This is a genomic window from Actinosynnema sp. NPDC023794, from assembly GCF_040639675.1.
Lineage (GTDB): Bacteria > Actinomycetota > Actinomycetes > Mycobacteriales > Pseudonocardiaceae > Actinosynnema > Actinosynnema luteola.
In genome coordinates, this window is record NZ_JBFAFR010000028.1 from 1 (window position 1) to 113,820 (window position 113,820).

A 113,820-nucleotide genomic window follows, 5' to 3' on the forward strand; every position below is an offset into this window, starting at 1 on the left:
CCCGCGGCGTCGCACAGGCCGTGCCACAGATGCCACCGGTCGGCGACCTGGACCGCGTGCGGCAGCGCGTCCCGCACGGCCTGCGCGTAGGCGGTGGAGCCGTCCCGGCACACGACCTCGACTCCCCGGTGCGCCCGCAGCCAATCGGCCACCACCCCGGCGCCGCGTCCGGGCAGCACGTCGATCCGGACACCGGTGTCGGCGTCGATCACCACGGTGGCGTAGTCGTGCCCCCTGCGCAGGGCGAAATCGTCGATCCCCAGCACCCGCGGCACCGCGCGATCGGGTAACGGGATGCCCAACAGGACCCGCACCGCGGTGTCCCTCCCGATCGCAATCCCCAGCGACGGCAGCACCCGGGCGGAGGCCCTGCCCACCAGCTCGCGCACGACACCGCGGACCTGTTCATCGAGCCGGACGGTGCGTCGCCGGTATCGCTCGATCAACCCCGGCACCTGCTCCCGGAACGTCCGGCGCACGCATTCCGTGACAGGACGACGCATCCGACGTATCCGCAACCTCACCAGCACCCGACGTCCGTCGACCGGCACATCCGCGGGAATCCGCTCATGGAAGGCATGAACCCGGGACGTCGGCGTCCCGCACGAAGGACACTCCACCTCGTCGCCCCTGGTCGATGCCCGCACCACGATCACATCGCCGGCGTCCTCGACCCCCTCGACCGACAGCGCCGCAAGCCCCGAGAACACCACACCGACCAGCTTCGCCATCTGAGCCACAAACGATCATGACAACACCAACCTGCCCCCTGCTGGGGACCCACCGCACCACCACCGGAAGTGCGCCAGAGCCGCTCGTGTTTGACAGACCCTGCACCTGCCCCTTCGTTGCACGCAGCGCCATGTGTGTGGTCACACCGATGGACTAAGGGCAGCCGAGGAGGTAGTCGAGGCGCGGTGGTGAGTTCGGAGGCGACTTGGTAGCGGCTTGTGCCGTGCCGCTTGGCTGCGGTCGTTCGGATTGTCCTGGTCGAGACTTCGGCGACGAGGCCAGCCTGTTGCGGCGTGACGACGCCGAAGAGCATGGCGTTGGCCAGGAAGAGGTCCTGGTGGCTGCCTGCTGAACGGAGATCGGCCAGGCATCAAACCCCGCCTCCACCAGACGTGAGACCAAAGAAGCGATCGAAGAACGTGGTCAGCTTCGTCAGCACCCGCTGCTTCTTCTCGCCGTGACCGCCGTCGGCTGAGAAGCGTGAAACGGGTGGAAGAACCTTGGTGATTGCCGTGCCGCTAGCCCTGATCTCGCCGTTGCGGAAGGCGGTCTCGATGAAGGCTCGGGTCTCGTCAGGTCTGAGGTTCTCGTCCTTGATGATCGCATTGAGCTCTTCGGCACGGCGCTTTGCGATGTAGGCGGCCCACTCCTCATCGAGGTCGCCTGTCGCCGATATGGAGTCGACGAAGTCTTCGACCAGGTCCTTCTTGTTGCGCAAGCTCGGACTCGCATCGATGGCGTGGGAGATGGTCGCCTGGATCTCCCGATCCTCACCGTCCCCCTTGGCTTCGCGGTACTTCTGGACCAGCTTCAAGATGAAGTCGACATTGATCTCGACCTGCTTGATCAGCTCGATCTCGAAGACGACATCTTCGACGATCGACTCCTTCTCGGCCTTCGTCTCCTTCTTGAAATCCGCGTAGAGGTCCAGGTAGACGCTTCGGTAGTCCTGACCTTGGCGCTCGGTCAGGATCACGTCACCGGCGAAGTCGTCAAAGCTGGTTAGGATGTTCTCTAGTCGCAGAATCTGGCCGAACAGGGCGATGAACGCCTTCTGTGCCGCCTCACCGACGATCGGCTGGCCGAGTGGGAACTGCGTGAGCAGTTCCTGAGCCTTCTCTGCATACTCGGCGTAGTACTCGGCGTACGGCTTGAGCAGGACGATGCCTTTGGCGTCCTTGTTGCCGAACAACGCGATGGCGTCGTTGGTCTCGTCCTCCAGGTCGCGGAAGCTAACAATGTTGCCGTAGGTCTTGACCGAGTTCAGGATGCGGTTGGTCCGCGAGTAGGCCTGAACGAGGCCGTGATTCACCAGCTGTTTGTCGACAAACAGCGTGTTCAGCGTCGTGGCGTCGAAGCCGGTCAGGAACATGTTGACCACGATGACCAGGTCGATCTCGCGGTTCTTCAGCCGGAGCGACAAGTCCTTGTAATAGTTCTGGAACTTGTCCGAGCTGGTGTCGAAGCTCGTGCCGTACAGTGCGTTGTAATCCTGGATCGCGGCTTCAAGGAAGTCGCGCGACGACTGGTCGAGTTCGCTGGTCTCGAAGCCCTCTTCGTCGAGGTAGTCGTCGGCCACCGCCTCGTTGGCGGCATAGGAGTAGATCAGCCCGATCTTGAGCTTGCGGTCCGGCGTCAGGTCAGCCTGCTGCTGCTTGAAGCGGGTGAAGTACCGCTTGGCTGCCTCAATCGAGGCAGTAGCAAACAGGGCGTTGAAGCCGTGGACACGGCGCTCGCCCAGCGAGTAGTGCTCCGAGCGGCGGGTCTTCTGGTCGAAGTGCTCCAGCGTGTAGCCGACGACCTTGGTCAGCCGCTCCGATGCGAGCAGAGCCTTCTCGGTGTCGATGGCCGACACCTGCTTGTCTGTCAGGCTGGCGGAGACGCGGACGGTGTTGACGTAGTCGATGCGGAAGGGCAGGACGTTCTTGTCACTGATGGCGTCAACGATCGTGTAGGCATGGATCGCCATCTGGTGGCCCTCAGGCGGGCAGTTGACCGGATCACCGTGCAGGAAGCAGCCGAATGCCTGGGCCGTGGTGCGGAGCTTCGGGTTGCCGCTGGTGCCCGCGTTGGAGGCGAAGATCGGAGTACCAGTGAAGCCGAACAGGTTGTACCGCTTGAACGCCTTGGTGATGGCGGAGTGCATGTCGCCGAACTGCGAGCGGTGACACTCGTCGAAGATGATCACGACATGGCCGCTGTAGATGTCGTGGCCCTTGTTGCCGCCGATGAAGGTCGCCAACTTCTGGATCGTGGTGATAATGATCCGCGCGCTCGGGTCCTCAAACTGCCGCTTGAGCACCGCAGTCGAGGTGTTGGAATTGGCCGCGCCCTTCTCGAAGCGGTCGTACTCCCTCATGGTCTGGTAGTCGAGATCCTTGCGGTCGACGACGAATAACACCTTGTCGACGTCAGGCATCCGACTGGCGAGTTGGGCTGCCTTGAAGCTGGTCAGGGTCTTACCGGACCCGGTCGTGTGCCAGACATAGCCACCCGCCTTGAGGGTGCCGAGCTGCTTGTAGTTCGTCGAAATCTCGATCCGGTTCAGGATCCGTTCGGCCGCCACGATCTGGTACGGACGCATGACGAGCAGCATCCGGTCGGCCGTCAGGACGCAATACTTGGTCAGGATGTTGAGCAGCGTGTGCCGGGCGAAGAACGTCTTCGCGAAGCCCGTCAGGTCCTGGATCGGCTTATTTTGGGCGTCTGCCCACCACGAAGTGAACTCGAACGAGTTGCTGGTCTTGCGGGTCTTCTTGCCGCCCGACTCGCTGATGTGCTGGCGCCGGGTGGTGTTGGAGTAGTACTTCGTCAGCGTGCCGTTGCTGATGACGAAGAGCTGGACGTACTCAAACAGGCCCGATCCAGCCCAGAAGCTGTCCCGCTGGTAGCGGTCGATCTGGTTGAACGCCTCGCGGATGTCCACGCCCCGACGCTTCAGCTCGATGTGGATCATAGGGAGACCGTTGACCAGGAGGGTCACGTCGTAACGGTTGGCGTGCTTGGTGCCGCCCTCACCCGATCCGACCGTGTACTGGTTGATGGCCTGCAGGCGGTTGTTGTGGACGTTTTTCTTGTCGAGAAGGCTGATGTTCTTGGTTGTGCCGTCGTCCCGCTTCAGGATCTGTACATGGTCCTCCTGTACGCGGACAGTCTTCTCGACGATGCCTTCGTTGGCCCCAGCGATCTTTTGGGTGAAGAACCGCTCCCACTCCGAGTCGCTGAACGTGATGCCGTTCAGAACTTCGAGTTGGGCGCGGAGATTGGCGACGAGCTGCTCCTCCGAGGAGATCGGCAGGTACTCGTAAGCCTGGGCTCTTAGGAGCTTGATGAACTCCTTCTCAAGGTCGGCCTCGGACTGGTAGACGGTGGTAGTCGCGGCGACCGGAACGAACTGTGCGACAACCGTGCTCTCCGAGCTGACGGCGATGGGGTCGTACTGGCGTGCTGGAGCCTCGCTCATGCTGAGAGCTCCTCGAAGGCGAAGAGCCGGTCGCGGTAGTACTCATACTGCCTCCGTCGGGCGTCGCGCTCCGCCGACACGATCACCGAAAGCTCGCTCACCACGGCATCGAGCCCGTTCAATGTCTCAACGACCTGACGCTGTCGTTCAAGGGACGGAACCGGGATCGGATAGTTCTTAACCTTCTTAGCGTTCAGGTTCGACTGCGAGCCCTCACCCAGCGCCTTAAGCCGTTCGTACTCGTTGGCAACCCAGTGAAAGACATAGCGATAGTCAGCCTGCTCAGGATCGATCTGAAGGTTGCAGCACGCCTGGTTGGTTGTCAGCGGAATCTCGTTGATGGCGACCTTTGCTGCGGTCGCACCATACATCGCAACGATCACACAGTGCTTGGGGATCCACTTGGCCGACGAGTTGCGGAGCCCCTCTTCCGTAATGGTCACTCCAGTAGATGTGATGCCGTTGTAGTCGACCTCTTGAGTGCGGAGCCACGGGATATCGCCACCGTAGTAGGCGTCTCGTCCGGACGACGGCGTTCCGCCGGACGAGACCTTCGTACTGATCTCGCCCAACGTAGACCATCGGACATCACCCGTTGTGTCTGTGAACAGCTGATTGCGGTAGTGCTCGTACTGACGCCTCCGCAGCCGCAGCTCTTCATCGAGGTTTGCCTGCAAGCCCGTCGCAAGATCTGAGAACCGATCCAAGATCCGAACGACCTCGTTTTGCACCTCGACCGGCGGCACGGGCACTCGCACCTTGGCGAGCTGCTTGGCCGAGACATCGATAACCTTCGTGCCAGTCGCAAGAGCCTTCTTCTGCACAGAGAACGATGTCGACTGAAACCAGTACGACAAGAATTTCGGGTCTTCACTATGCTTGATGATCGTGGCATGGCCACCAGTCACGATCGGCTCGGTTCCAAGCCAGGCGACCGCCTTACCTACGTCTTTAAGGTTCTCACTCGTGTTAGTGATGATGATGTCGCCTGGATCGGCAGAAGCAAGCTTGCTCGCCGTTTCAGGCGTGACGAACGATAGGGTGTCCTCGGTCCACACTCCGTAGCGGGTGTAAATCTGACCGTAGTGAATCGCACCAATGCCCTCGGTCGTCAAGTCCGCCTTAGGCATGCCGTTGCCGCGCACCAAGACCGCAATGTCCCCGAGCGCCTTGAACGGAACCCCCTCAGGTGTGAACTCCTTGATCAGGTCATCGATCCGACTCACGACATGGCCCCCTCTCCCGCGATCTCATCGATGTTATCGACACTCCAACCGAGTTCATCGATGGCCTTGGCAAAGACGTTGTCGCGATTGACTTCCTCGACTACGCCAAGTACCAGCTGACGACAAGGGTTGAACTTCTTGAGCGCCTCGTCCTCGCTGGAGTTGCCGTGGATTACCTCGCTTAGCTCGCTAAACAGAAGATATCCGTTGGCGGAAAAGCGCTGCGGGATGATGTTCCGCTGCTCATTGACCTCCTGGAGCACATCCTTAAAGGGGCGCCGCTTCCCCTTGGAAGTGGTAGTCGCAATCATGGCGATCTCTGCGACCTCAAGTGTGATCGATTCAAATATCTTGCGCAGATAGATCATCGACCCGGCTCCCAGTCCCTCCTCGTACGCAAGCTGCGCGCGCATGAGCAGGTCCGCAAAAGGTCCAGCAGTCGATCCAACTCGATCGGCACGATCTCGAAGGTTCTCGGTGTATCGCTCGATTTGAACAGTCGGTGCCCGGTCGAACATGTCGCCCTCGCTTCGCAGAAGGAACCAAACTTCCACCGAAGCGCGACACGCGCCACATCTCAGTGTGGTGTCAATGCTGACAGCCTGATCGCCTAAGCTGAGGCACGAGAGTTCGTCTCCCGATTCAAACGTGCGTTGGTCGCCACATTGGCGGCAGTAAAAATTGTGAAAGACCTTGCCAACCTTGATCCGCTTGTGTCGGCCCCAGCCGAGTCGGCGATCGTCAAGAAACCCCTCTACCTGTGCGGGGGTAGGGTCTGGTGCCCTAGAAAGCAGGTCAGACAATCTCATTTCCCCCTGCTTCCAGGCTTGCGACCATCTCATCGATGGCAGACCTGAGTCCCGCCTGCCGAGCAACCACCCTCGCTAGCTCGGCATTCAGATCCGCAATGTCCACCGCTTCTGTGGTGTCCTCACTCTCGACGTAAGAAGCGACGGTAAAGTTGTAACTTTTAGCAGCGATGTCGCTGTTCGGGACCAACTTGGCGAAGTGGTCTCTGTCCTCGCGGGCCATATAAGCCGCGAGGATATTTTGCTGGTTGGCCTCCGAGAGCTTGTTCTTGTTACCCGGCCGAACCGACTCGGCTGTGGCGTCGATGAACAGAACTGAGTTGTCCTTCTTTGACTTCTTGATCACCAAGATGCAGGTGGCGATGGTTGTGCCGAAGAAGAGGTCCGGCGGCAGTTGGATGACGGCATCGACGTAGTTGTTGTCGATTAGGTATTTGCGGATCTTCTGCTCTGCACCACTGCGGTACAGGACACCCGGGAACTCTACGATGGCTGCTGTGCCGTTGACCGCCAGCCACGAGAGCATGTGCATCGTGAAGGCGAGGTCGGCCTTGCTCTTCGGAGCGAGGATGCCGGCCGGGGCGAAGCGCGGGTCGTTGATCAGCAACGGGTTGGCATCGCCCTCCCATTTGATCGAGTATGGCGGATTGGAGACGATCGCCTCGAACGGCTCGTCGTCCCAGTGGGCCGGTTCGATGAGGGTGTCGCCATGGGCGATGCTGAACTTCTCGTAGTTCACGTCGTGCAGGAACATGTTGATGCGAGCCAGGTTGTACGTGGTCAGGTTGATCTCTTGACCGAAGAAGCCCTGGCGGACCTTATCCTTGCCGAGCACCTTGGCGAACTTGAGTAGCAGCGAGCCTGAGCCGCAGGCGGGGTCGTAGACCTTGTTTACTGACTTCTTGCCGACGACCGCGATGCGGGCCAAGAGCTCGGAGACCTCCTGCGGCGTGTAATATTCGCCACCCGACTTGCCGGCGTTGGCCGCGTACATCTGCATCAGGTACTCGTAGGCGTCACCGAACGTGTCGATGGCGTGGCCGTTGAAGTCGCCGAGGTTCAGGTCGCCGATGGCGTTGAGCAGCTTGACGAGCTTCTCATTCCGACGAGCCACCGTGTTGCCGAGCTTGGCGCTGTTGACGTCGAGGTCATCAAACAGACCCTTGAGGTCGTCCTCGGAGTCGGTGCCCTTCGCCGAGTCCTCGATGTTGCCGAAGATCCGCTCCAGCGTCTCATTGAGGTTTTCGTCGCCAGAAGCGCGCTTGCGGACGTTGACGAACAGCTCGCTTGGGAGAATGTAGAAGCCCTTCTCGGCGACGGTCTCCCGGCGACCGAGCTCTGCCTGCTTGTCACTCAGCGTGACATAGTCGAACGACTCGTCACCGGCCTTGCGCTCGCCTTCGTTGATGTAGGCCGCTAGGTTTTCGGAAATGAACCGGTAGAAGAGGATGCCGAGGACGTAGCTCTTGAAGTCCCAGCCGTCGACCGAGCCACGCAGGTCGTTGGCGATACGCCAGATGGTCTTGTGCAGTTCGCCACGCTGGGCCTCTTTGACGCGGTCAACCATCAAGACGCTTCTCCGCTGAGGCAGCACCACGTTGCAGTGGGCTGATGGCCGCGTTCCATGTGTCCTCCATTGTGCCATGCGTACGAACACACGTTCGACGGGCAGTTCGTGAAGATCAGCGAGCTATCCTACCCAGGATGTCACGGACCGCCGACAGAACTGCGGAGCCTCACCGCGACAGACACACCAGCGAACGGCTGCGTACGTCTGGTCAGCGCGAACAGCTTGTAGCCGCGGGCATCCAGTGCAGCGGCGGTGAGCTCGCGCCTGTTGAACGGGCCACGCCAGTCGGAGGTGTGATCCACTGAGAAGTTGGGACGGCCACGTCCGCGCGATCCATGTTCGTCGGGCTGTCGCCTCGAGCCCGTGCACGAGGTGCTGGTCGATGTTGACACCTTCGTCCTGACCAAGACGTCAGCGGCCACCGCTTCGGCTCCCGTGCCGCCGCCGGACGCAACACCGAACATTTGCAGACCAGACGGTCCTGGCTCTTCGTGCCTAACCTCTTCTGCGACCTGTGCGGGCGGAGCGGGGGTGCAGGACTCGCAAACGCGTCTACTACGCCTGCGCACGTAAGAGGGCATACATCCCCGCTGGCCACCCGAGGACCGGGTCGGCTTGGTCGCGGCCAACCGTGACGTCACCGACCAGGTAGACCCGTCCCAATCCATCGCACCGTGGATCCAGACCGTGCGGGCGGCCTGGCTGCTGATGACCCAGCCCGGCATCACCGACGTCGAACATCGACGGCTACCACGGCAACAGCAACGCCGCGCCGCCCGTGACGGCTACCCCGCCAGCGACGTGCACGTCGTGCGACTTCGCACTCACCCCGCCGCCGACCCGTCTGGATCAACCCACACCTCAAAGGTCCCGCCGACGCGCCGCTGGCCACCACGGAGAAGGTCTACCTCGTCGACCGCTCGCCCGATCCGACCTCGTGACCGTCAGGGCCCGCAGCCCTGGATGTATCTGGCAGGACAGAACGGAGCAGCAACGCATGGTCCTGCTACGGCTGGAAGAGAAGCTACGGGCACCCGGAGCCGGTGGACTTCGCCGCTGCCGCGCTGACCGTGGAACACGTGTTGCCGCAGAACCCGGGAGGAGAGTGGCTGGCGGTACTCGCTGAGGATGCGGGCGAGGACGAGTCGGCGGAGGAGCTTCACGAGCGCCTTGTCCACACCCTGGGCAACCTCACGTTGACCGCTGAGAACGCCAAGCTGTCCAACCACCCGTTCCAGCGCAAGCAGGACCTGCTGTCCGGAAGCCACCTGGAGATGAACCGCCGAATCGGCGAGGCCACGCGCTGGGGCATGTCGGAAATCCTCGCTCGCGCCGACGACCTCGCCGATCGGGCCACCGCGCTGTGGCCCGCTCCGGGAGAAGGCAGCCACAAAGTGGAGCGAGGGCGGGACCGGGCACTGTTGCACCAGGCCCTGTTGGTCATGCCTGCTGGCACCTGGACCACCTACGGGATCCGGCCACGCTCGTCGGCTCACACCCCCGGCCGATAGGCGTGCATCTCGCCAACACCTCCGGAGTCGTCAACGCCTATCGCGTGCTGGGCATGGTGGACGGGTGTCGGACACTTTCCGCTGGGGGTGAGGACCGGGGTGACGTGCTGACCGTGCTGCGAGCCGACGGAATCACCTTTAACGAGCAGGGGCCGCCGATCCGGGGCGAAGGCTGACTGTCCGTGACCTAGCCGACCTGTTGGGGATGGCGGAACCTGGCAGCACGACTACCGCGGCGGGTGCCGATGCGTTGGTCGAGCGGCAACAACGCTTCCTCGATCAGCTTCACGAGCACAACTCCGACGCAGTAGCCGCTGCCGTCGTGAAGCTGCTCAAGCACTGGACGACTCTCGGCGGAGTTCTTCAGTTCAGCACTGCACATCGGTGGATCGAAGGGACAAGGATGGACGGGAGCATGAAGGAGGCAGCAGCAGAAGCACGCCACCGATACGGTGTGCACGAGTGGCCCACGGAGGGCCCGCGCGAAATGAACGGTTGGCTGAGCGGTTGGCCGCGGCGCTTCCGGTGCGGGTCGCGTTTCACACCGCGCGTGGGGACCGCGTGTTCGGCGGTTGAGGTCGGCACCTGTTGGTGCCGTTCACACTTCGGTGGGTGGAGCAGATCTGGAGCATCCGGTGGAGTTGAACGACGTGAGACGGCCTCGAACGGCCGTGAACGACACCGGCTGACGTGCTGGTTCGCTGTTCACGCTGGTCAGGGCATTTGTGGAACAGCACTGGCAGAGTGAGGCTCAACTTGTTGGCTGCACTTCACTGCGGTTGGCATGGATTGGTCGTTGTTCGGCGCAGTTCGTTGATGTGTTGCGGTCTGTGCGTCAGAGGTGACTGCGGCGCGCGGGTTGTCTGGCTGGACAAGATCCGGTCAGTGGCAAGGGCTGGGACTGCGGCCCCGCCTGACTCGGCGAAGTCTCACAGGTCGGTGCGGGTGGTTCGTCCACCGCACCGACCTGTGAGCGGATTGAGCACGAGGGTTCCTACTTCGTGGCGCACAGGGCCTTGTCGAAGAGGGCGATGACCTCGTACTGGCGGACTTCGTCGTTCGTCCCGGCGACGGTGACCGCCCGGCCGTCGGGGGTGATGGCGGCGCGGGTCTGGAAGCCGTCGGCGTCGCCGCCGTGGCCGTACGCGGTGGTCCCGCAGCTGAGCTTCATCTCGATGACGCCCAGACCGTAACGCCAACCGTCGAAGAGGCCGGGCGCGTCCACGGTCTGACGCATCTCCGCCAGCCGACCGGGCTTGAGCAGCCGACCGTCCTGCAAGGCGACCAGGAACTTGTTCAAGTCACTCGGGGTGGCGATCATCTGCCCCGCGGCTCCGGCGACCGACGGGTCGAACCGGGTGATGTCGATCAGATCACCGGCGATCGGCTCGCCCTTGTCGTCCCTGGGGAACAGGTAACCCTGCGGGTGCGGGGCACGGATGTCGCGGTCGCCCGGACCCGGGTAGTACGTCTCCTTCAGCCCGATCCGGTCGATGATCTTGTCGGTGATCACCTCGGCGAAGGGGCGTCCCGCCGCTTTCTGCGCCACCAGACCCAGCAGCATGTATCCGGTGTTGCTGTACGCCCAGACCCTGTCCTGCCCCGGGGCGAACGTCGGTGCTTGCGTCAGCGCCGCGTCCAGCATCTCCCGGGTCTCGAAGTACCGGTCCTTGATCGGCAGGATCCCGTTGCCCATGAAGGGGACTCCGGTGGGCATCCCACTGGTGTGGTTCAGCAGCTGCCTGATCGTGATCGCCCGACCGTCGATCGCCGCACCGTCGCCGGTGCCCCGCACCACACCCGGCAGGAACTTCTCCACCGTGTCGTCCAGGGCAAGCTTGCCCTCGTCGGCCAACTGCAGGATCGCCACAGCGGTGAACATCTTCGTGATGCTGGCGATCCGGACGTAACCGTCCGTCGGCACCTTCGACCTCGTCCGGATGTCCCCCACCCCGGCGGTGTAGTCCGTCACCCGCCCATTCCGGTCTCGCACCGACATCAGCAGCCCGGGCAGCGACCCGTCGGCGACCAGCGCCTCCAGTCCCGCCTGCAACACCTTGTCGTGACCCGGCCTCGACCTGTCACCTGACGCGCCCGCCGACGCCGCTTCCGTCAGCGCGAGTCCGGCGACCGCCATCGCCGCCATCGCCGCGGCGACCACGCGGCGCCGGCGCGCGGCACCTGGGCGGGTTCGGGTGGGACGACTCAGATCCTTCGACAAGGGACACTCCCCAATTGAGCGGTTTGCACTGGCTCGATCAGTGTTGTCGTGGTCCCGGCGCCTCACGATCCCTTGTGCTGCACACTTCCGGTACAGCCAGCACTACCTTCGGCGGCACCGGAGGTGGGAACGGGCAAGGGCTCGGGCGCGGTGTCAGCACACCGTGCCCGAGCCCTTGTCGTACGACTTCCCGGGTAGGGGAACCGCCCGTTCAGCCGTGCCTCAGTGCGCGCACAGCGCGGCGTCGAAGAGCGCGGCGCGGTCCGCGGCGACGGACTCGTCCTTCACCGACCCGTTGAGCGAGGTGACCACGAGGGTCGCCGCGCGACCGTCGTCGGTGGCCGCGTTGACGGTCGAGTAGCCCGGGATGTCGCCGCCGTGCCCCCACGCGACTCCTCCGCAGCTCAACGGCGTGCTGAACAGGCCGAGTCCGTAGCCTGACCCGGATCTCGGGTCCGTGGGGATGGTGGTGCGCATCTGGGCCAGCTGGGCCGGTTCGAGCAACTTCCCGTCCAGCAGCGCGCGCAGGAACGTGTTGAGGTCGTTCGGCGTGGAGACCAGGTGACCGGCGGCCCAACCCCAGCTCGGGTCCATCCGCGTGAAGTCGACCAGCTCGTCGGTCGCCGGGTCGCGCTGGTAGCCCCTGGGGTGCCGGCCGCGGATGTCCTCTTCTCCGACCTCGGGCGCGTACGTGTCCCGCAGACCGATCCGCTGGATGACCCGGGTGGTCACCAGTTCGTTGAACGGGCGGCCGGTGACCCGCTGGGCGATCAGCCCGGCCAGGACGTAGTTCGTGTTGCTGTAGGACCAACCGCCGCCCGCGGGCACGCCGTTCTCCCTGGCGTTCGCCAGGTCGAGCAGTTCCCGGGGCTCGAGGTAGACGTGCTGGTACAGCAGGAAGTCGCCCTTCGTCTTGAACATCGAGTCGGTGTAGTCCGGCAGGCCGCTGTTGTGCTGGAGCAGTTGGCGGACCGTGGTCCTGGTCGCGTCCACGCCTGTGCCCCGCACCAGGCCAGGCAGGTACGTCTCGATCGACGCGTCGAGTTCCACGCGGCCCTCACCGACGAGCTGCAGCACGACGACGGAGGCGAACATCTTGCTCGCGCTGCCGATCCGCACCCTGCCGTTCACCGGCACCTTGCCGCCGGTCCGCAGGTCGCCGACCCCGGCCGTGTAGTGGCGGGTCCGGCCGTGCCGGTCCCGGACGGCGGCCAGCGCCCCCGGGTGCCGGTCGGCACCGACGAGCTTGTCCAGTCCCTGCTGGACCACGTTGGGGCGGTGCTCGGCCCGGGCGGCTTGGACCGGGCCGCCGAACGCGAGACCGCTCGCCGCGGCCGCCACCACCGTCATGGCGACCACGGGGCGGTGCGGTGAGGAGGAAAGCCGATATCGCTGAGAAGAGGACGTGAACAAGGCAGACAACTCCTGGGTTCCACGGACGTCGGTCCTGCGATGACCGACGGGATCGAGGCTGCTCACCTCCACCTCGGTGAACAATCCAGCCCACTGGACAACCGGGGTGGTGGTGGCACCCCGAGGCCGTCGTTCAGGCGGGCAAGCCACGACGGGCGGCTCGATTCGCGTGCACCATGGGCTTCTGTTGATCGGTTAAGGTTCGGCCGGGGGGTGGCATGGCACAGGTGCGGAAGCGCCTGCGGGCGTCGTTCGACGCTGTCGCGCGCTTGGTCGGCGGCCTCGGTACGGCGCTGCTCGCGCTGGCCGTCCTGGTCTGGCTCGGCGTGGTCGCGCTGCTCAGCTGCGTCGGTGTCGGCGTCGTCCTGGTGCCCTCCACCCTGCGTGTGTTGCGGGCGGTCGCGAACCGGGAACGGTTCCGGCTCGGTGTCCTCGTCCCCGACCCCGCGCCGCACCAGGCGCTCGCCGCGCTGCGCGACGTGACCGTGCGGCGTGAGCTGGCCTGGCTGCCGCTGCACGCCACGGCCGGCCTGGCGACGGGGTTCATCGGGCTCGCGATGCCGGCCACGGCGCTGCAGAACACGACGTACCCGTTCTGGTACCGCCTGCTGCCGCCTGTGGACAACACCCCCAGTTTCATCTTCTGGGACATCTTCTGGGATGTCACCGATCTGACCGGCGCGTTGGTCGTGGCGCTGACCGGCGTGCTCTGCGGCGCCTTCATCGTCGGGCTGGGGCCAGTGCTCGTCCGGGCGCAGGAGTGGCCGGGCCGGCACCTGCTGGCGCCGCCTGCGGGTGTCGACCTCTCGCTGCGGGTCGCCGAGCTGACCGCCACCCGCGCCGCCGCTCTCGACGCGCACGCCGCCGAGCTGCGCCGCATCGAGCGGTCGCTGCACGACGGCACGCAGAACCGGCTGGTCGCGGTAGCCGTGCTGCTCGGCGCCGCGCGGCGGGCCGTGGACCGGGATCCGGCAGCGGTCGGTGCCGTGCTGGACCGGGCGCAGGACGCAGCCGAACAGGCGCTCGCCGAGCTGCGGGCGGTGGTCCGCGGCATCCTGCCCCCGGTGCTGGCCGACCGCGGGCTCACCGGTGCCCTGGTCGGCCTCTCGGGCAGCTGCGGCGTGCCTTGCGAGCTGGTGGTGGACGTGCCGGGCCGGTGCGCCGCCTCGGTCGAGGCCACCGCGTACTTCGTGGTGGCCGAAGCCCTCTCCAACGTGTCCAAGCACAGCGGCGCCGCGAGCGCCCAGGTGGCGGTGAGGCGGGAGGGGGATCGGTTGCTGTTGCGGATCGGCGACGACGGCAGGGGTGGCGCGGACGAACGCGGCGGGTCGGGCCTGTCCGGCATCCGCCGACGGGTCGAGGCGCACGACGGTCGCCTCACCCTCGACAGCCCGCTCGGCGGGCCCACGACGATGGAAGTGGAGCTGCCGTGCGGATCGTGATCGCGGAGGACGACCCGCTGCTGCGCGAGGGGTTGGCGCTGCTGCTGCGCGCCGAATCGCTCGACGTGGTGTCCACCACCGACACGCCGGAGTCGTTCCTGGCCGCGGTGGCCGAGCACGAGCCGGATGTCGCCATCGTCGACGTGCGGATGCCGCCCACCCACACCAACGAGGGGATCGTGGCGGCTGTCGAGGCGCGACGACGCCGACCCGGCCTCGCGGTGCTCGTGCTCTCGGCGTACGTGGAGCAGGCGTTCGCCACCGAACTGCTCGCTGCCGGCGCCGACCGGCTCGGTTACCTGCTGAAGGAACGAGTGGGACGGGTCGAGGAGTTCTTGAGCGCGCTGCACCGCGTGGCGGGCGGTGGCACGGCCGTGGACCCCGAGGTGGTGGGCCAACTGCTGGCCCGGAACCCGCACACCAGCGCGTTGGGTCGGTTGAGTCCTCGGGAACGGGACGTGCTCGCGCTCATGGCAGAAGGGCTGGGCAACGCCGCCATCGCCGAGCGGCTCTTCATCACCGAGGGCGGGGTGCACAAGCACATCCGCAGCATCTTCGCCAAGCTCGACCTCGCCCCCGACGACCGGGCAGACCGGCGCGTCACCGCGGTCCTCCGCTACCTCAAAGGCACCGGACCGAAGTAACGCCGCTGCGCCCGGCTGAACCTGTAGGCGGCGAGCGGAAGTTGCCGGCTGAAGAGCCCGACACGCCGCGCGGCAGTCGATTGGGGTATCCGGAACGACGAGGTCGACGTGGGGGCCGTGTGTTCGGGGCACCTGTTGCCGCTGTTCACATCGCGGTGTATGGAGCGAATCTGGAGCAGACGGAAGAGCCGAACGGCGTGCGACGGCTTCGAACGGCGATGGACTGCGCCGGCTGACGTGCCGGTTCTGTGTCTGCTCTGGTCAGGGCGCTTGTGGACCAGCACTGGCAGGGTGACGCGCAGCTTGTCGGCGGCACTTCGCCGCAGTTGCCGCGGATTGGCGGTTGTCGGAGGCAGTTCGTTGCTGTGGTGCGGTTCGTGTGTCTCGGGTGTGACTGCGACGCGGGTCCCCTCACCGCACATTTCATTTTGCGGGGCGGTGATCAGGTCGTGGCCTCGGATCCAGTTGGTTCGGTAGATGTCGTGCCGGAACTCTCGGTCTTCTCGCCCGTCGCTATCGAGGCGTAGCGTCGCCGGTGAAGGTCATCGCGTTCGCCGTCCGGGATCGTCATCGACTCGGCAAGTACGGCGGCGAGCGCGTCCGCTTGGTTTTGTCGATGTCGGTGTGGAAGATCCACCGGATGTTCTCGTCGCGCGTGATGAGATCGATTGCCAAGCGCGAGCTTCGGTCCTGTGTGGTTGTTGCTCGGACGTAGCCGCGAGCGGAGGGGCCGGTGGATGGAGAGTGCCGGCAAGAGGCTCGATTACGCCTGGCAGGCGGCCGGAGGCTTCGCGGACTGCCTTCACGTCCTTCCGCTTCCCCGGCAGCGGCCATGCGTCGGGGTCGCCGAGTTCGGGGGTGATCCGCAGCAGGCTTCATGACCGTGAGCGGTGCTCGCGGCCCACGCGGTTGCCGCTCCTCGTGGAAGTCCCGTCACCGAATGTGGGAACCTCGCGGGGTGAGTCGATCGAACCGGGTGGCGCTGGACGCGCTGATCGCGGAGGCAACTGTCGACTGCTATGACGACAGCGAGTGCGTCACAGGCTTCCACGCCATGATCGAGGAGTACCTCGCCGTGCCGTTCCAGACGGTGGTGCTGGGCGTGGACGTGACCGTGACGGGTGTGGACCTGACCGATGACGAGCAGATCGTGGCTGTCTGCGTGCGCGGGAAGTCGGAGCAGCGCATCCCCGTCCTGGACCTGCCGCTGCCTGCTCGACCGTTGAAAGGCACGCAGTGGCTCGACGCCTACCGCCGCTGGGCGAGGGGGACGTGAACGCGATGGACTCGTCGCCGGAGCAGGTGCGGTTCACCGAGGTGGAAGCCCTGGCCAACCTGCGCGCCGTGCTCGAACTGTGCGCGGCTGGGGAGGTGAAGTGCAGCGACAAGACCAGTCGCCCGTCGGCTGCGACTGTGCGCACCGTCGGCGCGCACCTGGTGGACGGTGACTTCTACCCCGAGGAGCCCATCGCGGCGTTCGCGTGGCCGCTGCTGCTCCAGGCCGGTGGCCTCGCCTCGCTCGACGGCACCCGCCTCCGGCTGACCCCTAAGGCCCGTGTGGCGCTCGGGAAGCCGTCCGCCGAGGCCGTTCGGGGCCTGTGGCGGCGTTGGCTCACCCACGCGGTGATCGACGAGTTCAGCCGGGTCGAGCAGATCAAGGGCCAGCACGCCCGCAACGTGCTCACCGCGGCCAAGACCCGGCGACAGGCGGTCGCCGCGGCGCTGGCCACCTGCCCGCCGGGCAAGTGGGTCGACGTGGACTTCCTGTTCACCGCCATGCGGCGCGGCAACATGAGCCCCACCATCGCCCGCACCGAGATGGCGCTGTGGAAGTTCTACCTCGCCGACCCGGAGTACGGCAGCCTCGGCTATGAGGGGCACCACGACTGGGAACTCCTGGAAGGTCGCTACACCCTGGCCGTGTTGTTCGAGTACGCGGGCACTCTCGGGTTGATCGACCTCGACTACGTCGACCCACGCGGCGCGCGCGACGACTACGTCGACAACTGGGGTGGCGACGACCTGGACGCGCTGAGCCGCTACGACGGACTCGTGGCGATCAGGCTCACCGCCCTGGGCGCTTACGCCCTCGGTCTGACCGACACCTACGAACCACCTGAGCCCAAGGCCGCCGGGACCCGGCCGCTGAAGGTGCTGCCCGACCTCGACGTCGTCGCCATGGGCGACATCGGCGCCGCGGACCGGCTCGTCCTGTCCGCCCACGCGGAGCAGACCGCCGACCGCGTCTGGACGGTGTCGGCGGCGGGTCTGCTCAGGGCGCTCGACAACGGCCGCGACCTCGGTGAGTTCGTCGACTTCCTCGCCGCGCGGACCGAGCACGCCCTGCCCGGCGCGTTGCGCACGCTGGTCGCGGACGTCGAGCGGCGGAGCTCGCAGCTGACCGATCTCGGCCACGTCCGCGTCATCGAGTGCGCCGACCCCGCGCTCGCCGCGTTGATCAGCCGCGACCGCGCGATTCGAGCGCTGTGCCGACCGATCGGTGACCGCCACCTCGCCGTCCGGCCGGACCAGGAGCTGAAGTTCCGCAAGGCCCTGCTCAAGCTGGGGCACGTGATCCCGGCCGGAACCCGCGGAGGTGGGCTCTGAGAGGGTTGGGGTCGTGCGCTCGTTGAACGGGCTCGATTCCGCCGCGCTGCGACCCTTGTGGCGGGCCGTGCACGACAGGTTGTCGTCGGGGCGCCCGGTCAACCGGGTGAAGGTCGGCCCCCTCGACGAGGAGGAGCGGTCGGCCGTGGCGGATCTGCTGGGGGCCGATCGACTGCCGGGCCAGGACGTGACGGTGTCGGTGGCCGGGCTCGACGAGTTGCTCCGGGAGTCCGTCGGAGCCGGGGTGCGCGAGGTCGTCGTGGCCCTGCTGGGTCCGCTGGACGACCGGGCCGGGCGTCGGGCGCTCGCCGCCGGTGCCCGCTCCGAGCTGTGGGCTTGGCTGGCCGAGCACCCCGTGGTGACGGCCCAGCCGGTGTTGCGGGAGTGGGTGGACGCCGTGCGGCGGGCCGGGCTCGTCGGTGGTTCGGCCGAGCGCACCCGGGATGAGCTCGACCGGGCACTGCGGGTCGTCGCCGCGTTGCCCGCGACGGGTGTGCCGCTGCCGGTGCTGGCGGAGGCCGTTCTCGGCGATCCGCACGCCCTGGACGAGGGAACGCGGTGCGCCGGGCTGGTCCTGCGGGCGCTGGCGGCGCTCTACGGCGTCGACCTGCCGGGGGACGCGCAGGAGCGGCGGGCGCTGTGGGAGCGCGCCGGGGTGGTCGAGGACGAGTTGTCCTCGGTCGTCCTGGTGGCCGGCCTGCGGTTGGGTGGTGTCGGGGGCGGGGTGCTGCGCGTGTGCGCCGACGCGGGGCACGTCGCGGCCTTGACGCTGGCGCAGGTCCGGGCGACTTCGTTCGTCGGGACACCTGAGGACGTGTGGGTGTTCGAGAACCCGAGCGTGCTCGCAGTGGCGGTGGCCCGGTTCGGAGCTTCGTGCCCGCCTGTGGTGTGCACGTCGGGCTGGCCCAACAGCGCGGTGATCGTGCTCTTGCGTGGTCTGACCACGGCCGGGGCGACCCTCCACTACCACGGGGACTTCGACGGCGAGGGTGTGCGGATCGCCGCGCACGTGATGGCGCGCACCGGCGCTGTGCCGTGGCGCATGGCCACCGACGACTACCTGCCGGCCCTGGGCGGCGCACGCGTCGGCACATCGGTGGGGCGGGTCACCGAGGCGCCGTGGGACGGCGGGCTGGCGGACGCGATGCGCGAGCACGGGCTGGCGGTCCCGGAAGAACGGGTCACCGCGCGGCTGTTGGACGAACTCGACGATTGCGGACGGGACGTCGGCGGTCTGCCGTAGCGTGCTCGACCGGTGGGAGGAGGGTGCTCGTGGAGGCCATGCGCGTGCCGCCGGAGATGTTCCGGTTCACCACGGGCGAGCGGGCCGAGCTGTACGTGGCGATCCTGCACGCGTTCGGTGAGGCCAACGAGCGGTTGGAGACCGCTCTCGGGTTGGACGACGTGCGGGCGAGGCTCCGCTCGGTGGGGTGGCTCGACCCGCTGGACGACAAGGACCTGACCGAAGCGCTGGGGAGCCTGCGCGACTGGCGACTGCTCGACGTCACCCAGAACCACGCCGAGAACTACCGGACCGCCGACGAGTACGAGCGGCGCAACCTCCAGTACTCGTTGACCAAGCGCGGTGAAGCCGCTCTGGCCGGTGTGGTGCACGCGATGGGCGTGCTGGCCTCGACGGGCGCGCTCCAGACGGCGGTGCTCGACGCGATAGCCGACCGGCTCGGTGAGTTGGTCGCGCAGCTGGGTGATCCCGGTGTGCCGGATCGCCGGGTCTTCGGCACGCTGGTCGAGCTGGAGGGGCATTTGGAGGCGTTGCGGGGCAACACCAAGCAGTTCAACGGCGAGCTGCAGCGCCTGTTGCGCGCGGAGGGTGCTGACCAGGAGACGTTTCGCGAGGTCAAGTCGGCGACCGTGGCGTACCTCCAGGAGTTCACCACGAACCTGGAGCAGCGGGCGCACGCGATCGCCAACCGGGTGGAGTTGGTCGAGGAACGGGGAGTGGCTCTCCTGCACCACCGCGCGCTGGCGGGCGCCGAACTCCCGCCCACCTCGGGTGGTGATCCGGCGGTGGCGTGGTTGGAGCTGCGCCGGGCCAGGTGGGAAGGGCTGCGTGCGTGGTTCCTGCCGGCGGACGGCGGCACACCCAGGGTCCAGCAGCTGTTCGTGGTCGCCAGGCGCGCGATCATCGCGTTGTTGCAGGTGCTCGACCGGATCACCGAGTCCAGGCGAAGGTCGACCAGTGCGGCGGCCGATTTCCGCGAGCTGGCGCGCTGGTTCGCGGTCGCACCGACCGAGGAGGACCTGCACCTGCTGTGGTCGACCGCCTTCGGGCTCGGCTCGGCCCGGCACGCGCACCTCGCGCACCCCGACCCGGAACTCGTGGTGTCGTCCGCCCGGTGGGTCGACGCGCCACCGGTGGAGGTGTCGGCGTTGCTGCGCAGCGCGGGGCGGACCGAGCGGTTCACCCGCACCGGGCGGGTGCGCGACGTGGCCGCGGTCAAGGCGGCGCGCGCGGAGTCGGCTCGTGCGGAGCGGGCCGCGCTGAAGGCCGCGTGGGATCGGCTGGACACCGGTGGTGGCATGAGGTTGTCGCAGTTCGGGCGGTTGGACCACGAGGTGCTCGAACGGCTGCTCGACCTCCTCGGGCGGGCCTTGGCCGTGGCACCGGACCGGCACGGCGTCCACCGGGCAACTACGGGCGACGGGCGGGTGGAGGTCCTGTTGAAGCCGCCGGAGGCGCACCGCGAGCAGGCGGTGCTCAGGACGCCGCGCGGCGTGTTCACCGGCCCGGACTACGACATCGAGATCCGCACGCCGGGTGGTCGCCCGGCACGGCGGCCGCAGGGGGCCGTCGAAGGGGCGGCGACCGGATGAGCAACCTGGCGAACCAGTTGGTCATCGCGGAGCGCGAGGAGGTCGCGCGGGCGATCCGCTTGCTGCTGGCGACACCGCTGATCGGTGCCGGCGCCGCACCGGAAGCCTTCGACCTCGTGCGCAGGCGGCGCGAACCCGTCGAGAAGTGGTTCGACTACTACTGCGGGTGGTCGCTGATCGTCGAACCCCGCTTGGGGTACGCGCGGTTGGCCAAGGTCCGGGTCGCCACCGACCCCACCCGCCCGGCGCGACGGCACCGCACGGGGCGGGCGCCGTTCGACCGCCGCCGGTACACCCTGCTGTGCGTGGTGGCAGCCGAGCTGCTGGGGGTACCGGTGACCACGGTCGGATTGCTGGCGGACCGCGTCGCCCAGGCGTCGGCCGTGGATCCGGTGCTGCCGCCGTTCGACACGTCCAGCCGTGCTGAGCGGATGGCGTTCGTCGACGCGCTGCGACTGCTGGAGTCGGTCGGCGCGGTCGAAGTGGTGGATGGCGCCACCGAGTCGTTCGTGGACTCCGCCGACGCGAAAGTCCTCTACCGGGTCGACGCGACGCTGGTCATGCGCCTGCTGGCGGCCCCGGTCGGCGCGTCGCAGGTCGCGGTCACCCCCGGGAGGTCGCACATCGACGAGGTGCCGCTGCGCTTCACCGAGCTGCTGACCCGGCTGTCCCGCGAACGGCGTTACGGCGATGCCGACGAGCCGGTGTCCGAGGTCCAGCGCAACCTGTGGCTGCGGCACTCGGTGTTCCGCAAGCTGGTCGACGACCCGGTCGTGCACCGCGACGACCTGACACCCGCGGAACTGGCCTACCTGTCGTCACCGACCGGCGGGCAACTCCTGCGCCGGGCCGCCGATCAGGCGGGGTTGCTGGTGGAGGAACGTGCCGAAGGCGTCATGTTGATCGACCCGGACGGCGTGGCCACGGACAGTCGGTTCCCCGACGACTCCGGCAACGCCAAGGTCGCCGCACTGCTGCTCCTCGACGTGATCACGTCCACACCCGGACCGGTCGCCGTCGAGCAGTTGCGCACCGAGGCCGACGCGCTGCTCGGCCGCTTCCCCAAGTGGGCCAAGGGCTACCGCGGCGAAGACGGGGCCGCACGGCTGGTGGCCGACGCACTGGATGTGCTCAGGGCGTTCGGCCTCGTCCGGCTCGACAGCGGTGTCGTGCGCGCCCGGCCCGCCGCCGCCCGCTACGCGGTGACCCGAACGAGTGCCGACGACGTCGAGGACGAGTCATGACGGTGACCGAGCTGCCACTCGCGGAGAGCGGCGCCCCGCCGGAGACGGTGGCCAGGTGGGTGCCCGAACGCGCCGGGATCCTGAACGTGTGGCGCTACTACGACGAGGTCTTCCGGTTCCACAAGGGACGGTTGCTGCTGCGCGGCCCCAACGGCACCGGCAAGTCGAAGGCGCTCGAACTGCTCCTGCCGTTCCTGTTCGACGCCAACCTGCGCGCCAACCGGCTCTCGACGTTCGGCACTTCCGAGCGCACCATGCACTGGAACCTGATGGGGGAAGGCGCGACCGGCACCACGAGAGTCGGGTACGTGTGGCTGGAGTTCCGCTTCCCCGGCGCGGACGACTCGCCGGACGAGTGGTTCTCGTGCGGCGCGCGACTGGCCGCCACCAAACACACCAACGCGGTGCACCCGGACTACTTCACCAGCGGGCAGCGCATCGGCGTACCGGGCGGCCTCGACCTCACCGACCCGAACGGCGCGCCCCTCACCACCAAGGCCCTGGAAGCCGCGCTCGGCGACCGGGGCACGCTCCACCACAACGCTGCCGAGTACCGGGCGGCCGTGCGCTCGACCCTGTTCCCCGGGCTGAGCGAGCAGCGCTACGACGCGCTCATCACGGCCCTGCTCCAACTCCGCACGCCGAAGCTCTCGCAACGGCTCGACCCTGGGTTGCTGTCCACGTTGCTGTCCAAGGCGCTGCCACCGCTGGGCGAGGCGGAGATCAGCGACCTCGCGGAGGGCTTCGAGCGCTTGGACCGGCAGCGTGAACAGCTCAAACGCCTCGACTCGGAGGTGGAGGCCGCACAACACCTCAGAACCAGGCAACGCGCGTACGCGCAGCGCGTGCTGCGCGCCGCGGCGGCGAAGCTGATCTCCGCCACCACGGAGCTGGGCAACCTGGCGGACGCCGCGAAGCTCTCGGAAGACGAGCACCACCGCGCCGCGCGGCGCAAGCAAGAGGCCGAAGAACGCGGCGAGCTGCTGGAGCAGCGCATCGTCGAGACGGAGGGGCGCATCCAGGGCCTGACCGGCAGCGAGGCGTACCGCAAGGGTGAACAGCTCGACCGGCTGCGGACCCGCGTGCGCGAAGCTCGTGCGACCGCCGGGAAGAGGCGCGCCGACGCGACTCGCCACCGCCAGGTCGCCCGAACCGACGCGGAAGCGGCCGACACCGCTGCCCGGCACGCGGAGGCACGGGCCGCGACCGCGGGAGCGCTGGCCGACGGCGCCTCGACCGCCGCCGCCCGGGTCGGTCTCGCCTCGGTGCACGCCGAGATCGCCCGCGCCCTCGCCGACCCCTCGCGATCGCGGGCTCTGCTGCGCGCCGCGGTTCAGGCACGTGCCGAGCAGGTCGAGGCCGTGCGTGCCGCGCTCAACGAGCACGAGGTCGCGGTCAACAGCAGGCGGGACGCGGAACTGGTGCTCGACGAGGCACGGGAAGCCCTGGCGGAGGTCACCGAACGACGCGCCGAGTCCGCCGACCGGCGCGAGGCCGCGCTCGTGCAGCTCCGGGCCGCCCTTCTGACGTGGGTGGCGGGCCGCAGTGAGCTGACCTTCGCCAACCCGGAGGCGCTGGCGGACCTCGCGGCGTCGGAGACCGCCGTGCTGGCCGAGATCGATTCGGCTGCGAGCCGCGTGCTGGACGCCATCACCCGGGAAGAGACCCTGGTCGGGACAGCGCTGGAGAACGCCGAGCGTGATCGGGACGCCCTGCGCGACGAGATCCGGCGGCTGCTGACCGAGGAGGACCTGCCTCCCCAGCCCCCGCACACGCGCACCGCGGATCGCGGGGCCATGACCGGCGCGCCGCTGTGGCGCCTGGTCCGCTTCGCCGACGCGGTACCCGACGACGTCCGCGCGTCGGTGGAGGCCGCGCTCCAGGCGTCCGGGCTCCTGGACGCCTGGGTCGGCCACGACGGCGTGGTCGCCGGGCACGACACCTTCGCCGTTCCCGGTGCCGTGCCGCCGGCACCGGGTCGCTCTCTGGCCGACGTCCTCGTACCCGAGATCGACGCGCCCGTGGCCTCCGACGTCGTCGCCCGTCTGCTCGGCGGCGTGGCCTACGGGGAGGATCTGCCCGAAGCGCACCCGGTCGCCATCGGAGCCGACGGCGGTTGGCGCACAGGCAACCTGCGCGGCACCTGGCGCAAGGACGAGGCCGCGCACATCGGCGCGCTCGCCAGGCAACGGGCACGGCAGCGCCGGTTGACCGAACTGCGTGAGCGGATCGCCGCGTCGGAGGAGCTGGTCGAGGCGCACACGGCCGCCTTGCGATCGCTGACCGGGCGCAGGTCCGACGTCGAGGCCGACCGGCGCGCTCGGCCCGACCACGCCGACGCGAACGCGGCGCTGGAGGCCCTGACCAGAGCAGACTCGGCGGTCTCCAGCGCCGACGGCGTGGTTCGGCGTTCGTTGGACGGCCTGGCGAAGAGCGAGCAGCGCGTGGACCGCGCCCTGCGCGCGCTGACCACGACGGCAGCCGAACACGGCCTGCCCACCGAGCGGCACGCGCTCAACGGCGTCGTGACCGCCGTGGACGCCTTCCGGACCGCGTCAGACGCCTGGATCGATGAGCACGCAGCCCTGCTCACGGCACGTCGTGAAGCGGACCGGACCGCTGAGCAGGCCCAGCGGTCCCGGTTCGCCGCCGAACAGCGCGAGGACGAGGCGGACGACGCCGAAGCCACGGCCCGCGGGCTCGACAGCGAGCTGGACGCCGTGGAGGGCACCATCGGCGTCGACTACCGGCAGGTGCTGGACGAACTCGCCGCGCTGCGCGAGCAGCTGGGCGTGGTCAGGCGGGAAGCGCGTACCAACCAGAACGAGATCGGCACCCTGGCCGTGCGCCTGGGAGAGCTCACCACCCAGCGGGCCACCGACGCGCGTGACCGCGACCGCGCCACCGAGGTGCGCGACCAGGCCGCAGCGCGGTTCCGGCACTTGGCGGACGGCAGCCTGCCCGTCGACAGCGGCCTGGACGACCTGCCCGCGTTCAGGCAGGTGCTGACGGCGTCGAGCGGTGTCCGGGCGGCGCTCGACGCGGCGAGGTCGATCGCGGCCACGTGGCCGACGCTGCCCCACTCGCCGAAGAACCTCGGCGATGCCGCACACCGGTTGGCTGAGGAGGTGCACGCCTCCCGCGAGGTGCTGGGCGGTCGGGCCGACCTCGAACTCGACTCCGACGAGGACGTCCAAGTCTTCTCCGCGATGGTGGACGGGGTGAGGATCGGCGCTTCGGCGCTGTTCGACCTGCTGCGCTCCGACGCGGAACGCAGCAGGGAGGACATCACCGCGCAGGAGCGCGAGCTGTTCGACCGGACCCTCACCGGGGACACGCGCCGCCACCTCGCCGCCCGGATACGGCAGGCGCACGACCTGGTCGACGGCATGAACGCCCGTTTGGAGCGCGTGCGCACCGCGTCGAAGGTGGCGGTGCGGTTGGTGTGGGAGGTCTCGCCCGAGCTGCCACCGGGCACGAAAGCGGCGCGTGACCTCCTGCTCAAAGACCCGGTGCGGTTGTCCGAGGAGGACCGCGAGTCGCTGCACCGGTTCTTCCGGGACCGGGTCGAGCAGGCCAAGGGCGACGAGACGGCCACCAACTGGGAGCAGCAGTTGGGGCAGGTGTTCGACTACACCGCCTGGCACAGGTTCGTGGTGAAGCTCGACCGCATGAACGGGACGGGCTGGCAGCCCTTGACCAAGAAGCTCCACGGTGCGCTGTCGGGCGGTGAGAAGGCGATCGCGCTGCACCTGCCGCTGTTCGCCGCCGTGGCCGCCCACTACCAGGCCGTTGCCGGAGCGCCGCGGGTCATCCTGCTGGACGAGGTCTTCGTCGGTGTCGACAGCGTCAACCGCGGTCAGGTGTTCGAACTGCTGTCGGCGCTGGACCTCGACCTGGTCCTCACCTCCGACCACGAGTGGTGCACCTATCGCGAGTTGGACGGCATCGCGATCCACCAATTGATCAGCGGTGGTGACGGTGACGACGCCGTCACCACCGCCCGGTTCGTGTGGAACGGCGCCGAGGTGGTCGACGAAGAAGTGGCGGAGGACGACTGAGCGCAGTTCATCGCAGATCGGAGACCGGAAACCGGATCGATCAGAGGCCATACCGTCGGTCACGCGGGGGTGAACTGCGCCGGTTGACGTGCCGATTTTCTGTATGCGCTGGTCAGAGCACTTGCTGGGCTGGCAGTGCGGGGGTCAGGCGGCGAGTTCCCGCAGCTCCACACATGACCCGGCGTACGAAGAGCGGGAACCAGTGGGCGGTTCCCGCTCTTCGTACGCCGGTCACCTCTGAAGGCGTGGTGCGTTACGGGTGGGCCCCCGGTTCCGCGGGGGCGAAGTGGTCGATGTCGTCCAGGCGTCCTGGGCTGTTCCACCCACAACGGGGTCGGACAACAGGGTGCGCGAGGTGGGCACCACGGTTTCTCTGGCGATCTTGCCGTGGACGCGTGCCAGGTGACCAGGGCAGGTCGTCGCCAGGAGGCGCGATCGGACGTCGTGCTCCGGAGCCAGGTGCTCCAGCAGGATCGGTTCCACCCGGTCACCGTCGGGGTCGTCGTAAGTCGACTCGAGCAGCGCCGGGTTCGCCACCTGCGGGTCGCCCGACTTGATGATGGCGAGCATCTCGGCCCGCCGGCGCTCGTCGACGTCGTTCGACGGGACCACCTCAGAGGTCACGGGCCGATTTGCCTTCACCTCCTTCTCTCGTCGACCGGTTTGCGGGTTGACGCTACTGATCAGCCGCTCAGGCCCTCAGCACGAGGACATCGAGGAGGGTGGCGGCGGCGTCGTAGTCGGTGGTCTTGGTCGGTGGTGGGCTCGCCTCAGGTGCGCAGGCCGGCGGGCACGGTGGTTCCGGGTCGTCGTCGCCCTCCCGGGTGAACTCGACGAAGCGTCGGGCGCGCCTCCTCGCGGGCTCGCCACTCGTCGTCCCCTCGTGTCGGGTCGCTCCGCACGGCCGGATCGAGAGGAGACGGCAGCGCTGAGCAGGTGGATAGTGGCCGAGTAGGTGCGATAGCGAGCCGATCAGGGTTTCTCGAGGACGACGACGGCATGGCATGGGCGAAGCGAGTGGTCAGGGCGGTGGAGGCGGAGTCATCGTTGTGCGGGTTGTTCGGGGGGAAGGGTGCGCAGGGTGGTTCCTGTCCGGTGGGAGAGTCTGATCTCCAGCACGGCCAAGGCGATCACGGCGAGCGGCGAGCCGAAGGTGAACAGCAGGGCGAGTGGGCCGGGGATGCGGGGTTCGAGGTTGCCGTCGGCGAGCAGGTAGGTGTGGTAACCGAGGATGCCGATGCCGTAGACGATCGAGCAGAGGGCGGGCAGCAGGGGATGTCCGTCGGCGGCGTTGAACCAGTACCGGTAGCTCCAGTAGGCGGTCCACAGGATCGCGGGCATCACGTACAGCAGCAGCGCCAGGATCACGGCGAGGGTGACGATGGTGGTCATCGCGCTGCCGGGAGAGGTTTTGTAGTTGCGCAGGATGAAGTCGAACACCAGGCCGGCCGCGAGGCACGCCAGCAGGGTGAGCGCGGGGCGGCGCATGGCCCGCACGAGTCGCGACCGGTCCGTTGCGGCGGTGGTGGCGAGCAGGATGCCGATGCCGATCACCAGGGCGGGCATGGCCATCGCGGCGTTGACCATCACGTTGCCCAGCGAGCCCATGACGGCGTCGTAGCCGGTCTGTTCGTACGCGATCAGGACCGCGACGGTGATCACGAGACCACCCGCCGTCCGAGCCTGTTCCAGCCGCGTGATCTGCGGATCGCCCGTGCCGTACCGGAAGTGCGGGGTCAGCAACTCCTTGATGTGCCGTAACAGGAAGGCGACTGACGCCAGGTATGCGTGCACCGTGGCCTCTTTCCGTCGATGCCGGGCGGCTCTTCGTGAACGGGCGGCCGGGCCTGCCGTCGACGTCGCTCGCGGGCTGGTCGTGCGGCAGGCCCGGCCTGCCTCCGGCGTGGGTCACGCCTGAACGCGCTGGAACGGCAGGCACCCTAGCCCGTCGCTGACGCACAGCGTGAGCCACAGCGGCGTGCCTTCGGCGATCTCCAGGTTGATCTCGCCGCAGCCCAACTGGGCTCCGTCGACGTCCTTGACCGAGGCACGCAGTTCCATCGTGTCGGTGTAGAGGCGGGCGGTGACGCTGTGCGCGTCGGCCTTGGTGTCACAGGCCAACAGCCGCTCGCCGTAGGAGAGGAAGGACGCGGTGCCGTAGGAGCTGGAGATGTGCCCGTCGACGGCGGCGTGGGCCGGGGCTGCCGGTGCTGCGAGCAGCGCTGCGGCGGTGGCGAGCGTGCCGGCGGCGAAGCTCGTCACGCGGCGCCGCCACGTCGGGCGGGTGGCCTTGGAGGCGTGGGCGGTGGTCTGGTCGGACATGTGTGCTCGTCTCCTCGTCGAAGGGGTGGCTAGCGCCGGGGGCTTGCTTCGTGACCGGGCCAGGGCACGTAGCGGGCGGTCTTGGTCGAAGAGGGGGTGATCATGGTCTGGCCGGGTTCGGCGAAGTGGCCCACTCGGACGTGGGTCACCGACAGCCCGCCGCCCACGCCGCGAACTTCCTTGAAGCCCTGGGCGCTGACGTTCTGCGACGAGGCCATCGTCGTGGTGCCGCCGTGCCATTTGCCGTCGCTGCGGCGGGTCGAGACGAACAACCGCACGGTGGTGCCCAGTGGCATCCGACTACCGTCGAGATACACGTAGTGATGGGCGTGCACATATCCGCCGCATCGGTAGAGCTCGGATTTCAGGCGCAGGTAATAGGTGTACTTGCCGACGATGTTGGCGTCCCGTTCGGTTTCGGCCACCGCGATCGGGGTTCCGCCGCATCCGTCGGCGGATGCGGCGGCGGGGCTCATCCCCAGGATCGTGAGCGCCATGGCTGCTATCGCGGTCAGGGCCGCCGTTCCCACCCTGGTGACACGTCGGACTCGCATCCGTCTTCAACTCCTCCTGAGTCGCTTCCACGGGCCGTGCTCGCTGCGGTGCCGCAGGGGCGACGGGGCGTCGCCGCGACCAGTCGACACGGCATCGGCCCTGGTGGGAAACGACTCGCGCGCGACTCGCGCCCCTGAGGACCGCTCACGTGCTCGCGGGAGCACAATGGCGAAGTGACCGGCGGCGGCGACAACGCGGAGCAGGAATTCTGGGACGAGTTCGACCTCGCGTTCCGGCGCGCGGGCAGTCCGTCCTTCAAGCGCATCTCGAAAGACGCGCTGGAAAAATACGACGTCGACCTGTCCGAATCCAGTGTCAGGGAATGGGTCAGCAATCGACGGCTGCCGAGGGCGCCGGACAAGCTCCTGCTGGTGATGCGCGTGCTCGGCGCGGAACGGCAATGCGACTGGGTGGGCCTGCTGGACCGTGCGACTACCGCCAGGCGGTTATCCGGCCGGTCCGCCGGTGCGACGCCGGACGCGGAAGCGCCGCCGGAGACCGGCGCATTGCCGCAAGGGGACGGGGACACGGGCGCTGCGCCGACGACGGACACGTCCGCGATGGACCCGGTGCCACCGCGCGGCCGGCGCATCACCGGCTGGCTGGCGGGCGGCGCGGGCGTCGCCGCGGTGACCACGTTGGTGGTGGTTCTCGCGTCGTCCGGGGAGCAGGGTGCGCCGCACGGCGGGTCGACCACCTCCGCCACCGTGTCGGGCGTCGGCGACGGGCGCGGTGCGAGCACCGAACCGGCGAAGAACGCGGACGACGGCGTGCCGTGCCGCCGACCCGCTTCCTCCAGCTTCCTCGTGCCCTCGGCCTCGGCATCCCCGAGACCCACGGCCTACGCCCCCGGTGGCGCGGGCCGTGCGGAACTGGTCCTCGACCAACGCCGCGTCGTGCTCACCGATGACCTCGGCGACGGCTGCTCGACCATCCTCACGGTCCGCGCCGACGGAGCGGAGGCGGGAACCTGGCCCAACTCCGCGGGCAGGACCGGGAAGATCAAGGACGGGACGCCGATACCGCCCAAGACGATCGACCTGCCCTGGCTGGACACCGCGCGGCGGATCGACTTCAGGGTCTGCGTCGGCGAGGTGGTGAACCGCAAGCCCGTCTTCCGGGAAGATGACTGCGGTCCGTGGGTCACTGAGAACCTGTAGCCGGATTCCTCGGCATCGGCACCGCGGCCCTGGGAGTTGACCTGATCGCGGTCGACGCCCGGGTGTTGGCGTGACGCACGGTGGCCGTGCTCATCCGCGCAAGCTCCGGTAGACGGCGTTCACCAGGCCGTTCACCCGCAGGTCGTTGCCCTCCAGCAGTTCGGATCCCCTGTTGGGGGTATAGGCGAACGCGATGTCGTTGCCGGGGTCGGCGAACGCGTAGGACCCGGTCGCCCCACCGTGCCCGAAACTGCCTGCGGGCAGTCCGCTGGGGACGAACGGGCCACCGGGCACCATGAACCCCAGGCCCCAGTCCGTGCGGATACCCAGCACCTCGTCCCGTCCACTGGAGTGGACCCGCGCCGCCTGCTCGGCGAGTTCCGGGCCGAACAGGCGGATGCCGTCCACCTCGCCGATGCTCGCCGCGAAGAGCTTCGCCAGACCGGCGGCGGACGCGGTCCCGTCCGTGGACGGCGCTTCGACCTGGGAGAACTTGGGATCGGTCGCTTCCTCCCAACCGATGTGCATGCTGCCGTACAGCGACCGGTAGGTCAGGGACGCCGGATCGGCGAGCGCTTCGTACAGCGGCTGGAGTTCCGGCACCTGGCTGCCGAGCTCGACTTCCGCGGCGCTGCCCGGCAGCACCAGCTTGGCCAGTCGGTGCAGTTCGCTCCCCGGTAGGCCGATGAAGCAGTCCAGCCCGAGCGGTGCCGCGATCGCGGTGGCGAAGTACGACCCGACGGTATGGCCGGTGACCTGCCTGACCACCGCGCTGAGCAGGTGCCCGAACGTCACCCCGTGGTAGCCGTGCGCGAGACCCGGCGTCCACTGCGGACGAGCGGACGCGATCGCGTCGAACACCGGGGCTCCCCGGACCAGTCCGTCGTAGGTCACCGGGCTGTGCTCCAACGACACCACCCCGGACCGGTGCGCGAGCACCATCCGCAGCGTGATCCCGGCCTTGCCCTCAGCGGTGAACGCCGGCCAGTAGTCCGCGACGGGGCGGTCCAGGTCCAGTTCGCCGCGCTGGACCAGGGTCAGCACGCTGATCGCCACCATCGCCTTGGTCGTGGACGCGATCGCGGTGACCGTGTCGTGCCGCCACGGCTGTGCGGAGTCCGGGTCGGCGAGCCCGCCCCACAGGTCGACCACCGGTCGGCCGCGGTGCCACACCGCGACCGACGCGCCGACTTCCCCCCGGTCGACGAAGTTCCGCTCGAACTCCTCACGCACCGCCTCGAAGCCCGGCGCCGTCGAACCGTCGATAGCCATCTCGCACCCCTCCGTTGCCCTACCTTCCGGTCGGTAGGTTAATCGACCGACCGGAAGGTAGGCAAGTGGGTTAAGGTGGCACCGTGAGCAGGCAGGACATGGGGAACACCCGCGAGAAGATCCTGGCGACGGCGTGCGAGCTGTTCGCCACGCACACCTATCGCGCGGCCACGATGCGAGAGATCGCCGAACGGCTCAGGATCGCCAAGCCGTCGCTCTACCACCACTTCGCCAGCAAGGCGGAGATCCTGGACAGCCTGATCAGCGCGCCGATCAACGAACTGGCCGCCGTCGTCGACGCCGCCGCGGTCGAACCGGATCCGGCCGAGACCCGGCGCCGGGTCCTGCGCGGCTGCATCGACGTGATGGTCGACCACCGCGACGTCATGCGACTGCTGTTGCGGGACGCGTCCGTCTACACCGACGACGCGACGCAGGTCGTCGCCAAGGTCGTCACCACCGTCGACCGGGCGATCGGGCTGCTCGCCGGCCCGGACGCCGACTGGCGCCAACGGTTGCGCGCGGCTCAGGCGTTCGCCGCCGCCACCGACCCCATCAGCCAGTTCCACGACGCACCCGACGACGAACTCCGCGACGAACTCTTCCACGGCGCCGGCCTGCTCATCGGGCTGCCCAAGCCCTGACGCGTGCCGGGGCGTGGGCAAGCCGGGCCCTGGTGACGGCTCGGCGATCGACGTCCCTTGTGGACGGTCCCTTCGGGTCAGTCGAGGACCGCGAACGCCTCGACCTCGACGAGCACGTCCGGCTCGAACAGGTAGTCCACGCCGATGAGCGACACCGGCGGGAACGGTAGGGGGATTCCCAGCTCGTCGGCGACCTGGTCGAGGCCCGCCATGAAGTCGCCCATCTTCTCCGGGCTCCAGCGCGTGACGAAGAACCTGAGCCGCACGACGTCCGAGAAGTCCGCGCCGGCGCCGGCCAGGCCGCGCGCGGTGTTGCGCAGGGACTGCACGACCTGGCCGGTGAGGTCGCCGGTCGCGACCGGGTTCCCCTCGGCGTCGCGCGCGATCTGGCCGGCGACGTGCACGTGGCGGGCGCCCGTGCCGATCGAGACGTGGTGGTAGGGGACGGGCTGGAACATGCCCTCGGGGGTCAGCAACCGCACGGTCACGAGAAAGTCCTTCACGCTGGTAGTTGGTGGTATCCAAGGTCTACCTGGTACATGAAGGGAACTTCAACGAGACTAGGTGTCATGCAGGAAACCGCGTCGCCGACGTCCGGCAGCCCCCAGATCGCCGCGCCGCACCGCGAGCTGCTCGACCAGGTGCTCGACAAGTGGTCGTTGCAGGTGCTCGACCAGCTGTGCGGGCGTCCCTCGCGCTTCAACGAGCTGCGCCGGGCGATCCCGGTCGTGACGCAGAAGTCGCTCACGGCGACGCTGCGGCGCCTGGAGCGCAACGGGATGGTCGAGCGGGTGATCGTCAGCTCGCGGCCGATCGCCGTCGAGTACCGCATCACGCCGCTCGGGACGACGTTGCAGGACCTCATCGACGCGCTGTTGCGCTGGACCACCGTCAACATGGCCGACGTCGAGCGCGCACGCGCGCGGTTCGACGACGAGGCGTAGCTCACCCGTCCAGGACGCCCCGGCGGTACGCGGCGGCCACCGCCGAGGCGCGGTCGGTGACCTCCAGCTTGGCGTAGATGTGGAGCAGGTGGGTCTTCACCGTGGCCTCGCTGATGTAGAGGCGGGCGGCGGCCTCGCGGTTGGTCTTCCCCTCGGCCACGAGCGCGAGCACCTCGCGTTCGCGCGCGCTCAGCCGTGCCTCGGTCAGCGGGCGCGCGGGGCGGATCCGGGTGAGCAGCAGGGCGGCGACGGACGGCGCCAGCACGGTCTCGCCACGCGCCGCGGCGCGGACGGCGCGGAACAGCTCCTCGCGCGGCGCGTCCTTGAGCAGGTAACCGATCGCGCCCGCCTCGATGGCGGGCAGCACGTCGGAGTCGGTGTCGTGGGTGGTGAGCACGAGGACCCGGGTGCCCGGCACGCGGTCCAGGAGCATCCGGATCAGCGCGCCGCCACTGGGGTCGGGCAGCCGCAGGTCGGTCAGCACGACGTCCGGCCGGGCCGAGGCCACCACGGTCAGCGCCTCGGTCCCGGAGGCGGCCTCGCCGACGACCTCCAGGTCCGGCTGCGTGCCGAGCATCCCGCGCAACCCGTCCCGCACCACCGGGTGGTCGTCGACGACCACCAGTCGCAGCGGCGTCACCGGTCCACCCCGATCGCCGGGACGGTGACGCTGACCGCCGTGCCGCCGCCCGGCGCGGACTCGATGTCGACGCCGCCTGCCAACGCGCGCACCCGCTCCCGCAGCGCGGTGAGGCCGAAGCCGCCGTCCTTCCCGGGAGTGAACCCGGCCCCGTCGTCGCGCACGTCCAACACCACCACGTCCTCCATGTAGGACAGCGTGACGTCCACCCGTCGTGCCAGGGCGTGCCGGCCCACGTTGGACAGGGTTTCCTGGGCCGCGCGCAGGACGGTCACCTCGACCTCCGAGTGCAGCGGCTGGGGCGTGCCGGTCACGGTGAACGCGGCCGGCACTCCGTACTGGTCGCGCCACGTCGCCACGGCCTGCCGCACGGCGTCGCCCAGGCGGGCGTCCTGCAGCGGTCCGGGTCGCAGCGCCTCGATCGAGCGCCGGACCTCCACCAGGCTGGTGCGCGCCAGCCCGCCGGCGATCTCCAGCCGGGCGCGCACCGGGCCGGGCGGGACGGCGTGCTCGTCGATCGCCTCCAGTTGCGTGACGATCCCGGTCAGGCCCTGGGCGACGGTGTCGTGGATCTCGCGGGCGAGCCGCGCGCGTTCGCCTGAGACACCGGCGGCCCTGGCCTGCTCGATCAGGAGCCCGTGCAGCCGGGCGTTCTCCGCGGCCACGGCGACCAGCTCGGCGTTGATCTCCCGGCGTCGGATCGCCTCCCGTTCCATGGCCCTGATGACGCCGCCGATCAACGCCGCCAGCGGCGTGCCCAGGGTGATGTTGATCAGCGATTGGCGCACGTCGGTCCCGGAGACCAGCAGGAACGGGACGTTCGCCGCCATCACGCCCGCGTACGCGCGCCACCCGGGCAGCGCGACGAACGCCAGCACGTAGCACATGGGGACGAACATCAGGAACGCGTCGCTGCGCACCACCAGGGCGCAGCTGAACGCGAGCATGCCCACGAAGTACGCGGCCATCGCCCACACCCAGCGGTCCCACCACTGCGGGTGCGCCACCACGAACCACCAGTGCCAGACCGCGAGACCGGCGGCGATGGCGAGCGTGACCGCGTGGTCCGCCCAGCCGCGCGGGTCGGCCACCACCGACACCGCGCAGGCCAGGAGCAGCAGGCCGAGCGGGGCCAACGCCCAGGTCTGGTTCCACCGCCGTTCCCGCAACAGGCCCAGCCGTTCGTCCACCGTCGTCACACGGACATCTTCGCCGCCGCACGGCGATAAGTCAGGCGGCGCAACAACGCCTCCGCCGGGCCACGCCTCCCGGCACGCCGCAGCAGCGCGGCGAGGAGCAGCGAGACCAGCCACGTGCCGAGCGCGACCACGGAGATCCCGGCCGTGCCGAGCGCCGCGCCGAGCCCCAGGGTGTACGGCACCAGCAGCGCCACGAACACCGCGGACTGGAACAGGTAGCAGCTCAGCGAGTACTGGCCACCCGCTTCGAGCAGCCGCACCACCGGTCCCCGGCGCCCGCCCACCCGGACCGCCGCCAACGCGATGAGTGACGCGTACCCGAGACCTCCGGCGACACCGGTGACCGCGTGCAGCGCCGCGATGCTCCACAGCGTGATCGGGGCCGTCGGATGCCAGAACCCGCCCACGGCCAGGGCGATCGGCACCCCGCCTGCCACGGCCACCGCCAGCCCGATCACGGCGGTGCGGACCAGCAGGGGACGGTGCGCGGCCGGGTCGTCGAGCACGGTGCGCCTGGCCGCCCAGATGCCGATCAGGACGGCGCTGCCCACGCCGATCATCCCGAACGGCGTCAGGAGCCACTCCGCCGGCCGCAGCACCGCCGCCTCGACGGGGTCCGCGGTCTCGAAGGAGAGGAAGTGGTGCCGCCCGCCGGTCGACGGCGCCAGCTCGGACGCGCCCTGCACCACCGCCACGACGACCAGCCAGAGGCCGGCGGCGACGAGCAGCTTGCGGTCCGACACCCGCAGGCACCCCAGGACCAGGAAACCCAGGATCCCGTAGCTGATGAGGATGTCACCGGGGAACAGCAGCACCACGTGCAGCGCGCCGAACACGATCAGCCACCGGCTGCGCCGCCGCAGCAGCCTCTTGGCGTCGCGGTCGTCCACCCCGGCTACGCGCTGGCGCCGGTAGGAGTGGACGACGCCGTAGGCGAAGAGGGCGGCGAACATCGGGTAGGCGCGTCCTCCGACCAAGGCCACGTTCAGCACGCCGGCGACCCGGTCGAGCAGGCCGTTCTCGACGATGTGCTGGCGCACGCCGTACGGGCGGCCGTAGAGGTAGGGCACGGCGTTGGCCAGCGCGATGAGGGCGAGCATGAGGCCGCGGGCCAGGTCGGGCGCGAGCACCCGTTCCCCGGCGGAGACCGGCCCCACCGCGGAGGTCGTCTGAGTCATGGGCCCAGCCTCGGCCGCGGACCGGTGGCCGCGGATCGACGATCCCACCGATCACGCGCATCCACCGGGGCCGGTCGACCATCAACCGATCGGTCGATGCGCGACGGCCGACCCGGCGGGGGCGGTGGCGCCGGAACGCGCGTCCCGTTGGGCGAAGCGGCAGAAGGTCGGTAGGCCACTTGCCCGACGTCCGACGGTGGAGGCGAAGCGCTTCGATCCTGGTCATTGACAAGTCCCGGGGCGCGCCGCACAGTTTGGGAGCGCTCCCAGATCATCACCGTCGATGAGGAATTTCTTATGAGACCGCGTCCCGTCGTGCTACCGGCTCTCGCCGCGCTCGTCGTCGCCCAGGTCGTGCTGACCACCGGTTCCCCGGCGCAGGCCGACGCTTCCGCCACCGTCACGGTCAACACCAGGGCCGGGTTGGAGGTGGTGCACGAGGCCGCCACCGGGGTGAACCACGCCATCTGGGACACCCACCTCGGCAGCGACGCCGTCGCCGACCTGCTCAAGGACGCGGGCGTCAAGGCGATGCGCTACCCGGGTGGGTCGTACTCGGACATCTACCACTGGGCCGACCACACGGCGCCCGGCGGGTACGTGGCGCCCAACACCGACTTCGACACGTTCATGGGCGGTGTGCGGAGGGCCGGCGGGCAGCCGATCGTCACCGCCAACTACGGCACCGGCACGGCCGAGGAGGCGGCGGCGTGGGTCCGCTACGCCAACGTCGAGAAGCGCTACGGCGTGAAGTACTGGGAGATCGGCAACGAGAACTACGGCAACGGCCACTACGGCTCGGGCTGGGAGGCGGACCACCACCCGGACAAGAGCCCGACCTACTACGCGACCCTCGTCCGCGACTACGCCACGGCCATGAAGGCGGTCGACCCGACCATCAAGATCGGCGCCGTGCTGACCACGCCGGGCGAGTGGCCGGACGGCATCACGGCGGCGGGCGACTCCGCGTCGTGGAACGAGGTCGTGCTGTCGATCGCCGGTCCCGTGGTCGACTTCGGCATCATCCACTGGTACCCGGGCGGTGACACCGCGGCGCAGGTGCTGGCCAAGACCGACCGGGTGAGCGACCAGATCGCTCTGGTGCGCGAGCAGTCGCGCCGCCTGGCGGGCAAGGACCTCGGCATCGCGCTGACCGAGGTGAACACCTCCTACGGCCGCAACACCCAGCCGGGCGCGCTGTTCGCCGCCGACGCCTACGCGACGATGATCGGCCAGGGCGTGTTCAACGTGGACTGGTGGAACGTCCACAACGGCATCGGCCAGGTCCGCGAGATCGCCGGCCACCCCGACTACGACGACTACGGCCTGCTCTCCAGCGGCAACTGCACCGCCGACGGCACGGCGTGCCAGCCCGCGCTGAACACGCCGTTCGCGCCGTACCACGCGATCTCGATGGTGTCCCGCTTCGCGCGGCCGGGCGACCAGCTCGTCACGACCGCGTCCACCGACCCGCTGGTGCGCAGCCACGCGGCGCGGCGGCCCGACGGCGGCCTCGCGGTCATGCTGGTCAACCAGGACCCGGACGCCGCCAAGACCGTCGACCTGCGGTTCGCGGGCTACTCGGCCGCCGCCGACGCGACCGTGCTGACGTTCGGCAACGGTGACACCGGCATCACGACCACGACCGGCCCGTCGTCCTCGGCGACGCTGCCGCCGTACTCGATCACCACCCTCGTGCTCAAGCCGAACGGCGCCGCGACCGGTCCGGCCGCGCCGGCCCGCCCGGTGCTGGACTCGGTCACCGACCGCACCGCCGTGCTGTCCTGGCCCGCGCCGCCCGCCGGCGTGAAGCACGAGGTGCACCGGGTCGTCGGCGCGAACACCGAGCAGTGGGGCGAGACGACCGGCGCCACCTTCACCGCGGCCAACCTGACGCCCGGGACGAAGTACACGGTCAACCTGGTCGCGCGCGACAACGCCGGCAAGGTGTCGTGGTCCTCGCCGCCGCTGACCTTCACCACGGCCACGCCGGCCACGTCGACGTGCGCGGTGACCTACAAGGAAGCGACCAACTGGGGCAACGGGTTCGTGGCCGACCTGGAGATCGCCAACACCGGCGCCACGCCGGTGAACGGCTGGACGCTGACCTACGCCTGGCCGACGACCTGGCAGCAGGTCTCCAGCGGCTGGAACGCCACCTGGTCCCAGACCGGCTACCAGGTGTCCGTGGCCAACACCGCGACGCTGGCGCCGGGCGCGTCGACCACGGCCGGTTTCGTGGGTGCCTACCAAGGCCCGAACGTGCACCCGGTGAAGTACTTCCTCAACGGCGAGCTCTGCACGACGCGCTGACCGGCGCACGTTCCCGCTGCCCCCTGCCGACCTCGGTCGGCAGGGGGCAGTCGCGTTTCACCGAACGTCGTTCGTTCACATTCATGACCGGTGTGGGCAGGATTTGTTCACGAATGTGACCAGCGCGTATTCCCGGCGGAAAAGCGAATGCGCGGCGTTGACCGGATGTGTCGCAGCTCCTAGCATCCGAAGGGAAATAGCTTTCCCTGCCCGGCGGTCATATTTGTGAATCGGCGAGGTGTCGCCGTTTTCTGTCGTGCGCGAGAAGTCGGCGGTGGCCGCCGGAATCGTTTCGGAAGTGGAGTCGGCATGAGCACATCGGAGCAGCCCGCAGCGACGCGGGCTGTACGACCGCGGGCCGTCCGCAGCGGGTTGATCGCGGTGGGGGCCGTGGCCGCGCTGGCGGCCACGCTCGCGGCGTGGCCACTCGCCACGTCCGCGCGAGCGGCGGTCGGCGCGGGCACCTACACCGTGAAGAACGTCGCCAGCGGGCACTGCCTCGACGCCGCCGGGTCGGCCGGCGGCGTGCAGCTGCGGCAGCAGGCGTGCGGTGACGTCGCGGCCCAGCGGTGGACGTTGACGGCGGTCAGCGGCGGGTTCCGGATCACGTCGGCCGCGACCGGCCTGTGCGTCGGCGTCCAGGACGCGTCGACCAGTGCGGGCAAGGCGATCCAGCAGCAGACGTGCACGGGCGGCTCCAGCCAGGTCTGGTCGGTGACGGCGAGCGGCGGCAACTACCGCGTGGTCAACGCCAACGGCGGCAAGTGCATGAACGTCAAGGACAGCTCCACCGCGATCGGCGCCCTGGTGCAGCAGAACTCCTGCGACAGCGTCGTCTCCAAGCAGTGGGCGTTCACCCCGACCACCGGCGGTCCGACGTCGACCACCTCCAGCACGACCACGAGCACCACGACGACCACCACGACCACGTCCCAGCCGCCGGCCTCCGCGTTGTACGTGGCGCCGAACGGCACCGACGGCGCGGCCGGCACGCAGGCCGACCCGACGACGCTCACCTCCGCGATCGGCCGCATCACGCCCGGCGGGACGATCCTGATGCGCGGCGGCACCTACCGCTTCACGCAGACCGTCACCATCCCGCAGGGCAACAACGGCACGTCGGCCGACCGCACCGAGCTGTTCGCCCACCCCGGTGAGACGCCGGTGCTGAACTTCTCGGCGCAGGCGGAGGACCCGGCCAACCGCGGCCTGGCCGTGAACGGCAACTACTGGCACGTGCGCGGCATCGTGGTCGAGCGGGCCGGTGACAACGGCATCTTCATCGGCGGCAGCAACAACGTCTTCGAGCGCACGATCACGCGCTTCAACCGCGACACCGGCCTGCAGCTGTCGCGGATGCTGTCCACCACGCCCAAGGACCAGTGGCCGGCCGACAACCTGATCCTGAGCGCGGAGTCGCACGACAACGCCGACTCCGACGGCGAGGACGCCGACGGGTTCGCCGCGAAGCTGACCTCCGGCCCCGGCAACGTGTTCCGCTACGCCGTGGCGCACAACAACATCGACGACGGCTGGGACCTCTACACCAAGACCGACACCGGCCCGATCGGCGCGGTGACCATCGAGGACTCCCTGGCCTACGAGAACGGCACGCTGAGCAACGGCGGCCAGGCGGGCAACGGCGACCGCAACGGCTACAAGCTCGGCGGCGAGGACATCGGCGTGAACCACGTCATCCGCCGCAACATCGCCTACGACAACGGCAAGCACGGCTTCACCTACAACCGCAACCTGGGCACGATGACCGTGTCGGACAACGTCGGCATCGACAACGCCGAGCGCAACTTCAGCTTCGACGGCGGCTCCTCGGTGTTCCGCGGCAACACGTCCTGCCGCAGCGGCAGCGGCACCAACGACAAGACCGTCGGCAACGTCGACGGCACCAACCAGTTCTGGACCGGTGCGAACGGCTCCCGCTGCGCCTCCTACAGCGGCGCGCTGCGCTGGTCCTACGCCTCGGACGGCCGCCTGGTCGTCACGTTCGGATAGGCCCCTGTCCCGGTGCGGCGGGGAGTGGGCCCCGCCGCACCGGCGTGTCAGTTGCCGCGACCCCGGTCGTCCAGGACGAGCGGGGCCCGGCCCTGGACGGTGTAGCGGACGTGGGTGACGTCCGGGGTGTGCAGCACCCGGGTCGGCGTCAGCTCGATGCCTTCCTTGTGCCCCAACCCGAGGTCGGCGTCGAGCAGCCGGAGGCCGTCGCCGAGCACGACCGGCACGATGTGGAGTTCCAGCTCGTCCAGCAGGCCAGCGGCCAGGACCTGGCGGACCAGCGTGCCGCCGCCCGCGACCGCGACGTCCTTGCCGTCGGCGGCGGCCTTCGCCTGCGCCACCGCGCTCTCGACGCCGTCGGTGACGTAGGTGAAGCTGGTGCCGCCCTTGCGCTCCAGGGTCTGGCGCGGCCGGTGGGTCACCACGAAGACCGGCGCGCGGAACGGCGGCTCCTCGCCCCACGGCACCTCGCCGCCGTCGGCCATGCGCCGGCCCATCACGTACGCGCCCGCGGCCTCGAAGCTCTCCCGGATGACGTCGGAGTTCACGTCCTCCTCGCCGCCCGCGAAGCCCTGCCGCTCCCGCCACGCCATCGCGCTGATCGCCCAGCGGGTGACGCGGAAGAACGCCGCGGCCTCCGCGGACCCCAGCCAGTCGCCGCCGCCCTCGTGGCGCGGTCCGGCGTAGAAGCCGTCGAGGGACACCGACAGCTGCGCGGTCACCTTGGTCATGGCTGCGTTCCTTCCTCCCGGCGACGCCCGGCGGTGTCGCTCGGAAGGGGATCGGAGCCGGCGACGCGACTTCTACCTCGGCGCGCGAGAATTTTCCGCGGCGGCGCAGCGGGCCGCTCGCAGGAGGAGGAACCGCTGCTCGGGGACGTTGCCCGCCAGCCGTGCGGCCTGCCGGAACGCCTCGCTCGCGCCCGTGCGGTCACCGGCCCGTTCGAGCAGGTGCGCCCGCACGGCGAGCAGCCGGTGGTTGCCGGCCAGGACCCCTCGCTCCAGGTCCGCGACCACCTCCAGGGCGGCACGGGGACCGCGCACCTCACCGAGGGCGACGGCCCGGTTCAGGGCGGTGACCGAGCTGGGCGCGAGGCGTTCCAGCACGTCGTACAGCGCGAGGACCTGCGGCCAGTCGGTGTCCTCCGCCGCGGCAGCCTCGCTGTGCACGGCCGCGATCGCCGCCTGCACCTGGTACGGGCCGACGGGGTGCGCGGCCAGGCTGCGGGTCACCAGCTCGGTCCCCTCGGCGATCGCCGCGCGGTCCCACCGCGACCGGTCCTGCTCGGCCAACGGGACCAGCACGCCGTCCGGGCCGGTGCGGGCCGCCCCGCGGGCCTCGGTCAGCAGCATCAACGCCAGCAGGCCTGTCGTCTCGCCGTGGTCGGGCAGCCGGGCGTGCAGCTCACGGGTCAGCCGCACCGCCTGCCCGGTCAGGTCGGGACGGCGCAGCCGCGGACCGGCGCTGGCGCTGTAGCCCTCGTTGAACAGCAGGTAGAGCACGTGCAGCACGACCGACAGCGCGCGTTCGCGGTCGGCGGGCAGCTCGAACCGCGCGCCCGCCTCCAGCAGCCGCTGCTTGGCGCGGGAGATCCGCTGGCCCATCGTCTTGTCCGGCACCAGGAACGCGGCGGCGATCTCGGTGGTGGTCAGCCCGGCGACGGCCCGCAGCGTCAGCGCCATCTGCGACGGCGCGGTCAGCGCGGGGTGGCAGCACAGGAACAGCAGTTCCAGCAGGTCGTCGCGCGCGGGTTCGGCGTCCGGCGGCGGCGCGAGCAGCTCGTCGCGCGGCACGGCGTCGAACAGCGCCTGCTCCCGGCGTTCCCGCGCGGCGTCGGAACGCACCAGGTCCACGTAGCGGCGTGCGGCGACCGTGGTGAGCCAGCCGAGGGGGTGCTCGGGGACGCCGTCGCGCGACCACGTGCCGGCTGCGTTGATCAGCGCCTCCTGCACGGCGTCCTCGCAGCGCGCGAAGTCGCCGTGCCGGCGCACGAGGATGCCGAGCACCTGCGGCGTCAGCGTGCGCAGGACGTGCTCGACGGCGGTCAAAGGTCGTCGCCGCCGTGCCGCATCAGGGGCCACACCTCGAGTCCGCCGCCCAGACCCCGGCTGTAGCGCAGGGCCGGGTAGGACCGCGCGATCTCCATCGCCCGCTGCTCGCTGTCGACGTCGACCACGAAGTACGAGCCGACGTACTCCTTGGCCTCCAGGTACGGGCCGTCGGTGACGACGGGCGCGTCGCCGACCACGCGCACCGACCGCGGGCGGGACACCAGGCCCTGCGAGTCGACCAGCTCGCCGGACTCCCGCAGGTCCGCGTTGAACGCGTCCACGTCGGCGACCAGCTTCGCGAACTCCTCCGCGTCCACGCTGTTCCACACCTGCTCGTTGCCGTAGATCAGCATCAGGTACTTCACCGCGTTCCCTCCCACCGTCGACTTCGGACGGTGGGGATTCTGCCGGCACCCGCCGACCTTCGAAACTTCTGCGAAAACCTATCGAGCCTTCGGTGCACCGAGTAGGGATCGTTCGGGCTTCTTTGTGAATCGGTGCAGCTCAGAGCTTCGTTGTGTTTCGCTCAATTTCCGATAGTGTCGGAGCCGTGAGCGCGCTGAGGATCCTCGAACGCACGTGCCTCGTGCGCCGGGCGCGGAGTGACCGGCCGCTCCCTCCCGCCCCGCTGGTCGAGCTGGTCTTCCCGTCCCTGAACAGCGCGTGGGCGATGGAGGTCATGCGGGGCGTCGTCGACTCCGGGTTGGACGTCGTGCTGTCCTCGGCGGACGGTCGTGGCACGTCGTGGGCGACCGACCTGGTCCAGGCGCGGCGCGCCGGCGTGCTGCTGGTGACGTGCCCGATCAGCGCGGCCGAGGAACGGGTGCTCGCGCGGGCCGGCGTGCCGCTGGTGCACATCGACCCGGTGGACGCGGCCACGCCGGACCTGCTGAGCGTCGCCGCCACCAACCGGGCGGGCGGCACCACGGCGGTGAAGCACCTGCTGTCGCTCGGGCACCGGCGGATCGGCGTCGTCGGCGGCCCGCGTGACGTGCTGTGCAGCCGTGCCCGCGTGGACGGCTACCGCTTCGCCCTCGGCCGCGCCGGCATAGCGTTCGACACCGCTCTGGTGCGGCACGCGGACTTCACCCGCGAGGGCGGACGGCGGGAGGCCGACGAGCTGCTGCGCCTGCCCGACCGGCCCACGGCGGTCTTCGCGGCCAACGACGAGCAGGCCCTCGGCGTGGTCGAAGCCGCCCGTGCCGCGGGCCTGTCGGTGCCCGGAGACCTCAGCGTCGTCGGCTTCGACGACCTCCCGGCGGCCCGCCGCTGCACGCCGGCCCTGACCACCGTCCGCCAACCGCTGGCCGCGATGGGCCTGCGGGCGGGCTGGATGCTGGCCGACCTGATCGCCGGTCACCCGCCCGTGGCGGACCGGGTCGAGCTGGCCACCGACCTGGTCGTCCGCGACTCGACCGCCCCGCCAACCCCCTGGTGACGGGGCGGCGCCGCGTCAGCCCGTGGTCGTCGCCGTCGTGGGCGCGGTCGTCGTCGACGGGGGCGACTGCGTGACCGACGACGGCGGCGTGGTCGTGGTGGTGGTGGTGCTCGGCACGGTCGGCATCACGACGGTGAAGGGGACGCCCGGGACCTCGCGGCAGCCCGTCTCGTCGTGGACCACGCGGGGCCGCGGGTAGCGGTTGTCGTCGCGGCTCTCGCCCTCGCAGCCGTACCACAGCGCGTTGAGCGGGCGGCCGTTCTCGTCGTAGAGGTGGACGTCGGTGAGAGGCTTGCCGTCCTTGTCGAACACGTAGACGTTGTCGGGGGTCTGCGGCGCCGGGTTGTACGAGACCTGCGCGTTGACGACCGGGTAGACGTCGAGCAGCGACACCACCTTCTCGCCGACCAGCAGCAGGACGCCGAGGGCGAACCCGGTCGCGGGCAGGCTGATCCACAGCCACCGGCGGTCGGCCCTCGCCTTCGGGCCGGCCACCAGCGACACCGCGGCCAGCGCCAGGGCCGGCAGGAAGGTGACGTCCGACCGGTAGACCAGCGCGCCGCCCAAGCCGATCAGCAGGGCGCGGATGATCCACCACACCGGCTGGACCGGGCGCAGCGACGCGAACCACTTGCGCAGGCCGGCCTGCTCGGTGCGGGCCAGCGAGTCCTTGACGGCCACGGCCTCCGGCAGCTTCGCGATCTCCGCCACCAGGCCGCTCTGCCGGAACACCACCACGGTGGCGACCACGGCGCAGAGGCCGACGAGGAAGGCCGCCTCCACGAAGGCGCCGTCGGTGACGGCGAAGCCGAACGCCACGACCGCGGCGGCCAGCAGGCTCCACAGCGCGAACCTGGCCAGTACCGTCGGCCGGTCGCCGCCGCCCGCCGGCGAGGAGGGGGAGGGGTAGCCCGCCGCGACGCGCAGCTCCTCGGCGTACGCGCGCGGCGTGCCGAGCCGGTCGATCAGGGCGGCGGCCGAGAACTCGTCGCCCATCTCCTCGGCGACCTCGACCACGTGCGCGCCCGCGTCGTCCATGATCTCGGCGACCTCGGCCGGGGGCAGGTCGGACAGCGCGTCGCGCATGGCGTCCAGGTAGTGCTTGACCTCGGTGTTCGTCTGCGTGCTCATACACCCTCCCCCAACAGGTCGTCCAACGTCCGCGCGAACGACTTCCAGGTCTTGCCGGATTCGAGCAGCCGTTCCCGGCCCGGCTCGTTGAGGCTGTAGTACTTGCGGTGCGGTCCCTCTTCGCTGGGCACGACGTACGACGTGAGCAGCCCGGCGTTGTAGAGCCGGCGCAGGGTGCCGTAGACCGATGCGTCGCCGACGCCGTCCAGGCCGCCCTGGCGGAGTCTGCGCAGCACGTCGTAGCCGTACCCGTCCTCCTTGCGCAGCACGGCAAGGACGGCGAGGTCCAGCACCCCCTTGAGCAGTTGGCTGGTGTCCATGCGCTTCTCCCGGTGGTGTGCGGTGGAGGGTACTACGGAAAGCGCAGTACCGTGCACGAGGGGGTAGCGAGTGCCCGGGGCCGTCCCGCGTGGACGGCCCCGGCGAACCCCGCTCAGGACTTGAGCACCGCCGTGCCGCCCGCCGGGACGACCAGCTCGGACTCGCAGCGCCGTCCGGTGAGCAGCTCGGTGCCGGACGCGGCCAGCCGCACCTCGGCGTCGGTGTGGTTGAGCACGAACAGGTAGTCGGCGTCGGAGCCGCGGCGGCGCACCACCTCCACGTCGCGCGGCAGGTCGTCGCGCGCCTCGACGCCGGCGGCCGGGAAGACCTCGCGCAGCACCGCGTCGAGCGCCGCGCCGCGCAGCCGGGTCGAGACGTACCAGGCGGTGCCCTCGCCGAGGTGGTGCCGCGTCACCGCCGGACCGCCCGTCGCCGGGCCGTCGAGGTAGGAGCGCACGCTCTCCGCGCCGGCCAGCCGGACGTGCTCGGCCCACACGTCACCGCGCAGCCCGCCGTCCAGCGAGACCTCCTCGCCGGAGCGCAGCGGGAGGAACTCCTCGACCTCCAGGCCGAGCACGTCGCGCAACGCGCCGGGGTGGGCGCCGGGGTGCACGGTGTCGTTGGCGTCGACGATGCCGGAGAAGTACGAGACGACGAGCGTGCCGCCGCCGGCCACGTAGTCGTGCAGCACCTTCGCCGCCGCCGTCGACATCAGGTACAGCGACGGCACCACCACGAGCCGGTAGCCGCCCAGGTCGGCCTCCGGCGCGACGAAGTCCACGGTCAACCGGGCGTCCCACAGCTGCTCGTAGAACGCGCCGACCCGTTCCCGGTAGGACAGGTCGACCGACGGCCGCCAGTCCAGCTCCAGCGCCCACCACGACTCCCAGTCCCACAGCACGGCGACGTCGGCGCGCACCAGGCTGCCGCGCACCTCGTGCAGCGCGCCGAGGTCGCCGCCCAACCGCACGACCTCCTGCCACAGCCCGCTGCGCGTGCCGGCGTGGGGCAGCATCGCGGAGTGGAACTTCTCCGCGCCGAAGCGGGAAGCGCGCCACTGGAAGAACATCACCGCGTCCGCGCCGCGCGCCACGTGGGCCAGGCTGTTGCGGCGCATCTCGCCGGGCCGCTTGGCGATGTTGCGCGGCTGCCAGTTCACCGCGCCGGTGGAGTGCTCCATGAGCATCCACGGTCGCCCGCCCGCCACCGCGCGGGTCAGGTCCGCCGACATGGCCAGGTCGATGTGGTTGCGGTCGGCCTCGGCGGTCAGGTAGTGGTCGTTGGCCACCACGTCGACCTCGCGGCCCCAGCGCCAGTAGTCGATCGACTTGCAGTTGGTGGTCATGAAGTTCGTGGTCACGGGCACGGTCGACCGCTCGCGCAGGAGGTCGCGCTCGGCCGTGTAGCAGGCCAGCAGCTCGTCCGAGCAGAACCGGGCGAAGTCCAGCTCGTGCGCCGGGTTGCCGGTGGTGCCGGACACGCGCGGCGGCTCGACCTCGGCCCACTCGCCGTAGCGCTGGCCCCAGAAGCTGGTGCCCCAGGCCGCGTTGAGCGCGTCGAGGTCGCCGTGCCGTTCGCGCAGCCAGCGCCGGAACGCGGTCGCCGACTCGGGGCAGTAGCACGCGCCGACGGGTGCGCCGTACTCGTTGTGCACGTGCCACAGCGCCACCGCCGGGTGCGCGCCGTAGCGGTCGCCGAGCTGCCGGGTGATGGTCGCGGCGGCCTGGCGGTAGGCGGGCGCGCTCGGGCAGAACGTCGCGCGCGACCCGCGTTCCAGCTCCGTGCCGTCCTTCGTGACCGGCCGGATCTCCGGGTGCGCGCGGTAGAGCCACGCGGGCGGCACGACGGTCGGCGTGGCCAGGTTGACCGCGATGCCCGCGCCGTGCAGCAGGTCGAGCAGCCGGTCCAGCCAGCCGAAGTCGAACTCGCCGGGCCGGGGCTCCAGCGCCGCCCACGCGTGGATCGCGACGCTGACCAGGTTGACCCCGGCCTGCCGCATCAGCGCGACGTCCTCGACCCACACCTCCTCCGGCCACTGCTCGGGGTTGTAGTCCCCGCCGTAGACGAGCCCGTCCACGCCTACCGGCATTCGCGGCGCGAACGGGTCCTGCGCGGCCCGCTCGTCGGCCTGGCGAGGCACCACAAACGTCATGAAGACTCCAGTCGCTGTGAACGTGCACGGTCTAATCGCAGATTACGGTGCAGATAAGACAGGGTGTCAAGTGGTTGACAGGCGTGACGTCCAGACAACTACTGTGCACGTTCACAGCGCGGTTCTCGCTGGCAGCGGCGTCAGCGACGCGGAACCCCCGGAGACCTCATGCGACTCGACATCGCGAAGAAGGCCCTGGCACTCGGCCTCGGCCTCACCCTGCTCGCCGGCTGCGGCGGTGGCGCCGAGGAGGCCGCCGACGGCCCCGTCGAACTGTCCTTCTGGGCTTGGGCGCCCGACATCGACAAGGTCGTCGACAAGTGGAACGCGAGCCACCCCGACACCAAGGTGGTGGTGAGCAAGCAGGCCCAGGGCGACGAGTTGGTGACCAAGCTCCTCACCGCCGCCAAGGGCGGCAACCCGCCGGACCTCGCGCAGGTGGAGTTCCAGTCGCTGCCGACCCTGGTCAGCAACGACGTGGTGGCGGACATCTCCGAGGGCGCGGCGGTGGCCAAGGACAAGTTCGCGCCGGGCGTCTGGGACCAGGTGACGCTGGGCGGCGCCGGTGTCTACGCCGTGCCGCAGGACTCCGGGCCGATGATGTTCTACTACCGCGCCGACCTGTTCGAGCAGTACGGGTTGGAGGTGCCGACGACGTGGGACGAGTACGCGCAGACCGCCCGTGACCTGCGGGCCGAGGCGCCCGACAAGTTCCTCGGCACGTTCTCCTCCAACGACCCGGGCTGGTTCGCGGGCCTCGCGCAGCAGGCGGGCGCGTCGTGGTGGTCGGTCGACGGCGACACGTGGAAGGTCTCCGTGGACGACGCCGCGACCAAGAAGGTCGCGCAGTACTGGAGCGGCCTGGTCGCGGAGGGCGCGGTCGACAAGTCCCCGATGTACACGCCTGAGTGGAACAAGGCGCTCAACGACGGCGTGCAGATCGGCTGGCTGAGCGCGGTGTGGGCGCCGGGCGTGCTCAAGGGCAACGCGGAGAGTACGGCGGGCAAGTGGGCGATGGCCCCCATGCCGCAGTGGGACGCGTCGAAGCCGCGCACCGGCAACTGGGGCGGCTCGACCACGGCGGTGACCGCGGGGTCGAGGCACCAGAAGGCGGCCACCGAGTTCGCGGTGTGGCTGAACACCGACCCGGCCGCGGTCGCGGCGCTGGTGACCCAGAGCGGCATCTACCCGGCGGCCACCTCGGCGCAGGAGGCCCTGACCAACCCGCCCGCGTTCTTCCCGAACCAGCCGGACTTCTACACCACGGCCGCGAAGATCGCCGCCACGTCGTCCGGCTTCACCTGGGGCCCGAACGTCAACGTCACCTACACCACGTACCGCAACGCGATGGCCGAGGCGATCAGCGGTGGCGCGGACCTGGTGCCGTCGTTGGCGAAGATGCAGAGCGCCACCGTGGACGACATGAAGGCCAACGGCTTCACCGTCGGCAACTAGGAGGGTGCGCCCGTGACGACGACTCGCGTGTCCGGGCGGGGTGGTACGGCGCCGAGAGTGGCGCCGTACGCCTTCGTCGCCCCCGCGGTGGTGTTGTTCCTGCTGGTGTTCGCGCTGCCGATCGCCTACACGGTGTACCTGAGCCTGTTCCGCACCGAGGTCAAGGGGCTGGGGCTGGGCAGGGGCAGCCGGTCCGAGGTCTTCGTCGGCCTGGACAACTACGTGCGCGCGCTCACCGACGCCGAACTCGGTGCCGGCGCGCTGCGGGTGCTCGGCTACGGCGCCCTCCTGGTGCCGACGATGCTGGGGCTGGCCCTGGTGTTCGCGCTGCTGCTGGACGAGGACCGGGTGCGGGCCCGCGGGTTCAGCCGGATCGCGATCTTCCTGCCCTACGCGGTCCCCGTCGTGATCGCGTCGCTGCTGTGGGGGTTCCTGTACCTGCCGGGCACCAGCCCGTTCAACCAGATGCTGCGCGCGCTGTCGCTGCCCGAGGTGAACCTGCTGTCGCCGACCGCGATCTACTTCGCGGTGGCCAACATCGCGGTGTGGGGCGGTGTCGGCTACAACATGGTCGTCCTCTACACCGCGTTGCGCTCGATCCCGCACGACCTGTACGAGGCGGCCCGCATCGACGGCTGCACGCCGTGGCAGATCGCCGTGCGGATCAAGATCCCGCTGCTCGCGCCCGCGCTGGTGCTGACGTCGTTGTTCTCGATCATCGCGACGCTGCAGGTGTTCGCCGAGCCGACCACGCTGGCGCCGCTGACCAACTCGCTCTCGCTCACCTGGACGCCGTTGATGAAGGTCTACCAGGACGCGTTCGGCCGCGGTGACATCTACTCCGCGGCCGCGACGTCGGTGCTGATCGCCGTGGCGATGTTCGTGATCTCGTTCGTGCTGCTGCGGGTGACGCGGTCGCGGGCGTTCGGGGGTGAGCGGTGAGGGCGCGCTTGGGCGGGTTGCCGACGTTCGTGCTGCTGGTGGGTGCGGCTTACTGCCTGTTCCCGGTGGCGTGGGTGCTGATCGCCGCGACCAAGAGCACCGGCGAGCTGTTCTCCACGACGACCCTGTCGGTCGGGTCGTCCCTGGTGGCGAACCTGGGCGAGCTCGGCTCCTACCGCGGCGGCGTGTTCTGGCAGTGGATGGCGAACTCCGCCCTGTACGCGGGCGTGGGCGCGCTGCTGTCCGCGGCGTTGTCCGGCGTCACGGGGTACGCGCTGGCCAAGTACGCGTTCCGGGGTCGGGCGTTGATCTTCAACGCGCTGATCGCGGGCGTGCTGGTGCCGGCCGTGGTGCTGGCCATCCCGCAGTACCTGCTGATGTCGAAGATCGGCCTGACCGACACCTACCTGTCGGTGCTGCTGCCGAGCGTGATCAGCCCGTACGGCATCTACCTGGCCCGGATCTACGCCGCCGCGTCCGTGCCCGAGGACGTGGTGGAGGCGGCCCGCACGGACGGTGCGGGCGAGGTGAGGATCCTGGGCTCGATCGCGTTGCCGATGATGGTCCCGGGCCTGGTCACGGTGTTCCTGTTCCAGTTCGTGTCGATCTGGAACAACTTCATGCTGCCCTACATCATGCTCGGCGACGACGGGAAGTTCCCGGTCACGCTGGGGCTCTACACGATGCTCAAGCAGGGCAACACCACGCCCGCGCTGTACACCCTGGTCGTCACCGGTTCGCTGGTGTCGGTGGTGCCTCTGATCGCGCTGTTCCTCACCTTGCAGCGATACTGGCGTATCGACTTGCTCTCCGGAGCGGTGAAAGCATGAGGGAGTCATGAGCGGGAACAGGGCGCCGCGGAACCGGCCGACCATCCACGACGTGGCCGCCGCCGCCGGCGTGTCGCGCGGCACGGTGTCGCGCGCGCTCAACGGCGGGCGCAACGTCAGCCCGGCCGCGTTGGAGGCCGTGCTGAAGGCCGTGCGGACCACCGGGTACGTCGCCAACCCGGCCGCGCGCAGCCTCGTCACGCAACGGGCGCACTCGGTGGCCTTCGTGCTCACCGAGCCGCAGCAGCGGCTGTTCGAGGACCCGAACTTCAGCATCCTGCTCCAGGGCTGCACGCAGGAGCTCGCCGAACTCGACGTGCCGGTGTTGTTGATGACCGCCAGCACCGAGGTGGAGCGCAAGCGGACCAGCCGGTTCATCGCCGCGGGTCACGTGGACGGCGTGCTGCTGGTGTCGTCGCACACCGGCAACCCGCTGCTGGAGGAGCTGCGCGACTCGGGCATCCCCGTCGTGGCCTGCGGCAAGCCGATCGGGCACGAGGGACAGGTGGCCTACGCCGCGGCCGACGACCGTTCGGGGGCGCGGCAGATGGTGGAGCACCTCCGCTCACGCGGGCGGCGGCGGATCGCCACCATCACCGGCCCGCCGGACACCCCCGGCGGCGTCGAGCGGCTCGCCGGCTACCGTGACGTGCTGGGTGCGGGGGCCGGCCCGGACCTGATCGCGCACGGCGACTACAGCCGTGCCGGTGGTGAGGCGGCGATGGCTGAGCTGCTCTCGCGCGCGCCGGACCTGGACGCGGTGTTCGTCGCGTCCGACCTGATGGCGGCGGGTGCGCTCAACGTGCTGCACGACTCCGGCCGCCGCGTCCCGGAGGACGTCGCGGTGGGCGGTTTCGACGACTCCAGCATCGCCACCTCCACCCGCCCCGCGCTGACGACGGTGCGGCAGCCGTTCCAGCGCATCACCCGCGAGATGGTGCGGCTGCTGCTGGAACAGATCCAGGGCGAACCACCGGCCGCCTCCATCCTGCCGACCGAACTGGTCGTCCGCGCCTCGACCTAGCGCCCACGCCGGGCGAGCAGCATCTCCAGCTTGTCGGCGTCACTGGCGCCCCGGACCACCCGGCGCGACCGCTCCGGCAACCTGGCCACGTCCGGTCCGGGACGGCGCGTCGTCGGAGGCCGATCGGTCCGGCGACTCGGCGAGCGAGCAGGCGTGCCGTGGTCCTAGCGGGTCGACTCCAGCGCGCTGCGGCGGGCCGTGACGTCGTCGGGGTCGTCGCCGAAGACCAGCAGTTGGAGGGTGCTGAGCACCACCGGGTTGTCGGTGCGGGTGGTGTCGTGGCCGGAGGTGATGAGCACGCCGCCCGCGTTCAGCGCCGGTCGGACGTGGGCGAGCAGCGCGGTCAGCGGTGCGGCGACGGTGAGCTTGACCGACTCGGCGTACCCGTCGAGGGCGTCGGGCCGGACCGACTGCAGGGCGAGCAGCGGGATCGAGCCGCTGGTGATCCGGAAGTTCAGGTCGAGCACGACCAGCCGGCCGTCGAGCGTCTCGGCGCAGTCCAGGCTGCACAGGCCGCGGTAGCCGACGTCGGCGGCGCGTTGGGTGATCGCCAGGCACTCCGCGAGCAGGTCGGCAGGAGGCTGCCTGACCAGGCCGAACCGGCCGCCGACGTAGACGCCGGTGTCGTCGACGCGCTGTTCGGTGACGGCGAGCAGGCGGGCGACGGCGTCCGGGCCGACGTAGAGCTGGATGCCCCAGTTGCGCGCGAGGGAGAGGTACTCCTCGATCACGAACTCGCCGAGCAGGTCGGTGAACGCCGGGAACTCGACCCGTTCGCCCGCCTCGTGCAGGTAGACGTCGAGGCTGCCGCCGTGCGCGTCGTTCGTGGCGGCCTTGAGGACCCAGGACTTCTCCGCCGGCGCCGCTTCGCCGAGGCCCGCGCGCGTGACGAGGCTGCGGCGGGCGTGGAAGCGCGGTGCGACGAACGTGCTGATGGTGGCCTTGTTGTTCAGGTAGCCGACGAGGTGGGCGGTCTTGACCACGCGTTCGTCGGGGCACCACGCGGTGGGGTGCGGGTACTCCATCGAGATCGGCAGGCCGTCGGCCATCGCCTCGGTCACGCGGGCGGCGAACCCGGCTTCGTCGCGGAAGTCGCGCAGGTCGTCTCCGACCGGCAGGCCGCCGTCGCGCAGCCGTGCCAGCAGCTCCGGGTCCGTGCCGCCCGCGCTGCAGATCACCGGCGCGTCGCCGGCGACCGCGATCGGGCGGGCGGAGAGCGCGTCGACGGTGCTGCGGTGCCGGTTCGCGGCGGTCATGGCCGGACGTGCGCAGACGGCGACGCCGGGGCCGTAGACATCGGTGAGCGCGCGAGGCGCGCCGACTGCCGGCGGCAGCGGTGTGGAGATGCTGATGACGTGCTCCGTGGGGGTGAGTCGGGACGGCCACGCACGCCACACTGTGGTGTGGACGTCATGCCGTAAGGCGGGGCGAGAGCGGTGAAGACGTGCCGTGCGCGCGAGGCGGCGTCCACTGTCGGCCCCGTCGATACTCGGGAAACCGGAAACGTGAGCCGTGGGCGAGCAGCCCGGATGCGGGCTGTGTCCCCCCAGGGTCTCACGCCACCCCCACCACCCCCAAACGCGCGTGTCCTACGTTCACGTCACGCGTGTCCTGCGTTCAGAACACCCGAGTTCAACGCTCGGAACATCCGAGGCACGCGGTCGAGCCGGCCTGGCGTGTGCTGAGTGTTCAACTCGGGGTGCGCGAACGCAGGACACGCGCGTCCCGAACGTAGGACACGCGCGGTTGGGGGGTAGGACTCCCGGTTAGCGGGGGGTGAACGTCAGGCAGAGGTGGAGGGGGTGTTCGCCCCACGTGTTCATCGCGTACATGGCCAGGAGGCCGCCCGACTCGACCGACTCACGCGTCGCCGGCGCGTTGAGAGAGGCCTGGCCGAGCCACATCGGCGTGCCCGCGGGCGGGGTGGGCGCGGTCTGGGCGATCGAGACCGGTCGGCCCTCGCGCTCCTGCACGGCCAGCAGCACGTACGGCTCGGTCAGGTCCGCCGTGTGCTTGCCCGGCTCCACGGTGACGTACTCGCCCCGCTCCGCCGCCGCGCCGCTCACCCGGCCGATCCAGCGGAACGCCTCCAGCAGCGTGTCCGTGGTCAACGCCTCGTGCGCCTCGAGCCCGGTCACCCTGGTCAGCCCCGCCACGCCGCCGGCGATCCCACCGTCCTCGGAGCGGTACCGGTCGAGCAGCGTGATCGTGCCCGACGCCTCGTCCAGCGCCACCAGGTCGCGGAACCGCCGGTCGGTCAACGGCGTGCGCGCCAGCGCGCCGAGGGCCAGCTTCTCCAGCACCGCATCCGGCTCCGTCATCCGCCAGAACGTGCACTCGTCGTCGATCCACAACGGCAGGTAGCCGCCGATCGGCAGACCGGGCACGACCATCGTCAACGTCGAGCCGACCTCCGGGCCAGGAGCCGGAACGGGAGCAGCGCCGGGCTGGAACGGCGCGAGCGCGGCGAACCCCGGGTCGACGCGCGCGGTGCGGATGACGTGGTGCGCCCACCCCCGCACGCGCGTCAACGGGTGGTCGGCGAACTGCGCGTCGTAACGCGGGTCGTCGCCCTTGTGGAACGGCAACCGCCCCTCCACCTCGGGCGCGTACGGGTGCGGCATCACCCAGCCGTCGAACCCGAGCTGCGCCACCAGCACCGCCTCGCGCACCCCGGTCGTCCCCCGCTCCGCCGCCTGGAGCTCGAGCACGGCGCTGCTGTCGGCCCTGGGCACGGTGAACGAGCCGATGAACACCTGGCCCGACGGCTGGTTCGGCAGCGGCACCTTCACCACCTGGAACAACGCGGGCACGTCACCGAGCCGCACGTGGTGCGCCTCGATCAGGCAGCCGACGTCGCCGGTGGTCACGGCCAGGTCGTGCCGCAGCTTCGGCATGTCGTCCAACGACGCGGGCAGGTCGGGCGCCAGGTCGAAGTACGTGAGGCTGACCTGGTCGCCGTTCGCGGGGTTCACCCAAGTGGTCCGGTCGTGCTGCTGGAAGCCGGTCGTGTCGAATGCGATAGGCACCCGCCGACCCTAGGGGGTGACACCCGGCCTGGCACGACACTCACTGGTTGAGGTACGCCAGCACCGCCCGGACGCGCCGGTGGGTGTTGTCCGCCGGCGGCAGGTCCAGCTTGGTCAGGATGTTGCCGATGTGCTTCTCCACCGACGGCGGCGCGAGCACGAGCTCGGCGCAGATGGCCGAGTTGGACAGCCCCTGCGCCACCAGCGCCAGGACCTCCCGCTCACGTCCGGTCAAGGCGGTGATCCGCTCGTCACGGGTGTTGCGGGCGAACAGCTGGCGGATCACCTCCGGGTCCATCGCGGTGCCGCCGGCGGCCACCCGGTGCAGCGCGTCCAGGAACTCGTCCAGCGCCGTCACGCGGTCCTTGAGCAGGTAGCCGATCGCGCCGTTGCCGTCGGCCAGCAGTTCGGTCGCGTACGTGCGCTCGACGTACTGCGACAGGATCAGGATCGGCGCCTTCGGGTCCTGCCTGCGCACGGACAACGCGGCGCGCAGCCCTTCGTCCCGGAAACCCGGCGGCAACCTGACGTCCACAATGGACAGGTCCGGCCGGTGTTCGAGCACGGCCCGTTCCAGGTCCGGCGCGTTGTCCACGGCCGCGACCACGGTGTGCCCGGTGTCGGTCAGCATCCGCACCAGGCCGTCGCGGAGCAGCAGCAGGTCTTCGGCGATCACGATGCGCATGGGAACTCCGCGAGGACGGTGGTGGGCCCACCGGGTGGACTGGTGACCTCCATCGTGCCGTCCAACGCCTCGACCCGACGCCGCAACCCGTCCAAACCGGAGCCGGACGGGTCCGCCCCGCCCCGCCCGTCGTCCCGCAAGGCCAGCGACAGCACCCCGTCCGACCGCCGCAGCGTGATCACGCACTCGTCCGCGCCGGCGTGCTTCACCGCGTTCGCCAACGCCTCCGCGACCACGAAGTACGCCGCCGACTCCACCGCCGCCGGCAGCTCGCCCAACTCCGACGCGTCCACCACGACCGCCAACGGCGCGTCACCGGCCAACGCCGTCAACGCCGCCACCAGCCCCCGGTCGGTCAGGATCGGCGGGTAGATCCCGCGCACGAGCCGCCGCAGCTCGGCGAGCGCCTCGTCCAACTGCCGTCGCGCGCTCACCACGTCCGCCCGCGCCGGGTCCTCCGCCAACCCCGACGCACGCAGCTTCCGATCCGCCAACGCCAGCGTCATGCCCGCCGCCACGATCCGGGCCTGCGCGCCGTCGTGCAGGTCCCGTTCGATCCGCTGCAACTCGGCGGCCTGCGCGTCCACCACCCGCAGCCGCGTCGCCCGCAACGCGCTGACCTGCTGCCGCAACCGCGCCCGCGGTCCCGCCTCCAGCAACCGCGCCGCCGCGGACGCCTGCACCCGTGACACCGCCGCGACCAGCCACCACACCGGCCACGCCGCCACCAGCGCCACCGAGGTCAGCACGAACCGCCCGCCGACGGTGTTGAACAGCCAATCCGCGACCGGGTACAGGCGGGGGTTCGGCACGGCCCACAGCCACAGCGGCGCGAGCACCGTGCCCAGCCAGACCACCCCGGCGACCACGCCGGCCACCCCGGTCACCAGCCCCACCGGGAACCCCGCCAGCAGCCACGCCAGGTCACGCCACGTCCCCGGCTCGCGGAGCAGCGAACGCCCGCGCGTCCACGGGTTCCCGCCGGTCACGGGCCCGTACGGGTCGCCGATCGCCCTCCCCAGCACCCACCCGGCCCGCCGCCGCTCCAGCCGCGCGATCCGCCGACTCACCCACGTCGCCACCAGGAACACCGGCGGCCCCAGGTACGTGAACGACAGCAGACCGCCGGCCAGCGTCGTGACCACCGCCCAGACGAACGACGCGGGCCCGATCACCAGCCCGGCCGCCAGGTGCGCCAGTCCTCTGGCCGCTCGCGAAAACACCTGGTCAACCTAGCTGAGGCAGGGCGCGCAGCCGGACCACCACACGTGCGGGCACCGCAGCGGCCACCAGACCGAGCACCCCGACGCCCGCCACCATCCCGAAGTACCGCAGGGGATCGGCGAACAACCGCCACCGCCCGTCCTGCGCCACGCTGAACGCGCCGACCACCACCCCGCTGATCGCACAGCCGAGCACCAACGCGACCACCACCGTGATCAACGCCTCCCAGTCGAGCAACCGGTGCAGCTGCCGCGACGTGGCGCCGGCCAACCGCAACTCGCCGAACTCCCGCCGCCGCGCCCCGGTGGCGACGGCAAACGTGTTGACCACCGCGATCGCCGTGAACCCCGACGACACGGCCACCATCAACTCCCACGCCGCCTGCTGGTTCCGCACCTCCTCGACACCACCCGCACCGACCGCCACCGGGAACCCGCCCAGGTCCGGCTCGCCACGCAGGTAGACCGCGCCGACCAAGCCACGCGGATCGTGCGCCGCCACCAGCCCCGCGTCCAGCACCAGGTCACCGAACCCACGCCAGTTCGAGAACACCGCCACCACCACCAACGCCACCCGCGTGCCGTCCGCCAACCAGAACGACGGCCGATCACCGACCCGCCACCCCCGCTGCTCGGCCAACGGCCCGCTGACCGCCACCGCATCAGCCGAAAGCCTCAACTCACCCTCGACCACCCCCAGGTCCAACGCGGACTCACCGGCCAACCGCAACCCTTGCGCCGGGTAGTCCTCCGGCTTGCCCTCCTGATCGACCACCACCCTCGTGCCGACGGTGAGCGCCGACCCCGTCACCGACGGCAACGCCGCCACCCGCTCCGCGGTCGCCATCGGCAACCCTGGCGCGTTCGTCGCCGCGACCCGCACGGTCGCCGGCGCCGTCCGCGCCGCCTCCTGCTCGGCCGTCACCACACCGAGGACGTCCCCGTTGATCAGCATCGTCGCGTTGATCGCGAACATCAGCGTCAACGGGATCGCCGCCCCCACCACCCGCCGACCCTCGGCCCGCGTCATCGCGCCGGCCACCCGACCGGCCACACCCGCCAACCCGACGGCCCGCGACACCACCGCCGTGACCCCACCGACCACCACCGGTCCCAACGCGGCCACCGCGCACAACAGCAGCGCACACGACACGAATCCCATACCCATGCCCAACGGACCACCCAGCGGCACCAGAACCAACACCGCCACCGCACCCGACGCCGGCACGACCGCCGCCACCACCCTCGGCACCCGACTGCCACCACCGACCGTCACCGCCTCGCGCAACGCCTGCGTCGGCGCGATCCGCACCGCCCGGCGCGCCGCCACCGACGTCGCCCCCAGCGTCACCACCAACCCGACCACCGCCGCCGCGATCAGCACGAGCACATCGACCGCCACCGCGAACTGCGCCGGCACCGCACCCAACTCGCGGAACCGACCGGCCACCACCCGCGCCACCACCACACCGACCGGCAACGCCGGCACCGTGGCCACCACGGTGACCAGCGCGACCTCCATGCGCAGCAGACGCCTCAACTGACGCGGCGTCGCACCAGCCGTCCGCAGCAACGCCAACTCCCGCAACCGCTGCCGCACCGCCAACGACACCGTCCCGGTCAGCACGAACACCGCCGCGAACCCCGTGATGCCCAGCACGAACCCGAAGATCGAGATCGCCCCGACGTAATCGGGCACCGCCCCCGGCAGGTCACCGTCCACCTTGTCCGCCCCGCTGAACACCCCGACCCCGAGCCCCTCCAACGCGGAAACGACACCGCCCAACTCCGCCCCCGCCGCCAACCGCACCGCGACCGCCGTGGGCCCGCCCAACCCGGACCAGTCGGCAACCTGCCCGTCAGCCACGAACACCGCCGCCTGCCCCGGCACACCACCGGTCACCAAACCCGCCACCCGCGCCTCACGCGCACCCGTCCGCGTCGTCAGTCGCACGGTCTGCCCCACCACCAACCCCAACTCCGACCCCACCACCACCTCACCGTCCGCAGGCTCAACCCCCTCCCGCAACACGTACGGCGTCAACGGCGCCGAAACCCACCCGTGCGCCACCACCGCCGCCCGCTCCGGCGCCCGCACCGCAACGCCTCCGACGTCCAACGCCACCGGAAACGCCACGTCCGCCACCACCTCCCCAACACCAGGCGTAGCGGCAACCGACCTCACCAACTCCCCGGACAACACCCCCGCACCCGTCAGCCGCTCGGTCTTGGTCTTCACCTTGACCTCGTCGCCCTTGTCCACCTCGGTGGTGAGCTCGACCGACCGGTCCGCCGCCACCACCACGTCCACCCCGGCGAACCGATCCCCACCGGGCCCGGCCGTCAACACCGAGTACAGCAACAGCCCACTGCCCGAGATCAGCGCGACGGCCAGGAACGCCGTCAGGAACGTCCCGACGAACGCCCCCACCCGCCGCCGCACGCTCGTCGCCGCCAGCTTCAGCATCATCGGGTCAGCTCCGTCATCCGAGCCGCAACCTGCTCCGCCGTCGGCGCGACCAACTCACCCGCGACCCTGCCGTCCGCCAAGAACACCACCCGATCCGCCCACGCCGCCGCAGCCGGGTCGTGCGTCACCATCACCACCGTCGCCGCGGAAGAGTCGACGAACCCCCGCAACAACCCCAGCACCTCACGCCCGGTGGCCAGGTCCAACGCACCGGTCGGCTCATCACCGAAGATCACCTCGGGCCGCCCCGCCAACGCCCGCGCCAACGCCACCCGCTGCTGCTGCCCACCGGACAACTCCCCGGGCCGGGACCTCTCGCGTCCACCGAGCCCGACCCTCTCCAACACCTCGCGGGCCCAAGCCTTGTCCGGCCGCTTCCCCGCGAACCTCTGCGGCAGCAACACGTTGTCCCACACCGACAACGCGTCCACCAGGTTGAACGACTGGAACACGAACCCGACGTGCCGCCGACGGACAGCCGTCAACCTGGGCTCACGCAGCGCGCCGACGTCCTGCCCCGCCAACACCACCCGCCCGCCGTCCGGCAGGTCCAAGCCGGCCGCGCAGTGCAGCAGCGTCGACTTCCCGGACCCGGACGGTCCCATGACCGCCGTGAACGACCCCCGGCCAAACCCGACGGAAACCCCGTCAAGCGCCCGAACCCGCCCCGGGTACACCTTCGTCACATCGGTCAACGACACAACATCCCGCACCAGAACCATGCCGCAAACTCTGCCGCCGCCACACCCCGAACCCCACCGTGCGACCTCGGATCTCCACGGTATGGCTACCCCTACCCCACACCCGCCCACTGCCACTTCGGCCTACCGACAGCAGGGCTTGGTGTCACCCCGCCGGCCCATGCCCGCCCGCTTCACCGAGCCAACCCGTGCTCGTACGCGTAGATCACCGCGTGCACCCGCGTCCGAACCCCCAGCTTCGTGAGGATCCGTGCCACGTGCGTCTTCACCGTCCCCTCCTCGATCGTCAACGCCACCGCGATCTCGGCGTTGCTCAACCCCCGCACCACCTGAGCCAGCACGTCCTGCTCCCGCGGCGTGAGCGTGTCCACCTCCCGGGGCGCCGCCCGGGGCGACAGCTGCGCGAACCGGGCGATCAACCGCCCCGTCACCTTCGGGTCGATCAACCCACGCCCTTCGTGCAGCCCGCGCACCGCGTCCAAGAGCATCGCCGGATCGCTGTCCTTCAGCAGGAACCCACCGGCGCCCGCCGCCAGCGCGCCGAACAGGTACTCATCCAGGTCGAACGTCGTCAACGCCAGCACCTTCGGCGCAGGTGACAGCCCGGCCCCCGCCGCTCCCAACCGGGCGATCGCCGCGATCCCGTCACCGCGCGGCATCCGCAGATCCATCACCACCACGTCCGGCCGACGGGTCAACGCCAAGTGGACCGCTTCAGCCCCGCCGGCCGCCTCACCGATCACCTCGATGTCCGGTTCACCGTCCAGGACCATCCGCAAGGCTTCCCGCACCGCCTGCTGGTCGTCCGCCACGAGCACCCGAATGACCACTAGACCGCCCTCCCCGTCGGCAACTCGGCCCGCACCGACCACCCCGCCTCACCGGGCCCGACCGCGAGCGTTCCGCCGACCGACCGCACGCGTTCCCGCATCCCCCGAATCCCCTGCCCTTCCAGGCAGGGCCCGACCTCACCCACCCCGTCATCGACCACGGTCACCACCAACCACCCCTGCTCCCAGTGCAAGCGCACGTCGACCTGACCCGCAGTCGAGTGCCGGACCACGTTGGTCAACGCCTCCTGCACCACCCGGTACGCCGTGCGCTCAACCTCCGGCGGCACCGGCGCGGCCACCCCCGACCTCCTCACCGTGATCCGCCGATCAGGCCCCGAAAGCCGCCCGACCAACTTCTCCACCTCACCGACCCCCACCCCCGACCCCGCATCCCGCAACGTGCCCAACAACCCCCTCACCTCGTCCAACGCCGACGCCGACAACTCGGCGATCGTCCCCAACGCCCGATCCGCGACCGGCGGCGAGCCTGCCAACACCCGCCGCACCGCCGTCGCCTGCATCCGGATCGCCGTCAGGTGATGGCCGACGCTGTCGTGCACGTCCCGAGCCAACCGGGCCCGCTCCTCCGCCAGCACCCGATCAGCCTCCGCCAACGCCCGATCGCTCTCCGCCAACGCCCGGTCGGTCTCAGCCCGCTGCACCCGCAACGTCTGGTCCGCCCGTTCCCGGTGCAGCCGCAACGCGTACCCGGTCGCCACCGGCGCCACCCCCATCACCACGAGGTCCGTGACCGTGAAGACCCGCACCGGACTGCCCGCGATCACCGCGCTGACCAGCACCCAGCACCCGCACACCGCCAGCACCACCCCCGGTCCGCGCTCCCGGTGGTAGACGGCCGCGCAGAACGCGCCCATCGTGACCAACATCCCGGGCCACGTGGGCAGGAACCCGAGGCCACCCAACCCGACCACCGCCGACAGCACCGCCGACGTCAACGGCAGCACGCGCCGCAACAACAACGGCAACGTGACGCAGAGGCTGGACCCGACCAGCGCCGCCGGTTCCTGCGGCGGACCTCCCTGCCCCTCCCACAACGTCAGCAGCACCAACACCGCCGCGACGCCGACGACGAGCAGGCCTTCCCGCGCGTAGCTCACGCCCGTCATCGTCTACGCAGCGCCGCAGGCCGCACCAGGAGCCGGCAACCCACCGGTGACCAAGTACCTGTGCACGTGCTCCCGAACGCACGGATGCCCGCTCAGGTACAGCGCGTGCCCGCCCTTCACCGGCAGGTACCGGGCGTTCCCCAACTGCGCCGCCACCCTCCGCGCGTCCCGAGGCGGCGTCGTGCTGTCGTACTCGCCGCCGGCAACCAGCACGGGCCGCGCCCCCGACCCCCGCAACCTCTCCGGCGGATACGTCCCCGTGTCCGGCAACCCGGCGCAGTGGTACGCCATCGGCCACGTCGCCACCCACCCGATGTGGGGCGTGACCTGGCGCAGCTCCGCCTCCCACGACTTCAACACCCGGTAGTCGGACGGATACGGGAAGTCGGCGCAGAACATGATCCTCGACAGATCGGGATCACGCCCACCGACCGGCTGCTCGGCGAACCGCGTCGCGTCGCCCGCGTGCGCCTCCGCGATGGCCCTCGCCAGCTCCGGCCACTCCTCCTCGAACCCCGGGTTGGTCCGCGACACGATCCGGGAGGCGTTCACCCTCGCGTCCCCGGCCGGGATCGGCTCACGCGCCGCCCGTGCCAGCACCTCGTCCCACACCCTTAGCACGTCACGCCCGTGCAGCGCGCACCCGGCCTCCCCTCCGCACCACTCCGCGAACCGGACCATGTTGCGCTCCACCGTCCGCGCCCGCGGCAGGAGCCAGTCGGTCCACGACCGGGTCGTGTGGTCCAGCACGCTGTCCAGGTACATCCGCCCGATCCGCTCCGGGAAGTGCCGCGCGTACGCCTGGCCGAACACCGTGCCGTACGAGTTGCCGTAGTAGTTCAACCTCGGCAGGCCCAACGCGACCCGGATCGCGTCCATGTCGTGCGCGACCTGCCGCGAGTCGAGGTTCCCGGCCAGCGGTCCGGCGGCCACCTGCCCGCAGTCGACGCCGAACCGGTGGTTCGCCGCCCGGTACCGCTCGTACGTGGCCTGGTCCGGCGACGCCCACTCCAGGTTCTCCGGCAGCGGCGCCGGGTACGGGCACGTGATCCCGGCGCTCGCCTCGAACCCGCGCGGGTCGGACACCACGACGTCGAACCACCGGGTCAGGTCGTCGAACGCGCTCTTCGCGATGCGCAGCACCGAGATCTGCTGCGCCGGCCCACCCAGGTTGACCAGCAGCACGCCCTTCTTGGCCGCCTGGTCCCGCGCGGGCAGCCGCGCGACGCCCAACCGCACCCGCTCGCCGCGCGGCTCGTCCCAGTCCGCGGGCACGCTCACCTCACCGCACTGCAACCCGTCACCGCAGTCCACCCACCGCACCGCACCGGCAGCCTGCGCCACACCCGGCACGACGCCCAGCGCCGCGACCGCCGTAACCGTGGCGAGCGAGCAGACAGCACCCACCACACCCTTGATCGTCTTCGCCATGCGCCCAGCGTGCTCGCCGTCCACCGACCTCCGCGTCTGCCTTTCGACAGATCTTGCGGGGGAAAACTCCCGTGATTCCGACACCAGCCGCCGCGAAGATCCGCGCCGATCCGCGAGGTGAACTCGCGGTGAGGTGAAATAATTATTGGTGCGGTTACTCTGTGACGGCTCTTCTCCTGCAGTGGCTCGGTGGCGTTCGGAGTGCTCGGGCCGCTCACCGTGTCCGGATCGGGTGGTGCGCACGTGCAGATTCGTGGCCGACGTCTGCGGACCCTTCTCGCTGTTCTGCTGATGCACGCGGGCAAACCGGTTTTCGTCAACCACCTCGTCGACGCGATATGGGACGGCGACCCGCCCAAGTCGTATCTCTTCAACCGGCTGCCCGAACTCGTGCGGGTGTACGGGGTGGAGCGGGCCGACCGAGAGGACCGGGAGGCGATCCGCTGACCGAGCCGACCAAGTCCGAACGGAACAAACCCGACCCGACGTGGTCGAGGGCCCGGCGGGGAACTCCCACCGGGCCCTCGATCGCGTCGCGTCACCTCACGACGCGCGCATCACCACGATCAGGTGCCCACGCGCGAAGCCGTGGCGAACGGCCCGGTCGCGGTGTTCGTCGACACGACCTCGCCGTCGACGGTGATCTTGCAGCTCACCGTGCCGCCGTTCTCGTCGACCGTGGCCGTGAGCGTGCCGCCCTTGTAGACGCCCTGGTTCTCGGCCTGCTTGGTCCACGGCAGGGTCGGGGCGGTCTCGGTCTTCGGGTCGAGCACCTCGCCGTAGAGGATTTCCACGTTCGCGGCGTCACCGGTGACCTCGTAGTCGACCTCCTCCTGGATCTCGCTGACCGCGGAGTTGAACACGAACACCCACGTGGTGCAGACCGCCAGGCCGAGCACCGGCACCACGATGCCGCTGACGGACAGGCCCTTGTTGGTGGCGCGTCCCTTGTTCGCCCTGGCCAACCCGGCGGCCGAGAAGACCAGCCCGAGGATTTGGCTCATGGGTTCTTTTCTCTTCCTGAATCGCGGAATGTGTGCGCCGAGCGAGCCGCGGCTCACCGGAAATGCGCGTCGTGGCACCGTTCTTCGTTTTGCGGAACGGCGGGCAAATGACGCACGGGGCACAGTTCAGGAGGCCCGGCTCACCGGGCCGTGGGATATTCGTAGCCCGCCGGCCGGTCCACCTGCGGCAGGTCGTGGCCCAGCCGGTCGCGCTTCGCGGTCAGGTAGCCGATGTTGTGCGGGTTGGGCCGCATCAGGTGCGGCACGCGGGCCGCGACCTCGATGCCGTTGGCCTCCAACGCCTCGATCTTGCCCGGGTTGTTCGACATCAACCGCACGGACGTGACGCGCAGGTGCTTCAGCACGCGCGCGGCCGGTGAGTAGTCCCGGACGTCGACCGGGAGCCCGAGCGTGGTCGCGGAGTCGAGCGTGTCGAGGCCCTGCTCGTCCTGCAGCACGTGCGTGCGCACCTTCGCCACCAGGCCGATGCCGCGCCCCTCGTGACCGCGCAGGTAGATCAGGATGCCGCTGCCCTCGGCCACGATCCGGTCCAGCGCCGCGTCGAGCTGGTCGCCGCACTCGCAGCGCATCGCGCCGAAGAGGTCGCCGGTCATGCACTCGGAGTGCACGCGCACCAGCACGTTCTCGCGCAGCGCCGCCCTGCCGTAGACGAGTGCCATGTGCTCGTGCCCGTCGGCCCGGAACGCCACCGCGCGGAACGTGCCGCGTCGCGTCACCAGGTCCGACTCCGCCAGGTCCTCGTCGTTGAAGGCTTCTTCGCGCATCCGGCTCCCTCGTCACCCGAACCCGACACCGGCGAGGAGGTCACTACGCTCGGCCGGTAGTTGCACCGTAGCTCGCTCACTCGGCGGAGGTCACCCTGTTCAGCATCACCGTCCGCGATCACGTGATGATCGCCCACAGCTTCCGCGGCGAGGTCTTCGGCCCGGCCCAGCGCCTGCACGGTGCGACGTTCGTGGTGGACGCGAGGTTCAAGCGGGCGGAGCTCGACGCCGACAACATCGTCGTCGACATCGGACTCGCCACGGAACGGCTGCGCGCCGTTCTCGGCGAGCTCAACTACCGCAACCTGGACGACGTGCCGGAGTTCGCCGGGGTCAACACGTCGACCGAGTTCCTGGCCAAGCACATCGCCGACGAGCTGGCGGAGGCCGTGCGCGCCGGTTCGCTCGGGGAGGGCGCTCGAGGGCTGTCCGGCATCGAGGTCTCGCTGCACGAGTCGCACGTCGCGTGGGCGAGCTACGAACGCCCGCTGTGACGGTCCACTTCGTCCTGCCCGGTGGCGTGGACGACCCGGCGTCACCGAGCGGCGGCAACGTCTACGACCGGCGGGTGATCCGAGGTCTCCCCTCGGTGCGCGAGATCGGGATACCCGGCTCGTGGCCTCGGCCCGGGACTGCCGCCCGCTCGGCGTTGAGCCAGGCGTTGGGCGGGATCGAGGACGGTTCGGTCGTCGTGCTCGACGGGCTGGTGGCGTGCGGTGTGCCGGAGGTCGTCGTGCCGCACGCCGAGCGGCTGCGGCTGGTGGTCCTGGTGCACCTGCCGTTGGCCGACGAGACGGGCCTGTCGCCGACCCTGGCCGCCCGGCTCGACACCGCCGAACGGGAGGTCCTCCGGGCCGCGCGCGCCGTCGTGGCCACCAGCCCGTCGGCCGCCCGGCGGCTCACCTCGCACCACGGGTTGGCCCGGGTCCACGTCGTCGTGCCCGGCACGGACCCCGCGCCGTCGGCCGCCGGCACGGACGGCGTGTCCCGGTTGCTCTGCGTCGCTTCGCTCACGCCGCGCAAGGGGCACGACGTGTTGCTGCGCGCGCTGGCTTCGGTGGCCGACCTGCCGTGGAGCTGCGCGTTCGTCGGACCGGAGCGGTCGCCGGTCCGCGACCTGGTCGACCGGCACGGGCTGGGTTCGCGGGTAGAGCTGCGCGGTCCTCTCAGCGGCCCGGCGCTCGACCACGCGTACGCGACGGCGGACCTGGTCGTGCTGGCGTCGTTGGCCGAGACGTACGGGATGGTGGTGACCGAGGCGTTGGCGCGGGGCGTGCCGGTGGTGGCCAGCTCCGTGCCGGACGCGCTCGGCGCCGGCGGCGTGCTGCTGCCCGCGGGTGACGTGCCGGCGTTCTCCGAAGCTCTGCGGCGGTGGCTGACCGATGACGAGTGGCGGCGTGACCTGCGCGGGCGTGCGGCGGCACGTCGGCGCGAGTTGTCCACATGGGACGAAACGGCCGCTCGGCTGGCGGAGGTGCTGGCTAGTCTGCGGCCATGAGCACCTTCGCACCGGAATGGCTGTCACTGCGGGAGAAGGCCGACGCGGAGGCCCGCGCGGTGGACCTGGTCGACCGGCTTTTGAAGATCGATCTGAACCGGGACCCCCTCGTGGTGCGTGATCTCGGGTGTGGAACGGGATCGTTGGGACGATGGCTCGCCGGCCGGTTGGGCGGTCCGCAGCACTGGGTGCTGCACGACCGCGACCCCCGGCTGCTCAGCATCGCGGCGGCGACCGTGAGCGGGGTGACGATCGAGACGCACGAGGGCGACCTCACCGGGCTGACCGGTGCGGACTTCGCCGGGACGTCGCTGGTCACCGCGTCGGCGCTGCTGGACCTGCTGACCGCAGACGAGGTGGACGCCCTGGCCGGCGCGTGCGCGGACGCGGGGTGTCCGGCGCTGCTCACGCTGTCGGTGGCGGGTCGGGTGGAGTTCGAGCCGGCCGAGTCGCTGGACGAGGCCTTCGCAGCGGCGTTCAACGCGCACCAGCGACGGGTGGTGGACGGGCGTCGGCTGCTGGGGCCGGACGCGGTCGCGGTCACGGCGGAGGCGTTCGAACGGCGGGGCGCGGAGGTGGCGACGAGCGCGAGCCCGTGGCGGCTCGGGCCGGAGCAGGCCGCGTTGGCGGGGGAGTGGCTGCGCGGGTGGGTGGAGGCGGCGGTGGAGCAGGAACCGGGGCTGGCCGCCGAAGCGCCCGACTACCTGCGGCGCAAGCTGGACAACGGCCGCCGCGTGGTGGTGCACCACACGGATCTCTTGGCGGTACCCCGATGAGACGGCCCGGCGCAGCTGGTCGGTCCGGCGGGGGCGGGCCTGGCGGGGTCGGGCGGCCCGGCGTGGTGAGCGGGGTCGGCGCCTTGGCGTCGGCCGGTCGGCGGGTGGTCGGGCGGCCCTCGGTGAAGCGCGCGTGGCCCTGGCTGCGGCTCCTGGCGGCGGTCGCCGTCCTGGTGGCCCTGGGCCGGCGGCTCGGCGCCGACGCGTTCGTGGACGGCCTGCGCGCGGTCGACGGCCGGGCGGCCGCCGCCGCGTTGGGCATCGGGCTGCTGACCACCGTGACCAGCGCCTGGCGGTGGTGTCTCATCGCCCGCCGCCTCGGCTTGCCGCTCACCCTCCCCGCCGCCGTGTCCGACTACTACCGCGGCCTGTTCCTCAACGCCGTCCTCCCCGCCGGCGTCCTCGGCGACGTCCACCGGGCCGTGAGCCACGGACGGCGGGCCGGCGACGTCGGGCGAGGCGTCCGGGCGGTCGTGTTCGAGCGCGGGGCCGGACAGGCGGTGCTGGTCGCCGTCGGCGTCACCGTCCTGGTCACCGGATCCCTTCCCGTCGAGCTACCGGTCCTCGGCCTGCCGGCCGCCCTCGCCCTCGTCGCGCTCACCAGCCTCTCCCCGCGGGTCCGCCGAGCGGCGCGGACCACGTGGGCCGACGCCCGCACCGGCCTGGTGAACCGCGAGGTCCTGCCCAAGGTCGCCCTGCTGTCGGTGGCGACGTTGGCCGGGCACGTGGCGCTGTTCGCCGTGGCGGCCAGGGCCGCCGGCGTGCAAGCGCCGACCACCCGCCTCCTCCCGCTGATCGTGCTCGCCCTGCTCGTCATGGCCGTCCCGCTGAACGTCGGCGGCTTCGGGCCGCGCGAGGCGTTCCTGGCGGTGGCGTTCGGGGCGGCCGGCCTCGGCGCCGCGCAAGGGGTCACCACCGGCGTCGTCTACGGCGTGCTGGCGCTGATCGGCAGCCTGCCCGGCGTCCTCTCCTCGATACCCGGGTCAGAACACCGACAGGTACGGCCCGAACGACTCGACCAGCGCCGCGAGCACGTCCCGGCCCTTGTCGGCTGACGCCAGCGACGGCCGCCCGATCACCCCCGACGACGTGTACGGCGCGAGCCCCAGCGTGAGCATGTGGGGCCGGTCGTCGGCCAGGTGGTCGCTCGTCTCGTACCCGGGTCTCACCAGCTCCGGGTGGGCGTGCAGGAGGATGGACGTTTCCAGCTCACCCGCGTGCATGTCGCTGCGCGACGACGTCTCGACCCCGGCGGCGGCCCGTGCCGCGGCCCAGTCGCCGCTGCCGGGGAACAACGCCATCCCCTCCGACTCCTGCACCACGTTCGACAGCACGTAGTTGCCGCCGTGCCCGCTGACCAGCACCAGGTTCGGCACACCCGACCGCCGCAACGAGTCCGCGACGTCGCGCACCACCGCGTACAGCGTCCGCGCCGAGATGCTCACCGTGCCCGGCCACGCGGCGTGCTCGTGCGAGCACGACATCGTGATCGGCGGCAGCAGCTGCACGGGGTGCGCGTCGGCGATCGCCCCCGCGATCGTGCAGGCGACCACCGTGTCCGTGGCCAGCGGCAGGTACGGGCCGTGCTGCTCGTGGCTGCCGACGGGCAGCACCGCCACGGTCGCCGCACGCGCACGCACGTCTTCGGTGGTGTCAGGCAGGTACATGCCCGGCACGGTAGTCAACGCCGGTAGTCGACGCGGTGGCACAGGGGCGGCAGCGCGCCACCCGCCAGCACGGACGGCAGGTCCTCGAACCGGCTCTCACCGGTGATCAGCGCGTCGAAGGCGGGATCGGCGAGCAGGTCCAGCGCCAGCGCCATCCGCTCGGCGTACGTGCGGTCCGGCCGCGCCACCACGCCGACCTGGCTGCTGCGCAGCCGCAGCCGTCGCGAGTGGAAGAACTCGCCGAGCGGCACCGACACCCGCCGGTCGCCGTACCAGCTCAGCTCGACCACCTGCCCTTCCGGCGCTAGCAGCGCCAACGACCGGGCCAGCCCCTCCTCGGACGCGCTCGCGTGCACGACCAGGTCGCAGCGCCCCGCCGCCTCCCCGGGCGACGCGAAGTCGACGCCCAACGCGGCGGCCACCGACGCGCGGTCCGGGTCGGCGTCGACCAGCTGCAGCCGCACGCCCGGGAACCGGGCCAGCACGGCGGCCACGGCGCACCCCACCATCCCGCCGCCGACGACCGCGATCCGGTCGCCGATCAACGGCCGGGCGTCCCACAGCGCGTTCACCGCCGTCTCCACCGTCCCGGCCAGCACCGCGCGCGCGGCGGGCACCGAGTCCGGCACGGGCGTCACCGCGTCGGCGGGCACCACGTAGTGCGTCTGATGTGGATAGAGGCAGAACACCGTGCGGCCGAGCAGCGGTCCCCGTTCCACCACACCGACGTTGAGGTAGCCGTACTTCACCGGCCACGGGAACTCGCCCTCCTGGAACGGCGCCCGCATGATGTCGTGCTGGCTCTCCGGCACCCCACCGCGCAGGACCAGGCTCTCCGTGCCCCGGCTGATCCCCGAGTACAGCGTGCGCACCACCACGTCGTCGGGTCCCGGATCGGGCAGCGCCACCTCGCGGATCTCACTTTTTCCCGATGAGGTGAACCAGAGGGCCCTCGCAGAGCGTGTCACCTGTACAACCTCCGAACAACGGGGCCACCGCCACGAGGGGCACGATGACGACACTTCACCACAGTGCTGCCTGGCGGCGGCAGTCCACCGCAGAACCCGTCGCTTGGGCGGGCGTCCAAGTGGTCCTGCTCGCCGTGCTGGAGGGCACGGTCGGGTTGGGCGTGCTCGGGTGGCTCGCGGGCATCGCGTACGCGGTGGCGAACCAGGCGTTGCTGAGCGGCGCGGTGCGGCGGTCCTCGCGCGGGGCGCTGGGGCCGGCCGACCGGGTCACGGTGGTGAGGGGGCTGCTGGTCGGCGGCGTCACGGCGCTGGTGGCCGACGGCGGTCACCACCCGGCGCTGCTCGTCGTGGCCGCCGCCGTCGCGCTGGCGCTGGACTTCGTGGACGGGCAGGTGGCACGTCGCACCGGCACGGCGTCGGCGATGGGCGCGCGGTTCGACATGGAGGTCGACGCGTTCCTGATCCTGGTGCTGAGCGTGCACGTGGCGCTGACCCTCGGACCGTGGGTCATGGTGATCGGCGCGCTGCGGTACGCGTTCGTCGTGGCGTCCTGGGGCCTGGCCTGGCTGAGGGACCCGCTGCCGCCGAGCCACGCGCGCAAGGTCGTGGCCGCCGTGCAGGGGATCGCGCTGGTCGTCGCCGCGTCCGGCCTGCCACCGCACCCGGACGTCCTCGTCGGGCTCGCCCTGGCCTCGCTCGTCTGGTCGTTCGGCCGCGACATCGCCTGGTTGTGGCGCAACGCCCCCGCATCGGTGGAAGGAATCAGCCATGTCTGACGCAGCCCGGACCAAGATCAGCGTCGCGAACATCGCCCTCTGGGCGTTGCAGGTGCTGCTGGCCGCGTACTTCGTCTACAGCGGTGCGTCGCTGCTCGGCGACGACTTCGTCGGCAAGTTCGACAAGATCGGCTTCGGCCAGTGGCTGCGGTACGTGACCGGGGTGCTGGAGCTCGCCGGCGCGCTCGGCCTGCTCGTGCCGAGGCTGTGCGGGCTCGCCGCGGCCGGCCTGGTCGGCGTGATGGCCGGCGCGGTCGCCACGGAACTGGTCATCCTGGGCGACCCGGCCGGCGCGGTGCTGCCCGCCGTGCTGCTCGGGCTCGCGGCCGTGGTGGCGCTCGGCCGCCGCGCCACCGTCCTTCAGGCCTTCGGGAAGTAGCGCAGCACGGCGACGTCACCGAGCTTGCCCACCTCCGCCAGGTGGAAGCGGCGCGCCGGACCGCCGGGGAACTCGGCCGGGTTGACGAACCGCGGCGCGGCGGCCTGCCCGATCAGCATCGGCGCGACCGCCATCCGGATCTCGTCGGCCAGCCCGGCGGACAGGAACGCGGTGTGGATCGTGGCGCCGCCCTCCACCATGAGCCGGTCGACGCCGCGCGCGCCCAGGTCGTCCAGCAACGCCCCGAAGTCGACCGCCGGTCCCAGCGGCACGACCTCCGCCAGGTCGCCCACGGCCTCCACGGCCCGGCGGTGGCCGGAATCGGTGGTGTAGACGAGCTTGTCGCCGCCGTGGTGCCAGAACTTCAGCGCCGGGTCGAGGTCGCCGCTGCCGGTCACGGTCACCTTCACCGGGTGCTCGGAACGTCCTCGTGCCACCCGGGCGGCCCGGCGGTCCGCGTCGTTGACCAGCAGGCGCGGGTTGTCGGAGCGGATCGTGGCCGCGCCGACCATGATCGCGCCGGACTCCGCGCGCACCTGGTCCACGTGGTCGAAGTCCTCGGCGTTGGACAGCGGGAACCGGTGCGCGCTGCTGTCGTCGATGTAGCCGTCCACGCTGACGGCGACGCTGAGCAGGACGTACGGACGGGTCACGAGCCCACCGTACCGACGTCCTCTCGTACTTCAGGCCGATCCGGCGCGCGCCCGGCTCTCGTACCATCGGCCCGTGCACGCCGTCCTCCGCTCGACGTGGGGTGAACCCCGACCTCACCACCCGCCGCGGCGGGGGTGGCGCGACTGGGCGCTCGTGGGCGTGCTCGTGCCCGCGGCGGCGCTGGAGACGGCCCTGCGGTCGGACCTGCCGTGGCCGGGCCTGTGGGCCGTCGTGGTGATCGGACTGGCGCCCACGCTGCTGTGGCGCCGGACCCGACCGCTGCTGGTGCTCGTCATCGCCATGGGCGCCACGGGCCTGGTCCCGCTCCTCACCGGCGAGCGCGTCGAGCCCTACACGACGGCGTTCGTGCTGATCCTGGTGTACTCGGTGGTCAGGTGGGGTTCCGGGCGCGAGGCCGTCGTCGGCCTGGCCATCGTGCTCGGCGGCGCGTGCCTGTCCACAGCGCTGCGTCACCTGGCCCTCGTCGACGCGATCGGCGGGCTCACCGTGATGTTCACGGCGACCGCCCTCGGCGTCGCCATGCGCTACCGGGCCCGCCTGCGGACGCGTGAACTCGAGCAGGCCAAGCTGGTGGAACGGGAACGGCTGGCCCGCGACCTGCACGACACGGTCGCCCACCACGTGTCGGCGATCGCGATCCGCGCCCAGGCCGGTCTCGCGACCGCCGTGACGCGGCCGGACGCCGCGACCGACGCGCTGCGCCTGATCGAGGCCGAGGCGTCGCGCGCCCTCGCCGAGATGCGCGCGATGGTCCGCGTGCTGCGGCGCGACGAGCCCGTCGACCTGGAGCCCAGCCCGCGCATCGCCGACCTCGGGCAGCTCGCGACGTCGTCCCGCACCGGCCCGGCGGTCGAGGTCGGCCTCGCGGGCGACCTGGACGGCGTCCACCCGTCGGTCGACGCCGCGGTCTACCGCCTGGCCCAGGAAGCGGTCACCAACGCGCGACGGCACGCCCGGCACGCCACCCGCATCGAGGTGCGCGTCGACGCCGACGACACGTCGGTGCACCTGCGCGTGAGCGACGACGGCGACCCCTCCGCCGGCACGGCCGCCGAGCCGGGGTACGGGCTCATCGGCATGGTCGAGCGCGTCGACCTCCTCGGCGGCACCTGCGCCGCCGGTCCCGACCGCGACCGGGGCTGGACCGTGACCGCCACCCTGCCCCGGACGGGGACGGGCGCATGAGCATCCGGGTGGTCGTCGCCGACGACCAGGAGATCGTCCGCACCGGGCTCACGATGATCCTCGACGCCCAACCCGGCATCGAGGTCGTCGGCGCGGCGGGCGACGGGCGACGGGCCGTGGAGCTCGCCCGGCGCCTGCGCCCGGACGTGTGCCTGTTCGACATCCGCATGCCCGGTCTCGACGGCATCGAGGCCACCCGGCTCCTGTCCGGACCGGACGTGGCCGACCCGCTCGCCGTCGTCGTCATCACCACGTTCGACCTGGACGAGTACGTGTTCGCCGCGCTCCGGGCAGGCGCCGTCGGCTTCCTGCTCAAGGACGCCGGTCCCGCGCTGCTCGCCCAGGCCGTCCACGCCGCCGCCGAGGGCGACGCGCTCATCGCGCCGAGCATCACCGCACGGCTGCTCAAGACCTTCGCCGCCGCCGAACCCGCCGCGCCCGCCCAACCCCTCGAACCGCTCACGGACCGCGAGGAGCAGGTCCTCCTCACCGTGGCGCGCGGACGCACGAACCGCGAGATCGCCGACGAGCTGCACATCACCCTGAGCACGGTCAAGACGCACATCGCGAGCCTGATGACCAAGCTGGCCGCCCGCAACCGGGTCGAGATCGCCATGTGGGCCTACGAGACCAACCGCCTCGCCGGCCGAAAGTACTAGTCGCGCCCGCCCGGGAGTACCGCCCGGCTCCGGCCCTTCTCCCGATGTCCGCCGCGGCGCCGATCACCAGACTCGGATCACACCGAGACCGGGCGACCGGACCGACGAAGGGCCTCCGCCGTGACCTCCTCCCGCAGGGCCGACTGGCTCGTGCCCACCGCCTTGATCGCGCTCACGCTCATCCCCATGGCCGGCGGCGCCCTCCGCCTCACCGACCTGGCCGGCGGCGAGGTCACCCCGGAGAACGCGAGGTTCTTCGCCGCACCCGCGCCGGTGGTGCTGCACATCGTCGGCGCCGTCCTGTACTGCCTCGGGGGCGCCTTCCAGTTCGCGCCGGGGCTCCGCCGGCGGCACCGGGCCGGGCACCGCGTCCTCGGCCGGGTCCTCGTCCCGGCCGGCCTGCTGATGGCCCTCACCGGTCTGTGGATGACGTTGTCCTACCCCTACCCCGAGGGGGACGGCCACCTCCTCGCCGCCTTCCGGCTGGTGACCGGCTCCGCCACGGTCCTGGCCCTCGTCCTCGGCTTCCGGGCGATCCTGCGGCGGGACGTCGTCCGGCACCGCGCGTGGATGATCCGCGCCTACGCGATCGCCCAGGGCGCGGGCACGCAGGCGCTGGTCACCATCGCCTGGGTCCTGCTCGTCGGCCCGGCCACCGGCCTGACCAGGACGCTGCTGCTCGGCCTCGGCTGGCTGATCAACATCGCGGTGGCGGAATGGATCATCGGTGAACCGGCCAGGGGTCGGCGCACGTTGTACCGGGCAAGGAGAGCAGAGAGGACCGCATGACCGAGGACACGCCGGACCGCCGTGGCCGCCGCACGGCGGTCACCGCCTCGGCCGCCGCGCTCGTCCTGCTCGCGCTGCTCGTCCCCGGCGACTCCGACTCGCTGACACCGGCCGCGTTCCTCCGCCTCCCGGTGGAGGCGCTGCTCGGCGTCGTCCTGGTGCTGGTCCTGCCGGAACGGGCGCGACGCGTCGCGGCGCAGGTCGGCGGGGCCCTCCTCGGCCTCCTCCTCGTCCTGAAGGCGCTGGACCTCGGGTTCGACGGGGTGCTGCACCGGCCGTTCGACCCGGTGCTCGACTGGCCGCTGCTGGAGCCCGCGGTGGGCTACGTGGACGTGACGGCGGGGCGGTTCGCGGCGGTGGCGGTCGTCGTCCTCGCCGTCCTGCTCGCCGCCGGGGTGGTGCTCCTGGCCGCACGGTCCGCGGTGCGGCTCAGCGGAGTCGTGGTGCGCCACCGGGTCCCCGTCGCCCGCGTCGTCGCCGTCCTCACCGCCGTGTGGATCACGCTCGCCGGCCTCCAACCCGCGATCGCGTCGCACAGCACGGCGGCGTTCGCCTACGACCAGGCACGGCGGGTGCACGACGGCCTGCGCGACCGCGGTCGGTTCGCCGCGGAGTCGGCGGTGGACCCGTTCGCCGGCGCGAAGGCGGGGGAGATGCTGACCTCGTTGCGCGGCAAGGACGTCGTCGTGGCGTTCGTCGAGAGCTACGGGCGTTCCGCCGTCGAGCACCCGGACATCGCGCCGCACGTGACCCCGGTGCTCGACGCGGGCACCCGCCGGCTCGCCGGCGCCGGGTACACCTCGCGCAGCGCGTACCTCACCTCGCCGACCGCGGGCGGCGGCAGCTGGCTCGCCCAGGCCACCCTGCTGTCCGGGCTGTGGGTCGACAACCAGCAGCGCTACCGCACGCTCCTCGGCAGCGACCGGCTGACGCTCGGCGGCGCGTTCCGGCGCGCGGGCTGGCGTGCGGTCGGCGTCATGCCGGGCATCACGAGGGCGTGGCCGGAGGGCGGGTTCTTCGACTACGACCGGATCTACGCGCTCGACGACCTCGACTACCGCGGACCGCGCTTCGGCTACGCCACCGCGCCCGACGAGTTCACGATGTCGAAGTTCCAGCAGTTCGAGCGCCCCGGCGGGCACGCGCCCGTGATGGCGGCGATCCCCCTGCTGTCCAGCCACGCGCCGTGGTCGCCCGCGCCGGCGGCGGTCGGCTGGCGCAACGTCGGCGACGGCTCGGTGTTCCACTCCATGGCCTCCGGCGAGGCGCCCGCGGAGGACATGTTCGGTCGCGACCCGGAACTCGTGCGGTCCGACTACTCGCGCACGGTCGAGTACTCGATCAACACCCTCGTGTCCTACGTCGAGACCTACGGCGACGACGACCTCGTGCTCGTCTTCCTCGGCGACCACCAGCCCGCGCCGTTCGTCACCGGCCCGGACGCGGGTCGGGACGTGCCGATCACCATCGTGACCCGCGACCGGGCCGTGCTCGCCCGCACCGCCGCCTGGGGCTGGACCGACGGCCTGGAACCCGGCCCACGCGCGCCCGTGCGCCCCATGGACACCTTCCGCGACCAGTTCCTGACCACGTTCCGCTAGCCGCTCCCGGTGGATGTCCGATCAGGCGTCAGCGCCGAATGCACTACCGTCGGCGGCGCAGACGGATGACTTCACGGGGGAGTGCAATGAAAGCGTTCCGACGCAGACTGCTCACCGCGACCGCCCTCACGGCGGCGACGGTGCTGGTCGGCGCCCTGGCCACGGTGCCGGTCGCGACCGCGGGCGGTGACGTCAACGCCCTGCTGGCCGAGTCGCTGCGGCAGGCCGTGGTCGCGCAGGACTTCAAGGACGTGCTCGACCTGACCCCGCCGGAGCAGGCGGCGGCGTCGTCGAAGGCGGGCGCGCCGGAGAAGTACGACCCGCTGTCCGCCGAGGAGGCGTCGACGGCCCGGCTCGACGCCGCCGCGGCCCGGCCGCTGCACCAGACGCCGAACATGGACCTCGCGGTGATCGAGCTCGACCGCCTCGGCCGGCCGATCGCGGTGGCCGACGTCCTGCTCAGCCCGCAGTACCCGAACGGGGTCGTGGTGCCGCTGAACGAGCGGAAGCTGTCCACCGACAAGGTGCGCTACCGCTGGTGGGACGACACGGAGTGGGACGTCAACGGCGGCCGGGGGACCCGTGACGTGCTCGCCGGCCGGGAGAACGCGCCCATCGACTTCTCCTCGCCGTACCCCGCGTCGGTGCTCAAGCTCATGGTCGGCTTCGGCGTGCTCCGGCTGGCCGACCAGGGCCGGGTCGACCTCGACGCGGTCTACGACTACCGGCCGGTGACGCAGCACCCGGTGTGCGGCGCCGCGTCCAGCAAGGTGATCCGGCAGCACTTCGACGAGATGATCACCAAGTCGCAGAACGAGTCCACCTGCGCGTTGATCAAGATGATCCACGACCTCGGCGCGTGGGACGAGGTCAACCGCACGTTCGTCGAGCTGGGCATGCCGACGCTGATGGTCACCGGCACCAACCCGGAGAACGGCGGGCGCTGGATCGGGTCGAACATGAGCGCCCTCGACACCGCGAAGCTGCTCCTGCTGGTCAACGGCGGCTCCGGCGTGCTGTGGACGACCGACGCGGGCAAGCTCGTCACCCGCGACGAGCTCACCGAGGCGTCCCGCGTGCAGTTCATCAAGTCGCTGGGCAACCAGGGCCACAACGAGATGCTGTCCACCACGAACCACTGCGGGCGCGACTACCCGGTGCAGGGCATCGCGCAGCTCACCCCGCCGCGCTGGATCCAGGCCGACGGCACGATGAAGGTCGGCGACGCGGTGTACGACAGCGACGTCCGGCCGTGCGACGCGGTCGCCGAGGTGACGTTCGGCCACAAGACCGGCTGGGTCGACACGACCGGCAGCGACGCGGGCATCGTGAAGTCCCTGCCCGGCAAGGCGCGGCGCAACTACATCGTGGTCGCGTTCAGCAACCTGGGCACCGACTACGTCGACACCTACCGCCCCGCCAACCGGCCCGGCGTCTTCCCGGTGCTCTACACCGAGAAGTACGCGAAGCTGGGCGCGGCCGTCGACGACACCATGACCGCGCTCGCGCCACTGCCGCACTGGAACGTGCGCCGGGGCTAGCCACATGGGCGATCACTCGGCGCAACGCCGCCGAGTGATCGCCCGTCAGTCCTTTCGGCACAACGCGGCGACCGCGCGGCCGATGAAGGCGCTGTCACGCCTGGCCGTGCCGCTCCAGCAGCGCCCGCAGCACCGCCATCTCCGCGGCGAGCGCCTCGCGGCCGGCGGCGGTGACCCTCACCCACGTCTTCGGGCGCTTGCCGTCGTAGCCCTTCTCGACCTCCAGCAGACCGGCCTCCTCGAGCACCGCGACGTGCCGGGACAGGTTGCCCGCGGTGAGGTCCAGAGTGGACCTGAGGTAGCCGAACTCGACCCTCTCGACCTCGGCCGCGATCGTCAGGACGCCCAACCGGTGCCGCTGGTGGACGGTGTCGTCCAGCCCCGACGTGGGGTGCTCGGTCATGTCGCGATCTTGCCCTGCGCCCGATGGGCGACGAGACCGCCGACCCCGCCGAGCACGAGGATCACGGCCGACGACAGCAGGTCGCCGAAGTCGAGCAGCGGGACCGGCCACAGGAACGCGCCGTAGACCCACGTCGCCCACCCGTTCACGAACAGCGCCCAGACCGCGAACAGCACGGCGAACGACGTGCACAGCGCACTGCGCTCCACCCACGCCAGACCGAGCACCCCCACCGCCACCACGAGCAACGGCCCGTACGGGAAGATCATCACCAGGTGGGCGACCAGGATCAGCGACAGGATCACGATCGCGGTCCGCAGCTTCCGCCTCGCGAGCACCGTCGCCACCACGACCCCGACGACCAGGACCGGGAGCGCGACCGGCCAACCCAGTTCGGTGAAGACCAACCGGGTGACCAGCGGCACGCCCACCAGCGGGAGGACCAGCACGAACAAGGTCACCCGGGCGTAGAGCCGCGTCGAGGTCTCCACCCCGACCTTCCCCGCCCGCCACCGGTACCACCGGACCGTCGCCAGGAACCCGACCGCCAGCGCGCCCATCCAGTAGAAGTCCTTCCACAGGGACGGGTGGTTGCCGAAGGCGAGCACCCCGCTCGCCTGCCCCGTCGGGTGCAACCAGTGCCACAGCGGCGGCAGCTCGTTCGCCGACCAGTAGCAGACCGACGCGCACCGCTCCGGCAGGTACAGCGGGATCGCCGCCGCGACGATCACCCCGAACAGCAGGAACGGGACCCAGTAGCCGTGCCGGTCGCGGCGGGCGCGCCGCCGCAACGCCGTCAACTCGTCGAGCAGGTCCTTCGGATCACCGGCCACCGCACGTCCCCCAACTCCTCGCTGATGCAATCGAGTTTGCATCACAAACCTAATGCGGTCAACCGTGCCGCACGGCGCGAAGCCCCACGTCGAATCCGGCCCGCGCACCTACACCCGATCGGAAAAGCCGTTGGCGCGTCCGCCGGGTTTCCGGTGGACTTCCCGGCATGACCGACCAGCCCGTAGTGCGACCAGTGCCCGTCAGCGGCTTCCCGGAGTGGCTGCCGCACGTGCGCCTGGTCGAGCTGCGCTGGCTGGACGGGATCCGCGCCGCCTTCGAGCGCTACGGCTTCTGCTCCGTCGAAACCCCCGCCGCGGAACGCCTCGAAGTGCTCATGGCCAAGGGCGAGACCTCCAAGGAGGTCTACTCGCTGGGCCGGGCCCAGGGGTCGGACGACGGACAGCTCGGCCTGCGCTTCGACCTCACCGTGCCGTTCGCCCGGTACACGGCGCAGCACTTCAACGAGCTCGTCTTCCCCTTCAAGCGCTACCAGATCCAGCGCGTCTGGCGCGGCGAACGGCCGCAGGACGGGCGGTTCCGCGAGTTCACCCAGTGCGACATCGACGTGATCAACGTCGACGAGGTGCCGATCCACTTCGACGCCGAGCTGCCGCGCATCGTGCACGAGGTGCTGACCTCGCTCGACCTGCCGCCGTGGACCATCAACGTCAACAACCGCAAGGTGTTGCAGGGCTTCTACGAAGGACTGGGCATCGAGGAGCCGCTCGACGTCGTCAGGACCGTGGACAAGATCGACAAGATCGGCCCGGACGGCGTGGCGGCCCTGCTGGCCGACCGGCTCGACCAGACCCGGATCGAGTCCGTCCTCGAACTCGCGCAACTCCGCGGCGGTGTCGACGACGTGCGCGCGTTGGGCGTGCGGTCGGCACTCCTGGACGAAGGGCTCGAAGAGCTGGACTTCGTCCTCCGCGAACTGTCCGACCTGCCCGAGGTGGTCGCCGACTTCTCCATCGCGCGCGGCCTGGACTACTACACCGGCACCGTCTACGAGGGGAAGTTCGTGGACTGGCCGGAGTACGGCTCGATCTGCTCCGGCGGCCGGTACGAGAACCTGGCCGGGTCGTTCATCCGGCGCAGGCTGCCCGGCGTCGGCATGTCGATCGGGTTCTCCCGGATCTTCGCCAAGGTGCTGTCCGCCGGCCTGCTCGAGACCGGCCCGAGCACGCCCGCCGACGTCCTCGTCGTCCTGCCGCCGGACCGCCGCCGGACCGCCGCCGAGACGGCGAAGGCCTTGCGCGACAACGGCTGCAACGTCGAGCTGTACCACCAGGAGGACAAGCTGGCCAAGCAGGTCCGGTACGCCTCCCGCAAGGGCATCCCGTTCGTGTGGTTCCCGCCGTTCGAGGACGGCCGGCCGCACGAGGTGAAGGACCTGGCCACCGGCGCGCAGACCACCGCCGACCCGGCGACCTGGTCGCGCGGACAGGGCTGAGCCCGCGCGACCGGCGGCCGTTGGCGACCAGCGGCCGTCAGCGCCCGGCCAGCCGGTTCGGGATGGGGGCCAACGGGTAGGTCTGCCAGAAGAACCGGTCGGCCGCGTGCTGGTCGGCGGCGAAGTTGACCGCCTCCACGATCTTCCGCCCGCGGATCCGGAACGCGAGCGCCCACGTGATGTCCAGGCCCTCCGGCGTGGTGCTCCAGCCCCGGTGCAGGTCGACGACCCAGTCGCGGTCCGCGGCCAGGAAGATCGGCTCCGCGCGGAAGCCCGCCTCGGCGAGTTCGGCGAAGAACGCCAGCACCTCCTCGGCTCCGACCTTGGTGCCCGACAGCGGGTGGTGGCCGGGGATCGTCCACCGGATGTCGTCGGCGAAGAACCGGCGCAGGGCGTTCACGTCACCGGAGCCGTAGGCCGCGTAGTAGTCCTTGATCAGCTTCACGTTCGGGTGTTCGGCGGCGGCCGAGGCCGTCGCGGCGCCCGTGCCGAGCAGCGAGCCCGCCGCCACGCCCACCGCGGTCGCGCCGAGACCGCGCAGCACGTCGGCCCGGGACAGGTGTTCCGTCATCTCACACTCCTGGTGGTTGATCAGCTGTTCCAACGGGTGCTCGCGCCCGCCGTCACGTCGAGCACGGTGCCGGAGACGTACCGGGCGCGCGGCGAGGCGAGGAACGCGATGGAATCGGCCACGTCCTCGGGCTCGATCAGCCCGACCGGCTGGGTGTTGTAGCCGCGCAGGGCGCGCTCCAGGTCTTCGACCGTGCTGCCGCCGGCCCACTCGTAGGTGGCGTCGTTGAGCACCATCGGCGTGCGCACACCGGTCGGCGCGACGCCGCTGACCCGCACGCCCGCCGGACCGACCTCCGTCGCCACGCCCTTGACCAGGCCGATCACGCCCCACTTCGCGGCCTGGTAGTGGGCGAGCCGCGGCGCGCCGTGCCTGCCCTCGCTGGACGACACCACGATGATCGACCCGCTCTTGCGCGCCACCAGGTGCGGGATGACCGCACGCATGGTGTTCGCCACGCCGATCAGGTTCACGTCGATGACGTCCGCGAACTGGCGGGGCGACATCGCGTCCAGCGGCGCGTAGGTGGTGATGCCCGCGCTCGCGACCGCGATGTCGAGCCGGCCGAACTCGCGGACCGCCTGCCGTGCCACGTCCTGCATCCGCCCGGCGTCGCGGACGTCCGCCTTGACCGCCACCGCGCGCCGTCCGAGCGAACGCACCGCGCGCACGGTCTCGTCCAGCTCTTGCTCGCTGCCCAGCGGGTAGTCGAGCGTGATCGCCCGCGGTGAGGCGATGTCGAGCGCCACCACGTCCGCGCCCGCCCGCGCCAGCGCCACGCACGTCGCCCGGCCGATGCCGCGTGCCGCGCCGGTGACCAGGGCGACCTGCCCGCGCAGTTCGCCACCGGACTGCCGCGCCGCCTCGCCGGGCTGTCCTTGCACGGCGCCCGCCGCACTCGTGCCCGCAGCCACCAGACCCGCCACGCCGGCCGCGCCGGCGCCCGCCAGCAGCGTGCGTCGGTGCACCTTGTCCCCGTCGTCCATGGTTCCGATCGTCCGCAGCGGGCGGGTGCGGTGTCCAAGACCCGTGCCGATGCCGTTCGGTAATAGGGAGGCCACGAGCACGGGTGGTGCGCCACCATGCCCTGGTGGAAGAACTGGAACGGCTCCTGGACTCCTACGGCGTGGGGTGGGCCGAGCCGGACCCCGTGCTCGGGCTGCTCACCGAGATCGACGCGGCGGGCGACGAGGCGGCGGGCCTCGCGGCGTTGGCGGCGCTGGCCCGTCGGCCGCGCGCGGTGATCCTGCTGGACTCCTCCGTCCGACGGGTGCGCCGGCACGTGTCGGAGGGCTACATCCCGCCGCAGCTGACGAAGGCCGGCCGTGCCCGGCGCGACGCGTCGCCGTTGGGCATCGCGTTGGCCAGCGCGCACGGCGACGGGCGGCTCCGGGAACGCGCGGTCGAGCAGATCATCGCGTGGAGGTTGCCGGAGTTGATGCCGTTCCTGGTGCTGCGGACCGGAGACTGGGTGCCGGAGGTCCGCGAGCGGGCGGGCGCGGGGCTGGCCGTGCTGCTGCACCGCGATCCCGCGCGGATGCTGCCCGCCGCGGTGGGGGTCGGGTTGTGGATCGGGGGCCGGTTGCGGGGCACGTTCGTGCGCACCCAGCTCCGGGCCGCCGCGGCGGATCCCCGTGCGCCGTTGGAGTCCTTGTTGGGGTCGCCGGACCGGGCGGTGCGCGCGTTCGCGTTCGAGGCCGGGACGTGGCGGCTGGACCGGAAGGTGTCGGTCGCGTTGACGGCGCCCGACGTGCGGCTGCGGTCGTCGGCGGCGGAAGCGGCGGCGCGGGACTGCGTCTGGTCCGCTCGGGTGGAGGTGTTGCGGCGGCTGGCCGCGTCACCGCACGCCGAGGTGCGGGTGGAGGCGTTGACCGGCTTGGTGCGGTTGGGGCGTGACGCGGAGGTGGTGGCGCACTTGGACGACAAGTCGTCGCTGGTGCGCGCGTTGGCGCGGGCGGCGGCGTCACGGGTGGGCGTGGACGTGCCCGCGCACTACCGGTCGCGGGTGACCGCGGGCGCGGTCGACGGGTTCGCCGAGGTGGGCGGCGACGGGCGGCACCTGGTGGAGTTGCTGGCGCACCCGACGGGCAGGATCCGCGCACGTGCCGTGCGGGCGTTGCGGGTGCTGGAGCAGGTGACCGACGACCTGGTGCTGCCGTTGCTGCGCGACCCGTCGTCGGCCGTGGTGCGGGAGGCGACGGTGGCGTTGCGCTCGGTGCCGGCGGCGTTGCCGTGGGAGTTGCTGGGTGACGAGAGGCCCGCGGTGCGGACCGCCGGCTACCGGTTGGCGCGGCGGCTCGGTCGGGTCGCCGAGTTGCGCGCGGCGTTGACGGCGGTGGGGGATTCGCACATCCGGTTGGCGCGGCGCGGTCGGGCGGACGCCGCGCGGATCGCGCACTCCCTGGTGTCGGCGCCGTGGCGTCGGCGGACCGCCGCGCCGTTGGAGGTGGGTGCGGCGGAGGCGCCGGGCCTGCGGGCGTTGCTGGAGCGGGCGGCGGTCGGCCTGGACGAGCAGACCGCGTACCTGCTGCGGAAGCTCCTGGGCTGACCTGGTCGGCGCGGTCCGCGCCGACCAGGGGTCAGGTGCGCATCTCGCGCGTCCGCCACATCACCAGCACGAAGTACGGCGTGCCGATCAACGCGATCACCAGCCCGGCGGGCACCTGCGCGGGTGCGATGACCGTCCGGCCCACGGTGTCCGCCGCGCTCACGAGCACCGCGCCCACCGCCGCCGCGACCGGCAGCACGCGCGCGTGCCGACCGCCGACCAACGACCGGGCCAGGTGTGGCGCGACCAGGCCGACGAACGCCACCACACCGATCGCCGACACGGCCGTCGCCGCCAGCACACCGGCCGCCAGCAGGATCACCAGCCGCGACCGCTCCACCCGCATGCCCAGCACGCGCGGCGTGTCCTCGTCCAGGCTGTGCAGGTCGAGCTCGCGGTGCCGCGCCCACAGCAACGGGGTCAGCAGGACCAGCGCCAGCGCCGTCGGCACCACCTGCTCCAACGTCCGCCCGTACGTCGAGCCGGACATCCACGTCAGCGCCTTCGCCGTGTTCCACGGGTCCGACGTCACGATCAGCAGCGTGATCAACGCCATCCCGGCCGACCACATCGCGATGCCGATGACCACCAGCCGGTCCGAATCCAGCCCCGACCGCCACGCCAGCCCGTAGACCAGCGCGAACGCCGCCATCGCGCCCACGCCCGCGGCACCCGCGATGTGCCACGCGCCGGCCAGCGGCACCGCCGTGATCAACGCGATCGCGGCGAGCCCGGCGCCCGCCGTGATGCCGAGCAGACCGGGTTCCGCCAGCGGGTTGCGGCTCACCGACTGGATGCCGCACCCGGCCACCGCCAGCGCCGCGCCCGCCACCAACGCCGCCAGCACGCGCGGCAGTCGCTGGTCGACCACGAACGTCAGCGCCGTGCCCGTGCGCCCCGCGAACCAGTTCGCCAGGTCACCCAGCAGCACCAACCGGTCCCCGAGCATCAGCCCCACCGTCGGCGTCGCGACCAGCAGCACGCCCAGCACCACCGACGTCACCACGAGCCGGCGCGACGACCCCGCCACGCCGACCCGTCCGGCCGGCGCCTGCCGGGGCGTTCCGCCCGACCGCCCCCGCCGCGCCAACCAGATCAGCACGACCGCGCCCAGGACCGTGGTCATCACCCCGGTCGGCACCCGGACGGCCGCCGCCGAACCCATGACCGCCCGCAGCAGCACGTCCGCGCCGAGCACGATCACCACGCCGACGAGCCCGGAGAACGGCAGCAACGTCCGGTGCTTGCCCAGCCCGGGCACGAACGGCGTCATCAGCCGGGTGATCACCGGCGCGCTCAGTCCGACGAACCCGATCGGCCCCGCGACCGTCACCGCCGCCGCCGTCAACGCCACGGTCAGCAGCACCGCGCCCACGCGCGTCCGCCGCACCTTCAACCCCAGCACGGTCGCGTTGTCGTCACCCAGGGCCAGGATGTCGAGCGACCGACCCATCACCAGCAGCGCCGCCACCGCGACCACCACGACCGGCGTCATCTGCGCGGTCGCGTTCAGGTCGCTCACGGTCAGCGAGCCGGAGCCCCAGGCGAACAGCCCGGTCGTCTCCTGCTCGTACATCAGCAGGAGCAGGACCGTCGCCGACTGGAGCGTCAACATGACCGCCGAGCCGACGAGCACCAGCCGCGGGCTGGTCGAACCGCCGCCGGACAGCCCGAGCACGACGACCGACGCCGCGAGCCCGCCGACGAACGCCGCCGCACCCGCGGGCAGCGTGGGCAGGCTCAGCCCGAACGCCGCGATCGCGACCACGGCCAGGTGCGAGCCCGCGTTCACGGCGAGCGTGTCCGGTGAGGCCAACGGGTTGCGCGCGACCGACTGCATGCCCGCGCCGGCCACGCCGAGCGCGACGCCGAGCAGCAACGCGGCCAGCAGGCGCGGCACGCGCGAGCCCTCCAGCACGGCGAGGGTCTGCGCGTCCCCGTTGCCCACCAGGGCGTTGAGCACGTCGAGCACACCGGTCGACGCGGTGCCCTGGGTGAGGTGGACGGCGGAGAGCACGGCGATGAGCGCCAGGACCCCCGCCGTCACGACGGCGGTGCGCATCATCAGGCGGTGGCAGCCTTCACGAACTGCTCGGCGACGTGGATGACCGACTTCGGCCCGCCGAACGTCCACGTGCCCGGCTCCAGCTTGACGACCTTCTTGCTCACCACGAACGGCAGCCGCTGCCACACCGGGTTCGCGGCGAGGCCGGTGGTGAACACGTCGTCCTCGGACGCGCTGTAGAACAGCATCGTCTTCGGGTCCGTGATCGCGGTCAGGCCCTCGACGTCGGTCGCGCCGAGGCCCCACTGCGGGTCGACCTCGCCGGTCCACGCGTTCTTCAGGCCGACCGCCTCGGCGGCGTCGGAGACCAGCGAGCCCTTGCCGAACGGGCGGATGTTGACCGTGCTGCCCTCGAGCCAGCCGTCGGCCATGACGAACGGCGTGCCGGCCGCGCCCCTGGCCTCGACGGCCTTCTTGCCGTCGGCCAGCGCGGTGTCCAGTTCGGACAGCAGCTCGTCGCCCTCGGCGGACTTGCCGACCGCCTGCGCGATCAGCTTCGTGTCCTCGCGCAGCCGGTCGAGGTTGCGGGAGGCGTCGCTGGCCGTGGTGACGACCACGGGGACGTACTTCTCCAGCTGGTTCGCCAGCGTCTCGTCCCGGCCCTTGGCCATGATCACCAGGTCGGGGTCGAGCGCGACGATCGAGTCGACGCTGGGCTCGTTGCGCTTGCCGACGTCCTTCACGTCGGCGGCGAGCGGCACCGACGCGTCCCACGTCTTGTAACCGGCCGCGTCCGCGACACCCACCGGCATGACACCCAGTGAGGCGATCGTTTCGGTCTCGGCCCACTCCAGTGTGACGACCTTCTTGGCCGGGGCGTCGAGCTTGACCTCCTTGCCGCGGGCGTCGGTCACGGTGACCGGCCCGCCGGCGGACTCGGTCGGCGTGGACGTGGGCGTCTCGGTCGTGCCGCAGGCGGACAGCAGCACGGCCGCCGTCACGAGGGCAGGGGCGAGCAAGCGCATCGCGAACCTCTCAGGGTGAAGGGAAGGGGTCAGGCCGGTCGCGGGGTGTGCCTGCCGAGGGGGCGGCAGTGGATCGCGCCGGTCACCGGGTCGTCGGCGACGTGCACCGTGACGCCGTAGGCGTGGGTCAGGTGCTCACCCGTGAGGACGTCGCGGACCCCGCCGGCCGCGACGACCTTGCCCTCGCTCAGCAGCACGACCTCGTCGGCGATGATCGCCGCGTGGTCGAGGTCGTGCAGCACGACGCCGACCGCGACGTCGTGGTCGTTCGCCAGGTCGCGCACCACGTCGAGCACTTCCACCTGGTAGCGCAGGTCGAGGTGGTTGGTCGGCTCGTCGAGCAGGAGCACCGAGGTCTGCTGCGCCAGGCACGACGCCAGCCACACGCGCTGCAACTCGCCGCCGGACAGCTCGTCGACGCCGCGGTCGGCCATCGCGGTCACGCCGGTCAGCTCCATGGCGCGCTCGACGGCGGCGCCGCCCTCCAGGTCCACCCCGCGCCACCCGGTCCGGTACGGGTACCGGCCGTAGGAGACCACGTCGCGCACCGACACGCCGGACGGCGTCGGCCGCTGCTGCGTGAGCAGGGTGACGTTGCGGGCGAACTCCTTGCCGGACAAGGGGGAGTGGCCCCACACCGACCGCTCGCCCACCCGGACGTTCCCCTCGCGCGGCCGGTGCAGTCGCGCCAGCGACCGCAGGACGGTCGACTTGCCGGACCCGTTCGGCCCGACGAGCGCCGTCACGGCGCCGGCGCGGAGTCCGAGCGAGACACCGTGCACCACCGCGCGGTCGTGGTGCGCCAGGACCAGGCCCTCACCGGCGAGCAGCGCGTCTCCCTTAGACATGAGGGGAGCCTAACCTAATGTCGCGTATCACCCATATGGCCGTGATCTACTGCACTTCCCGGCCTAATCGGTAACGCAGCGCAAGCAAGATCAGCCGCCGAAGTGGCGCCGCGTGTCGGCCACCAGGGAGTCGAACACCAGCACGTTCAGCCGGTCGCCCACCTTGAGCCCCGACTCGTAGGCGAACGTCCACGTGAGCCTCGACCCCTCGGCCGACCGCTCCACCAGGTAGTCCTCGCCGAACCGCCGGAACACGGGCAGGTTGGCCCCGTCGACCAGGAACGACTGCCGCCGGCCCTCCTCCCAGCGGATGAACACCTCGCGCAGCCGCAGCACGCCGAGCAGCGCCGCCGTCCGCGTCGTGCCCACCCCGAACGGGCGAGGGGAGCTGTACTCGACGGAGGACAGCAGCCGGCACCACCACAGCGGGTTGGAGGCGGACAGGCCGCGCCACACACGTTCGGGTGACACCGGCAGGTCCAGCACGTAGCTGCGGCGCTGCGGCGCCGAGTCGAAGAAGTCCACGTCGAACGGCTCCAGGCGGGGCACGTCCTCCAGTGTGCGGCCTGCGTCCCGGTTTCACCGCTCGTCGGCGCGAGCGCACTGCGGGGTCCGGCCACCCGATCCGGCGGTGACCGAGGGCGACCACCCAGAGCGGCGCCCCGTTGCGCCGGTCGGGCGGACCCGGTGCTCGAACGTGTGGATCACCACCGCCGGGTCTTGGCGGTCACGCCCGGGCACTGGTTGCGTACACCTGACAGGCCCCGACGAGAGGTGCGAGCCGATGGCGCAGCCGTTCCAGCTGCCGGATTTCTACCTGCCCTATCCGGCACGGCTCAATCCCAACCTGGAGCGTGCGCGGGCCCACACGAAGACGTGGGCGCACGAGATGGACATGATCGACGTGCCCCAGCACGGCACGGTCATCTGGACCGACGAGGACCTCGACTCCCACGACTACGCCCTGCTCTGCGCCTACACCCACCCGGACGCCTCGCCGGACGACCTCGACCTCGTCACCGACTGGTACGTGTGGGTCTTCTACTTCGACGACCACTTCGTCGAGCTCTACAAGCGCAACCCGGACGTGGCGGGCGCGAAGGCCTACCTCGACCGGCTGCCGCTGTTCATGCCGGTCGACGGCGCGATCACCGAGGAGCCGACGAACCCGGTCGAGAAGGGCCTCGCCGACCTGTGGACGCGCACGGTCGGCAGCCACTCCGAGGACTGGCGCCGCCGGTTCGCCGACAACACCAAGCACCTGCTGGACGAGTCCATGTGGGAGCTGCACAACATCTCCGAGGGCAGGCTCGCCAACCCGATCGAGTACGTCGAGATGCGCCGCAAGGTGGGCGGCGCGCCGTGGTCGGCGAACCTGGTCGAGCACGTCACCGGCCTGGAGGTGCCCGCCCGGATCGCCCTCACCCGCCCGATCGGCGTCCTGCGCGACACGTTCGCCGACGCCGTGCACCTGCGCAACGACCTGTTCTCGTACGAGCGCGAGGTGCTCGACGAGGGCGAGTTGAGCAACGGCGTGCTGGTGCTGGAGAAGTTCCTGGACATCCCGACCCAGGAGGCCGCCGAGGCGGTCAACGACCTGCTCACGTCCCGCCTGCACCAGTTCGAGCACACCGCCGTCACCGAGGTGCCGCTGCTGCTGGAGGAGCACGCCGTCGACCCCGCCGGCCGCCTCGCCGTGCTGGCGTACGTGAAGGGCCTGCAGGACTGGCAGTCCGGCGGGCACGAGTGGCACGCCCGCTCCAGCCGCTACATGAACGAGGGCGCGGTCACCGCGAACCCGGTGCTCGGCGGCCCGACCGGGCTCGGCACGAGCGCTGTCCGCTCGCTGATCGCCACCGCGCCGCAACGCCTGCGCTCCTTCAGCCACGTGCCGTTCGAAGAGGTGCCGTCCAGGCCCGAACCGGCGCTGGACATGCCGTTCGACCTGGCGGTGAGCCCGCACTGGCACGACGCGCGGGAGAAGAGCGTCGCGTGGGCCGGTGAGATGGGCATGTTCGACGACGTGCCGCGCGTGTGGACCGAGAGCAAGCTGCGCGACATCGACCTCGCGCTGTGCTCGGCGGGCATCGACCCGGACGCCACCGCCGAGCAGTTGGAGATCAACGCGTTGTGGCTGACGTGGGGCACCTACGGCGACGACTTCTACCCGGTCGCGTTCGGCCGCACGCCCGACCTGGCCGTCGCCAAGGCCGCCACCGACCGGCTCAAGCAGATGATGCCGCTGGAGGGCGCGTCGCCGTCGCCGGTGACCCCGCTGGAGCGCGGCCTCGCCGACGTCTGGCAGCGCACCACGGCCCCGATGCCGCTGGACAACCGGCGGCAGTTGCGCCACGCGCTGGACCTGATGCTGGACAGCTGGATGTGGGAGCTGAAGAACCAGCACGAGAACCGGGTGCCCGATCCCATCGACTACGTCGAGATGCGCCGCCACACGTTCGGCTCGGAGCTGACGATGAGCCTGGCCAGGCTCGGCCACGGCAGGCTGGTGCCCGACGACGTCTACCGGACCCGCGCCATCCGCAACATCGAGAACTCGGCGATGGACTACGCCATCATCCTCAACGACCTCTTCTCGTACCGGAAGGAGATCCAGTTCGAGGGCGAGGTGCACAACATGGTGCTCGTCGTGCGCAGTTTCCTCGACGTCGACCTGGACCGGGCGTGGGGCATCGCGACGGACCTGGCGAACGCGCGGCTGGCGCAGTTCCAGCACGCGGTGCGGGTCGAGCTGCCCGCGTTGTCCGAGGAGTTCGGCCTCGACCGCGAGGCGCGCGCCGCGCTCGACGCCTACGTCGGCGAGCTGCGGGACTGGCTGTCCGGCATCCTCAACTGGCACCAGCGGGTCGTCCGCTACCACGACGCCGACCTGGCCAAGCACTTCGGCGGCCAGGAGGTCGCGTTCACGCCGCAGACCCTGCGCGGTCCGACGGGCCTCGGCACGGCGTCCACCCGCATCCTGGTGAACAAAGGATGACGTGCGCCTGAACCGGCGCGGGGCACGGGGACGGCCGCCCCCAGGTCGACCGTCCCCGTGAGCTGGGAGGTGACCGCGTCCTCCCGGGAGGTGCGGGCACGCCGCGGCGCCCCAACCGGCGGGGAGAGCACCGGTCGGGACGTCGACCCCTCGTAGCCGGCGGGGGTGTGGGGCACTCCGCCGGTTCCTTCACCTGTCCGCGGTCATGGGGACACCCTGCTCGACCGAACGTGAGCGAACCTAGGATGAACCTTGAACCGGCTGTTCGAGGGGGCTGAGCGTGGAGTTCTCGCTGCTCGGCGGTGTCCGCGCCCGGGTCGGCGGCGACGACCTCGACATCGGCCACACCCGTCGGCGGAGCGTGCTGGCGGCGCTGCTGCTGGAGGCCGGGCGCCCGGTGACCGCGGAACGGCTCGTCGACCGCGTCTGGGGCCCTCAGCCGCCGCTGCGGGCGAAGGAGACGCTGTACGGGTACCTCTCCAAGCTGCGGTCCGCCGGGATCGACATCCGGCGCCGGCCGGCCGGCTACGTGCTGGAGACCGACCGCGTCGACCTGGTCGAGTTCCGCGCCCTCGCCGGGCGGGCGCGCGCCGAGACCGACGACCGGCGGGCCGCCGAGCTGTACGACGAGGCGTTGCGGCGGTGGCGCGGCGACGCGCTGGACGGCCTCGACTCGCCGTGGTTCGCGCAGGTCAGGGACTCCTTGCAGGCCGAACGGGCAGCCGTGGAGCTGGACCGCAACGACGTGGCGATCAGGCTCGGCCACCACGCCGCCCTGCTGCCGGCCCTGCGTGACGCGACCCAGGCCGACCCGCTGGACGAACGCCTGGCGGGCCAGTTCGTGCTCGCCCTGCACCGCAGCGGCCGGTCGTCGGAGGCGTTGCAGCACTACGACGCGTTGCGCCGCACGCTCGCCGACGAGCTCGGCACCGACCCCGGCAAGCCGTTGCAAGACCTCTACCTGCAAGTCCTGGGTCAGCAAGCCCCGCCGAACGCGCACGCCGTGCCACGGCAGCTCCCCGCGCCGCAACGCTGGTTCACCGGCCGCGAGAAGGAGGTCGCCGACCTCGCCGAGCCGTCGTCCACCGTCGTCATCACGGCCATCGGCGGCGCCGGCGGGATCGGCAAGACCGCCCTCGCGCTGCACTGGGCGCACCACCACGTGGACGACTTCCCGGACGGCCAGCTCTACGTCAACCTGCGCGGCTTCGACCCGGTCGGCGACCCCGTCACGCCCCAGCACGCGCTGCGCGGCTTCCTCGAAGCCCTCGGCGTCGACGACCCGCCGGCCGACCTCGACGCGCAGGCCGCCCTCTACCGCAGCCTGGTCGCGGACAAGCGGGTGCTCGTCGTGCTGGACAACGCCCGCGACACCACCCAGGTCACGCCACTGCTGCCCGGTGGCGCGCGCTGCACCGTCCTGATCACCAGCCGCGTGCAGCTCCTCGGCCTGCTCACCGCGCACGGCGCGCGTTCGGTCGTGCTGGACGTCCTGGACGAGCACGAGTCCCGCGCGTTCCTGGTCTCCCGCCTCGGCGCGGAACGGGTCGAGGCGGAGCCGGACGTCACCCGCGAGCTGCTGGAGCTGTGCGGCGGCCTGCCGTTGGCGCTGAGCATCATCGCGGCCCGCGCGGTGACCCAGCCGGACCTGCCGCTGTCCGCCCTCACCGAGGAGCCGGCGGAGCAGCGCCTCGACGCGTTGGACGACCTCAGCGCCGACCTGCGCACCGTGTTCGCCTGCTCGTTACGGGTCCTCACCCCCGAGGCGGCGGAGCTGTTCGGGCTGATCGGCCTGACCTCCGCGCCGGACCTGGGCCTGAAGGCGATCACCGCCCTCACCGGCCGCGCCCACGCGCGCCGCCTGCTCCGGGAGCTCGAAGCGGCCCACCTGGTCCAGCAGCACCGGGTCGGCCGCTACCGGATGCACGACCTCGTGCGCCTCTACGCCGCCGAGGTCGCTCCCGCGCACGCCGACGCCAACCTCCGGGCGTTCACCGGCTACTTCGCCGCGACCGCGCACGACGGCGACCGGCTCATCGAGCCGCACCGCCCGCCGATCCCCGCCCCGCCGGGCGACCCGGCGCCGCTGGCGGACGTCACGGCCGCGATGGACTGGTTCGACGCCGAGCACGAGTCGCTGCTCGCCGCCCAACGCCTGGCCGCCGGGCACGGTTGGCACGACGTCGCCTGGCACCTGGCGTGGGCGCTCACGAACTACCACCTGCGCCGCGGCCACGCGGCCGAGGACATCGCGGTGTGGGGCGCCGCGCTGGTGGCCGCGGACGCCCTCCAGGACCGGTTCAAGCAGGTCTCGGCGCACAAGTTCCTCGGCATGGCGTTGACCGACGTCGGCCGTCACGACGAGGGCGACCACCACCTGCGGCAGGCGTTGGAGCTGGTGGAGGACGACTACGGCAAGGCCGCCGCGCACCGCGCCATGGCGTGGGCGCTGGAACGGCGGGGCGACGTCGCCGGGGCGTTGGAGCACGCGCGGGCGCAGCTGACGCGGTTCCGCGCGCTCGGCATCCCGGTCCGCGTCGCCGAGGCGCTCAACGACGTCGGCTACCGGATGGCGAAGCTCGGCGACCACGTCGGAGCCGAGGCGCACTGCCGGGAAGCGCTGGCGCTCAACCAGGAACTCGGTCACGTCGAGGGCGAAGCGGCCACCTGGGACAGCCTCGGCTACATCGCCCACCACCACGGGCGCGACGCCGACGCAGCGGAGCACTACCGGCACGCGTTGAAGCTCTACCGGCAGCTGGACAACTCCTACGAGGAGGCCAGCGTCCTGCGGCACTTCGGCGACGTGCTCGCCGCCGTGGGCCGGCACGGCGAAGCGCGCGACGCACGGCAACGAGCCCTCACCCTCTTGCGCGCCCAGGGCCGCGTCGAGGAGGCCGACGAAGTCCTAGCGCTGCTTGGCTGACGCGAGGACCGCGATCGCCACCACGGCCACCACCGTCGACACCGCGACACCCGCGCGGAACCCGGCGTCGCCGCTGCCGGCCGGTCCCGCCGCCAGCGCCGCCACCGCCGGCCCCACCGTGCTGCCGACCATCCGCGCGGTGGCGCTCAGCCCACCCGCCGCACCGGCCATCCCCTCCGGCGCGCCGGACATGACCAGGGTGTTCATCGCCGTGTTGAACAAGCCCTGCCCGACACCCAGCAGCGCCAGCCGCCAGCACAGGTCGAGCAACGACGTCACCGGAAGCATGAGCAGGCCCAACGCGAGCGCGCTCAGCACCGACCCTCCCAGCGCCACCAGCCACGGCCCGTACCGGTCGCTCAGCGAGCCCGACACCACCGCGAGGCCGGCCACGCCCGCCACGAACACCAGCAACGCCACCCCGACGTCCTCCGGCGAGCCGCCGAGCACGTCCGTCACGTGGTAGGGCACGAGGAAGAAGATCACCCCGCCCAACGTCGACACCAGCGACAACGTCAGCAGCGGCAGCCCGAACAACCTCCGCCGGACCAACGTGAGCACCGGGCGTGAGCCGGGCAGCCGTGCCCACCACACCGCGAACACCGACGCCACCCCGAGCAGCCACGCCATGTCCTCGAACGCCAGCAGCACCGACGTGATCGTGCCGCCCAGCAGCACCGCTTCCAGCACCAACCGCCGGTCCGGCCGGGGCAGCCCCCGCCCGTCCGGTCGCAGCGACCGCCACCCCAGCCACAACGCGGCCACCAACACCGGCAGCTTCATCAGGAACACCGAGCGCCACCCGAACGCGCCCGCCACCAACCCGCCCAGCGGCGCGCCGGCCAGCCCACCGATCGTCATGATCGTGATCACGTACCCGATCGCCCGCCCGCGCTGCGCCGGCGCCACCGCCGCGACCACGATCGGCATGTACCCGGCCAGCACCAGCGCCCCGGCCGCACCCTGGAGCACCCGTCCCACCACCAACACCCAGAACGAGGACGCGACGGCCGTGAGCACGCTCGCCGCCGCGACACCGGCGAGCGCCAGCAGGAACGCCGACCGCACGTCCACCCGGTCCACCCACCGCCCGGCCGGGATCGCGATCGCCGCCATCGGCAGCGTGTAGGCCAGCAGCACCCACGCGGTCGCCGCCGGTCCGATGTCCAGCTCGCCGCCCAGGCTGGGCAGCACCACCGCCGCCACCGTCATCTCGGTGGTGACCACCAGCATCGCCATCGCCAGCGCCACCACCGGCGTCCAACGCGTCCTGACCCGCACGTCCTGTGTCATGACGCCGAAGCTACGGTCGCGCGCCGACCGACCGAATCAGTCAGGTGACCGGTCGTCCGACGGACCTCCGCGCGGCCTTGCGACCAGTCATGTGACAGATGCCCGCGCCCCTTCCCCGCTCATAGCGTCGACACCGACACAACCGAGGGAGGGAACACCCGTGATCAAGCTAGCGATCATCGTCGGCAGCACCCGGCGCGGCAGGTTCGCGCCGGTGGTGGCGAACTGGTTCGCCGACCGGGCCAAGCAGCGCGACGACCTGAGCGTGGACGTGCTCGACCTCGACGACCTCGACCTGCCGGACCGGCTGCACGGCTTCGGCGAGGACCCGGCGCCGGAGGTCGCGCTGGTCACGCCGCGCCTGCGTGACGCGGACGCGTTCGTCGTCGTCACGCCCGAGTACAACCACAGCTTCCCCGCGCCGTTGAAGAGCGCCATCGACTGGCACTTCACCGAGTGGCAGGCCAAGCCGGTCGGGTTCGTCTCCTACGGCGGCGTCGGCGGCGGGTTGCGGGCGGTCGAGCAGTTGCGGCAGGTCTTCGCCGAGCTGCACGCGGTCACCGTGCGCGACACCGTCAGCTTCCACGGCGCGTGGTCGCGGTTCGACGACGCGGGCGAGCCGGTCGAGGCCGACGCGGTGAACAAGGCCGCCACCGCCGTGCTCGACCAGGTGGTCTGGTGGGGGACGGCGCTCAAGGAGGCCCGCGCCAAGCGGCCTTACGGGGCTTGACGTGCGGGCCGTGCGGCTGCACGCGTTCGGCTCGGCCCTGCGGTGCGAGGAGGTCGAAGACCCGTCGCCGGGGCCGGGCCAGGTGCGGATCGCGGTGCGTGCGGCGGGCGTGCACCTGGTGGACGGGGTGATCCGGCGTGGCCGCGACGACTGCGTGCCGTTGCCGGAGCTGCCCGCGGTGTTGGGTTCCGAGGTCTCCGGCGTGGTGGACGCGGTCGGCCGTGACGTGGACGGGGCGTGGCTGGGGGAGCGGGTGGTGACGCAGCTCGGCCTCGCCGGCGGGGGGTACGCCGAGCTGGTGGTGCGGGAGGTGGGCGCGCTGCACGCGATCCCGGTCGGGCTCGACTTCCCGGCGGCCGTGGCGATGATCTGCACCGGTGGCACGGCGTTGGGCGTGGTGGAGGCGGCGGCCCCGGCGCCGGGCGACGTGGTGGTCGTGACGGCCGCCGCCGGTGGGATCGGGACCATGCTGGTGCAGGGCGCGGCTCGGGCCGGTGCGCTGGTGGTGGGCCTGGCGGGTGGCGAGGAGAAGCGGCGGGTGGCGCTGCGGGCAGGTGCGGCGGTGTCCGTCGACTACATGGTGGAGGGGTGGCAGCAGCAGGTGCGCGCTCGACTCGGTGGACGGGAGGTGACGGTGGTGTTGGACGGTGTCGGGGGTGCGCTGGGCCGTGGTGCGGTCGACCTGCTCGCGCCGGGTGGGCGGGTCGTGGTGTTCGGGTCGTCGTCCGGCGAGCTGGTGCACCTGACCACGGAGGACCTGTTCGCCCGCGCACTGACCGCGACCGTCGCCGTCGGACCGCAGGTGGCGAAGCGGTCGGGTGGGCTGCGTGCCCTGGAGGCACGGGCCTTGGCCGCCGCCGCGACCCACCGGCTGACGCCGTTCGTCCAGGCGTTCCCGCTGGCCGAGGCCGCGCGGGCGCACGAGGCGATCGAGACCAGGCGCACAGTCGGCAAGGTCGTGCTGCTGCCGGACGCCGGCTAGGGTCGGGGACGTGCTGCACGGGAGGTCCGCCGAACTGGCCGTGGTGGACGGACTCTTGTCCGCCGCCCGCGCCGGGCGCAGCGGCGTGCTCGTGGTGCGCGGCGAGGCGGGCATCGGCAAGTCGGCCCTGCTGTCCCACGCCGCCACCCGCGCGACCTCGCCCCCACCGGAGTTGTCAGACCCCTTTGCCACAATGAAAGCAGGGGACCCCCTGGCGGGTACCCCTGCGCAGCGATCACCCAGCACGGCCCGCGACAACCGCACCCCGGCTGGCGGTAACCACGCCCCCACCGGTGACAACCGGACCCCGACCGGTGCCGGGTTCCTGGTCCTGCGCGGCACGGCGGTGGAGTCCGAGTCCGTCGTGCCGTTCGCCGGCCTCAACCTCCTCCTCGGCACGGTCGTGGACCGGGTCGACACCCTGCCTCCCAACCAGGCCACCGCACTGCGCGCCGCCCTCGGCCTCGCCCCGCCCGAAGGCGGCGACCACCACCTCGTCGGCCTGGCCGTCCTCACCCTCCTCGCCGACCTCGCCGACCAGCACCCCGTCCTCTGCCTGGTCGACGACGCGCACTGGCTGGACCAGGGCTCCGCCCAAGCGCTCGTCTTCGCCGCACGCCGCCTCCACGCCGAGGGCATCGCGATGATCTTCGCCGCGCGCGACCTGCACGCACCGCCGTTCCCCGCACCCGGCCTGCCCGAACTCCGCCTCACCGGCCTCACCCCGGAGCACGCCGCCGCCCTCCTCGAAGAACACGCCGCCGACCTGCCCCGCTACGTCCGCGACCAGATCGCCGACGAAGCCCGCGGCAACCCGTTGGCGCTGCTGGAACTCCCCGCCGCCCAACGCGAAGGCCACCTGCCCGCCGCCCACGCCTACCGCGTCGCCGCCCTGCCCACCCACAGCCGCATCCAGCAGACGTTCGCCGACCGCATCGGCACGCTCCCCGAACGCACGCGCACCCTCCTCCTGGTCGCCGCCGCCGACGACACCGGCGACCCGGCCGCGGTGTTCGCGGCGGCGGGCCTGCTCGGCGCGTCCGTCGACGACCTCGAGATCGCCGAACAACGCCAACTCCTGCGCTCCGACGACGGCCGGCTGACCTTCCGCCACCCGCTGATCCGCGCCGCCGCCTACCAGAGCGCGCCGCTCAAGCACCGCCTCACCGTCCACAGAGCACTCGCCGAAGTGCTGGACGACGCCCACCGCAGCGCCTGGCACCTGGCCGCCGCCACCACCGCGCCCGACGAGGACGTCGCCCGAGCCCTCGCCCGCACCGCCGAGGACGCCCGCAACCGGGGCGGCTACGTCGCCGTCGCCTCCGCCTACCACCGCGCCGCCGAACTCACCCCGGACCCCACCGAACGCGGCCACCGGCTGGCGGCGGCAGCGGGCGCGGCCGGCGCGGCGGGCCAGTTCGACCGCGCGGTCGTGCTCGCCGACCAGGCCTGGGACCTCGTGACCGACACGCTGGACGGCGCACGGGTGGCACGCATCCAGGCGAGGTTGGCCGCCGAGCAGGGACGGCCGGCGGAGGCCGCGGCGCAACTCGCCCGCGCTGTCACCTGCGCCCGGCACGCCGATCCCGAGCTGGCGGGGGAGATGCTGTTCCACGCGGCCAACAACGCGTGGGCGGGCCGCGACTTCGACCTGCTCCAGGACGTCGTGGCACGCGCCGAGGGCCTGCCCGGCGCCGACGACACCCGGGGCGTCGCCAAGGCCGCCCTCGGACTGGAAGGCGAGGACGTACCCGGCGGCATGGCCGCGTTGCGCAAGCTCCTCGACTCCCCGTACGTCGGCGGGCCCGGCAACGCGGTCACCGCCTGGTGGAACCTCGTCCTCGGCGACGACCAGGCGGCCCACGCCTGGGCGTTCGACCTGGAACGCCAGTCCCGCGCCCAAGGCGCTCTCGGCGTGCTGCCCCGAGCCCTCGCCTACCTGGCCCGCGGCCGCCTGCACCTCGGCCACCACCGCGACGCGCGGGCGACCGCCGAGGAAGGGCTGCGCATCGCCGCGGACATCGGCCAGGAGTTCAGCGTCGGCTACCTGGCCGCCGTGCTCGCCGAACTGGCCGCCATCGAGGGCGACGAGGCCCGGTGCGAGGAGCTGGTGGCGACGTTGGTCGGCGGCGCGCCCCAGTCCGTGCGGGCCGCGTGCGCGTTGGCGTTGCTGGACTTGGGCCTGGGCCGGCACGAGGCCGTGCTGGACCGGTTGGCCGACGTCGCCGCGGGCGCGCACCGGCTCTACTCCGTCACCAGCCTGCCCGACGTGGTGGAGGCGTCCGCCCGGCTGGGCAGGCCGCACGACGACGCCGCCCGCTGGTACGACGAGTGGGCGGCGAGCACCGGCCAACCGTGGGCCCTCGCCGTCTCCGCGCGCTGCCGCGCCCTGCTCACCAACGACGAGCAGTGGTACTCGAAGGCCGTCGACCTGCACCGCGTCGACGACAGCCGCCCGTTCGAACGCGCCCGCACCGAGCTGCTGTACGGGGAGTGGCTGCGCCGGGCCCGCCGCAAGGCCGACGCCCGCCCGCACCTGCGGTCGGCGTCGGAGGTGTTCGAACGGCTCGGCGCGACACCGTGGGCCGCCCGTGCCCGCACCGAGCTGCGCGCCACCGGCGAGAGCCGCGCCGTGCCGGGGCCGGACCCGCTCAGCGCCCTCACCCCGCAGGAACTGCAGGTCGTGCGGCTGGCCGCGGAGGGCCTGAGCAACCGGGACATCGGCGCGCAGCTGTTCCTGAGCCCGCGCACGGTCGGCTACCACCTCTACAAGGCCTACCCGAAGCTCGGCGTCGCGTCGCGGGTGGAGCTCGGCAAGCTCGCCCTCGCGTAGCCCACCGGTGTAGCCAACTGGTCTAGACCCATTGACATCTCCTCCCGGGCGTACGCACGCTTGACGGCAGCCGGCCGCCGCCTTGCCCTAGGAGGACCAACGGTGAAACCCCCAGCGAGGACGGCACGAGCGCTCGCCGTGCTGGTGATGGTGTCCGGCGCGATCGTCGCCTGGAACATCGGCACCACCACGGCCTCGGCCGCCGAGCCCCTGAACAGCCTCGTCCCCGCGCCGGTCTCGGTGCAGCCCGCCGCCGGCGTCACGCACGCGATCACGGCCGACACCCGGATCCGCACCACGGCCGCCGCGCACGGCGTCGGCGACCACTTGGCCGCCCTGCTCCGCCCGTCGACCGGCTACGCCCTGCCGGTCGCGGACACCGCCGGCGTCCCGGCCGACGGCATCGCGCTGCTCCTCGGCGGCGCGCCGGCGTCCGTCGGCGACCAGGGCTACCAGCTCACCGTGACGTCCGCGGCCGTGCGGTTGCGGGCCAACACGCCGGCGGGCCTGTTCGCGGGCGTGCAGACGTTGCGCCAACTCCTGCCCGCCGAGGTCGAGAGCCGGACCACGCAGGCGGGCCCGTGGACCGTGCCGGGCGCGACGATCACCGACTACCCGCGCTTCGCCCACCGCGGCGCGATGCTCGACGTGGCCCGGCACTTCCACCCCGTCGCCGCGGTCAAGCGGTACCTCGACCAGCTCGCCCTCTACAAGGTGAACTACTTCCACCTGCACCTGACCGACGACCAGGGCTGGCGCATCGTCGTCGACAGCTGGCCGCGGCTGGCCACGCACGGCGGCAGCACGCAGGTCGGCGGCGGGCCCGGCGGGTACTACACCAAGGCGCAGTACCAGGAGATCGTCGCGTACGCCGCCGCCCGGCACATCACCGTCGTGCCCGAGGTCGACCTCCCCGGCCACACCAACGCGGCGCTGGCCTCCTACGCCGAGCTGAACTGCAACGGCGTCGCGCCCGCGTTGCGCACGGACATCGCGGTCGGCTACTCGTCCCTCTGCGTGTCCAAGGAGATCACCTACACGTTCGTGGAGGACGTGATCCGCGAGATCGCCGCGTTGACGCCCGGTCCGTACTTCCACATCGGCGGCGACGAGGCGAACGCGACCACCGACCAGGAGTACCAGGCGTTCATGAGCCGGGTGCTGCCGCTGGTCGGCAAGTACGGCAAGAAGCCCATGGGCTGGCACGAGTTCGTCAAGACGACCGCGGACACCGGTGCGGTCGCGCAGTACTGGGGCACGACGACGTCCAACGCGGTCGTCCGGAACGCCGCCGCGCGTGGCCAGAAGATCGTGATGTCGCCCGCGAACAAGGCGTACCTGGACATGAAGTACCACTCGGGCACGCCTCTCGGCCTGAGCTGGGCCGGTTTCGTCGAAGTCCGGGACGCCTACGACTGGAACCCGGGCACGCACGTCAGCGGCGTCCCGGAATCCGCCGTCCGCGGCGTGGAAGCTCCACTGTGGACGGAAACGATCGTGACACCGGCCCACATCGACTACATGGCGTTCCCGCGCCTGTCCGCGATCGCCGAACTGGCCTGGTCACCGTGGTCGACCCACAACTGGGACGCGTTCCGCCTCCGCCTCGGCGCTCAAGCGCCGCGCTGGGCCGCGATGGGCGTCGACTTCTACCGCTCACCCCAGGTCCCCTGGGCCGACAACGCCACCACCACCACAACCACCACCCAGCCGTCCGGCACCTGGGCCCCTAACCGTGCGTACACGGTGGGCGCCCAGGTCACCTACAACGGCGTCACCTACCAGTGCCGCCAGTCGCACACCTCGCTACCCGGCTGGGAACCACCGAACGTCCCCGCCCTCTGGCAACGCCTCTGACGCCTGACCCCGAACGTTCAACTCACGGCTCGCGAACGCAGGACTCTCGCAGCACGAGCGCAGGACTCTCGCGAGAGTCCTGCGCTCGGAACGCGAGAGTCCTGCGTTCAGGTACCCCGAGTTCAACGGTCAGGACACGACGCGGGCGGCGGAGACCGGGCGTTCCGACACCGGGAACGTCCGCGCGGACGACGTGTTCACGCTCCACCGGTACCGGCTGAACTCGCCGGTCGCGTCGGACGCGTAGAACATCATGTGCCCGTAACCCGCGCCGTCCGTCGCGGCGGTGGCGTTGAAGATCCGGTTGTCCGGGAACCGGAAGTAGTTGCCCACCCCGTACACGCCGTGCGGCTCGGACGTGCAGTCCACGACCTCCACCGCGTACTGCGTCTCACCGGGGAAGTTCAGGCCTCGGGTGGGCGCGGTGTAGACGCCCTTCACCGCACGCACCATCACCACGTGCCCGGTGTTGGTGTCCTGGTCGTTGCGGTAGTCGACGGCGATCAGGTCACCCGGCCGAAGGTCCGCCACCCTGGTGACGCGCTCGAAGTGCGGGATCTCCCGCTCCGCGAACGCCGCCCGGTAGTCCCGCGCGAACGGGCTCGCCACGCCGAAGTGGGCGCTGAAGAACCCTGAAGTCGCCCACTTGTACGTGCGCTTCAGCACGGCGGTCAGGAACGACGCGCACTGGCTCTGGTTGACCCACCCGGACGCGTCGCCGGGCGAGCCCCACCGGACCACGTTCGGCTGGTCCGGCTCCTTGTAGGTGTTGTTGGCCAACGGGCACGTCGGCAACGACAGGTAGCCGACCAGCTGCTCGGCTTCCAGCAGGTGCGGTGTGGACGGCCGGTGTGGACGCGGCGTCCGGGCCGACGCGGCGGTCGTCCCGGGGGTCGCGGTCGCCGGTGCGGCGACGGCGGTTCCCCCGGAGAACGATCTGCGCGACAGGTCCATCGTGCGACTCCCCCTTCGATGCGGGCCCGCATACCGTAGTCGAAGGGGGTGGGCCGCACGTGGCGGTTCAGCGCGCGTAGACCAGCAGAACGGTGGTCAGCACGGTGCAGAGGGCGAGCATCGTGGCGATCCCGGTCATCGCCGCACCGGCCGACAGCAGGACCCGGGTGAGCATGCCGAGCACTCGGCGCAGGAGCTTGGCCAGGCCCATGACCAGCGCCATCGCGCCGACCATGATCATCACCACGAGCGGCGTCCACTCGGTGGTCTCGGACGTTTGAGCTAACGCGGTGAGCATGTTCATGATGACCCCCGGATGGCTTCCTGGGTGAACTTCACCTCTACTCACTGAAGTTGACTGAACCTCAGTAACTTGAGCGTAAGTGCGGTGTACCGGACTGACAAGCCCCTGATGGGCGTAGTGGCTCGTGACTTCTCTCCGCAATCGTGTATGTTTCACGCTTCAGCTGTTGCGCTGAAGTTCACTGAAGGGCGCGCGGACGTGGTCGTTGCGGAGGACTCCCACTTGCTGGCGCACCGCCTTCGGGCGCTGCGTGAAGAGCGGTGGCCCGACGTGACGATCACGCAGAGTGACCTCGCGCAAGCGTTCAGTGCCGAGAAGCCGGCCAGCGTGCCCCTGCTGTCGTCTTGGGAGAGCCGCAGCAAGCCCAAGACGCCGCCGCTGAACCGCCTCGCCGCCTATGCCACGTTCTTCGCCACCAAGCGCTCCGTCGCCGCCCGCCCCTTCCGGCTGATCCCGGTGGAGGAGCTGACCCCCGACGAGCTGCGCCACCGGGAAGAACTGCTGCGCGAACTGGCCGACCTGCGCGCCGCCGTCGAGCGCGAAGGCGGCACGACCCCGGCCCAGGACCGCGCCGACCGGGGCTTCTGGTACTTCGACGACCGGTACGACATCACGATCGTCGTCGCCCAGCTCCCGGCCGACATGCGGGCGAAGATGCCCTACTCCGACCCCACGCAGCCGGACTACGTCGAGCTCTACACCTACGCCGACCTCGACGCCCTGATCGAGCTGCACGGCCACATCCGCGCGCTCAACCCGCGCAGCCAGGTCAACTTCCGCATCGCCTCCGACCTGGCGCCCGACGACTACACCACGCACCTCGTGCTGCTCGGCGGCGTCGACTGGAACCTCGTCACCCGCGAGCTGCTCGACCGCGTCGACCTGCCGATCACGCAGGTGGCGCGGCACGACGAGGCCGAAGCGGGCGGGTTCGTGGTGCGCGACCGCGAAGGCCGCGAACGCCTCTTCGCGCCCAAGCTCGGCAACCACCGCGGCCACGAGGTCCTGCTCGAGGACGTCGGCCACTTCTACCGCGGCACCAACCCGTTCAACCACAAGCGGACGGTGACGATCTGCAACGGCCAGTACGGCAGGGGCACCCTCGGTGTCGTGCGGGCTCTGACGGACAGCAGGTTCCGCGACCGCAACGGCGCGTACCTGGAGACCCGCTTCGCGGGCGCGAACGCCTACAGCGTCCTCACGAGGGTGCAAGTGGTGAACGGCCGGGTCGTGACGCCGGACTGGAACCTGCCCGAATCCCGCCTCGTCGAATGGCCGGAGGGCCCGGGTTGAACGCCACCGCCCCTGCGCTCGTGGAGCACCACGCGTCGCACGGCAAACTGCTGACCACAGTGGACGTCCGAGACTGCCCGCGAGGGGCCGTCGACGCGATCATCGTGCCGACCAACCGCCCGTGGAGCTACCTCGGCACGGCCGCCGACGTCGCCGCCGAGCTCGACCGGCCGCTGGTCGTGCTCACCAGCGGCGCCGCCGCACCCGACCGGGCCGCGAAACTGGCCCGCACCAGGGGTGTCGAGATGCTGGTGGTCGACGTCCGCGCGCTGCCGCCCTCGCTCATGCCCCGCCTGTCGGCCACCACGAAGGTGTTGGGCCCCACGGAGTTCATGCGGCACACCGACACCAGCTCCAAGCGCAACCTCGGCCTGCTCGTGTCCCGCGTGGTCGGCTGGGAGCGGGTGGCGTTCCTGGACGACGACATCACCGTGCCGACGCCGTCCGACCTCGACGCCGCCGCCGGCCTGGTCTCGGAGGGCTACGCGGCGGTCGGGCTGGAGGTGGGCGGCTTCCCGGACAACTCCGTGGTCTGCCACGCGCACCGCGAGACCGGCGGCGACCAGGGCACGTTCATCGGCGGTGGCGCGCTGGTGATCGGCCGCGAGTCGATGACCTCGTTCTTCCCGACGATCTACAACGAGGACTGGTTCTTCCTGCTCGACGACGTGGGCCTGCGCCGCTCGGCGATCACGGGCAAGGTGAGGCAGAAGCCGTACGACCCGTTCGCCAACGAGTCGCGGGCGCAGATGGAGGAGTTCGGCGACTGCCTCGCCGAAGGGGTGTTCGCGCTGCTCGACGACGACGGCGGCTTCGAGGCGGCGGCGGACGAGGGCTACTGGACCGAGTTCCTGCACGGTCGGATGGCCCTGATCGACAGCATCCTCGACCGCATCAGGTCACGGGGACGGCGTGACGACGAGGCGTTGCGGATGGAGATCGCCCTGCGTGCCGCGCGCAAGCGCTGCGAAGCCATCCCGCCGTCGCTGTGCGTGCGGTACCTGAAGGCGCTCGCCCAGGACCGGCGCACGTGGGCGGCGCACGTCGCGACCTTCCCCCGCGGCACGGTCGGGCTGCGGGGCGCGGTGACGGAGTTGGGCCTGACCGGCCACGCCACCTACGTCGCCCGCTGATCCCGCCTCCCATGTGGCGGAACGCTCAGTCCGCGGCGCGCGCCGGCGATTAGGCTCGCCTGCTGGGACGAGGACGGTGGGAGGGCGCATGACGAGCACCGATGGTCGGCAGAAGTGGCTGACCGTCGCCGAGGAGCTGGCCGCGGCGTTGCGGGTCGACGCGGCGGAGCGCGACCGGCGCGGTGCGGAGCCCTCGGCCGAGGTCGGGGCGTTGCGGCGGTCCGGGCTGCTCAAGGTCGACGACTGGGCCGCGCAGCAGGCCGTGACCAGGGTCGTCGGCGCGGCGGACGCCAACGTCGGCCACCTCCTCGGCTACCACTACCTGCAGGTCTGGCGCAGCGGCCTGTTCGACAACCCGGGCTTCCGGCCCGGCGACAACCACTTCTGGGCGGGCGTCAGCAACCCGCTCGACGCCGCCCTGGAGCTCCGGCCCGTCGACGGCGGGTTCGAGGTCACGGGCCGCAAGACGTTCGCCACGGGCGCGTCGGTGGCCGACCGGCTCGTGGTCAGCGCCACCCACACCGAGACCGGCGCCAAGATCACCTTCACCCTCGACGCCAAGGCCGACGGCATCGCCTACGCCGGTGGCTGGGACAACATCGGCCAACGCCTCACCGCCAGCGGAGGCGTGGTGTTCGACCACGTGCACGTGCCGTCCGACCAGGTCCTCGGCGCGCACGACGAGAACAGCCCGCGCCTGTCGCTGGCCGCCCTCGGCTTCCAGCTCGTGCTCGCCCAGCTGTACGTGGCGATGGCCGAGGGCGCGCTGGCCGAAGCCGCCCAGTACACCCGCACGACCACCCGACCGTGGTTCCTCAGCGGCGTCGACACGGCCACCGCCGACCCGTACGTCCTCGGCACGTACGGGGAGCTCGTCGCCGACACGCAGGCCGCCGGCCTCCTCACCGACCACGCCTCGGACAAGCTGGACCAGGCTTCCCGGCGCGGCGCCGACCTGACCCGGAACGAACGCGCCGAGACCGCCGCCGCCATCTCGTCGGCCAAGGTCGTCGCCACCAAGGTCGCCAACCAGACCACCAGCCGGGTGTTCGAGCTGTGCGGCGCACGGGCCACCGCCGCCGGCTACGCCTTCGACCGGTTCTGGCGCAACGCCCGCACCCTCACCCTGCACGACCCCGTGTCGTACAAGGCGCGCGAGGTCGGCGCGTACTACCTCACCGGCGAGCACGCGCCGTTCACCGGGTACAGCTGATGGAGCCGTTGCTCGCGCGCAGCGTGCGCCTCGAGGACGACGGCGTGCACGTGCTGGACCGGCGCAACTTCCCGTTCGAGAAGACGTGGGTGCGCTGCGGCACGGTCGCCGAGGTCGCCAAGGCCATCGAGGACATGGTCACCCAGTCCTCCGGCCCGTACTTCGCCGCGCTGTGGGGCATGGTGCTGGCCGCCCGCGAGGCCCGCGACCTGCCGCGCGACGAGGCCCGCGCCCACCTCGACCAGGCCGGACGGCTCCTGATCGCCACCCGCCGCACCAACAACCACCTGCGCAAGGCCGTGGCCGCGGTGCTGGCGGGCGTCGACGCGAACGACGACCTCCAAGCCGGCGCGCTGGAAGGCGCGAAGGCGGGGGACGAGCGCTACCGCAGCCGCAGCCGCAGCCTCGGCGCGCACACCGCCGCGCTGCTGCCGGACGGGGGAGCGGTGCTCACGCACTGCTGGGCGGACCTCTACCTGACCGAAACCGTCTCCGCTGCTCACGCGATGGGCAAGCGTTTGCGGTTCCTCTGCACCGAGACCCGCCCGTACCTCCAGGGCGCCCGCCTGACCGCGGAGACGCTGGGGGAGATGGGCGTCGACACGACCCTGATCACCGACGGCATGGGCGCGGCCGTCATGTCGACCGGCGACGTGGACGTGCTGCTGACCGCCGCCGACCGCGTCACCATGGACGGGCACGTGGTCAACAAGGTCGGCACGCTCGGCCTCGCGATCGCCGCGCACGCGTTCGACGTGCCGTTCCTGGCCATGGTGCAGGCCCCGGACCGCCTGGCGCCGACCGCCGCCGACGTGCCGATCGAGTACCGGCCGGGCGACGACGTGCTGCACACGCTCGGCCGCCGCACGGCCACCGACCGGGCGCGGGGCCTGTACCCGGCGTTCGACGTCACGCCGCCGCGGTTCGTCACGACGGTGGTGACCGACCGCGGTGCGTACGCTCCGGGCGGTTTGGCCGATTACTACGTTGGGGACGTTCATGAGTGAGTGGGTAGTGCTGGACATCGAAGGCACGCTCAGCGCCACCGACCAGGTCCTGGTCACGCTGTACGACTACGCCCGGCCGCGCCTGGGACCGTGGATCGACGAGCACGGTGACGACCCGACCGTCGCCGAGGCCGTGGCGCAGATCCGCGAGCTGTCCGGTGTGGACGGCGGCACGGACGAGCTGGTGCGCGTGCTGCACGGCTGGATGGACGCCGACCGGAAGGTCACGCCGCTGAAGACGTTGCAGGGCCTGATCTGGCAGCGCGGGTACGCCGGGGGCGACCTGGTGGCCGAGTTCTTCCCGGACGTCGTGCCCGCGTTGCGCGAGTGGCACGCGGAGGGCGTCAAGCTGGCCGTGTTCTCCTCCGGCTCGGTGGCCGGTCAGGTGGCGTTCTTCGCCCACACCACGGACGGCGACCTCACGTCCTTGTTCGAGTTCCACTTCGACACCGTGAACGCGGGCCCGAAGCGGGAGGCCGCGTCGTACCTCAAGATCGCCTCCGTGCTCGGTTCGACCGACATCACCTTCTACTCCGACGTCCCCGCCGAGCTGCACGCCGCCGCCGAGGCCGGTTGGCGGACGGTCGGTGTCGCCCGCCCCGGCGAGCCGTACGGCGACGCGGACTTCGGTCCACACCGGACGGTGCGGGCCCTGTGAGAACCGGCTCTGTGACACCCGGTGAGGCGCTGGCCGCCGAGTGCGCCCGGTACACCGCGATGGGGTGGATGCGCGGCACGTCGGGCAACCTCTCCGTGGTCGTGGACCGCGACCCCCTGCGGCTCGCGGTCACCGTCAGCGGCAAGGACAAGGGCGAACTCGCGCCGGACGACGTGGTGATCATCGACGCCGAGGGCCGCACGGACGACCCGGTGCGCGTGCCGTCGGCCGAAGCCGGCCTGCACGGGCGGATCGCGGCGGTGTCCGGCGCCGGCGCGGTGGTCCACGTGCACGCCCTGGCGCCCGTGGTCGCGGCCGAGCACTGGCCCGACGGCGTCGAGCTGCGCGACCTGGAGATGCTCAAGGGCTTCGGGCGGCAGGCGCACGAGACCGTCGTCGTCCCGGTGGTGCCGAACAGCCAGGACATGACCGAGCTCGGCGACGCGTTCGAGGCCGGTTTCCGCGCGGACGTGCCCGCCTTGATCGTGGCCCGCCACGGGGTGTACGTCTGGGGTGACGACCTCTACCAGGCACGGCACCGGCTGGAGTGCCTGGAGTGGCTGTTGCGCTTCAAAGCCGAGACTCACAGGAGGTAGGCGCGATGACGTTGCTGACCGTGTGGTCGGACACCGACCCGGAGACCGCCCTGGTGCGCACCGCCGACCCCGCCGAGATCGCGGCCGAGCTGAAGGAGCTCGGCGTCCGCTACGAGCAGTGGCCGGTCGTACCGGGTGTGACCAGCGAGAACGCCCTGGAGGTGTACGCCGAGCAGGTCGCCCGCGTCACCGGGACCGAGGGCTACGTCCTGGTCGACGCGACCGAGATGACCCCGTCGGACGACCCGGAGTGGCTCGCGGCGGCCGGGCAGGCGCGGCTGAAGTTCCTGGCCGAGCACACCCACGACGACGACGAGGACCGGTACTTCGCGCGCGGTTCCGGTGTGTTCTACCTGCACGTCGAGGAGCGCGTGTACGCGGTGCTGTGCGAGGCGGGCGACCTGCTGAGCGTGCCCGCGAACACCACGCACTGGTTCGACATGGGCACCCGGCCGGACTACGTGTCGATCCGGTTCTTCCACGACGACGACGGCTGGGTCGGCAACTTCACCGGCAGCGAGATCGCCAAGGCGTTCCCGACCTACGACGCGCTCATGGCGGGTCACCGAGCGAGCTGAGCTCGGCCGCGAGGTTGGCCTTGGCGCGGACCTCCCACCGTGCGCGCGCGTGCGGCGTGACGTACAGCGGGTCGCGCCGGGCCAGCGCGCGCAGGACGTCCGCCCGCCCGACCCGCCACGCGTCGTCCGGCACGTGCGCGTACTCGGCGCGCACGGCCGTGCGGTAGCGCTCGTACGTGGCCGGGTCGGAGCCGAGCACGGCCAGGTCGGCGTCCAGGAGCAGGCACGTCAGCGGGTCGTCCGAGGCGTGGTCCGCGGTGGCCAGCACCAGCTGGGCCACCGCGTCGGCCTCGGGCAGGCCGGTCAGCCGTTCCCGGGCCCACTCGGCGCTGCGCCGCTCGTCTTCGCCCGGCACGCCGTCGTAGATCACGTCGTGCGCCAAGGCCGCGAGCGTCAGCACGGCGCGTTCACCTGCCGTGCGGTCGACGGCCAGGGCGTTCACGTCCCGGACGACGGCCAGCACGTGGTCGGCGTTGTGGTAGCCGCGGTGCGGTTCGGCGTACCGCTCGGCGAGGTCACCCGGTCCCTGCGCACCACCCAGCACGCCCACCGCGCCGTGCCACCGTGCTTCCAGCTCACGCATCGGGCAACCTCACCGTGAACGCCGCGCCGCCCTCGGGCGCGGGACCGGCCTCGATCGTGCCACCCAACCGGGTCACCAGACCGTGCACCAGGGCGAGTCCGACACCCGTGCCGACCGGCCGGGAGCGCTCGTACTTGGCGTGCAGCGCTCCCTTCTGGAACGCAACCCGGTAGTCCTCCTCGGACAGCCCCGGACCGCCGTCACGCACCTGGAGCACGTCGTGCAGCGCCAACACCACCGGTCGACCGGCGGGCGTGAGGCGCAGCGCGTTCTCCAGCAGCCCGTCCAGCACCTGCCGCACCCGCCGGGCGTCCGTCGTCCGCACGGTCGGCCGCGATGGCGCTTCCAGCCGGAACTCGACCCCCTTCGCCGCACACCGGGCCCGCCACACCTCGGCGGCGGCCGTGACGACCTCGGTCAGGTCCACCGGGGCGAGGTCGACGCGGAAGTCGTCCGCACCGAGCCTGGCCAGGTCCAACAGGTCCGTGACGAGCCGGTCGAGCCGGTGCGCCTCCTCGGAGATCGTGCGGCCGACCGACGGCACCTCCGGCCCGGACACCACGCCGTCGGCCAGCGACTCGGCGAACCCGCTCACCGCGGTCAACGGCGTGCGCAACTCGTGCGAGACCGACAGCAGGAACTCCCGCTGCCTGGCCTCGCTGCGCGCCAACGCGTCGGCCAGGGCGTTCACCGCGCCGCCGACCTCGGCGACCTCCGCCGGGCCCTGCTCGGGCGCCCGCAGGTCACGCCGGCCGCCGCTCATGGTGCGCGCGACCGCCGCCGTCCGCCGCAACGGGCGCGCGACCAGCTTGCCCAGCAACAACCCGGCCACCGCCGCGACCAGCAACCCGACGAGCAGAGCGAACGTGATGTTGCGCAGCAGCTTGCGGCCCGGCCCGTTGCCGAGCCCCGTCTCCTGCACCAGCGCGACACCGTCGCGCACCTCGACCAGCCGGGTCCCGGCGGCGCCGGACCTGACCCGGGCCTCCCGCACCGCGCGCACGGCCTGCGGATCACCGGCCAACCCGCCGTCCGGCCCGATCAGCACCACGGCGATGCCCTGCCCGCGCAGCACCTCGACCACCCGCAGCCGCCCGGCCCGACCCCCGTCGAGCTGCCCGGCCACCACGTCGGCCTGGTCGGCCAACGCCTCACGGCCCACCTCTCGCGACGCGGTCAGCACCAGCCGGGCCGACACCAGACCCGCCACCACGACCGCCACACCGGCCACGGCCAGGCACAACGCCGTGATCCGGAACGCGAGGCTGGTGCGCGTCACGACGGCTCGGCCGAGTAGCCGACCCCGCGCACGGTCCTGATCGGACTGCGGTCGCCGAGCTTCGCCCGCAACTGCGCCACGTGCACGTCCACCGTCCGCGTGCCCGCCGCCGCCGCGTAACCCCACACCGCGCTCAACAACTGCTCGCGCGCGAACACCCGCCCGGGGTGCCGCATCAGGTGCGCCAGCAGCTCGAACTCCGTCGACGTCAACGCCACCTCGGCCTCACCCGCCCACACCCGCCGCCGGTCGCCGTCCAGCTTCACGTCGCCGACCACGTGCACCGAGTTGACCTGCGGCGTTCCCCGGCGCAGCACGGTGCGCACCCGGGCCACCAGCTCACGCGGGCTGAACGGCTTGGTCACGTAGTCGTCCGCGCCCAGCTCCAGCCCGAGCACGCGGTCCACCTCGTCGTCGCGCGCGGTCACGAACAGCACCGGCGTCCAGTCGCCCGCCGCGCGCAGCGCCCGGCACACCTCGACCCCGTCCACCCCGGGCAGGCCGACGTCCAGCAGCACCGCCACCGGCCGCAACCGCCGCACCGCCGCCAACGCCGCGTGCCCGTCCGCCTCCACGTGCACCCCGAACCCGTCCCGCCGCAGGTAGAGGCAGATCAGATCGGCGATGGCCCGTTCGTCCTCCACGACCAGCACGAGTCCCTGCACGCCGGGAATCGTGGCACGGGGCCGGCGGCGAGCAGGGCCACGAGCGTGTTCGGGTTCGGTAAAGGCCGCCCGCATCCCCGCCACGGGGGAGTCCGACCCATTCCAGGCCGCCTCGCATAACAACTCGGTCTCGGCCTGCATCATGCGAACGGGTTAACGCGATAGAGCAGCGACGGAGCAGTCCGATCCGCCGAACGCCACATCGAGCCATGCGGAGAGCCCCATGCGCACGACAAGTCGCACCATGTTCGGAGCAGTCTCGTTGCTCGCCGTGATCGCAGCCGGTCTCCTCGCCACCGGCGCGTCCGCCCAGCCGAACCAGGACCCACCCCTGTCAGGAGACGACCGCGCGACCGCCTTCACCGGCAACATCGCCATCGATCAGCAGGGCGACGCGTGCGCGGCCGTGGGCCTGCCGGGCGCCGAGTCGATCCTGTCCGGCGGGTTCTCCGCCGACGGCACCTACCTCGACATCACCGCCCACCCGTCCGGCTTCGTGATCACGGGAGTCGTCGTCAAGGGCGGCAACGCCTACAACGTCTACCCGGCGCTCGGCTCCATGCCGTGGCTCGACCTGCACTCGCCGCTGAACGAGAACGGCACCCCGGCGGGCATCAGCCACTGGTTCGTCTGCCTGACCGCCATCACCACCACAACGACCACCACGACAACGACAACCACCACCGCTCCCACCACGACCACCACCGCTTCAACCACGACGACGACGGTGGCCATCACCACCACCACCACGACCACTCCGGTCGTGACCACCACCATCCCCACCACACCGCCTACGACAACCACCACCACGCAACCAGCGTTGATCGTGGCCATCCCGACGACGACCACCACCAAAGCCGCCGGCGCGATCATCGTCCCCAAGTCGAAGGACGGTCTGGCGAGCACCGGCTTCGACGGCTGGTGGCTGATCGTCGTCGGTCTGTCGCTCCTCGCCGCAGGCGCCGCGTTCCTCGCATCGCCGAAGCTCCGCAAGCTCCTCCGTCGGTGAAATCGCCGTTACCGAACGTCGGGGGTCACCGACTGATAACGAATAGACGGCAACCCGCGTCATCTGAATGGGCTACCTCGATAGAGGGATGGTCGGTGTAGTTCGATCCACCCGGTCAGCCCTCGAACCTGCGGAGCAGCACCCATGCGCATCACCAGCCGTCGCCTATTCGGAGCAGCCGCCCTGCTCGCCCTGAGCGCCTCCGGCCTGCTGGGCGGCACCGCTTCGGCCTCGCCCGGCACCCCCCTCGACTCGGGCGACGACCGCGCCACCGCGGTCGACGGCAACGTCGACGTCGGCCAGCCCGGCAACGCCTGCGACGTCGTCGGCCTGCCCGGCGACGAGATGACCATGCCGGCGGGCACCTTCACCGTCGACGGCGTCAACATCACCATCACCGCGAACCCCGAGGGCCACACCGTCACCGGTGTCGTGGTGAAGGGCGGCAGCGCGTACAACGTCTACGACGCCGCGGACCTCGGCGACCTCGCCTGGGAAGACCTGCACCCGCCGGTCAACTCCAGCGGCGGCCCCGCGGGCATCAGCCACTGGTTCGTCTGCGCCGAGCAGGACGCCTCGGTCACCACGACCCCGTCCACCCCGGACAGCACCACGCCGTCCACCCCGGCGACCACCACCGACGAGGTCGCCCCGACGACCACCGAGTCCGTCGCGGTCACCCCGACCACCACCTCCGCGCCCGTCATGGCCGACGGCGCCAACGACGGCGACCTGGCCAACACCGGCTACGACGGCGGCTGGATGCTGATCGTGGGCCTGGGCCTGGTGGCCGCCGGCGCGGCCTTCGTCGCCTCGCCGAAGCTGCGCGGCCTCCTGCGCCGCTGACCTCCGGCACCCTGTCACCCAGCACCTCGACCACAGGGCCGCTCCCACCCCGGGAGCGGCCCTCGTGCTACCCCCACCCTCACCCGCTCCACCTCACCTACCCCCACCCCCTCACCTACCCCCTCCGCCTCACCTACCTGATCGCCATCGGTCACCGATCACGCCACCCCGCGAGGTCGCGTCGGTCGTTCGCGTCCTCATTCCCGACGATCACGCTTTTCGATCGTCGGGAATCAGGGCGCGAACGACCGACTTCCCGGCGACCTCGCCCGCGACGCCGGAGGCGGCGCCATCCAACACTGTGACCTGCGCTACCTCACTTGATCCAGGGGGCAGCCCAGCCGCACCACCCGGAACACCGCCGTCTACGATCCGATGAGCCGGCGGCGCCACCCACCGGCGAAGCCAGAACCAGACAGTGCAGGAGGCACCGTGACGGCCGTAGCCCCGCAGCCGATCGCGACGCGGCCCTTCGGGACTCGCGACGCGGTCAAGGGTTCGTTCCTGCTGCGGATGTTCCGCACCACGGACCACAAGCAAATCGGCATCATGTACCTGGTCACGTCCTTCGCCTTCTTCATGGTGGGCGGCGCGATGGCCATGCTGATGAGGACCGAGCTGGCACGACCGGGCATGCAGTTCCTGTCCCAGGAGCAGTTCAACCAGCTGTTCACCATGCACGGCACGGTGATGCTGCTGCTCTACGCGACGCCCATCGTGTTCGGCTTCGCCAACTTCATCCTGCCGCTGCAGATCGGTTCGCCGGACGTCGCGTTCCCGCGGCTCAACGCCTTCTCGTACTGGCTGTACCTGTTCGGCGGCCTGATCGTGATGGCGGGCTTCCTCACGCCGGGCGGCGCGGCCGACTTCGGCTGGTTCGCCTACACCCCGCTGTCGAACGCCATCCACTCGCCCGGCGTCGGCGCCGACCTGTGGATCTCCGGCCTGGTCGTCGGTGGTCTCGGCACCATCCTCGGCGCGGTCAACATGATCACCACCGTGGTCTGCCTGCGGGCGCCGGGCATGACCATGTTCCGCATGCCGATCTTCACCTGGAACATCCTGGTGACGTCCGTGCTGGTGCTGCTGGCGTTCCCGATCCTCACCGCCGCGCTGCTGGGCCTGCTGGCCGACCGCCACCTGGGCGCGCACGTGTTCGACCCCGCCAACGGCGGCGTGATCCTGTGGCAGCACCTGTTCTGGTTCTTCGGCCACCCCGAGGTCTACATCGTCGCGCT

At 71.1% G+C, this 113,820-nt stretch carries 101 protein-coding genes; 50 read left to right on the plus strand and 51 right to left on the minus strand.

Annotated elements, in window-relative coordinates; all coding sequences use genetic code 11:
* The 5 genes from AB0H12_RS35460 to AB0H12_RS35480 all read right to left on the minus strand — a co-directional run.
* On the minus strand, positions 1 to 731 hold a 731-nt coding region (locus AB0H12_RS35460; protein ID WP_499628774.1), incomplete at its 3' end, for an ISL3 family transposase.
* Between the two features lie 371 nt (positions 732 to 1,102).
* Complete coding sequence (locus tag AB0H12_RS35465; protein ID WP_499628775.1) at positions 1,103 to 4,195, minus strand: type I restriction endonuclease subunit R; 3,093 nt, start codon at positions 4,193 to 4,195, stop codon at positions 1,103 to 1,105.
* A complete protein-coding gene (locus AB0H12_RS35470; protein WP_499628776.1) occupies positions 4,192 to 5,421 on the minus strand; it encodes a restriction endonuclease subunit S in 1,230 nt (409 codons plus the stop codon). Before AB0H12_RS35470 ends, AB0H12_RS35465 begins: the two co-directional genes overlap by 4 nt.
* Positions 5,418 to 6,230: a hypothetical protein gene (locus tag AB0H12_RS35475; RefSeq protein WP_499628777.1), complete on the minus strand. Its 813-nt coding sequence runs from the start codon at positions 6,228 to 6,230 to the stop codon at positions 5,418 to 5,420. The genes AB0H12_RS35470 and AB0H12_RS35475 overlap by 4 nt, the downstream gene beginning before the upstream one ends.
* Positions 6,217 to 7,797, minus strand: coding sequence for a type I restriction-modification system subunit M (locus tag AB0H12_RS35480; protein WP_499628778.1), 1,581 nt, complete (start codon positions 7,795 to 7,797; stop codon positions 6,217 to 6,219). Before AB0H12_RS35480 ends, AB0H12_RS35475 begins: the two co-directional genes overlap by 14 nt.
* Positions 7,798 to 8,843: 1,046 nt before the next feature.
* Between AB0H12_RS35480 and AB0H12_RS35485 the strand changes: the two genes are divergently transcribed.
* Complete coding sequence (locus AB0H12_RS35485; protein WP_499628779.1) at positions 8,844 to 9,311, plus strand: HNH endonuclease family protein; 468 nt, start codon at positions 8,844 to 8,846, stop codon at positions 9,309 to 9,311.
* A 187-nt stretch (positions 9,312 to 9,498) separates the two neighbouring features.
* Here AB0H12_RS35485 and AB0H12_RS35490 read toward each other — a convergent pair whose 3' ends face one another.
* From AB0H12_RS35490 to AB0H12_RS35500, 3 genes are all read right to left on the minus strand, one after another.
* Positions 9,499 to 9,651, minus strand: coding sequence for a hypothetical protein (locus tag AB0H12_RS35490; protein WP_499628780.1), 153 nt, complete (start codon positions 9,649 to 9,651; stop codon positions 9,499 to 9,501).
* Positions 9,652 to 10,305: 654 nt separating this feature from the next.
* Positions 10,306 to 11,448, minus strand: coding sequence for a serine hydrolase domain-containing protein (locus AB0H12_RS35495; protein WP_499628781.1), 1,143 nt, complete (start codon positions 11,446 to 11,448; stop codon positions 10,306 to 10,308).
* Between the two features lie 306 nt (positions 11,449 to 11,754).
* A complete protein-coding gene (locus AB0H12_RS35500; RefSeq protein WP_499628782.1) occupies positions 11,755 to 12,882 on the minus strand; it encodes a serine hydrolase domain-containing protein in 1,128 nt (375 codons plus the stop codon).
* A 281-nt stretch (positions 12,883 to 13,163) separates the two neighbouring features.
* Here AB0H12_RS35500 and AB0H12_RS35505 point away from each other — a divergent pair, with 281 nt between their 5' ends.
* From AB0H12_RS35505 to AB0H12_RS35545, 9 genes are all read left to right on the plus strand, one after another.
* Positions 13,164 to 14,387 carry a sensor histidine kinase gene (locus AB0H12_RS35505; RefSeq protein ID WP_499628783.1) on the plus strand — a complete coding sequence of 408 codons (1,224 nt, stop codon included), beginning with the start codon at positions 13,164 to 13,166 and terminating at the stop codon, positions 14,385 to 14,387.
* Positions 14,375 to 15,031, plus strand: coding sequence for a response regulator (locus AB0H12_RS35510; RefSeq protein WP_499628784.1), 657 nt, complete (start codon positions 14,375 to 14,377; stop codon positions 15,029 to 15,031). The genes AB0H12_RS35505 and AB0H12_RS35510 overlap by 13 nt, the downstream gene beginning before the upstream one ends.
* Before the next feature lie 535 nt (positions 15,032 to 15,566).
* On the plus strand, positions 15,567 to 15,746 hold the full coding sequence (locus AB0H12_RS35515) for a hypothetical protein (protein ID WP_499628785.1): 180 nt from the start codon (positions 15,567 to 15,569) through the stop codon (positions 15,744 to 15,746).
* Between the two features lie 243 nt (positions 15,747 to 15,989).
* On the plus strand, positions 15,990 to 16,307 hold the full coding sequence (locus AB0H12_RS35520; protein WP_499628786.1) for a hypothetical protein: 318 nt from the start codon (positions 15,990 to 15,992) through the stop codon (positions 16,305 to 16,307).
* Positions 16,308 to 16,312: 5 nt separating this feature from the next.
* Positions 16,313 to 17,638: a helicase-associated domain-containing protein gene (locus AB0H12_RS35525; protein WP_499628906.1), complete on the plus strand. Its 1,326-nt coding sequence runs from the start codon at positions 16,313 to 16,315 to the stop codon at positions 17,636 to 17,638.
* Positions 17,639 to 17,651: 13 nt separating this feature from the next.
* Entirely contained in the window at positions 17,652 to 18,881 is a 1,230-nt protein-coding gene (locus AB0H12_RS35530; RefSeq protein ID WP_499628787.1) for a TIGR02679 family protein, read from the plus strand.
* 38 nt (positions 18,882 to 18,919) lie between these two features.
* A complete protein-coding gene (locus tag AB0H12_RS35535; protein ID WP_499628908.1) occupies positions 18,920 to 20,473 on the plus strand; it encodes a TIGR02677 family protein in 1,554 nt (517 codons plus the stop codon).
* Positions 20,470 to 21,717, plus strand: a complete 1,248-nt coding sequence (locus AB0H12_RS35540; protein ID WP_499628788.1) for a TIGR02678 family protein — start codon at positions 20,470 to 20,472, stop codon at positions 21,715 to 21,717. The genes AB0H12_RS35535 and AB0H12_RS35540 overlap by 4 nt, the downstream gene beginning before the upstream one ends.
* The gene (locus AB0H12_RS35545; protein WP_499628789.1) at positions 21,714 to 25,778 is read left to right on the plus strand and encodes a TIGR02680 family protein; all 4,065 of its coding nucleotides are present in this window, start codon (positions 21,714 to 21,716) and stop codon (positions 25,776 to 25,778) included. Before AB0H12_RS35540 ends, AB0H12_RS35545 begins: the two co-directional genes overlap by 4 nt.
* A 231-nt stretch (positions 25,779 to 26,009) precedes the next feature.
* Here the strand turns inward: AB0H12_RS35545 and AB0H12_RS35550 are convergent, their stop codons facing one another.
* The 4 genes from AB0H12_RS35550 to AB0H12_RS35565 all read right to left on the minus strand — a co-directional run bounded on the left by AB0H12_RS35550 (position 26,010) and on the right by AB0H12_RS35565 (position 28,597).
* Entirely contained in the window at positions 26,010 to 26,402 is a 393-nt protein-coding gene (locus AB0H12_RS35550) for a hypothetical protein (RefSeq protein ID WP_499628790.1), read from the minus strand.
* A gap of 417 nt (positions 26,403 to 26,819) precedes the next feature.
* Complete coding sequence (locus AB0H12_RS35555) at positions 26,820 to 27,572, minus strand: hypothetical protein (RefSeq protein WP_499628791.1); 753 nt, start codon at positions 27,570 to 27,572, stop codon at positions 26,820 to 26,822.
* Positions 27,573 to 27,686: 114 nt separating this feature from the next.
* Positions 27,687 to 28,100 (minus strand): hypothetical protein, encoded by a 414-nt coding sequence (locus AB0H12_RS35560; RefSeq protein WP_499628792.1) that lies wholly within the window; start codon positions 28,098 to 28,100, stop codon positions 27,687 to 27,689.
* A gap of 29 nt (positions 28,101 to 28,129) precedes the next feature.
* Complete coding sequence (locus AB0H12_RS35565; protein WP_499628793.1) at positions 28,130 to 28,597, minus strand: hypothetical protein; 468 nt, start codon at positions 28,595 to 28,597, stop codon at positions 28,130 to 28,132.
* 231 nt (positions 28,598 to 28,828) lie between these two features.
* Between AB0H12_RS35565 and AB0H12_RS35570 the strand changes: the two genes are divergently transcribed.
* Positions 28,829 to 29,815, plus strand: coding sequence for a hypothetical protein (locus AB0H12_RS35570; RefSeq protein ID WP_499628794.1), 987 nt, complete (start codon positions 28,829 to 28,831; stop codon positions 29,813 to 29,815).
* A 90-nt stretch (positions 29,816 to 29,905) separates the two neighbouring features.
* Here the strand turns inward: AB0H12_RS35570 and AB0H12_RS35575 are convergent, their stop codons facing one another.
* A complete protein-coding gene (locus tag AB0H12_RS35575) occupies positions 29,906 to 31,087 on the minus strand; it encodes a serine hydrolase domain-containing protein (RefSeq protein WP_499628795.1) in 1,182 nt (393 codons plus the stop codon).
* Between the two features lie 83 nt (positions 31,088 to 31,170).
* Between AB0H12_RS35575 and AB0H12_RS35580 the strand changes: the two genes are divergently transcribed.
* Positions 31,171 to 31,731 (plus strand): TetR/AcrR family transcriptional regulator, encoded by a 561-nt coding sequence (locus AB0H12_RS35580; protein ID WP_499628796.1) that lies wholly within the window; start codon positions 31,171 to 31,173, stop codon positions 31,729 to 31,731.
* 77 nt (positions 31,732 to 31,808) lie between these two features.
* On the opposite strand, the gene AB0H12_RS35585 is transcribed toward AB0H12_RS35580, so the two are convergent.
* A complete protein-coding gene (locus AB0H12_RS35585) occupies positions 31,809 to 32,219 on the minus strand; it encodes a RidA family protein (RefSeq protein ID WP_499628797.1) in 411 nt (136 codons plus the stop codon).
* An 81-nt stretch (positions 32,220 to 32,300) separates the two neighbouring features.
* On the opposite strand from AB0H12_RS35585, the gene AB0H12_RS35590 reads away from it, so the two are divergent.
* Positions 32,301 to 32,675, plus strand: coding sequence for a winged helix-turn-helix transcriptional regulator (locus AB0H12_RS35590; protein ID WP_499628798.1), 375 nt, complete (start codon positions 32,301 to 32,303; stop codon positions 32,673 to 32,675).
* Position 32,676: 1 nt separating this feature from the next.
* On the opposite strand, the gene AB0H12_RS35595 is transcribed toward AB0H12_RS35590, so the two are convergent.
* The 3 genes from AB0H12_RS35595 to AB0H12_RS35605 are packed head-to-tail and all read right to left on the minus strand — an operon-like array spanning position 32,677 to position 35,692.
* The gene (locus AB0H12_RS35595; protein ID WP_499628799.1) at positions 32,677 to 33,315 is read right to left on the minus strand and encodes a response regulator; all 639 of its coding nucleotides are present in this window, start codon (positions 33,313 to 33,315) and stop codon (positions 32,677 to 32,679) included.
* A complete protein-coding gene (locus tag AB0H12_RS35600) occupies positions 33,312 to 34,514 on the minus strand; it encodes a sensor histidine kinase (protein WP_499628800.1) in 1,203 nt (400 codons plus the stop codon). The genes AB0H12_RS35595 and AB0H12_RS35600 overlap by 4 nt, the downstream gene beginning before the upstream one ends.
* Complete coding sequence (locus AB0H12_RS35605) at positions 34,511 to 35,692, minus strand: DUF418 domain-containing protein (protein ID WP_499628801.1); 1,182 nt, start codon at positions 35,690 to 35,692, stop codon at positions 34,511 to 34,513. Before AB0H12_RS35605 ends, AB0H12_RS35600 begins: the two co-directional genes overlap by 4 nt.
* Positions 35,693 to 35,989: 297 nt before the next feature.
* Here AB0H12_RS35605 and AB0H12_RS35610 point away from each other — a divergent pair, with 297 nt between their 5' ends.
* Positions 35,990 to 38,005, plus strand: coding sequence for a cellulose binding domain-containing protein (locus tag AB0H12_RS35610; RefSeq protein ID WP_499628802.1), 2,016 nt, complete (start codon positions 35,990 to 35,992; stop codon positions 38,003 to 38,005).
* A 309-nt stretch (positions 38,006 to 38,314) separates the two neighbouring features.
* Positions 38,315 to 40,015, plus strand: a complete 1,701-nt coding sequence (locus AB0H12_RS35615) for an RICIN domain-containing protein (protein WP_499628803.1) — start codon at positions 38,315 to 38,317, stop codon at positions 40,013 to 40,015.
* A gap of 47 nt (positions 40,016 to 40,062) precedes the next feature.
* Here the strand turns inward: AB0H12_RS35615 and AB0H12_RS35620 are convergent, their stop codons facing one another.
* The 3 genes from AB0H12_RS35620 to AB0H12_RS35630 form a co-directional block, all read right to left on the minus strand.
* On the minus strand, positions 40,063 to 40,746 hold the full coding sequence (locus AB0H12_RS35620; protein WP_499628804.1) for a dihydrofolate reductase family protein: 684 nt from the start codon (positions 40,744 to 40,746) through the stop codon (positions 40,063 to 40,065).
* Positions 40,747 to 40,818: 72 nt separating this feature from the next.
* Complete coding sequence (locus AB0H12_RS35625; protein WP_499628805.1) at positions 40,819 to 42,063, minus strand: RNA polymerase sigma factor; 1,245 nt, start codon at positions 42,061 to 42,063, stop codon at positions 40,819 to 40,821.
* Positions 42,060 to 42,431 carry a YciI family protein gene (locus AB0H12_RS35630; RefSeq protein WP_499628806.1) on the minus strand — a complete coding sequence of 124 codons (372 nt, stop codon included), beginning with the start codon at positions 42,429 to 42,431 and terminating at the stop codon, positions 42,060 to 42,062. Before AB0H12_RS35630 ends, AB0H12_RS35625 begins: the two co-directional genes overlap by 4 nt.
* A gap of 185 nt (positions 42,432 to 42,616) precedes the next feature.
* Between AB0H12_RS35630 and AB0H12_RS35635 the strand changes: the two genes are divergently transcribed.
* Entirely contained in the window at positions 42,617 to 43,504 is an 888-nt protein-coding gene (locus AB0H12_RS35635) for a substrate-binding domain-containing protein (protein WP_499628807.1), read from the plus strand.
* A 15-nt stretch (positions 43,505 to 43,519) separates the two neighbouring features.
* On the opposite strand, the gene AB0H12_RS35640 is transcribed toward AB0H12_RS35635, so the two are convergent.
* The 3 genes from AB0H12_RS35640 to AB0H12_RS35650 form a co-directional block, all read right to left on the minus strand.
* A complete protein-coding gene (locus tag AB0H12_RS35640; protein ID WP_499628808.1) occupies positions 43,520 to 44,635 on the minus strand; it encodes an HAAS signaling domain-containing protein in 1,116 nt (371 codons plus the stop codon).
* The gene (locus tag AB0H12_RS35645; protein ID WP_499628809.1) at positions 44,632 to 44,955 is read right to left on the minus strand and encodes a PadR family transcriptional regulator; all 324 of its coding nucleotides are present in this window, start codon (positions 44,953 to 44,955) and stop codon (positions 44,632 to 44,634) included. The genes AB0H12_RS35640 and AB0H12_RS35645 overlap by 4 nt, the downstream gene beginning before the upstream one ends.
* A 113-nt stretch (positions 44,956 to 45,068) precedes the next feature.
* The gene (locus AB0H12_RS35650) at positions 45,069 to 47,108 is read right to left on the minus strand and encodes a beta-galactosidase (protein WP_499628810.1); all 2,040 of its coding nucleotides are present in this window, start codon (positions 47,106 to 47,108) and stop codon (positions 45,069 to 45,071) included.
* Positions 47,109 to 47,276: 168 nt separating this feature from the next.
* On the opposite strand from AB0H12_RS35650, the gene AB0H12_RS35655 reads away from it, so the two are divergent.
* From AB0H12_RS35655 to AB0H12_RS35670, 4 genes are read left to right on the plus strand one after another with little or no spacing between them, the layout of a single operon-like run.
* A complete protein-coding gene (locus tag AB0H12_RS35655) occupies positions 47,277 to 48,563 on the plus strand; it encodes an ABC transporter substrate-binding protein (RefSeq protein ID WP_499628811.1) in 1,287 nt (428 codons plus the stop codon).
* A gap of 12 nt (positions 48,564 to 48,575) precedes the next feature.
* Entirely contained in the window at positions 48,576 to 49,505 is a 930-nt protein-coding gene (locus tag AB0H12_RS35660) for a carbohydrate ABC transporter permease (RefSeq protein ID WP_499628812.1), read from the plus strand.
* Positions 49,502 to 50,335 (plus strand): carbohydrate ABC transporter permease, encoded by an 834-nt coding sequence (locus tag AB0H12_RS35665; protein ID WP_499628813.1) that lies wholly within the window; start codon positions 49,502 to 49,504, stop codon positions 50,333 to 50,335. Before AB0H12_RS35660 ends, AB0H12_RS35665 begins: the two co-directional genes overlap by 4 nt.
* Positions 50,336 to 50,342: 7 nt before the next feature.
* A complete protein-coding gene (locus AB0H12_RS35670; RefSeq protein ID WP_499628814.1) occupies positions 50,343 to 51,359 on the plus strand; it encodes a LacI family DNA-binding transcriptional regulator in 1,017 nt (338 codons plus the stop codon).
* A 164-nt stretch (positions 51,360 to 51,523) separates the two neighbouring features.
* On the opposite strand, the gene AB0H12_RS35675 is transcribed toward AB0H12_RS35670, so the two are convergent.
* From AB0H12_RS35675 to AB0H12_RS35715, 9 genes are all read right to left on the minus strand, one after another.
* Positions 51,524 to 52,756, minus strand: coding sequence for a hypothetical protein (locus AB0H12_RS35675; protein WP_499628815.1), 1,233 nt, complete (start codon positions 52,754 to 52,756; stop codon positions 51,524 to 51,526).
* 369 nt (positions 52,757 to 53,125) lie between these two features.
* Positions 53,126 to 54,388: a hypothetical protein gene (locus AB0H12_RS35680; RefSeq protein ID WP_499628816.1), complete on the minus strand. Its 1,263-nt coding sequence runs from the start codon at positions 54,386 to 54,388 to the stop codon at positions 53,126 to 53,128.
* A 40-nt stretch (positions 54,389 to 54,428) separates the two neighbouring features.
* The gene (locus AB0H12_RS35685; protein WP_499628817.1) at positions 54,429 to 55,073 is read right to left on the minus strand and encodes a response regulator transcription factor; all 645 of its coding nucleotides are present in this window, start codon (positions 55,071 to 55,073) and stop codon (positions 54,429 to 54,431) included.
* Positions 55,061 to 56,296 (minus strand): sensor histidine kinase, encoded by a 1,236-nt coding sequence (locus tag AB0H12_RS35690; protein WP_499628818.1) that lies wholly within the window; start codon positions 56,294 to 56,296, stop codon positions 55,061 to 55,063. Before AB0H12_RS35690 ends, AB0H12_RS35685 begins: the two co-directional genes overlap by 13 nt.
* A 4-nt stretch (positions 56,297 to 56,300) precedes the next feature.
* Positions 56,301 to 58,766, minus strand: coding sequence for an ABC transporter permease (locus AB0H12_RS35695; RefSeq protein WP_499628819.1), 2,466 nt, complete (start codon positions 58,764 to 58,766; stop codon positions 56,301 to 56,303).
* Entirely contained in the window at positions 58,763 to 59,488 is a 726-nt protein-coding gene (locus AB0H12_RS35700; RefSeq protein ID WP_499628820.1) for an ABC transporter ATP-binding protein, read from the minus strand. The genes AB0H12_RS35695 and AB0H12_RS35700 overlap by 4 nt, the downstream gene beginning before the upstream one ends.
* Before the next feature lie 152 nt (positions 59,489 to 59,640).
* Positions 59,641 to 60,297, minus strand: a complete 657-nt coding sequence (locus tag AB0H12_RS35705) for a response regulator transcription factor (protein WP_499628821.1) — start codon at positions 60,295 to 60,297, stop codon at positions 59,641 to 59,643.
* Positions 60,297 to 61,418, minus strand: a complete 1,122-nt coding sequence (locus AB0H12_RS35710) for a sensor histidine kinase (protein ID WP_499628822.1) — start codon at positions 61,416 to 61,418, stop codon at positions 60,297 to 60,299. The genes AB0H12_RS35705 and AB0H12_RS35710 overlap by 1 nt, the downstream gene beginning before the upstream one ends.
* Positions 61,419 to 61,430: 12 nt before the next feature.
* On the minus strand, positions 61,431 to 62,858 hold the full coding sequence (locus AB0H12_RS35715) for an alpha/beta hydrolase (protein WP_499628823.1): 1,428 nt from the start codon (positions 62,856 to 62,858) through the stop codon (positions 61,431 to 61,433).
* Positions 62,859 to 63,149: 291 nt separating this feature from the next.
* On the opposite strand from AB0H12_RS35715, the gene AB0H12_RS35720 reads away from it, so the two are divergent.
* On the plus strand, positions 63,150 to 63,305 hold the full coding sequence (locus AB0H12_RS35720) for a hypothetical protein (RefSeq protein ID WP_499628824.1): 156 nt from the start codon (positions 63,150 to 63,152) through the stop codon (positions 63,303 to 63,305).
* 119 nt (positions 63,306 to 63,424) lie between these two features.
* Here AB0H12_RS35720 and AB0H12_RS35725 read toward each other — a convergent pair whose 3' ends face one another.
* Positions 63,425 to 63,862, minus strand: coding sequence for an MmpS family transport accessory protein (locus tag AB0H12_RS35725; RefSeq protein ID WP_499628825.1), 438 nt, complete (start codon positions 63,860 to 63,862; stop codon positions 63,425 to 63,427).
* Positions 63,863 to 64,002: 140 nt separating this feature from the next.
* Positions 64,003 to 64,647, minus strand: a complete 645-nt coding sequence (locus tag AB0H12_RS35730; RefSeq protein WP_499628826.1) for a GTP cyclohydrolase II — start codon at positions 64,645 to 64,647, stop codon at positions 64,003 to 64,005.
* 95 nt (positions 64,648 to 64,742) lie between these two features.
* Between AB0H12_RS35730 and AB0H12_RS35735 the strand changes: the two genes are divergently transcribed.
* The 4 genes from AB0H12_RS35735 to AB0H12_RS35750 all read left to right on the plus strand — a co-directional run bounded on the left by AB0H12_RS35735 (position 64,743) and on the right by AB0H12_RS35750 (position 67,976).
* A complete protein-coding gene (locus AB0H12_RS35735) occupies positions 64,743 to 65,141 on the plus strand; it encodes a 6-pyruvoyl trahydropterin synthase family protein (RefSeq protein ID WP_499628910.1) in 399 nt (132 codons plus the stop codon).
* Positions 65,138 to 66,145 (plus strand): glycosyltransferase, encoded by a 1,008-nt coding sequence (locus AB0H12_RS35740; RefSeq protein ID WP_499628827.1) that lies wholly within the window; start codon positions 65,138 to 65,140, stop codon positions 66,143 to 66,145. Before AB0H12_RS35735 ends, AB0H12_RS35740 begins: the two co-directional genes overlap by 4 nt.
* On the plus strand, positions 66,142 to 66,921 hold the full coding sequence (locus tag AB0H12_RS35745) for a class I SAM-dependent methyltransferase (protein WP_499628828.1): 780 nt from the start codon (positions 66,142 to 66,144) through the stop codon (positions 66,919 to 66,921). The genes AB0H12_RS35740 and AB0H12_RS35745 overlap by 4 nt, the downstream gene beginning before the upstream one ends.
* A 62-nt stretch (positions 66,922 to 66,983) precedes the next feature.
* Positions 66,984 to 67,976, plus strand: a complete 993-nt coding sequence (locus AB0H12_RS35750; protein WP_499628829.1) for a lysylphosphatidylglycerol synthase transmembrane domain-containing protein — start codon at positions 66,984 to 66,986, stop codon at positions 67,974 to 67,976.
* Here AB0H12_RS35750 and AB0H12_RS35755 read toward each other — a convergent pair.
* Positions 67,905 to 68,588, minus strand: a complete 684-nt coding sequence (locus AB0H12_RS35755) for a creatininase family protein (RefSeq protein ID WP_499628830.1) — start codon at positions 68,586 to 68,588, stop codon at positions 67,905 to 67,907. The genes AB0H12_RS35750 and AB0H12_RS35755 overlap by 72 nt on opposite strands.
* Before the next feature lie 14 nt (positions 68,589 to 68,602).
* A complete protein-coding gene (locus AB0H12_RS35760; protein ID WP_499628831.1) occupies positions 68,603 to 69,556 on the minus strand; it encodes a zinc-dependent alcohol dehydrogenase in 954 nt (317 codons plus the stop codon).
* 44 nt (positions 69,557 to 69,600) lie between these two features.
* Here AB0H12_RS35760 and AB0H12_RS35765 point away from each other — a divergent pair, with 44 nt between their 5' ends.
* The gene (locus tag AB0H12_RS35765; protein WP_499628832.1) at positions 69,601 to 70,332 is read left to right on the plus strand and encodes a CDP-alcohol phosphatidyltransferase family protein; all 732 of its coding nucleotides are present in this window, start codon (positions 69,601 to 69,603) and stop codon (positions 70,330 to 70,332) included.
* Positions 70,325 to 70,711, plus strand: coding sequence for a DoxX family protein (locus AB0H12_RS35770; RefSeq protein ID WP_499628834.1), 387 nt, complete (start codon positions 70,325 to 70,327; stop codon positions 70,709 to 70,711). Before AB0H12_RS35765 ends, AB0H12_RS35770 begins: the two co-directional genes overlap by 8 nt.
* Here the strand turns inward: AB0H12_RS35770 and AB0H12_RS35775 are convergent.
* Positions 70,693 to 71,364: a RibD family protein gene (locus AB0H12_RS35775; protein WP_499628836.1), complete on the minus strand. Its 672-nt coding sequence runs from the start codon at positions 71,362 to 71,364 to the stop codon at positions 70,693 to 70,695. The two genes, AB0H12_RS35770 and AB0H12_RS35775, sit on opposite strands and share 19 nt — an antisense overlap.
* A 73-nt stretch (positions 71,365 to 71,437) precedes the next feature.
* On the opposite strand from AB0H12_RS35775, the gene AB0H12_RS35780 reads away from it, so the two are divergent.
* The 5 genes from AB0H12_RS35780 (at position 71,438) to AB0H12_RS35800 (ending at position 77,161) form a co-directional block, all read left to right on the plus strand.
* Positions 71,438 to 72,571 (plus strand): sensor histidine kinase, encoded by a 1,134-nt coding sequence (locus AB0H12_RS35780; RefSeq protein WP_499628838.1) that lies wholly within the window; start codon positions 71,438 to 71,440, stop codon positions 72,569 to 72,571.
* Positions 72,568 to 73,230 carry a response regulator gene (locus AB0H12_RS35785; protein WP_499628840.1) on the plus strand — a complete coding sequence of 221 codons (663 nt, stop codon included), beginning with the start codon at positions 72,568 to 72,570 and terminating at the stop codon, positions 73,228 to 73,230. Before AB0H12_RS35780 ends, AB0H12_RS35785 begins: the two co-directional genes overlap by 4 nt.
* 120 nt (positions 73,231 to 73,350) lie before the next feature.
* Positions 73,351 to 74,019, plus strand: a complete 669-nt coding sequence (locus tag AB0H12_RS35790) for a DUF2306 domain-containing protein (protein ID WP_499628842.1) — start codon at positions 73,351 to 73,353, stop codon at positions 74,017 to 74,019.
* Positions 74,016 to 75,620, plus strand: coding sequence for a sulfatase-like hydrolase/transferase (locus AB0H12_RS35795; RefSeq protein ID WP_499628844.1), 1,605 nt, complete (start codon positions 74,016 to 74,018; stop codon positions 75,618 to 75,620). The genes AB0H12_RS35790 and AB0H12_RS35795 overlap by 4 nt, the downstream gene beginning before the upstream one ends.
* An 86-nt stretch (positions 75,621 to 75,706) precedes the next feature.
* Positions 75,707 to 77,161, plus strand: a complete 1,455-nt coding sequence (locus AB0H12_RS35800) for a serine hydrolase (RefSeq protein WP_499628846.1) — start codon at positions 75,707 to 75,709, stop codon at positions 77,159 to 77,161.
* A 94-nt stretch (positions 77,162 to 77,255) separates the two neighbouring features.
* On the opposite strand, the gene AB0H12_RS35805 is transcribed toward AB0H12_RS35800, so the two are convergent.
* Positions 77,256 to 77,564 (minus strand): winged helix-turn-helix domain-containing protein, encoded by a 309-nt coding sequence (locus AB0H12_RS35805; RefSeq protein ID WP_499628848.1) that lies wholly within the window; start codon positions 77,562 to 77,564, stop codon positions 77,256 to 77,258.
* A complete protein-coding gene (locus AB0H12_RS35810; RefSeq protein ID WP_499628850.1) occupies positions 77,561 to 78,397 on the minus strand; it encodes a hypothetical protein in 837 nt (278 codons plus the stop codon). Before AB0H12_RS35810 ends, AB0H12_RS35805 begins: the two co-directional genes overlap by 4 nt.
* Before the next feature lie 167 nt (positions 78,398 to 78,564).
* Here AB0H12_RS35810 and hisS point away from each other — a divergent pair, with 167 nt between their 5' ends.
* Positions 78,565 to 79,851, plus strand: coding sequence for a histidine--tRNA ligase (hisS, locus tag AB0H12_RS35815; protein ID WP_499628852.1), 1,287 nt, complete (start codon positions 78,565 to 78,567; stop codon positions 79,849 to 79,851).
* Positions 79,852 to 79,888: 37 nt separating this feature from the next.
* Here hisS and AB0H12_RS35820 read toward each other — a convergent pair whose 3' ends face one another.
* Positions 79,889 to 80,422, minus strand: a complete 534-nt coding sequence (locus tag AB0H12_RS35820; protein WP_499628854.1) for a nuclear transport factor 2 family protein — start codon at positions 80,420 to 80,422, stop codon at positions 79,889 to 79,891.
* 20 nt (positions 80,423 to 80,442) lie between these two features.
* Complete coding sequence (locus AB0H12_RS35825) at positions 80,443 to 81,408, minus strand: mycofactocin-coupled SDR family oxidoreductase (RefSeq protein WP_499628856.1); 966 nt, start codon at positions 81,406 to 81,408, stop codon at positions 80,443 to 80,445.
* A gap of 104 nt (positions 81,409 to 81,512) precedes the next feature.
* On the opposite strand from AB0H12_RS35825, the gene AB0H12_RS35830 reads away from it, so the two are divergent.
* Positions 81,513 to 82,970, plus strand: a complete 1,458-nt coding sequence (locus AB0H12_RS35830) for a HEAT repeat domain-containing protein (protein ID WP_499628858.1) — start codon at positions 81,513 to 81,515, stop codon at positions 82,968 to 82,970.
* Positions 82,971 to 83,001: 31 nt separating this feature from the next.
* On the opposite strand, the gene AB0H12_RS35835 is transcribed toward AB0H12_RS35830, so the two are convergent.
* From AB0H12_RS35835 to AB0H12_RS35850, 4 genes are all read right to left on the minus strand, one after another.
* The gene (locus AB0H12_RS35835; RefSeq protein WP_499628860.1) at positions 83,002 to 85,035 is read right to left on the minus strand and encodes an iron ABC transporter permease; all 2,034 of its coding nucleotides are present in this window, start codon (positions 85,033 to 85,035) and stop codon (positions 83,002 to 83,004) included.
* Positions 85,035 to 86,000: an ABC transporter substrate-binding protein gene (locus AB0H12_RS35840; protein WP_499628862.1), complete on the minus strand. Its 966-nt coding sequence runs from the start codon at positions 85,998 to 86,000 to the stop codon at positions 85,035 to 85,037. Before AB0H12_RS35840 ends, AB0H12_RS35835 begins: the two co-directional genes overlap by 1 nt.
* 29 nt (positions 86,001 to 86,029) lie before the next feature.
* A complete protein-coding gene (locus tag AB0H12_RS35845; RefSeq protein ID WP_499628863.1) occupies positions 86,030 to 86,848 on the minus strand; it encodes an ABC transporter ATP-binding protein in 819 nt (272 codons plus the stop codon).
* Between the two features lie 90 nt (positions 86,849 to 86,938).
* Positions 86,939 to 87,397 (minus strand): SRPBCC family protein, encoded by a 459-nt coding sequence (locus AB0H12_RS35850; RefSeq protein ID WP_499628865.1) that lies wholly within the window; start codon positions 87,395 to 87,397, stop codon positions 86,939 to 86,941.
* 235 nt (positions 87,398 to 87,632) lie between these two features.
* Here AB0H12_RS35850 and AB0H12_RS35855 point away from each other — a divergent pair, with 235 nt between their 5' ends.
* Both AB0H12_RS35855 and AB0H12_RS35860 read left to right on the plus strand, forming a co-directional pair.
* Entirely contained in the window at positions 87,633 to 89,843 is a 2,211-nt protein-coding gene (locus tag AB0H12_RS35855) for a terpene synthase family protein (protein ID WP_499628867.1), read from the plus strand.
* A 280-nt stretch (positions 89,844 to 90,123) separates the two neighbouring features.
* On the plus strand, positions 90,124 to 92,769 hold the full coding sequence (locus tag AB0H12_RS35860) for an AfsR/SARP family transcriptional regulator (protein ID WP_499628869.1): 2,646 nt from the start codon (positions 90,124 to 90,126) through the stop codon (positions 92,767 to 92,769).
* On the opposite strand, the gene AB0H12_RS35865 is transcribed toward AB0H12_RS35860, so the two are convergent.
* Entirely contained in the window at positions 92,752 to 94,062 is a 1,311-nt protein-coding gene (locus tag AB0H12_RS35865) for an MFS transporter (protein ID WP_499628871.1), read from the minus strand. The genes AB0H12_RS35860 and AB0H12_RS35865 overlap by 18 nt on opposite strands.
* A gap of 160 nt (positions 94,063 to 94,222) precedes the next feature.
* Between AB0H12_RS35865 and AB0H12_RS35870 the strand changes: the two genes are divergently transcribed.
* From AB0H12_RS35870 to AB0H12_RS35885, 4 genes are all read left to right on the plus strand, one after another.
* On the plus strand, positions 94,223 to 94,792 hold the full coding sequence (locus AB0H12_RS35870; RefSeq protein WP_499628873.1) for an NADPH-dependent FMN reductase: 570 nt from the start codon (positions 94,223 to 94,225) through the stop codon (positions 94,790 to 94,792).
* Between the two features lies 1 nt (position 94,793).
* The gene (locus AB0H12_RS35875) at positions 94,794 to 95,774 is read left to right on the plus strand and encodes a zinc-binding dehydrogenase (protein ID WP_499628875.1); all 981 of its coding nucleotides are present in this window, start codon (positions 94,794 to 94,796) and stop codon (positions 95,772 to 95,774) included.
* Positions 95,775 to 95,784: 10 nt separating this feature from the next.
* The gene (locus AB0H12_RS35880; protein ID WP_499628877.1) at positions 95,785 to 98,607 is read left to right on the plus strand and encodes a LuxR C-terminal-related transcriptional regulator; all 2,823 of its coding nucleotides are present in this window, start codon (positions 95,785 to 95,787) and stop codon (positions 98,605 to 98,607) included.
* A 147-nt stretch (positions 98,608 to 98,754) separates the two neighbouring features.
* Complete coding sequence (locus tag AB0H12_RS35885; RefSeq protein ID WP_499628912.1) at positions 98,755 to 100,464, plus strand: family 20 glycosylhydrolase; 1,710 nt, start codon at positions 98,755 to 98,757, stop codon at positions 100,462 to 100,464.
* 129 nt (positions 100,465 to 100,593) lie between these two features.
* Here the strand turns inward: AB0H12_RS35885 and AB0H12_RS35890 are convergent, their stop codons facing one another.
* Positions 100,594 to 101,418, minus strand: coding sequence for a hypothetical protein (locus AB0H12_RS35890; RefSeq protein WP_499628879.1), 825 nt, complete (start codon positions 101,416 to 101,418; stop codon positions 100,594 to 100,596).
* A 67-nt stretch (positions 101,419 to 101,485) separates the two neighbouring features.
* On the minus strand, positions 101,486 to 101,722 hold the full coding sequence (locus AB0H12_RS35895) for a hypothetical protein (protein WP_230566080.1): 237 nt from the start codon (positions 101,720 to 101,722) through the stop codon (positions 101,486 to 101,488).
* Between the two features lie 198 nt (positions 101,723 to 101,920).
* On the opposite strand from AB0H12_RS35895, the gene AB0H12_RS35900 reads away from it, so the two are divergent.
* The 7 genes from AB0H12_RS35900 (at position 101,921) to AB0H12_RS35930 (ending at position 108,200) form a co-directional block, all read left to right on the plus strand.
* Positions 101,921 to 103,015, plus strand: coding sequence for an XRE family transcriptional regulator (locus AB0H12_RS35900; RefSeq protein WP_499628881.1), 1,095 nt, complete (start codon positions 101,921 to 101,923; stop codon positions 103,013 to 103,015).
* Entirely contained in the window at positions 103,012 to 104,148 is a 1,137-nt protein-coding gene (locus tag AB0H12_RS35905; protein ID WP_499628883.1) for a hypothetical protein, read from the plus strand. Before AB0H12_RS35900 ends, AB0H12_RS35905 begins: the two co-directional genes overlap by 4 nt.
* 88 nt (positions 104,149 to 104,236) lie before the next feature.
* A complete protein-coding gene (locus AB0H12_RS35910; protein WP_499628885.1) occupies positions 104,237 to 105,361 on the plus strand; it encodes an acyl-CoA dehydrogenase family protein in 1,125 nt (374 codons plus the stop codon).
* A complete protein-coding gene (locus AB0H12_RS35915; protein WP_499628886.1) occupies positions 105,361 to 106,368 on the plus strand; it encodes a s-methyl-5-thioribose-1-phosphate isomerase in 1,008 nt (335 codons plus the stop codon). The genes AB0H12_RS35910 and AB0H12_RS35915 overlap by 1 nt, the downstream gene beginning before the upstream one ends.
* Positions 106,361 to 107,026: an acireductone synthase gene (mtnC, locus tag AB0H12_RS35920; RefSeq protein WP_499628888.1), complete on the plus strand. Its 666-nt coding sequence runs from the start codon at positions 106,361 to 106,363 to the stop codon at positions 107,024 to 107,026. The genes AB0H12_RS35915 and mtnC overlap by 8 nt, the downstream gene beginning before the upstream one ends.
* The gene (mtnB, locus tag AB0H12_RS35925; RefSeq protein ID WP_499628890.1) at positions 107,023 to 107,622 is read left to right on the plus strand and encodes a methylthioribulose 1-phosphate dehydratase; all 600 of its coding nucleotides are present in this window, start codon (positions 107,023 to 107,025) and stop codon (positions 107,620 to 107,622) included. Before mtnC ends, mtnB begins: the two co-directional genes overlap by 4 nt.
* A gap of 5 nt (positions 107,623 to 107,627) precedes the next feature.
* Complete coding sequence (locus AB0H12_RS35930) at positions 107,628 to 108,200, plus strand: 1,2-dihydroxy-3-keto-5-methylthiopentene dioxygenase (RefSeq protein ID WP_499628892.1); 573 nt, start codon at positions 107,628 to 107,630, stop codon at positions 108,198 to 108,200.
* Here AB0H12_RS35930 and AB0H12_RS35935 read toward each other — a convergent pair.
* Genes AB0H12_RS35935 through AB0H12_RS35945 form a run of 3 tightly spaced genes read right to left on the minus strand, consistent with a single transcriptional unit; the run spans position 108,175 to position 110,727 of the window.
* Entirely contained in the window at positions 108,175 to 108,783 is a 609-nt protein-coding gene (locus AB0H12_RS35935; RefSeq protein ID WP_499628894.1) for an HD domain-containing protein, read from the minus strand. The two genes, AB0H12_RS35930 and AB0H12_RS35935, sit on opposite strands and share 26 nt — an antisense overlap.
* On the minus strand, positions 108,776 to 110,062 hold the full coding sequence (locus AB0H12_RS35940; protein ID WP_499628896.1) for a HAMP domain-containing sensor histidine kinase: 1,287 nt from the start codon (positions 110,060 to 110,062) through the stop codon (positions 108,776 to 108,778). The genes AB0H12_RS35935 and AB0H12_RS35940 overlap by 8 nt, the downstream gene beginning before the upstream one ends.
* Positions 110,059 to 110,727: a response regulator gene (locus AB0H12_RS35945; protein WP_499628898.1), complete on the minus strand. Its 669-nt coding sequence runs from the start codon at positions 110,725 to 110,727 to the stop codon at positions 110,059 to 110,061. The genes AB0H12_RS35940 and AB0H12_RS35945 overlap by 4 nt, the downstream gene beginning before the upstream one ends.
* A 223-nt stretch (positions 110,728 to 110,950) precedes the next feature.
* Between AB0H12_RS35945 and AB0H12_RS35950 the strand changes: the two genes are divergently transcribed.
* The 3 genes from AB0H12_RS35950 to AB0H12_RS35960 form a co-directional block, all read left to right on the plus strand.
* On the plus strand, positions 110,951 to 111,736 hold the full coding sequence (locus AB0H12_RS35950) for a hypothetical protein (protein ID WP_499628900.1): 786 nt from the start codon (positions 110,951 to 110,953) through the stop codon (positions 111,734 to 111,736).
* Positions 111,737 to 111,880: 144 nt separating this feature from the next.
* Positions 111,881 to 112,582, plus strand: a complete 702-nt coding sequence (locus tag AB0H12_RS35955) for a hypothetical protein (RefSeq protein ID WP_499628902.1) — start codon at positions 111,881 to 111,883, stop codon at positions 112,580 to 112,582.
* A 432-nt stretch (positions 112,583 to 113,014) separates the two neighbouring features.
* The coding region (locus AB0H12_RS35960) for a cbb3-type cytochrome c oxidase subunit I (protein ID WP_499628904.1) at positions 113,015 to 113,820 on the plus strand (806 nt) is incomplete at its 3' end.

Excerpts from the sequence above, each read along its gene's own strand:
- hisS (WP_499628852.1), top strand. The coding sequence starts at position 78,565 with ATGACCGACCAGCCCGTAGTGCGACCAGTGCCCGTCAGCGGCTTCCCG.
- AB0H12_RS35865 (WP_499628871.1), bottom strand. The coding sequence starts at position 94,062 with ATGACACAGGACGTGCGGGTCAGGACGCGTTGGACGCCGGTGGTGGCG.
- AB0H12_RS35700 (WP_499628820.1), bottom strand. The coding sequence starts at position 59,488 with ATGGTTCTGGTGCGGGATGTTGTGTCGTTGACCGATGTGACGAAGGTG.
- AB0H12_RS35465 (WP_499628775.1), bottom strand. The coding sequence starts at position 4,195 with ATGAGCGAGGCTCCAGCACGCCAGTACGACCCCATCGCCGTCAGCTCG.
- AB0H12_RS35480 (WP_499628778.1), bottom strand. The coding sequence starts at position 7,797 with ATGGTTGACCGCGTCAAAGAGGCCCAGCGTGGCGAACTGCACAAGACC.
- AB0H12_RS35845 (WP_499628863.1), bottom strand. The coding sequence starts at position 86,848 with ATGTCTAAGGGAGACGCGCTGCTCGCCGGTGAGGGCCTGGTCCTGGCG.
- AB0H12_RS35820 (WP_499628854.1), bottom strand. The coding sequence starts at position 80,422 with ATGACGGAACACCTGTCCCGGGCCGACGTGCTGCGCGGTCTCGGCGCG.
- AB0H12_RS35910 (WP_499628885.1), top strand. The coding sequence starts at position 104,237 with ATGACGAGCACCGATGGTCGGCAGAAGTGGCTGACCGTCGCCGAGGAG.
- AB0H12_RS35475 (WP_499628777.1), bottom strand. The coding sequence starts at position 6,230 with ATGAGATTGTCTGACCTGCTTTCTAGGGCACCAGACCCTACCCCCGCA.
- AB0H12_RS35500 (WP_499628782.1), bottom strand. The coding sequence starts at position 12,882 with ATGACGGTGGTGGCGGCCGCGGCGAGCGGTCTCGCGTTCGGCGGCCCG.
- AB0H12_RS35840 (WP_499628862.1), bottom strand. The coding sequence starts at position 86,000 with ATGCGCTTGCTCGCCCCTGCCCTCGTGACGGCGGCCGTGCTGCTGTCC.
- AB0H12_RS35770 (WP_499628834.1), top strand. The coding sequence starts at position 70,325 with ATGTCTGACGCAGCCCGGACCAAGATCAGCGTCGCGAACATCGCCCTC.
- AB0H12_RS35575 (WP_499628795.1), bottom strand. The coding sequence starts at position 31,087 with ATGGCTATCGACGGTTCGACGGCGCCGGGCTTCGAGGCGGTGCGTGAG.
- AB0H12_RS35795 (WP_499628844.1), top strand. The coding sequence starts at position 74,016 with ATGACCGAGGACACGCCGGACCGCCGTGGCCGCCGCACGGCGGTCACC.
- AB0H12_RS35950 (WP_499628900.1), top strand. The coding sequence starts at position 110,951 with ATGCGCACGACAAGTCGCACCATGTTCGGAGCAGTCTCGTTGCTCGCC.
- AB0H12_RS35915 (WP_499628886.1), top strand. The coding sequence starts at position 105,361 with ATGGAGCCGTTGCTCGCGCGCAGCGTGCGCCTCGAGGACGACGGCGTG.
- AB0H12_RS35715 (WP_499628823.1), bottom strand. The coding sequence starts at position 62,858 with ATGGCGAAGACGATCAAGGGTGTGGTGGGTGCTGTCTGCTCGCTCGCC.
- AB0H12_RS35670 (WP_499628814.1), top strand. The coding sequence starts at position 50,343 with ATGAGCGGGAACAGGGCGCCGCGGAACCGGCCGACCATCCACGACGTG.
- AB0H12_RS35785 (WP_499628840.1), top strand. The coding sequence starts at position 72,568 with ATGAGCATCCGGGTGGTCGTCGCCGACGACCAGGAGATCGTCCGCACC.
- AB0H12_RS35565 (WP_499628793.1), bottom strand. The coding sequence starts at position 28,597 with ATGGCGCTCACGATCCTGGGGATGAGCCCCGCCGCCGCATCCGCCGAC.
- AB0H12_RS35725 (WP_499628825.1), bottom strand. The coding sequence starts at position 63,862 with ATGAGCCAAATCCTCGGGCTGGTCTTCTCGGCCGCCGGGTTGGCCAGG.
- AB0H12_RS35695 (WP_499628819.1), bottom strand. The coding sequence starts at position 58,766 with ATGATGCTGAAGCTGGCGGCGACGAGCGTGCGGCGGCGGGTGGGGGCG.
- AB0H12_RS35800 (WP_499628846.1), top strand. The coding sequence starts at position 75,707 with ATGAAAGCGTTCCGACGCAGACTGCTCACCGCGACCGCCCTCACGGCG.
- AB0H12_RS35895 (WP_230566080.1), bottom strand. The coding sequence starts at position 101,722 with ATGAACATGCTCACCGCGTTAGCTCAAACGTCCGAGACCACCGAGTGG.
- AB0H12_RS35525 (WP_499628906.1), top strand. The coding sequence starts at position 16,313 with ATGGACTCGTCGCCGGAGCAGGTGCGGTTCACCGAGGTGGAAGCCCTG.
- AB0H12_RS35745 (WP_499628828.1), top strand. The coding sequence starts at position 66,142 with ATGAGCACCTTCGCACCGGAATGGCTGTCACTGCGGGAGAAGGCCGAC.
- AB0H12_RS35540 (WP_499628788.1), top strand. The coding sequence starts at position 20,470 with ATGAGCAACCTGGCGAACCAGTTGGTCATCGCGGAGCGCGAGGAGGTC.
- AB0H12_RS35605 (WP_499628801.1), bottom strand. The coding sequence starts at position 35,692 with ATGACTCAGACGACCTCCGCGGTGGGGCCGGTCTCCGCCGGGGAACGG.
- AB0H12_RS35890 (WP_499628879.1), bottom strand. The coding sequence starts at position 101,418 with ATGGACCTGTCGCGCAGATCGTTCTCCGGGGGAACCGCCGTCGCCGCA.
- AB0H12_RS35620 (WP_499628804.1), bottom strand. The coding sequence starts at position 40,746 with ATGACCAAGGTGACCGCGCAGCTGTCGGTGTCCCTCGACGGCTTCTAC.
- AB0H12_RS35935 (WP_499628894.1), bottom strand. The coding sequence starts at position 108,783 with ATGCGTGAGCTGGAAGCACGGTGGCACGGCGCGGTGGGCGTGCTGGGT.
- AB0H12_RS35535 (WP_499628908.1), top strand. The coding sequence starts at position 18,920 with ATGCGCGTGCCGCCGGAGATGTTCCGGTTCACCACGGGCGAGCGGGCC.
- AB0H12_RS35730 (WP_499628826.1), bottom strand. The coding sequence starts at position 64,647 with ATGCGCGAAGAAGCCTTCAACGACGAGGACCTGGCGGAGTCGGACCTG.
- AB0H12_RS35655 (WP_499628811.1), top strand. The coding sequence starts at position 47,277 with ATGCGACTCGACATCGCGAAGAAGGCCCTGGCACTCGGCCTCGGCCTC.
- AB0H12_RS35610 (WP_499628802.1), top strand. The coding sequence starts at position 35,990 with ATGAGACCGCGTCCCGTCGTGCTACCGGCTCTCGCCGCGCTCGTCGTC.
- AB0H12_RS35560 (WP_499628792.1), bottom strand. The coding sequence starts at position 28,100 with ATGTCCGACCAGACCACCGCCCACGCCTCCAAGGCCACCCGCCCGACG.
- AB0H12_RS35650 (WP_499628810.1), bottom strand. The coding sequence starts at position 47,108 with ATGACGTTTGTGGTGCCTCGCCAGGCCGACGAGCGGGCCGCGCAGGAC.
- AB0H12_RS35835 (WP_499628860.1), bottom strand. The coding sequence starts at position 85,035 with ATGATGCGCACCGCCGTCGTGACGGCGGGGGTCCTGGCGCTCATCGCC.
- AB0H12_RS35640 (WP_499628808.1), bottom strand. The coding sequence starts at position 44,635 with ATGAGCACGCAGACGAACACCGAGGTCAAGCACTACCTGGACGCCATG.
- AB0H12_RS35930 (WP_499628892.1), top strand. The coding sequence starts at position 107,628 with ATGACGTTGCTGACCGTGTGGTCGGACACCGACCCGGAGACCGCCCTG.
- AB0H12_RS35825 (WP_499628856.1), bottom strand. The coding sequence starts at position 81,408 with ATGGACGACGGGGACAAGGTGCACCGACGCACGCTGCTGGCGGGCGCC.
- AB0H12_RS35855 (WP_499628867.1), top strand. The coding sequence starts at position 87,633 with ATGGCGCAGCCGTTCCAGCTGCCGGATTTCTACCTGCCCTATCCGGCA.
- AB0H12_RS35685 (WP_499628817.1), bottom strand. The coding sequence starts at position 55,073 with ATGCGCATCGTGATCGCCGAAGACCTGCTGCTGCTCCGCGACGGCCTG.
- AB0H12_RS35955 (WP_499628902.1), top strand. The coding sequence starts at position 111,881 with ATGCGCATCACCAGCCGTCGCCTATTCGGAGCAGCCGCCCTGCTCGCC.
- AB0H12_RS35545 (WP_499628789.1), top strand. The coding sequence starts at position 21,714 with ATGACGGTGACCGAGCTGCCACTCGCGGAGAGCGGCGCCCCGCCGGAG.
- AB0H12_RS35590 (WP_499628798.1), top strand. The coding sequence starts at position 32,301 with ATGCAGGAAACCGCGTCGCCGACGTCCGGCAGCCCCCAGATCGCCGCG.
- AB0H12_RS35495 (WP_499628781.1), bottom strand. The coding sequence starts at position 11,448 with ATGGCGGTCGCCGGACTCGCGCTGACGGAAGCGGCGTCGGCGGGCGCG.
- AB0H12_RS35885 (WP_499628912.1), top strand. The coding sequence starts at position 98,755 with ATGGTGTCCGGCGCGATCGTCGCCTGGAACATCGGCACCACCACGGCC.
- AB0H12_RS35765 (WP_499628832.1), top strand. The coding sequence starts at position 69,601 with ATGACGACACTTCACCACAGTGCTGCCTGGCGGCGGCAGTCCACCGCA.
- mtnC (WP_499628888.1), top strand. The coding sequence starts at position 106,361 with ATGAGTGAGTGGGTAGTGCTGGACATCGAAGGCACGCTCAGCGCCACC.
- AB0H12_RS35645 (WP_499628809.1), bottom strand. The coding sequence starts at position 44,955 with ATGGACACCAGCCAACTGCTCAAGGGGGTGCTGGACCTCGCCGTCCTT.
- AB0H12_RS35505 (WP_499628783.1), top strand. The coding sequence starts at position 13,164 with ATGGCACAGGTGCGGAAGCGCCTGCGGGCGTCGTTCGACGCTGTCGCG.
- AB0H12_RS35805 (WP_499628848.1), bottom strand. The coding sequence starts at position 77,564 with ATGACCGAGCACCCCACGTCGGGGCTGGACGACACCGTCCACCAGCGG.
- AB0H12_RS35755 (WP_499628830.1), bottom strand. The coding sequence starts at position 68,588 with ATGTACCTGCCTGACACCACCGAAGACGTGCGTGCGCGTGCGGCGACC.
- AB0H12_RS35720 (WP_499628824.1), top strand. The coding sequence starts at position 63,150 with ATGCACGCGGGCAAACCGGTTTTCGTCAACCACCTCGTCGACGCGATA.
- AB0H12_RS35615 (WP_499628803.1), top strand. The coding sequence starts at position 38,315 with ATGAGCACATCGGAGCAGCCCGCAGCGACGCGGGCTGTACGACCGCGG.